The 115,343-nt window shown below is 40.6% G+C and carries 100 protein-coding genes and 2 tRNA genes (1 of these 102 running past the window's edge); 39 read left to right on the forward strand and 63 right to left on the reverse strand.

Annotation, left to right across the window (positions count from 1 at the left end):
* Positions 1 to 136: 136 nt before the first annotated feature.
* From DBR40_RS05735 to DBR40_RS05760, 6 genes are all read right to left on the reverse strand, one after another.
* Complete coding sequence (locus DBR40_RS05735) at positions 137 to 1,960, reverse strand: AAA family ATPase (RefSeq protein ID WP_124558804.1); 1,824 nt, start codon at positions 1,958 to 1,960, stop codon at positions 137 to 139.
* Between the two features lie 519 nt (positions 1,961 to 2,479).
* Positions 2,480 to 3,691 carry a site-specific integrase gene (locus DBR40_RS05740; RefSeq protein ID WP_199748285.1) on the reverse strand — a complete coding sequence of 404 codons (1,212 nt, stop codon included), beginning with the start codon at positions 3,689 to 3,691 and terminating at the stop codon, positions 2,480 to 2,482.
* 245 nt (positions 3,692 to 3,936) lie between these two features.
* Positions 3,937 to 4,010 (reverse strand) — tRNA-Asp (locus DBR40_RS05745).
* A 196-nt stretch (positions 4,011 to 4,206) separates the two neighbouring features.
* Positions 4,207 to 4,280 (reverse strand) — tRNA-Asp (locus tag DBR40_RS05750).
* A gap of 103 nt (positions 4,281 to 4,383) precedes the next feature.
* Positions 4,384 to 5,457, reverse strand: a complete 1,074-nt coding sequence (prfA, locus tag DBR40_RS05755; RefSeq protein ID WP_124558805.1) for a peptide chain release factor 1 — start codon at positions 5,455 to 5,457, stop codon at positions 4,384 to 4,386.
* 303 nt (positions 5,458 to 5,760) lie between these two features.
* Positions 5,761 to 6,510 carry a UDP-2,3-diacylglucosamine diphosphatase gene (locus DBR40_RS05760; RefSeq protein ID WP_124558806.1) on the reverse strand — a complete coding sequence of 250 codons (750 nt, stop codon included), beginning with the start codon at positions 6,508 to 6,510 and terminating at the stop codon, positions 5,761 to 5,763.
* Positions 6,511 to 6,629: 119 nt separating this feature from the next.
* Here DBR40_RS05760 and DBR40_RS05765 point away from each other — a divergent pair, with 119 nt between their 5' ends.
* The 4 genes from DBR40_RS05765 (at position 6,630) to DBR40_RS05780 (ending at position 10,821) form a co-directional block, all read left to right on the forward strand.
* A complete protein-coding gene (locus DBR40_RS05765) occupies positions 6,630 to 8,756 on the forward strand; it encodes a prolyl oligopeptidase family serine peptidase (RefSeq protein ID WP_124558807.1) in 2,127 nt (708 codons plus the stop codon).
* Positions 8,757 to 8,759: 3 nt separating this feature from the next.
* On the forward strand, positions 8,760 to 9,251 hold the full coding sequence (locus DBR40_RS05770) for a hypothetical protein (protein ID WP_124558808.1): 492 nt from the start codon (positions 8,760 to 8,762) through the stop codon (positions 9,249 to 9,251).
* Positions 9,252 to 9,445: 194 nt separating this feature from the next.
* Complete coding sequence (locus DBR40_RS05775; RefSeq protein ID WP_039477703.1) at positions 9,446 to 10,456, forward strand: NAD(P)/FAD-dependent oxidoreductase; 1,011 nt, start codon at positions 9,446 to 9,448, stop codon at positions 10,454 to 10,456.
* Positions 10,457 to 10,494: 38 nt separating this feature from the next.
* Positions 10,495 to 10,821, forward strand: a complete 327-nt coding sequence (locus DBR40_RS05780; RefSeq protein WP_025141835.1) for a 2Fe-2S iron-sulfur cluster-binding protein — start codon at positions 10,495 to 10,497, stop codon at positions 10,819 to 10,821.
* A gap of 97 nt (positions 10,822 to 10,918) precedes the next feature.
* On the opposite strand, the gene DBR40_RS05785 is transcribed toward DBR40_RS05780, so the two are convergent.
* The 6 genes from DBR40_RS05785 to DBR40_RS05810 all read right to left on the reverse strand — a co-directional run bounded on the left by DBR40_RS05785 (position 10,919) and on the right by DBR40_RS05810 (position 20,372).
* Positions 10,919 to 13,522: a glycoside hydrolase family 2 protein gene (locus tag DBR40_RS05785; RefSeq protein WP_124558809.1), complete on the reverse strand. Its 2,604-nt coding sequence runs from the start codon at positions 13,520 to 13,522 to the stop codon at positions 10,919 to 10,921.
* A gap of 107 nt (positions 13,523 to 13,629) precedes the next feature.
* Positions 13,630 to 15,888: a GH92 family glycosyl hydrolase gene (locus DBR40_RS05790; RefSeq protein ID WP_124558810.1), complete on the reverse strand. Its 2,259-nt coding sequence runs from the start codon at positions 15,886 to 15,888 to the stop codon at positions 13,630 to 13,632.
* A gap of 107 nt (positions 15,889 to 15,995) precedes the next feature.
* Entirely contained in the window at positions 15,996 to 17,324 is a 1,329-nt protein-coding gene (locus tag DBR40_RS05795; protein WP_124558811.1) for an alpha-L-fucosidase, read from the reverse strand.
* Positions 17,325 to 17,348: 24 nt separating this feature from the next.
* Positions 17,349 to 19,040 (reverse strand): S41 family peptidase, encoded by a 1,692-nt coding sequence (locus DBR40_RS05800; protein ID WP_124558812.1) that lies wholly within the window; start codon positions 19,038 to 19,040, stop codon positions 17,349 to 17,351.
* 193 nt (positions 19,041 to 19,233) lie between these two features.
* Positions 19,234 to 20,067 carry a phospholipase gene (locus DBR40_RS05805; protein ID WP_124558813.1) on the reverse strand — a complete coding sequence of 278 codons (834 nt, stop codon included), beginning with the start codon at positions 20,065 to 20,067 and terminating at the stop codon, positions 19,234 to 19,236.
* Positions 20,068 to 20,156: 89 nt separating this feature from the next.
* On the reverse strand, positions 20,157 to 20,372 hold the full coding sequence (locus DBR40_RS05810; protein ID WP_124558814.1) for a hypothetical protein: 216 nt from the start codon (positions 20,370 to 20,372) through the stop codon (positions 20,157 to 20,159).
* Positions 20,373 to 20,623: 251 nt separating this feature from the next.
* On the opposite strand from DBR40_RS05810, the gene DBR40_RS05815 reads away from it, so the two are divergent.
* Entirely contained in the window at positions 20,624 to 21,223 is a 600-nt protein-coding gene (locus DBR40_RS05815; RefSeq protein ID WP_124558815.1) for a porin family protein, read from the forward strand.
* Positions 21,224 to 21,315: 92 nt separating this feature from the next.
* On the opposite strand, the gene DBR40_RS05820 is transcribed toward DBR40_RS05815, so the two are convergent.
* The 3 genes from DBR40_RS05820 to DBR40_RS05830 are packed head-to-tail and all read right to left on the reverse strand — an operon-like array spanning position 21,316 to position 26,779.
* Entirely contained in the window at positions 21,316 to 22,110 is a 795-nt protein-coding gene (locus DBR40_RS05820) for a DUF4397 domain-containing protein (RefSeq protein ID WP_124558816.1), read from the reverse strand.
* 23 nt (positions 22,111 to 22,133) lie between these two features.
* Complete coding sequence (locus DBR40_RS05825; protein WP_124558817.1) at positions 22,134 to 23,687, reverse strand: SusD/RagB family nutrient-binding outer membrane lipoprotein; 1,554 nt, start codon at positions 23,685 to 23,687, stop codon at positions 22,134 to 22,136.
* An 11-nt stretch (positions 23,688 to 23,698) separates the two neighbouring features.
* Positions 23,699 to 26,779, reverse strand: coding sequence for a SusC/RagA family TonB-linked outer membrane protein (locus DBR40_RS05830; protein ID WP_158673994.1), 3,081 nt, complete (start codon positions 26,777 to 26,779; stop codon positions 23,699 to 23,701).
* 233 nt (positions 26,780 to 27,012) lie between these two features.
* Between DBR40_RS05830 and DBR40_RS05835 the strand changes: the two genes are divergently transcribed.
* Entirely contained in the window at positions 27,013 to 27,759 is a 747-nt protein-coding gene (locus tag DBR40_RS05835; RefSeq protein ID WP_124558819.1) for a DeoR/GlpR family DNA-binding transcription regulator, read from the forward strand.
* Between the two features lie 39 nt (positions 27,760 to 27,798).
* On the opposite strand, the gene DBR40_RS05840 is transcribed toward DBR40_RS05835, so the two are convergent.
* From DBR40_RS05840 to DBR40_RS05850, 3 genes are all read right to left on the reverse strand, one after another.
* The gene (locus DBR40_RS05840; RefSeq protein WP_124558820.1) at positions 27,799 to 29,091 is read right to left on the reverse strand and encodes a RagB/SusD family nutrient uptake outer membrane protein; all 1,293 of its coding nucleotides are present in this window, start codon (positions 29,089 to 29,091) and stop codon (positions 27,799 to 27,801) included.
* 16 nt (positions 29,092 to 29,107) lie between these two features.
* On the reverse strand, positions 29,108 to 32,236 hold the full coding sequence (locus DBR40_RS05845; RefSeq protein ID WP_199748286.1) for a SusC/RagA family TonB-linked outer membrane protein: 3,129 nt from the start codon (positions 32,234 to 32,236) through the stop codon (positions 29,108 to 29,110).
* A gap of 115 nt (positions 32,237 to 32,351) precedes the next feature.
* Entirely contained in the window at positions 32,352 to 33,548 is a 1,197-nt protein-coding gene (locus DBR40_RS05850; RefSeq protein WP_124558821.1) for an anhydro-N-acetylmuramic acid kinase, read from the reverse strand.
* A gap of 152 nt (positions 33,549 to 33,700) precedes the next feature.
* Here DBR40_RS05850 and nagB point away from each other — a divergent pair, with 152 nt between their 5' ends.
* The 3 genes from nagB to DBR40_RS26850 all read left to right on the forward strand — a co-directional run bounded on the left by nagB (position 33,701) and on the right by DBR40_RS26850 (position 38,022).
* The gene (nagB, locus tag DBR40_RS05855; protein ID WP_124558822.1) at positions 33,701 to 35,626 is read left to right on the forward strand and encodes a glucosamine-6-phosphate deaminase; all 1,926 of its coding nucleotides are present in this window, start codon (positions 33,701 to 33,703) and stop codon (positions 35,624 to 35,626) included.
* A 170-nt stretch (positions 35,627 to 35,796) separates the two neighbouring features.
* Positions 35,797 to 36,957 carry an acyltransferase family protein gene (locus DBR40_RS26845; RefSeq protein ID WP_199748287.1) on the forward strand — a complete coding sequence of 387 codons (1,161 nt, stop codon included), beginning with the start codon at positions 35,797 to 35,799 and terminating at the stop codon, positions 36,955 to 36,957.
* A 42-nt stretch (positions 36,958 to 36,999) separates the two neighbouring features.
* Positions 37,000 to 38,022 (forward strand): LacI family DNA-binding transcriptional regulator, encoded by a 1,023-nt coding sequence (locus DBR40_RS26850; protein WP_166208266.1) that lies wholly within the window; start codon positions 37,000 to 37,002, stop codon positions 38,020 to 38,022.
* A 4-nt stretch (positions 38,023 to 38,026) separates the two neighbouring features.
* On the opposite strand, the gene DBR40_RS05865 is transcribed toward DBR40_RS26850, so the two are convergent.
* Positions 38,027 to 39,571, reverse strand: coding sequence for a glycoside hydrolase family 10 protein (locus tag DBR40_RS05865; protein WP_124558823.1), 1,545 nt, complete (start codon positions 39,569 to 39,571; stop codon positions 38,027 to 38,029).
* 206 nt (positions 39,572 to 39,777) lie between these two features.
* On the opposite strand from DBR40_RS05865, the gene DBR40_RS05870 reads away from it, so the two are divergent.
* Positions 39,778 to 40,680: a hypothetical protein gene (locus DBR40_RS05870; protein WP_124558824.1), complete on the forward strand. Its 903-nt coding sequence runs from the start codon at positions 39,778 to 39,780 to the stop codon at positions 40,678 to 40,680.
* Between the two features lie 31 nt (positions 40,681 to 40,711).
* Here the strand turns inward: DBR40_RS05870 and DBR40_RS05875 are convergent, their stop codons facing one another.
* The 4 genes from DBR40_RS05875 to DBR40_RS05890 form a co-directional block, all read right to left on the reverse strand.
* Positions 40,712 to 44,443 carry a sensor histidine kinase gene (locus tag DBR40_RS05875; protein ID WP_124558825.1) on the reverse strand — a complete coding sequence of 1,244 codons (3,732 nt, stop codon included), beginning with the start codon at positions 44,441 to 44,443 and terminating at the stop codon, positions 40,712 to 40,714.
* Positions 44,444 to 44,531: 88 nt separating this feature from the next.
* Positions 44,532 to 45,413, reverse strand: coding sequence for an ACP S-malonyltransferase (gene fabD / locus DBR40_RS05880; RefSeq protein WP_124558826.1), 882 nt, complete (start codon positions 45,411 to 45,413; stop codon positions 44,532 to 44,534).
* Between the two features lie 80 nt (positions 45,414 to 45,493).
* The gene (gene folE / locus DBR40_RS05885) at positions 45,494 to 46,129 is read right to left on the reverse strand and encodes a GTP cyclohydrolase I FolE (RefSeq protein ID WP_124558827.1); all 636 of its coding nucleotides are present in this window, start codon (positions 46,127 to 46,129) and stop codon (positions 45,494 to 45,496) included.
* Positions 46,130 to 46,141: 12 nt separating this feature from the next.
* A complete protein-coding gene (locus DBR40_RS05890; RefSeq protein ID WP_039477758.1) occupies positions 46,142 to 46,552 on the reverse strand; it encodes a 6-pyruvoyl trahydropterin synthase family protein in 411 nt (136 codons plus the stop codon).
* A 101-nt stretch (positions 46,553 to 46,653) separates the two neighbouring features.
* Here DBR40_RS05890 and mqnB point away from each other — a divergent pair, with 101 nt between their 5' ends.
* The gene (gene mqnB / locus DBR40_RS05895; protein ID WP_124558828.1) at positions 46,654 to 47,277 is read left to right on the forward strand and encodes a futalosine hydrolase; all 624 of its coding nucleotides are present in this window, start codon (positions 46,654 to 46,656) and stop codon (positions 47,275 to 47,277) included.
* A gap of 40 nt (positions 47,278 to 47,317) precedes the next feature.
* Positions 47,318 to 48,166 (forward strand): menaquinone biosynthesis family protein, encoded by an 849-nt coding sequence (locus DBR40_RS05900; RefSeq protein WP_124558829.1) that lies wholly within the window; start codon positions 47,318 to 47,320, stop codon positions 48,164 to 48,166.
* 46 nt (positions 48,167 to 48,212) lie between these two features.
* Here the strand turns inward: DBR40_RS05900 and DBR40_RS05905 are convergent, their stop codons facing one another.
* From DBR40_RS05905 to DBR40_RS05915, 3 genes are all read right to left on the reverse strand, one after another.
* A complete protein-coding gene (locus tag DBR40_RS05905) occupies positions 48,213 to 48,908 on the reverse strand; it encodes a response regulator transcription factor (protein WP_199748288.1) in 696 nt (231 codons plus the stop codon).
* 177 nt (positions 48,909 to 49,085) lie between these two features.
* The gene (locus DBR40_RS05910; protein WP_124558830.1) at positions 49,086 to 50,906 is read right to left on the reverse strand and encodes a sensor histidine kinase; all 1,821 of its coding nucleotides are present in this window, start codon (positions 50,904 to 50,906) and stop codon (positions 49,086 to 49,088) included.
* Between the two features lie 248 nt (positions 50,907 to 51,154).
* Entirely contained in the window at positions 51,155 to 51,523 is a 369-nt protein-coding gene (locus DBR40_RS05915; protein ID WP_124558831.1) for a DUF3127 domain-containing protein, read from the reverse strand.
* 71 nt (positions 51,524 to 51,594) lie between these two features.
* Here DBR40_RS05915 and DBR40_RS05920 point away from each other — a divergent pair, with 71 nt between their 5' ends.
* The 12 genes from DBR40_RS05920 to DBR40_RS05975 all read left to right on the forward strand — a co-directional run bounded on the left by DBR40_RS05920 (position 51,595) and on the right by DBR40_RS05975 (position 67,772).
* Positions 51,595 to 52,773 carry a class I SAM-dependent RNA methyltransferase gene (locus DBR40_RS05920; protein WP_124559015.1) on the forward strand — a complete coding sequence of 393 codons (1,179 nt, stop codon included), beginning with the start codon at positions 51,595 to 51,597 and terminating at the stop codon, positions 52,771 to 52,773.
* Positions 52,774 to 52,840: 67 nt separating this feature from the next.
* The gene (locus DBR40_RS05925; protein ID WP_124558832.1) at positions 52,841 to 53,335 is read left to right on the forward strand and encodes a hypothetical protein; all 495 of its coding nucleotides are present in this window, start codon (positions 52,841 to 52,843) and stop codon (positions 53,333 to 53,335) included.
* A gap of 304 nt (positions 53,336 to 53,639) precedes the next feature.
* A complete protein-coding gene (locus DBR40_RS05930) occupies positions 53,640 to 53,921 on the forward strand; it encodes a helix-turn-helix domain-containing protein (RefSeq protein ID WP_124558833.1) in 282 nt (93 codons plus the stop codon).
* A gap of 72 nt (positions 53,922 to 53,993) precedes the next feature.
* Entirely contained in the window at positions 53,994 to 54,641 is a 648-nt protein-coding gene (locus DBR40_RS05935) for an HD domain-containing protein (protein WP_124558834.1), read from the forward strand.
* Between the two features lie 74 nt (positions 54,642 to 54,715).
* Positions 54,716 to 55,243 (forward strand): hypothetical protein, encoded by a 528-nt coding sequence (locus tag DBR40_RS05940; RefSeq protein WP_124558835.1) that lies wholly within the window; start codon positions 54,716 to 54,718, stop codon positions 55,241 to 55,243.
* Between the two features lie 101 nt (positions 55,244 to 55,344).
* The gene (locus DBR40_RS05945; protein WP_124558836.1) at positions 55,345 to 56,601 is read left to right on the forward strand and encodes a putative DNA modification/repair radical SAM protein; all 1,257 of its coding nucleotides are present in this window, start codon (positions 55,345 to 55,347) and stop codon (positions 56,599 to 56,601) included.
* 160 nt (positions 56,602 to 56,761) lie between these two features.
* Positions 56,762 to 57,520, forward strand: coding sequence for a TIGR03915 family putative DNA repair protein (locus tag DBR40_RS05950; protein ID WP_124558837.1), 759 nt, complete (start codon positions 56,762 to 56,764; stop codon positions 57,518 to 57,520).
* 269 nt (positions 57,521 to 57,789) lie between these two features.
* Entirely contained in the window at positions 57,790 to 58,080 is a 291-nt protein-coding gene (groES, locus tag DBR40_RS05955) for a co-chaperone GroES (RefSeq protein WP_010599229.1), read from the forward strand.
* A 102-nt stretch (positions 58,081 to 58,182) separates the two neighbouring features.
* Entirely contained in the window at positions 58,183 to 59,817 is a 1,635-nt protein-coding gene (gene groL / locus DBR40_RS05960; protein ID WP_124558838.1) for a chaperonin GroEL, read from the forward strand.
* 294 nt (positions 59,818 to 60,111) lie between these two features.
* Complete coding sequence (locus tag DBR40_RS05965; protein WP_124558839.1) at positions 60,112 to 66,066, forward strand: PKD domain-containing protein; 5,955 nt, start codon at positions 60,112 to 60,114, stop codon at positions 66,064 to 66,066.
* 3 nt (positions 66,067 to 66,069) lie between these two features.
* The gene (locus DBR40_RS05970; protein ID WP_233603814.1) at positions 66,070 to 67,089 is read left to right on the forward strand and encodes a PorP/SprF family type IX secretion system membrane protein; all 1,020 of its coding nucleotides are present in this window, start codon (positions 66,070 to 66,072) and stop codon (positions 67,087 to 67,089) included.
* A 23-nt stretch (positions 67,090 to 67,112) separates the two neighbouring features.
* Positions 67,113 to 67,772: an MgtC/SapB family protein gene (locus tag DBR40_RS05975; RefSeq protein ID WP_124558841.1), complete on the forward strand. Its 660-nt coding sequence runs from the start codon at positions 67,113 to 67,115 to the stop codon at positions 67,770 to 67,772.
* On the opposite strand, the gene DBR40_RS05980 is transcribed toward DBR40_RS05975, so the two are convergent.
* A complete protein-coding gene (locus DBR40_RS05980; RefSeq protein ID WP_166208236.1) occupies positions 67,753 to 68,247 on the reverse strand; it encodes an RDD family protein in 495 nt (164 codons plus the stop codon). The two genes, DBR40_RS05975 and DBR40_RS05980, sit on opposite strands and share 20 nt — an antisense overlap.
* 111 nt (positions 68,248 to 68,358) lie before the next feature.
* On the opposite strand from DBR40_RS05980, the gene DBR40_RS05985 reads away from it, so the two are divergent.
* Positions 68,359 to 69,786: an L-serine ammonia-lyase gene (locus DBR40_RS05985; RefSeq protein ID WP_124558843.1), complete on the forward strand. Its 1,428-nt coding sequence runs from the start codon at positions 68,359 to 68,361 to the stop codon at positions 69,784 to 69,786.
* A gap of 113 nt (positions 69,787 to 69,899) precedes the next feature.
* Positions 69,900 to 71,093, forward strand: a complete 1,194-nt coding sequence (locus DBR40_RS05990) for an aminopeptidase C (RefSeq protein ID WP_124558844.1) — start codon at positions 69,900 to 69,902, stop codon at positions 71,091 to 71,093.
* Between the two features lie 264 nt (positions 71,094 to 71,357).
* On the opposite strand, the gene DBR40_RS05995 is transcribed toward DBR40_RS05990, so the two are convergent.
* The 12 genes from DBR40_RS05995 to DBR40_RS06050 all read right to left on the reverse strand — a co-directional run bounded on the left by DBR40_RS05995 (position 71,358) and on the right by DBR40_RS06050 (position 80,296).
* Positions 71,358 to 72,269 (reverse strand): AEC family transporter, encoded by a 912-nt coding sequence (locus DBR40_RS05995; RefSeq protein WP_124558845.1) that lies wholly within the window; start codon positions 72,267 to 72,269, stop codon positions 71,358 to 71,360.
* Positions 72,270 to 72,349: 80 nt separating this feature from the next.
* On the reverse strand, positions 72,350 to 72,823 hold the full coding sequence (locus DBR40_RS06000) for a Dps family protein (RefSeq protein WP_124558846.1): 474 nt from the start codon (positions 72,821 to 72,823) through the stop codon (positions 72,350 to 72,352).
* A 271-nt stretch (positions 72,824 to 73,094) separates the two neighbouring features.
* A complete protein-coding gene (locus DBR40_RS06005) occupies positions 73,095 to 74,324 on the reverse strand; it encodes a DEAD/DEAH box helicase (protein WP_124558847.1) in 1,230 nt (409 codons plus the stop codon).
* A 349-nt stretch (positions 74,325 to 74,673) separates the two neighbouring features.
* On the reverse strand, positions 74,674 to 75,120 hold the full coding sequence (locus tag DBR40_RS06010) for an Hsp20/alpha crystallin family protein (RefSeq protein WP_124558848.1): 447 nt from the start codon (positions 75,118 to 75,120) through the stop codon (positions 74,674 to 74,676).
* A 56-nt stretch (positions 75,121 to 75,176) separates the two neighbouring features.
* Positions 75,177 to 75,557 carry a hypothetical protein gene (locus DBR40_RS06015; RefSeq protein ID WP_124558849.1) on the reverse strand — a complete coding sequence of 127 codons (381 nt, stop codon included), beginning with the start codon at positions 75,555 to 75,557 and terminating at the stop codon, positions 75,177 to 75,179.
* A 6-nt stretch (positions 75,558 to 75,563) separates the two neighbouring features.
* Positions 75,564 to 75,803: a hypothetical protein gene (locus DBR40_RS06020; protein ID WP_124558850.1), complete on the reverse strand. Its 240-nt coding sequence runs from the start codon at positions 75,801 to 75,803 to the stop codon at positions 75,564 to 75,566.
* A 7-nt stretch (positions 75,804 to 75,810) separates the two neighbouring features.
* Complete coding sequence (locus DBR40_RS06025; protein ID WP_124558851.1) at positions 75,811 to 76,077, reverse strand: hypothetical protein; 267 nt, start codon at positions 76,075 to 76,077, stop codon at positions 75,811 to 75,813.
* Positions 76,078 to 76,515: 438 nt separating this feature from the next.
* Positions 76,516 to 76,857, reverse strand: a complete 342-nt coding sequence (locus DBR40_RS06030; protein ID WP_199748289.1) for a hypothetical protein — start codon at positions 76,855 to 76,857, stop codon at positions 76,516 to 76,518.
* An 11-nt stretch (positions 76,858 to 76,868) separates the two neighbouring features.
* Positions 76,869 to 77,420: an RNA polymerase sigma factor gene (locus DBR40_RS06035; RefSeq protein ID WP_124558852.1), complete on the reverse strand. Its 552-nt coding sequence runs from the start codon at positions 77,418 to 77,420 to the stop codon at positions 76,869 to 76,871.
* 164 nt (positions 77,421 to 77,584) lie between these two features.
* Positions 77,585 to 78,511 (reverse strand): ketopantoate reductase family protein, encoded by a 927-nt coding sequence (locus tag DBR40_RS06040; protein WP_124558853.1) that lies wholly within the window; start codon positions 78,509 to 78,511, stop codon positions 77,585 to 77,587.
* Positions 78,512 to 78,515: 4 nt separating this feature from the next.
* The gene (locus DBR40_RS06045) at positions 78,516 to 79,448 is read right to left on the reverse strand and encodes a TolB family protein (RefSeq protein ID WP_124558854.1); all 933 of its coding nucleotides are present in this window, start codon (positions 79,446 to 79,448) and stop codon (positions 78,516 to 78,518) included.
* An 86-nt stretch (positions 79,449 to 79,534) separates the two neighbouring features.
* Positions 79,535 to 80,296, reverse strand: a complete 762-nt coding sequence (locus tag DBR40_RS06050; protein WP_124558855.1) for a DUF4197 domain-containing protein — start codon at positions 80,294 to 80,296, stop codon at positions 79,535 to 79,537.
* Between the two features lie 234 nt (positions 80,297 to 80,530).
* Between DBR40_RS06050 and DBR40_RS06055 the strand changes: the two genes are divergently transcribed.
* On the forward strand, positions 80,531 to 81,109 hold the full coding sequence (locus DBR40_RS06055) for an RNA polymerase sigma factor (protein WP_124558856.1): 579 nt from the start codon (positions 80,531 to 80,533) through the stop codon (positions 81,107 to 81,109).
* Positions 81,102 to 82,400, forward strand: a complete 1,299-nt coding sequence (locus tag DBR40_RS06060) for a carboxypeptidase-like regulatory domain-containing protein (RefSeq protein WP_124558857.1) — start codon at positions 81,102 to 81,104, stop codon at positions 82,398 to 82,400. The genes DBR40_RS06055 and DBR40_RS06060 overlap by 8 nt, the downstream gene beginning before the upstream one ends.
* 392 nt (positions 82,401 to 82,792) lie before the next feature.
* Here DBR40_RS06060 and DBR40_RS06065 read toward each other — a convergent pair whose 3' ends face one another.
* The 8 genes from DBR40_RS06065 to miaB form a co-directional block, all read right to left on the reverse strand.
* Complete coding sequence (locus tag DBR40_RS06065; RefSeq protein WP_124558858.1) at positions 82,793 to 83,803, reverse strand: inorganic phosphate transporter; 1,011 nt, start codon at positions 83,801 to 83,803, stop codon at positions 82,793 to 82,795.
* A gap of 12 nt (positions 83,804 to 83,815) precedes the next feature.
* Positions 83,816 to 84,457 (reverse strand): DUF47 domain-containing protein, encoded by a 642-nt coding sequence (locus DBR40_RS06070; RefSeq protein WP_199748290.1) that lies wholly within the window; start codon positions 84,455 to 84,457, stop codon positions 83,816 to 83,818.
* Positions 84,458 to 84,648: 191 nt separating this feature from the next.
* Complete coding sequence (locus DBR40_RS06075; protein ID WP_124558860.1) at positions 84,649 to 85,674, reverse strand: sensor histidine kinase; 1,026 nt, start codon at positions 85,672 to 85,674, stop codon at positions 84,649 to 84,651.
* A 141-nt stretch (positions 85,675 to 85,815) separates the two neighbouring features.
* Positions 85,816 to 86,181 carry a preprotein translocase subunit SecG gene (gene secG, locus DBR40_RS06080; protein WP_199748291.1) on the reverse strand — a complete coding sequence of 122 codons (366 nt, stop codon included), beginning with the start codon at positions 86,179 to 86,181 and terminating at the stop codon, positions 85,816 to 85,818.
* Between the two features lie 13 nt (positions 86,182 to 86,194).
* Entirely contained in the window at positions 86,195 to 87,217 is a 1,023-nt protein-coding gene (locus DBR40_RS06085; protein WP_124558861.1) for a hypothetical protein, read from the reverse strand.
* 74 nt (positions 87,218 to 87,291) lie between these two features.
* Positions 87,292 to 87,804, reverse strand: a complete 513-nt coding sequence (locus DBR40_RS06090) for an LptE family protein (protein WP_317125518.1) — start codon at positions 87,802 to 87,804, stop codon at positions 87,292 to 87,294.
* A gap of 55 nt (positions 87,805 to 87,859) precedes the next feature.
* Positions 87,860 to 89,107 carry a sigma 54-interacting transcriptional regulator gene (locus DBR40_RS06095; RefSeq protein ID WP_124558862.1) on the reverse strand — a complete coding sequence of 416 codons (1,248 nt, stop codon included), beginning with the start codon at positions 89,105 to 89,107 and terminating at the stop codon, positions 87,860 to 87,862.
* Between the two features lie 90 nt (positions 89,108 to 89,197).
* On the reverse strand, positions 89,198 to 90,616 hold the full coding sequence (gene miaB, locus DBR40_RS06100) for a tRNA (N6-isopentenyl adenosine(37)-C2)-methylthiotransferase MiaB (RefSeq protein WP_124558863.1): 1,419 nt from the start codon (positions 90,614 to 90,616) through the stop codon (positions 89,198 to 89,200).
* Positions 90,617 to 90,862: 246 nt separating this feature from the next.
* Between miaB and DBR40_RS06105 the strand changes: the two genes are divergently transcribed.
* The 4 genes from DBR40_RS06105 to DBR40_RS06120 all read left to right on the forward strand — a co-directional run bounded on the left by DBR40_RS06105 (position 90,863) and on the right by DBR40_RS06120 (position 96,094).
* The gene (locus DBR40_RS06105) at positions 90,863 to 92,650 is read left to right on the forward strand and encodes a DUF748 domain-containing protein (protein WP_124558864.1); all 1,788 of its coding nucleotides are present in this window, start codon (positions 90,863 to 90,865) and stop codon (positions 92,648 to 92,650) included.
* 65 nt (positions 92,651 to 92,715) lie between these two features.
* Positions 92,716 to 94,533: a hypothetical protein gene (locus DBR40_RS06110; RefSeq protein ID WP_124558865.1), complete on the forward strand. Its 1,818-nt coding sequence runs from the start codon at positions 92,716 to 92,718 to the stop codon at positions 94,531 to 94,533.
* A gap of 47 nt (positions 94,534 to 94,580) precedes the next feature.
* A complete protein-coding gene (locus DBR40_RS06115) occupies positions 94,581 to 95,138 on the forward strand; it encodes a LemA family protein (protein WP_124558866.1) in 558 nt (185 codons plus the stop codon).
* The gene (locus tag DBR40_RS06120) at positions 95,138 to 96,094 is read left to right on the forward strand and encodes a DUF3137 domain-containing protein (protein WP_124558867.1); all 957 of its coding nucleotides are present in this window, start codon (positions 95,138 to 95,140) and stop codon (positions 96,092 to 96,094) included. Before DBR40_RS06115 ends, DBR40_RS06120 begins: the two co-directional genes overlap by 1 nt.
* Positions 96,095 to 96,389: 295 nt before the next feature.
* Here the strand turns inward: DBR40_RS06120 and DBR40_RS06125 are convergent, their stop codons facing one another.
* From DBR40_RS06125 to gltX, 8 genes are all read right to left on the reverse strand, one after another.
* Positions 96,390 to 96,755, reverse strand: a complete 366-nt coding sequence (locus DBR40_RS06125) for a response regulator (protein WP_124558868.1) — start codon at positions 96,753 to 96,755, stop codon at positions 96,390 to 96,392.
* A 24-nt stretch (positions 96,756 to 96,779) separates the two neighbouring features.
* Positions 96,780 to 97,364 (reverse strand): chemotaxis protein CheB, encoded by a 585-nt coding sequence (locus DBR40_RS06130; protein WP_124558869.1) that lies wholly within the window; start codon positions 97,362 to 97,364, stop codon positions 96,780 to 96,782.
* Positions 97,349 to 98,167, reverse strand: a complete 819-nt coding sequence (locus tag DBR40_RS06135) for a CheR family methyltransferase (RefSeq protein ID WP_124558870.1) — start codon at positions 98,165 to 98,167, stop codon at positions 97,349 to 97,351. The genes DBR40_RS06130 and DBR40_RS06135 overlap by 16 nt, the downstream gene beginning before the upstream one ends.
* Positions 98,168 to 98,169: 2 nt before the next feature.
* Positions 98,170 to 98,541, reverse strand: a complete 372-nt coding sequence (locus tag DBR40_RS06140; RefSeq protein ID WP_124558871.1) for a two-component system response regulator — start codon at positions 98,539 to 98,541, stop codon at positions 98,170 to 98,172.
* A 16-nt stretch (positions 98,542 to 98,557) separates the two neighbouring features.
* On the reverse strand, positions 98,558 to 102,145 hold the full coding sequence (locus tag DBR40_RS06145) for a response regulator (RefSeq protein WP_124558872.1): 3,588 nt from the start codon (positions 102,143 to 102,145) through the stop codon (positions 98,558 to 98,560).
* An 18-nt stretch (positions 102,146 to 102,163) separates the two neighbouring features.
* On the reverse strand, positions 102,164 to 103,297 hold the full coding sequence (locus DBR40_RS06150; RefSeq protein WP_124558873.1) for a hybrid sensor histidine kinase/response regulator: 1,134 nt from the start codon (positions 103,295 to 103,297) through the stop codon (positions 102,164 to 102,166).
* 105 nt (positions 103,298 to 103,402) lie between these two features.
* Positions 103,403 to 104,245, reverse strand: coding sequence for a neutral zinc metallopeptidase (locus DBR40_RS06155; protein WP_124558874.1), 843 nt, complete (start codon positions 104,243 to 104,245; stop codon positions 103,403 to 103,405).
* 173 nt (positions 104,246 to 104,418) lie between these two features.
* On the reverse strand, positions 104,419 to 105,927 hold the full coding sequence (gltX, locus tag DBR40_RS06160) for a glutamate--tRNA ligase (RefSeq protein WP_124558875.1): 1,509 nt from the start codon (positions 105,925 to 105,927) through the stop codon (positions 104,419 to 104,421).
* A gap of 225 nt (positions 105,928 to 106,152) precedes the next feature.
* Here gltX and DBR40_RS06165 point away from each other — a divergent pair, with 225 nt between their 5' ends.
* The 3 genes from DBR40_RS06165 to DBR40_RS06175 are packed head-to-tail and all read left to right on the forward strand — an operon-like array spanning position 106,153 to position 108,263.
* Positions 106,153 to 107,361: a sensor histidine kinase gene (locus DBR40_RS06165; RefSeq protein WP_124558876.1), complete on the forward strand. Its 1,209-nt coding sequence runs from the start codon at positions 106,153 to 106,155 to the stop codon at positions 107,359 to 107,361.
* Positions 107,342 to 107,851 carry a DinB family protein gene (locus tag DBR40_RS06170; protein ID WP_124558877.1) on the forward strand — a complete coding sequence of 170 codons (510 nt, stop codon included), beginning with the start codon at positions 107,342 to 107,344 and terminating at the stop codon, positions 107,849 to 107,851. The genes DBR40_RS06165 and DBR40_RS06170 overlap by 20 nt, the downstream gene beginning before the upstream one ends.
* A complete protein-coding gene (locus DBR40_RS06175; protein WP_124558878.1) occupies positions 107,841 to 108,263 on the forward strand; it encodes a hotdog fold thioesterase in 423 nt (140 codons plus the stop codon). The genes DBR40_RS06170 and DBR40_RS06175 overlap by 11 nt, the downstream gene beginning before the upstream one ends.
* An 11-nt stretch (positions 108,264 to 108,274) precedes the next feature.
* Here DBR40_RS06175 and DBR40_RS06180 read toward each other — a convergent pair whose 3' ends face one another.
* Positions 108,275 to 109,375: a serine hydrolase domain-containing protein gene (locus tag DBR40_RS06180; protein WP_233603815.1), complete on the reverse strand. Its 1,101-nt coding sequence runs from the start codon at positions 109,373 to 109,375 to the stop codon at positions 108,275 to 108,277.
* A gap of 12 nt (positions 109,376 to 109,387) precedes the next feature.
* On the reverse strand, positions 109,388 to 109,750 hold the full coding sequence (locus DBR40_RS06185) for a DUF6249 domain-containing protein (RefSeq protein WP_124558879.1): 363 nt from the start codon (positions 109,748 to 109,750) through the stop codon (positions 109,388 to 109,390).
* Between the two features lie 171 nt (positions 109,751 to 109,921).
* Between DBR40_RS06185 and DBR40_RS06190 the strand changes: the two genes are divergently transcribed.
* The 4 genes from DBR40_RS06190 (at position 109,922) to DBR40_RS06205 (ending at position 112,067) form a co-directional block, all read left to right on the forward strand.
* Positions 109,922 to 110,488, forward strand: a complete 567-nt coding sequence (locus DBR40_RS06190; RefSeq protein WP_124558880.1) for a Crp/Fnr family transcriptional regulator — start codon at positions 109,922 to 109,924, stop codon at positions 110,486 to 110,488.
* Between the two features lie 69 nt (positions 110,489 to 110,557).
* Complete coding sequence (locus DBR40_RS06195) at positions 110,558 to 110,878, forward strand: DMT family transporter (RefSeq protein WP_124558881.1); 321 nt, start codon at positions 110,558 to 110,560, stop codon at positions 110,876 to 110,878.
* Positions 110,879 to 111,009: 131 nt separating this feature from the next.
* Positions 111,010 to 111,591 (forward strand): RNA polymerase sigma factor, encoded by a 582-nt coding sequence (locus DBR40_RS06200; protein WP_124558882.1) that lies wholly within the window; start codon positions 111,010 to 111,012, stop codon positions 111,589 to 111,591.
* Positions 111,588 to 112,067 carry an anti-sigma factor family protein gene (locus tag DBR40_RS06205; protein ID WP_124558883.1) on the forward strand — a complete coding sequence of 160 codons (480 nt, stop codon included), beginning with the start codon at positions 111,588 to 111,590 and terminating at the stop codon, positions 112,065 to 112,067. The genes DBR40_RS06200 and DBR40_RS06205 overlap by 4 nt, the downstream gene beginning before the upstream one ends.
* 141 nt (positions 112,068 to 112,208) lie before the next feature.
* Here DBR40_RS06205 and DBR40_RS06210 read toward each other — a convergent pair whose 3' ends face one another.
* The 6 genes from DBR40_RS06210 to DBR40_RS06230 form a co-directional block, all read right to left on the reverse strand.
* On the reverse strand, positions 112,209 to 112,733 hold the full coding sequence (locus DBR40_RS06210) for an RBBP9/YdeN family alpha/beta hydrolase (RefSeq protein ID WP_124558884.1): 525 nt from the start codon (positions 112,731 to 112,733) through the stop codon (positions 112,209 to 112,211).
* 87 nt (positions 112,734 to 112,820) lie between these two features.
* Entirely contained in the window at positions 112,821 to 113,012 is a 192-nt protein-coding gene (locus tag DBR40_RS06215; protein ID WP_010599196.1) for a cold-shock protein, read from the reverse strand.
* A 105-nt stretch (positions 113,013 to 113,117) separates the two neighbouring features.
* Positions 113,118 to 114,044 carry a hypothetical protein gene (locus DBR40_RS06220; RefSeq protein WP_124558885.1) on the reverse strand — a complete coding sequence of 309 codons (927 nt, stop codon included), beginning with the start codon at positions 114,042 to 114,044 and terminating at the stop codon, positions 113,118 to 113,120.
* Between the two features lie 48 nt (positions 114,045 to 114,092).
* On the reverse strand, positions 114,093 to 114,542 hold the full coding sequence (locus DBR40_RS26995) for a phosphodiester glycosidase family protein (protein WP_233603817.1): 450 nt from the start codon (positions 114,540 to 114,542) through the stop codon (positions 114,093 to 114,095).
* 6 nt (positions 114,543 to 114,548) lie between these two features.
* Positions 114,549 to 114,965, reverse strand: coding sequence for a phosphodiester glycosidase family protein (locus tag DBR40_RS27000; protein WP_233603818.1), 417 nt, complete (start codon positions 114,963 to 114,965; stop codon positions 114,549 to 114,551).
* Positions 114,966 to 115,152: 187 nt separating this feature from the next.
* On the reverse strand, positions 115,153 to 115,343 hold the 3' end of the coding sequence (locus tag DBR40_RS06230) for a zinc-dependent metalloprotease (protein WP_124558886.1). Its footprint extends 2,326 nt past the window's final position; the window shows 191 of its 2,517 coding nt (coding positions 2,327-2,517); the start codon falls outside the window, past its right edge; its stop codon occupies positions 115,153 to 115,155.

Consider the following 115,343-nt stretch of genomic DNA (forward strand, 5'->3'; position numbering starts at 1 on the left):
TAATTTCAGGACGAGACAGTGCTTACTTATATTTTGTATAGTATAAATATAATGTTTTACTTGTGCATTGCTAAAAAACCTAAATAGCACTATATGTGCATTTCAAGCTTGACCGACCATTTCAATATCTATTTGCCTATTCAATTAGCTCTTTAGGTAGTAAATTTCTAACGATTTTTAACGCATCAGGGTTCGCCCGAACCAACTGCATAACAAAACCGGTATAATCTTTCTTCCCGAAATGCCGCTCAACAATAGCCTTAAGCCCTTTATTATTAAAAATAGAAATCACCTCTTTATAATTCTGGCCTAAAACAATTGAGTCAATGTAAACTATCCGTTCTTCATACCATTTCTTTATTTCAATCTTAGCGTTGAAATTTGAGAGATTTTCTTCAATTTCCTCCGCATTATTTGCTTTAACTACATGCGTGTCATTAAAAATATTGTTGATTTTATTAGTAATAAACCTTGAAGCCTGAATTTCTTTCTCTTTATCAAGTTCCTTGATAATATCAGACTTGATCTGTGCAACACGGTTATTGAAAAGTCTTTCGGCAACCAGATTCAAAAGTTTTTCTTCTAGAAACAGGTTTTCAACCTCAGCCAATTTAATATTATAGACATTTTTATCTCGTAGCTTTTCCAACCTTTCCGAACTATGGTGATCAGAATCTATTATCCCGAATGCCTTTGTATTTAGGTGTGGAATCTTATTATATGCTTTGGTGAAATTGATTACATTCATACATCCTTCAACTGGGATAATAGTGTAATCTGGCAATAGCATTTCGTAAATACTCTGATCTATGCTGCCTTTTGTACCTTCGCAAAAAAGAATATTTTTTCTGCTGCCCAGAAGTTCGAGCATTAATTTTTCAGGTATATCATTTTTGGGTATACTTTTTATATCCCAATCATTGGGGTATGAAAATGATTTTAACCATACCTTAGCAGCCGTATTTCTGCTAACAGCAAAATCCAAGTCGTGCGTTAGATAAATAAATGTACAATCATCTCGCTCCCGTTCCAGCATATCCCATATCTTTGAAATTATGGTCTTATGTAAGTACATTTCTGGTTCGTCAATAATGATAAAACCCTTTATAGGGGCTTGAACTACCTGTGAGACTAAATATAGCGCCGATTTTTCTCCTTCACTCAGCCGAATTGGCTCATACGATTTATCATTGAAAAACACTTTTAGTTTTATTCCTTGTACAAGTTTCAATTTCCTATGTTCAAACACATTATTCCAGATCAGGAGAGTAGTCTCAAGCTCAGATGGAGGTCGGGTTCCACCTTTGGGACTATCAAGCATATCAATAGCATAACTGCAATGCTTAGCAATCAGATTTTCAAGAACGAAACCAAACTCCTCCTTAATTTGTAGAAAATCGCCAATATTTTTAAAGGTCCTGGATTTCTGGTTCATATCCACCCATCGTTCTTGACTAAGCTGAGGATTGGGAATGTTATCCAATTCAGGAATAAAGAGCACCCGTTGAGCAGAAATAACAAGTCCATTATTATTTAAACTACTCCTCAAATTATCAGCCAGAGATGTTTTACCACTTCCATTTGCACCAACAGCAACGACATTATTATTAAAATACCCGAACTTTTCGTAAAAGGAAAGATTAAACCGCAGTTGTTTTAGGCGACTTAACATCACAGCATAGCCATCCTCTATTGCAATTATAAAATTATTTCTTTCAATTTCACTTAGTTCATCATATGATGAATTAATTTTTGGCAAGGATTCGACGAAATGTTCATAGGATAGAATAATGGTTTTTACGAAGTTATATTCCTCTCCTTTCTTCGCAAGCAGGCTGTTTAATTCTAAAAGTGTAGCTCGCCAATGCTGCATATCGAACAAATCAATCTCAGCTGGTTGATGTGCTCTGCATGCGTCAAAAATATTATCTAAATACCTAGATACAACTGTCAATTCCATTTTATGCCGGTTTAATAGCCAACAAATATCTGAGCAATGTGTCTTGTGAACTGAACTGCGATAATATTTGAGAGCCTTTAAAAGTAGCAAAAAGTTCCTTCTATTAAAAGAATAATCGTTTACCAGCTGTTTTGAAACCAGCACAAGTCTTTCAAATTAAAAAGCGATGGGTGAGAGCCTCTCATCATTCATAAACTAAAGCGTTAATTTAGATAAAAGGACGCCACAGCGAATGGAGGGCACTGAAAAACTACTCATTGAAAAAAGGCTTATGAATTTTTATTTCATAAGCCTTTTTTCAATGAGATATTCGCGATCTTCTAAATTTTATTTTGCAATTAGACGATTTTAAAAGACCTTATTCGCCATTTTTTCTCAACGTTTAGTACAACATTTTTTTACAAGGATTTTTTCAGTACTCTCCAGCAAATGTTGCATCCTTTTTTGCCTAAAGATATCTAATTGTAGATTTGAAGAAAACATCACGGAACACATCCCTTATCAGCCAAAAGTTCTAAATCAATCTACTATCCCAATAATTTTCTGCATATCGGAACCAATCTTATGGTCAAGAACTTTTGCGTAAATCTGTGTTGTTTTGATACTAGTATGCCCCATCATCTTAGACACGCTTTCTATAGGCACACCATTGTTGAGCGTTATAGTGGTCGCAAAAGTATGCCTAGCAATATGAAAAGTCAGCGACTTTCTGATATCACACAGGTCTGCTATCTCCTTTAAATACGCATTCAGTTTCTGATTGCTCATCATTGGAAGCAAGGTATCTTTGACAACACACTGGGGATGGTTTTCATAGGCTTTAATTATAGCTAGAGCTGCTGGCAACACCGGTATCCGTGAAAGTATATAGGTTTTCTTTCTGCTTGTGTATATCCATAAATTGCCATCTGTGCCTTTAATCAGCTCAGAACGCTTCAATTTACACACATCTACATAAGCAAGTCCTGTGTAACAACTGAAAACAAACATATCGCGAACCGTAGCAACCCTCTCCATACTGAACTTTTTTTCTTTGATTCGGCTTAGCTCTTCTTTTGTGAGTACAGCTCGGTGTACGGCATTCTGTTTTGGTTTGTAATCAAGATATGGATCAACAATCAGCCACCCGTTACCAAGACATATCCGAACAATTTTCCCAAGGTTTTTGATGTATTTAATTGCGGAGTTATTACCACAATTGCGAACGCTTCTAAGGTAGTATTCAAAATCGACTATGAAAGCAAAGTTGATCTTTGAAACAGGAATATCTGAGACATCATAATTTAACTGCATAAAGTCTTTAACATGCATTAGACAGGTTTCATAGCGTTGAAGGGTACTTCTTTCAAATTCTTTGCCGATGAGGCTTTTCATCTTGGCGTTGTGATCTTCAAATATGGCTACTAGGGTCCTTGATTGAAACGCTTTGCCAATGAAACGGTTTTTAATCGTTTCTGCCGTAACGGTCTCTTCTCCCGATGTCATTAACTGGTGAAGCTCCTGAGCCCTTGATTGTAACTTATCCAGGTAAGCATTTAAAACCCTGGTTTCTTCTTTGCTACCAGCGGCTCGTCCCGCCTGTGTGTTCCAGCGATTGGGATCGCAAGTTTTTCCTGTCGAGGTTTCTGCCCTTCTCCCGTCAATTGTAAAGCGTAAATAGATGGTTACAGGGCCGTTTTTGTAAGTGGAGCGCTTTTTTAAATAAAAAAGCAGATTCATGTTTGTTCTCATGACAAATGATTAAAGTGAAACAAAATTGTTAATTCCGTCACTTACAGTCAAGATGTTCAATGATTGAACTAGCTTATAAACAACTGTTTAAGCTATAATTGGTGAGCATTCATACCGTTTAATGTGCTCACCGAATTGCTCACCTTTTTCTTGCGAAAAAATGAATAATTTGGTGCTTTCAGAAAACGAAAAAGCCTGTAAACATTTAATTTACAGGCTTTTAGTTGGATTTAAAACTATTTTCGCGGAATGGACGGGACTCGAACCCGCGACCTCCTGCGTGACAGGCAGGCATTCTAACCAGCTGAACTACCACTCCTTTTGTTCTTCTTTAAAGTCCGAACCTCTTTCCCCTTTCGGGACTGCAAATATAGAGACTATATTTGGTTTATCACTATATGAAGCAACATTTTATGCTATAATTACGTAACGCGCTGAACCTCATTCCGAATAATTTTACCGGAAAGGCTGTAAAACAAAAAAGCCTCAACTTTTTCAAGTTAAGGCTTTTGTTGCGGAATGGACGGGACTCGAACCCGCGACCTCCTGCGTGACAGGCAGGCATTCTAACCAGCTGAACTACCACTCCTTTTGTTCTCCTTTAAAGTTCGAACCTCTTGTCTCTTTCGAGGTTGCAAATATAGAGACTATATATTAATTCGCAAACTTTTTTTTAAAATAATTGCAACTACTTAATTTGCAGCACCTTCCTGCATCTTTTCAGCGTTTTCAGCAAACTGAAGGGCATCAATAATCTCCTGAATCTCGCCATCCATAATGGTTGGCAGGTTATACATTGTTAAACCAATGCGGTGTTCGGTAACCCTTCCCTGTGGATAATTATAGGTTCTGATCTTTGCCGAACGGTCGCCAGTTGACACCATTGTTTTACGTTTAGCGGCAATATCACCATTCTTTTTCTGCAATTCGATGTCATAAAGTTTACTACGCAGCATCTCCATCGCAATAATCCGGTTACCCAATTGCGAACGTTCACGCTGGCACACCACTACAATGCCCGAAGGTTTATGCGTTAACTGCACCTTGGTTTCTACTTTATTTACGTTCTGACCACCTGCCCCTCCCGAGCGCGAAGTTTGCAGCTCAATATCTGCAGGGTTAATATAAAGATCAATTTCTTCAGCCTCCGGCAATACCGCTACCGATGCTGCAGAGGTATGCACGCGTCCCTGGGTTTCGGTATCGGGCACACGTTGTACACGGTGCACACCACTTTCGTATTTTAACTGGCCGTATACATCTTCGCCACTTACTTTTAAAATTACCTCTTTGTAACCGCCTGCTGTACCTTCTGTCACATCAACGGTTTCAACATTCCAACCTTTGGTTTCGAAAAAGCGGGTGTACATGCGGTATAAATCGCCTGCAAATAATGCGGCCTCATCTCCACCAGTACCACCACGAATCTCAAAAACAGCGTTCTTAGCATCTTCCGGATCTTTAGGAATCAACATCACACGAATTGCGCTTTCCATTTCTTCCTGCTGTTTCAACAGCAAATCCAGTTCCTCTTTCGCCATTTCACGCATTTCAGGATCTTTCTCTGCCGTTAAAATTTCTTTATTGGCATCGATATTACTCATCACATTCTTGTAAATCTTATACTCGTCTACAATTTTGCCTAAGTCTTTATATTCTTTATTTAAAGCCGCAAAACGTTTCATATCCTGTATCACATCAGGATTACTCAATTGCTCTTCTACATCTTCCCAGCGTAGTTTTATAGCTTCTAATTTGTCTAACATATTTATTCTTGTTGAAATTTCCGCGCTGTTGGCATAGGGCCAAAAATTAAGGAAAATGCAAAAATAAGGAAAAAAGCTGAATTTGTTTGTTTAGATCGGAGGGTTAGTTGGCCAACTGTTTGAATTGGTTATGCGCTTAGGTATAAACTGAAACCCAGGAAGCATTATTGGAAAATGAAAGATTCTGTGCCAATGGCAGCCAGTAGTCCTGCTATCTCTCCATATCCTCACTCAGACTTCGCTCCGGGCTTCCCGTTCTATCAGGTTTAGATACAGTGTGCTTTCACCAGACATAAAGTTAATCTAATCGTTAGGCTGGTAATATTCTAACTTTAACTCTTCTCCGTCAAATACAGCATAGGAATTGTAATTGAGCCATTCGCCAATATTTACATACCTACTTCCCTTACCCAAATCGATATCGAGCGGCAGGTGCCTGTGCCCAAAAATAAAATAATCGAAATGTGTTTGCTGCAATTGTTCTTTAGCGTAAATGGCCAGCCATTCTTCATCCTCACCTAAAAAAACTTCCTTTTCTGTTTGCGCGGCCCGACTTCCTCTGCTCCAGCCATTGGCAATACCAATGCCCAAATTGGGGTGTAAACGGGCAAATAACCATTGGCAGAGCCCGCTTCTAAAAATTTTCCGTAAAAATTTATATTTATTATCGCCCGGACCAAGGCCATCACCATGGTGCAGGTAAAATTTCTTTCCGCCACGCTCCATAATCATTTCATCACTGATAATTTCCAGTCCTATTTCTTGGGTAAAATAATCGCGCACCCACATGTCATGGTTCCCTTTAAAGAAATAGATTTTTATCCCCGAATCGGCCATTTGCGCCAGTTTTCCCTGTAGGCGGATAAAACCTTTCGGTATTACCTTCGCATACTCGAACCAGAAATCGAAAATATCGCCCATTAAAAAAAGCTCGGCACAGCTTGGCGCTATAAAATTCAGCCAACTTACAATGCGTGCCTCACGTGCGCGGCTTTCAGCATAATCCGGGGTACCCAAATGAAAATCGGAAGCGAAATAAATATTCTTGGCCATGTACAGGCAAAGGTAAGGTAAAAAGACTAAAGAGCAAGGTGAAAGACTAAAGCGCAAAGCCTTGTAATCTGTGTAATCCCTCTATAAAAACATATATTAGTAAATAAATCTTGTTGAATATGAAAAAACAAATTGTATTGAGCTTATTTGCAGTAAGTCTTTTCGCTTGTAAACCAGAAAAGCAAGCCGCAGAAAAAATAACATTAATGAAATATCCCAACACGAAAAAAGATAGTACCACCGATAATTACTTTGGCAACAAAATAGCCGATCCTTACCGCTGGCTCGAAAACGATACATCGGCCGAAACCAAAGCATGGGTTGACGCAGAAAATAAGGTAACCCAAAATTACCTCGAGCAGATTCCTTACCGCGCCGATATTAAAAAACGGCTAACCGACCTCTGGAATTATCCCAAAGAAAGCGCCCCGTTTAAAGTGGGCGAATATTATTTCTTTACCAAAAACGATGGCTTGCAGAACCAAAGCATCTGGTTTATTAAAAAAGGACTGGATGGAGCGGAAGAAGTTTTCCTCGATCCCAACAAATTGACTGCCGATGGAACTGCGGCTGTTTCGCTGCTTGGCTTTTCGCACAATAAAAAATACCTGGCCTACTCTGTAGCCCAGGCCGGATCAGACTGGAGTAATATATATGTAATGGAAGTGGCCACCAAAATGAAACAGGGCGACGAACTGAAATGGACCAAATTCTCTGGTGCGGCCTGGCGAGGCGATGGTTTTTACTACAGTAAGTTCGATGAGCCGGTAAAGGGCACCGATCTTTCTGCGGCCAATAAATACCAGAAAGTATACTACCATAAACTGGGCGATCCGCAGAAAAACGATCAGCTGATTTTTGAAGATAAAACCAATCCGAACCTGTACTTTGGGGCCAGTGTTACAGAAGATGAACGCTTTTTGGTTATTTACGCCAATGCAGGTACTTCTGGCAATGCTTTGTATTATCAGGATTTAAAATTACCCGGCAGTAAAATTGCCCAACTGGTAAAGGGTTTTGAAAACAACCATGGTGTAGTAGATAATGTGGACGATAAACTTTTGTTAAGCACCGATCTGGATGCCGAAAACAAGCAGATCGTACTGGTCGACCCGAAAAATAACGATCGAAAAAACTGGCAGAAAATTATTCCGGAATCAAAGCTGGCCATGGAGAACATTGCTACAGGTGGTGGCTTTTTATGGGCAACTTATTTAAAAGATGCCAGCACCAATATTGTTCAGTTCGATTTAACCGGCAAAAAAATTAGTGAAGTAAAGTTGCCCGCTATTGGCACCGTTGATGGTTTTGGCGGCTATAAGGAAGATCAGGAATTCTTTTATTCCTTTTCTAACTTCACCACACCAAGCTCTATTTACCGCTACGATCTGAAAAAAGGCGAATCTACTTTATACAGAAAATCGGCTATTCAGCTCAATACCGAAAATTACGAAACTAAACACGTATTTTATCCATCAAAAGATGGCACTAAAGTGCCCATGTTTATTGTACACAAAAAAGGCATCAAGCTCGATGGCAATAATCCCGTTTATTTGTACGGTTATGGTGGTTTTCAGATCAGCTTAACACCAGGTTTTAGCTTATCGCGCATGTTGTTTTTAGAGCATGGCGGTATTTACGTACAACCGAGCCTGCGTGGTGGCAGCGAATACGGTGAAGCATGGCACAAAGGTGGTATGATGGAGAAGAAACAAAATGTTTTTGATGATTTTATTGCTGCTGCCGAATACCTGATAAAAGAAAAATATACCAATCCAGCTAAAATTGCCATTTCAGGTGGTTCAAACGGAGGGCTTTTGGTTGGCGCCTGCATGACCCAAAGACCCGAGCTTTTTAAAGTGGCCCTGCCGGCAGTTGGTGTTTTAGATATGCTGCGCTACCACAAGTTTACCGTTGGCTGGGGCTGGGCAGTAGAATATGGAACCAGCGATAAAAAAGCTGATTTCGATTATCTAATCAAGTATTCGCCGCTGCACAATGTAAAAAGTGGCGTAAATTATCCGGCTACTTTAATCACTACGGCCGATCATGACGACCGGGTAGTGCCTGCGCATTCCTTTAAGTTTGCGGCGACCTTACAGGAAAAATACAAAGGTGATAACCCGATGCTAATCCGGATCGAAACCAAAGCCGGTCATGGCGCCGGAAAACCAACTACAAAATTGATTGAGGAATCGGCAGATGTATGGAGTTTTGTATTTCAGAACTTAGGGATGGGCTGGTAAATGATGAAAACCTATAAAAAGATTGAGAACAACGAATTATATGTTTATCAAAATGGAGTCCTTATTTACAAAAAATGGCTTAAAACTGGCTATTCAAAGGTCTTTGACCTAATGGCCTACGATAAATACACATTAGAGAGCTACAACGACACAACTTATAAAACCTCAAATTCTTTAATAATAGTAAAAGCAGAATTAGAATTAAAACCAACAGAACATGGTGGCCGTAAAACGGGTTTTGTATCCGGGTTTAGGCCAAATCACGTATTTGAGCGTAAACAGGAAGAAGTGCTGCAAACCTTTATTGGAGATATCACTTTTAATGATTGGCACACTATAGAACCCGGAGAGAAAAAAAATGTAACAGTCAGATTTATCGATTCCCCAAAACTACACCGACATTTGCAACTCGGAAAAGCTTGGGATATCTATGAAGGACAAAAGTTAATTGGACAAGCTAAAATTCTGTCATTGTACGATACCAACGAAGTTTAAAAACCATTATCCTACTAAACCTATAGACCAATTATAATTTGCTTTAAAACATTAAAAACCCTTAACTTTTGCTTTTAACAGAGGCAGGGCATATAAAATATTGAATACAACAGATTTACAAAATTATCTGGAATATTTCTAAATAACAGAATTGATAATACTTTATTTCGTAACTTTGCGTCAAATTTTTTTTAATGATCACTACTGATATAGCCGTAATAGGCGCTGGTCCGGTGGGCTTATTTGCCATTTTTGAAGCCGGTTTATTAAAAATGCGTTGCCATTTAATTGACTACCTGCCTCAGGTTGGCGGTCAGCTGTCTGAAATTTACCCTAAAAAACCGATATATGATATCCCGGGCTACCCTTCTGTTTTGGCTCAGGAGCTTATTGATAACCTAATGGAGCAGGCCAAGCCTTTCCACCCAACGTTTACTTTAGGCGAGCGTATTGAAGGTTTAGAAAAGCGTGGCGAAGCCGATTTCGTTTTAACTACGAATATGGGCACCGTAATCGAAGCTAAAGTTGTGGTAATTGCAGGTGGATTGGGTTGTTTTGAGCCACGTAAACCGGCTGTAGAGAACTTAGAAAATTTTGAAAACGGAAAGGGTGTTAACTACATGATCCTTGATCCGGAAAAATACCGCGATCAGAAAATGGTAATTGCCGGTGGTGGCGACTCTGCCTTAGACTGGACGATTTACTTAGCTGAAGTTTGTTCGGAGCTTACTTTGGTACACAGAAGCGAGAGTTTCCGTGGTGCACCAGATTCGGTTGCTAAAGTAATGGCATTGGCCGAAAGCGGAAAAATTAACCTGATTTTAAACAGTAACCTGCAAGCCGTACACGGAACCGATAAATTAGAAAAGGTTGAAATTGTACAGAACCGTACAATGGAAAAAACTGTTGTAGATGCAGATCATTTAATTCCTTTATTTGGTTTGAGTCCTAAATTAGGCCCGATTGAAGACTGGAATCTAAACATCAGCAAAAGTGCAATCGAGGTAAATGTTGATGATTACTCGACCAATATCCCGGGTATTTATGCTATTGGCGATATCAACACTTACACCAATAAACTAAAATTAATTCTGTGTGGTTTCCACGAGGCAGCATTAATGAGCCACAGTGCTTATTCTTACATGAATCCTGGTGTGAAATATACCATGAAATATACAACTGTAAACGGAGTTTCAGAATTTTAAGCTTTCTGCTATATTTGCGGTTATAAAGAGAGCTAAAAATGGAGAACAACATTAACATATATATGCAAGAGCCGGATGGCTCGGTTACCGAACACGTTGCACCAACCGACATGGGTTTAAGCCTGATGGAGTTTTTAAAGGCATCAGAATACGATATTTTGGCAACCTGTGGCGGAATGGCCCTTTGTGCTACCTGCTGTGTCGATGTTTTGGAAGGTGAAGAGAAACTTAACGAAATGACAGACGATGAGTATGCCATGTTAGATACTTTACCTGATTTATTACCCAATTCGCGTTTAGCCTGCCAACTGCAGTTAAACAACAATATGGACGGACTAAAAGTGAAATTGCACGGCGTAAGCTAATTGCAAACTACATAAAATAGAAAAGGCGATACCAAAAGTATCGCCTTTTCTATTTCAGACCTCAAAGGTTTTAAAAACCTGTGAGGTCTTCTCTTTTCTACTGAACATTCACTTTTTGCGCAGCAACATTCCAGCCATATACCTCAACAGCTAAATTATTTTGTGTATCTGTATATTCTACCGTAACGGTTTTACTTTCACCCGGTAAAATACTCACATAGTTATCGTCGTAAAATGCGGGTAATATCCTTTCGTTGCTGTTACCGTTAATTAAGGCTACCCGATTAAAAAATGCAACCGGATTTCCTGAAGCATTGCTTAAGGTAACTTCTACCTTACCATTCTTTTTAACCGCAGCAACTTTTAATGGTGCCTGTTTTATATTTTTCAGGCCAGAATATTCGCCATCTTTTCCAGGCAGCCAGTAAATATTTTCGCTCAATATGTTTTGCTGCTGATCCAAAATTCTTAACGAAACAAATACGCCTTCTTTTTTATCAAGCTTGGTTAAAAACTCATTTAAAGGGAACAACCTTCTAACCGATGATGGACCAACTGAATTAAATACCTGTGAGTAGAAATAATCTTTCCCATCCATATCGTAGGCTTTAGCCTGCACCATTAAGTTGTTGCGGGTGGTAAAGCGATTGTTTACGATGGTTACCATACTATCCAAAGGGTTCATCATTACGTGCAGGGGCTCGCTACCTTTTCTTAAACCATATAAACAGGCATTCGGGTCAAGGTAATAATCGTACATCTGTCCGCGCATGGCTGTCCACGGGTTTTGGGTTTTCCAGATGATGGAACCGGTATACCAATCCCACATTTTGTTCGAGAAACCTTCCATTAAAGCGCGGTACTGATCGTAATTGGCCAGTTGTGCTTTCATGGCAAAATCTTTAGCATCTTTTGGTTTACCATAAGGATTAAGATATTGCTCGTAAGAAATGTATTTGTGATAATCCCATACCGAATCTGGCTTGGCTTTATATTGTGGTGCAACCAGGTTTTTCTCCGGAATAAAGCGAAGTAAAGAAGCGTAGTCGCCTACCCCTACCGAACCCACCTCAGAGTTGTAAGGGAATGTCTGTGTTCCCCAAAAGGTTTTAATATCCTGAATGCCATAAGGACCGTCGCCGTTACCACCAATGGAATTGTACGACATTTCATCGCTGTTAGAGAAATCGAAAAACTGACGTGTTCCGTCTAACCTCGGAAGAATATCATTTTTCAAAGGATTTAAAATATCATCAGGTGGGGTAATTTCGTTTCCGCCGCACCAAAACGCAAGTGAAGCATGGTTTCTGATGAGTTTAATCTGATCTTCAATAGCCGTTAAAACCAAAGGATGATCGTCTGGATAGTTTCTTCTAGTCCATTGATCTTCTTTTTTCATCGGATCTACCCAGCGGCCATTACAATCGCCGCTAAACCAAAAATCCTGAAAAACCAATAAACCATATTTATCGCAGGCATTGTAAAACTCTGGTCTTTCCAAAATTGCCCCGCCCCAAATCCTGATCAGGTTCAGGTTCATATCTTTGTGGTAACGTACTTCAGCATCGTAGCGCGCATCGGTAAAACGCAACATCGCATCAGAAATAATCCAGTTACCGCCTTTAATAAAAATCTTTTGGCCATTTACAAATGTGCCCATGCTTTTGGTATGGTCGTTCCAGATATTATCAATCTGGCGGATACCCACTTTAAGCGCTTCCTGATCCAGTACCTGTGCTGAGGCAATAAACCTGATCTTTAAATCGTAAAGGTTTTGATCGCCATAGCCACTTGGCCACCACAATTTGGGGTTCTCGATTTGTAAATCTGAAAGCTTAACAGTAGTAGTTTGGTTGGCGGCAATTGTTGCAGGCTGTTTAATTATCTTTCCTGCTATTTCGTATTGCAGTGTACCAGAAACAGCGTTGCTGGTTGGGTTTTCTACCTCAACAGTAACCTTCACCGTTGCCGGGTTTTGCTTACCTGTTGCTAATCTTTTACCCGGAACCAAAGTAACCACATGTGGATTTTGGAGATTGATACTTTTGGTTTTTTCGATGGTAACCTTGTCCCAAATACCGGTATTACGATCGCGGGTGGGTTGAATCCAGTCCCAGCCAGCAGTATATTGTGTAGTTAAACCTTTGGCAATGGTTCCGTCGCCACCCTGGCCACCATTAGGATTGCCTGGAAAATCAGGCGGATAAACAATTACAGCCAATCTGTTTTTACCATTAGCTGCAAGTAGTTTGGTAATATTGTACTGCGCCCGTATATGCATCCCTACCTGGGTTTTAGGATTTACCTTTTTGCCATTCAAATAAATTTCGGCTTTGTAATTAATCCCTCTAAACTGTAGCCAAACCTGCTCATTACCTGTTGCACGCTCGTCAAAATCTTTTACAAACCAATACGTATAATGCTCGTTACCCGTGTGGTAAACATCGGCAATCATTTCGTTGTTCATGCCATAAAATGGATCGGGCACTTTTTTGTTGTTCAGCAAAGTGGTAAGCACCGTTCCGGGCACTGTAGCTGGCATCCAGTTATTGAGCGCGAAACCTGTTTTAGAAATTGCTGCACCATCTGATTTTATATCTTTGACATTGGTACAAATCCATCCCGAATTTAATTCGTAACGCTGCTGCGCACCTGCGATTAAACCCGAGCAGCATAAAAGAAGTAGAAATATTTTCTTCATTATTATTAATTATTGAATGAGTGATTTATTGGAATGAATGAGCGGATGTTTGAATGAGTAGGATATTTCTAGTCATTCAAGCATCCGCTAATTTAATCATACTTATATTATTTGGTTGATACAGGCCTGTCTTCAGTTTTTACACCCCAGGTTGCCGATGGCTTGTTGCCCATATAAATCTGCATATTTCCACCAGCCATAATCGCTTTGTGTAAAATAAATGATTTGGTATAAGGCTTGCCGTTTAGCACAATTTTCTGAATGTATTTATTGTCGGTACTATTTCCGATTACTTTAATATCGAACTTTTTGCTTCCTCTAAGCGCAATGCTGGCTTCGTTAATTAATGGTGTGCCAAAAACATAAGCACCATTTGCAGGATTTACCGGATAAAAACCCATAGCGTTGAAAACATACCAGGCACTCATTTGCCCTACATCTTCATTACCGCACAAACCATCGGGCTTAGCCGAATAAAAGTCTTTATCTATTTTGCGGATCAGATCGGCCGTTTTCCAGGGCTGACCTGCGTAAGTATATAAATAAGTAATGTGGTGGTTGGGTTCATTTCCTTGTGCATAATTACCAATCAAACCACTGATATCAGGCGAACCATTGGTTCCCAAATCTAAAGGTAAGGTAAACAGCGAATCGAGCTTATTGATAAAAGGTTTATCACCTCCAAAAAGATTAATCAGTCCTTCAACATCCTGAGGCACCAGCCAGGTGTACTGCCAGGCATTGCCTTCTACATAATCATCTTCACGGTGTTTAGATGAAAAAGGATCGAATGGGCTTCTCCAGTTTCCATTGGCCAGTTTACCACGCATAAACTGAACATTAGGATCGAAATACTGGCAGTATAACTTTGCTCTTTTGTTGAAATAGTTGTAATCGGCGGTTTTGTTCAGTGCTTTAGCCATCAGCGCAATACAGTAATCATCAATCGCATATTCCAAAGCTTTACCAACCGATTCGTTTACCTTATCGGCAGGAATATATTTTAGCTCCTGGATGTACTCAATGCCATCTGTTTTCTGCATGGCCGATTGTTTCACCGCTGCATAAGCCAGGTTTACATCAAAACCGCGGTATCCTTTCAAATAGGCATCAACAATAACCGGTACAGCGTGGTAGCCAACCATGGTATTGGTTTCGCTTCCCATTAAATGCCAAACAGGTAGTTTACCCTGCTGTTTGTAAATGGCCAGCATAGTATTCACCACATCGTTCACCTTATCCTGGTGCAGGATAGTAAACAACGGATTGGCTGCACGGTAAGTATCCCACAACGAAAAAGTAGTTAAATTATTAAAGCCGGCTTTTTTGTAAACCTTTTTATCTGTGCCGAGGTAATCTTTATTGACATCGTTAAACAGTGAAGGCGCAACCATGGTATGGTACAAAGCTGTATAAAATACTTTTTTGGTGTTATTAGAAGCATCAATTTTCACCTTGACCAGTTCTTTTTCCCATTTAGCATCGCTTTTTTTAACTGTTGCGGCAAAATCCCAATTGGGTAGCTCTGTTTTTAAGTTTAAAATAGCATTATCGATACTTACCGGCGAAAGTGCCACTTTAATCTGCAGTTTGCCATTATTTATTGCAGCAAAATCGACAACAGCTTTCAGCTTTTTACCGGTTAATGCTTTTCCGCTTTTAACAACAGTACTATCATATAAAGTAATGGCTTTAACCGGTTGAGAAAGCTTGATTACAAAATACAAGCGTTGATCGCTGGACCAACCTTTCGAATTTCTGTGCCCAACAATAGTCATGGCATCGAGCTGTTTAAAAGAGGCCGATACCGGAGCATCCCAGCCAATCCCTTCAATTAAATCGATGATAATATGCGGCGTTTCGGACGCATTTTTAAAGGTATATTGGTGAAACCCTACTCTTTCGGTAGCCGTTAATTCGGCCTTGATTCCATATTTATCTAACAATACACTATAATAACCGGCCTTAGCTACTTCATTTTGGTGCGAAAAGGTAGATAGATAACCTGCCGGATCGTTGGCCGTTTTACCCTTTTCTAACAAGGTTTTCCCTGTTGCTGGCATAATCGAAATATCGCCTAAATCGCCGATGCCCGTGCCGCTCAAATGGGTATGTGCAAAACCGGTAATCGTGTTACCCACATAATTGTAACCGCTGCACCAGTCCCAGCCTTCGAAAATGTTATTGGGTCCGAGCTGTACTGCGCCAAAAGGCACATTGGCACCCACAAAAACGTGCCCGTGTTTTGCCGAGCCAATTAGCGGATCGATATACTGGGTTAATTTAGTTTTTTGCTGCGCAAAGGCCTGATTAACACATAAAGAGGCAGTTAAAAATAGAATGGATGAGATTTTGTTGAAATGCATGGTTCTGTCCTACGATAGATTTTAAAGCCCTAAAAGTAAAACGTTTTACGTTAATTTTCATTTAAAATGAAAAAGAATTACATCTAAGCTATAATAGCACAAACCATTTATTTCCCGATATCCAATACAATTACATGGTCTGGCTCGGTACTACTCACTGTAGTATTTATGCTCAGTTTTCCCTTTTTAAGGGTATAATTTACCGCAGTTTTATCTTTTAGCAAATAGGCTTTTTTAATTTTTTTAGCCGGAATGTTTTCTAAATCGAGCGTAGTGGTTTTACCATCCAAAATGTGGATATAGATATTTTTATCGGTTTGGGTAATACTTCCCCAAGCCTGCGGCTTAATAAACCCTGCTTTGGTGTTGTAAATACTCTCTCCATAAACTTTTAGCCAGGCACCCATGCCGGCCAAACGCTCCTGAAACTCGGGCTGGATTTTACCATTTGGCATTGGTCCGATGTTAAGCAATAGGTTTGACCCTAAACTGGCGGCTTTAACCAGCATATTCACCAACTCTTTGTTCGATTTGTAATGGGTATCGCTCAAATTATATCCCCACGAATTTGAAATCGTTTCGCAGGTTTCTAACGGAAGTTTATCTGATGCTTTCTGAAAACTTAATCCCGACTTATTTTCTCCGGGAAGATCGCGTTCAAACATCTGGAAATCTTCGCCAGCAAAAGGACTCAGGTGGTGGTTATTCCCAATCATACATTGTGGCTGTAATTTATGGATGAGGCTGTAAATTTCATCATATTTCCAGTCTATGCGCGAGGTTCGGTCTTTTTCACCTTCGGGAGCCGTCTGGTCCCAATGACCGTCGAACCAGATGCCACCTATTTCGCCATATTTGGTTAATAATTCGGTAAGCTGATTTTTCATAAACTGCAGGTAACTGGCATAGTCACCTTTACCCGTTCTACCCGAATTTTGGCCCGTACGCCCGGTTTCATGCGGATAATCTTCACGGCGCCAATCTAACAAAGAATAATATAAGTAAAGTTGTATACCCTGTTTATGGCATTCATCAGCCATCATTTTCACAATATCTTTTTTATATGGCGTGTTCACAATGTTGAAATCCGAATATTTGGTATCCCACATGCTAAAACCATCATGGTGCCTTGTAATTAGCGTAATGTATTTCATGCCCGCATTTTTGGCCATGGATACCCATTGTGCAGCATCAAACGCTGTGGGGTTGAAAAAATCTTTCAGGTTGGTATAGTTATGTACAGTCAGCTTCCTTTCGTTCATTACCCATTCGCCACTTCCCGGAATACTAAATGGCCCCCAGTGAATAAATAAGCCAAACCGCGCATCGTTAAACCATGTTCTTTGCTTTAAATTAGATGCTGCCGGTGTGTATTCCTGTGCGTTTAACTCTAAAGCCAGTAACAGAATAAGGCCTACAAATGCTAGTTTTTTCATTGGGTAAGATAAAATTTGGTTAGGTTAATTAATTGAAGCTGTTGCTTTTGTAGGCTTTCCAATCACTTTATAGTTTCCGTCGCCCTTTAAAATAGCTAAAATCTGGGTTTGGTTGGTAAACAGATTTTTCGCCGCAGCCAGTTCTTTATCGTATTGAAAACTTTGCTCAATCCTTCCTTTTTCGTAAAAGTAACGGCTTACAATCTGGGTTTCGAGCACACGTTTAATTTCTGCTTTATGGTTTACCAAATCAGTTTTTTTAGAAGAAGTGAGTTTATATTTCAGGTTTTCGAGATCACTTTTTACTTCTGCCGATTTATTTTCCTTTTCAGCTTCTGCGCGCAGGTCAGAGAGTAATCTTTCGGTGCGGCTCAGGTAGGTTAAATCCTTATCGGCCAAACTGCCCGAAAATGCGGCATAATCGGCATCAGAAAGTTGAAAGGTTTTTGCTGCAGCTACAGTTGGTTTTTCCTTTTTGTACTGGTTAGCATAACTGAAGAAAAGATTTTTATTCAGCATAGAGATTGTAATCGGACTCAACTTTGAAGCTTCCACTACAATATCAGGATAAACGCCGTTGCCACTATATACATTTCTACCGGCTTTGGTTTGGTACATCACCATGGTAGAATCGGCAAAGCGTTCGGCTACACCGTCGGCATTTTTATGGGCGTAATCTAATTTCTGGATACAGCGCCCCGATGGGGTATAATATTTAGCTACGGTTACCTTTACCAAACTATTGTAAGGCAAGTTAAATGTTTGCTGCACCAAACCTTTGCCATAACTGCGCTGGCCAATTACTATGGCACGGTCTAAATCCTGCAAAGAGCCAGCTACAATTTCGGAAGCAGACGCAGAATTTCCATTTACCAGTACCACTAAAGGCACGGATGTAGAAATTGGCGCAAAAAGTGTTTTATAGGTAAGGGTTTTTTCTACATTTTTACCTTTTTGGGTAACCACCAATTGGTCTTTATTTACAAAAAGGTTCACAATTTTAACTGCTTCCTGCAAAATCCCTCCGCCATTATTTCTCAAGTCGAGTACTACGCCTTTCGGATTTTCTTTCTGGATGGCTAGCAAAGCATCTTTAACTTCCTGACCTGAGTTTTCTAAAAATTTATCAAGTTTAATGTAGCCGATACCATCACCCACCATGCCCGAGTAAGAAACGTTTGGTTGTTTAATTTCTTCGCGGGTTAGTTTTTTAGTTAATTCTTTACCATCCCTGATCACCAGCAAATCAACGGGGGTGCCTTTTGGCCCGCGCAGCAACTGACTGACTTCGGCACGATCTTTACCTTTAACAACAATTCCGTTTATGCTTACCAGCTGATCGCCCGGTTTAACTTCGCTTTTATATGCCGGATAGCCCTCGCTAATATCATTTATAAATAGTTTACCATCAATAAAAACGGTACTGGCCCCAATACCACCGTACTGCGTGCTTACATATTTCAGTTTATAATCTTCAATTTCCGATTCGGGAACGTATTCGGTATAGGGATCCAGGCTATCGAGCATGGCATCAATTCCCGTACGCATCAACTTTGGCGCATTGGTATCATCAACGTAGTTAATATTGATTTCTTTATACAGGGAGGCAAAAATATCCAGGTTTTTAGAAACCAGAAATAAATCTTCTTTGAAAGAAAAAGATAAAGCAGCCACCCCCAGGCTAACTGCTAAAAGACTATATTTTAGTTTCTTCATAACCTTATTATTTTAGTCCCAAAAGGCGCATTTAAATAAAAGGCTGCTTATGGGGGAAATTATTTATCGTTTTAGTAGAAACGTAAATGTACAAAAAGCAATAAATATTAAAAACAGCTTATTTGGGGCAGGCGTAAATTAAGCGTTACGCAAAAAATCGCCCAAATAATAGTAATGTATAGCCTAAGCTTTTTTATTTATGCCGGGCAAACAGCCATGCGGGTATTTGAGGCGTGAGCAATAGCGGAATGGTAATGAGGTTATGATCTAACTTGTTATAAGTGGTAAAGCACAAATTGGGATTACCTCTCACCTCCTGATATAAATGTTCGCTTCCACTGTATGGATTTTCATTGTCCTGCCGGCCATGAATTAACCAAATAGGTTTTCGCTGAATGCCATTTATATTTAAGAAATCGGGAACAGCCGCAATAGAAACCATTGCCGCAAAGATTTTTGGTGCAATGTTCATGAGGTTTTGCGCGGTAGATGCCCCCATGGAATAACCCACCAAATAAATGCGATTAGTGTCTATCCGCGGATATTTATTTTTTACCTCGCGGATCAACTCCAACAGTAAATATACCTCTTCTGATGGTTTAGAGATCAGGCAATTCCGTACAGAATCCAGATAATAATTGGATGAACGTGTTTGAAACTGTGGAGCAATTACGAATGCCGGGTATTGTTGGCGAATGTCCTGTCGCAACCAAATTCTGGCCAATGGTTCTAATTGCCTTTCATTATCTGTGCCTATCCTGGTTGAGTTATGAAAGGTAATAACCAGAGGATATTTTAAATGCCTGGTATAACTTTCCGGCAATAACAATCTATAATTAAGCGATGTACCCCCTTTAATGAAAGTTTGTTTGAGATATTGATCCGCAGATAAGTCGTTTAATTGTTTTCTGGTTTGAGCTGATGTTAGGCTATCAGGAAAAGCATCATTAAATGCCTGTTGTTGTGCCGATAATTTAAGGGCACTTAACCAGAGTAAGAATGCGAGTATAAAAGATGCAAATTGCATGAGAAAGCGAGGTAGAGCGAGCGCCTGTACGTTAAATTGACAACAAAAAGCTTAAATATGTTGTACTTAGAAAAGTGAAAACTGGAATCTTAAAGCCTGTTTCCCTTGGTATCGGCCAGTGCTTTCTGAATGGTAAACTCAACGTAGGTACGGTCGCGTTTAACCAGGCGCATTAAGTCTTCAACCAGTTGATCTTCTTTACCGGGCTCAAATGCCAAAGGTTCGTTCGCCAGATCGCGGTATTTCCTTAAGAATTTGGTTTTTACTTTAAATGCGGTTTCAGAAGTGAGTTGAAAATTAGCCATGGCATATTTTATTTGATGCAAAAGTAAAAAATATTTGTTCAGGTTAATACCTTTTTATGTGATCTGACAAAAAAAACAGACATTCGCGAAAAATTCTTGCACGATAATTGTGTTAAAACGGCGTTATAAAAGCTAACCCGGAACAAAAACTACGGTATGCAATTTTAAAAAAGAAGCCATAAGTGCAAAAAACACCTTTAATATGCATACAAGCAAGTTTTTGATTTTATAACCTTAAAAATTAAACTAAAATGAAAAAGATCATCTTCTCTATTGTTTTCCTGACCTTGGGTTGGGCAGCAGCAAAGGCACAAACCTTTAACCTGGGGGTTAAAGCAGGTGTAAATTTAGCTAAGTTAAATTCGGATTTCGCAAGCCAGGAAAACCGTTTGGGCTACCAAATCGGTGCATGGGCACGCATTGGTGGCGCCAGTTTTTATGTACAGCCAGAGGCTTACATTGGCAGCAAAGGCAACAAATTTATCAGCTTTAAAGACAATGGAACCGAAGTTGCAGCTGAAGGAAAAGTAAAATTTACGACACTGGATGTTCCGGTATTATTAGGAACAAAATTCGGGGCTAAAAACTTAAACTTCCGTTTAATGGCCGGTCCGGTAATTTCATTCATACTGGATGAAAATTCGACTTTTAGCTCGGCTTACCAACAAGCAACAGATTTTGGCAATTACAAAAACCAGGCATTGGGCTTACAGGCTGGTGCAGGTGTTGATGTAGGCAGTATTTCTGTTGATTTACGTTACGAAGCTGGTTTATCGAACATCAGTAAAAGTGAAAAGTATAGCCAGAAACCTAATCTTTTCCAATTGAGTTTAGGGTTTAAGATTTTGTAATGATTTAACAGAACTCTTAAACGATAAAAGGGCGATATTTGACATATCGCCCTTTTATTTTATGTTTCTCCAGCTATTGCGGTAACCCGACTTTAATAGAAGGTAGTATAAAATGTTGCTGCAAATGGATAGGTCGCATTTCCTATTATCCCCCTAGCATATATGGTATATGCTCTGCCCTTTGTTAACACGAAAGTTGAACCTGCTGCAAGCAATGGTGTAGTAGTGCCAGCTGGATTAATAAAAAGCTTTATTGACGGACTTATTCCAGGTCCTAAACTTGGTATTTCTGTCCAGGTTGTAACCGTTCCGTAAGCTACATTTGATATAATTTTAGTTCCGGTAGCTACATCTTTAACAAGATCCAAATTTGGGCTACCTGCAGCTAAATTAAGCATTCGAACAAAAATCTTCGATGTATCTAAACCAGGCCTACTATCCTCTACCATTAATGATGCAGGAATTTTTTTAGTTGTAGTGTTATATTGTCCGGCAGTATATATCGTGTAGTATTTACCTGCTTCTGGTGTAATTGTTGTATTAAAAACCTCTAAATTTGCATCTGCAGCAGCTGTCGAAAGTATTTTACCGGTTAAAACTCGTGAGCCCGGGGCAGTAACTGCATATCCCAAATCCGGAAATAATCCATTATATGCATAACCAGCATTTTCAGTTCCTAGTGTAGAAAGCGCGGACGAAAATTTAGCGCCATCCATATAAAAGGTTAATGCCGGGCTCGCCGGGCTTAAATTTAGAATTTTAAGATAAGAGTACTTAGGATCGGCTGGGGCTATCTTTTCATATGCTGTATTTTCTACAAGCTCGCCCTTTTTACATGCGGCAAATAATCCGATACTAACCGCAATAAAATATAATATTTTTTTCATTTTTCTTTTGATAAATAGTGAAATTACGGTTGAGAAAACCACATTTTGTAGGTGTGATAATCGCTCTTATCGGCTCCGATTTTCTTTAATGCCTCTATGTTCCATAGGTATTCGGAGTTGTAACGTGGGCGATAGCGTTGCGCAGGCTTGCCTCCATTATCTACGTAAAAGCTTGATGGGAACCGGTAAACATTCACATAAGGATTATTTCCGGCTGCATCGCCAACGTTGTAGTTAAACTTCCTTAAATCGCACCAGGTTTCTACAAAACCGTAGCCATAAAGGGCCAGGTATTTTTGCAGCATAATATCTTTTAAAGTTAAAGTAGCTGCGCTTTGTTTTACAGATGTACTTGCCAGATATGCTGCTTTTTCAGTGGCAGTTATGGCCGTGCCCAAAGCGCTAACAAAATCGATACTTGAAGTAACCCCATTAATATAGGCGGTATAAGCCAAAGGAAAATCTCCTTTTCTAAAGGCTGCTTCAGCTTTAATAAACTGCATTTCGGTGTAAGTCATAATCGGGAAACCTGCATTATCTTTAAACAGATATTTACCCTGGTTTGGTCCGGGGTTGGCAGATCCCAACGATCCCCATGGATTAGGAATCTGGTTCTTGGCAACTGCAGTTCCGGCGTCAGCAGTATAAGGTGCCGTACCTCTAAATATACCATCCTGCGATGCTGTAATCATGTTGTTGCGGCGCGGATCGATAACCAGAGGTGTGTTGGCAACAGCAAAGGTGGTACCATCAAGCAAAGCCACAATTATAGCCGTTTGGCGGTATGCACCTAAATTTGCCCTTAAAGGACCAAAAAAGTTACCATTAATAGCCGTTGTACCGGTATTAGGTACAATAAAATTATCGGCATTACCGGCTAACGATTTATCAACATACTCAATTACTTTAGCCGGATCGTAAGTAGCCTTATTCACCAGGTTGTTGGCATTTCGAGCCAGGATACCGTAATTGAACTTAATCCATTTGGCATTATCGCCTGCGTAAATCAAATCGGCCGGACCAAACTTCACTACTGTTCCTGCACCATCTGTTCTGCTAAAATTGGCAATCGAAGCATTGGCTAATCTAACCACCTCTGCATAAACCTCGGGTTGGGTATCGTAATCGTAAACATAACGATCTACATCAAATGCCTGCTTTAAAATAATTTCGCCATGGTAATCGGTAGTGGTTTGCCAGCTCCATGCCTTTAATGCTTGTGCCATACCTACATAATTCCATTCCTGCTTAGCTTCAGAATCTTTGATAATCAGGTTTAAGTTAGCTCCTAAGCCAAAATAATTAGTCCTCCAAATTTCGCCCATGGCATCGCTGCCAGCAATCCAGCCATGTTGTTCTCCCACATTTACAGCCCCACCAAAATATTGGATTAATCCACCTAAATACCTCGAATCGAATTGTATACCTCTTTCCATTTGTGCAAACAAAGGAGGGGTTAATGTTTTGCTCGATACTTCTTGCGGCGTTGCAGGATCTGTATTCACATCCAGGTACTTTTTACATCCCGACGCAATTACCAGCGAAGCAAAAACTGATAATAAATATATCTTTTTCATCTCTTTAATCTTTAAAAACCAATTTTCACACCTAAATTATAACCTCTTGGCAAGCCAACTGAACCGAAATCGATCCCTGTACCGCCTAAACCGCCCGATGCAGCACTTAAACCATTAACCGACGGATCTACACCTTTGTAATTGGTAATCAACAACAAATCTGTTCCGGTAACGAAAACATTGGCGCTCTTAATCACTTTACTGTTTTGGAATAAGCTTTTTGGCAAGTTGTAGCTCAAGGTCACATCCTTCAGCCTGATCCAGCTGATATCTTTTTCTAAGAAATCGGCTGTATTATAAAATGTTGAGTAATAACTTGTAGTGATGTAAGGAATTACCACCACATTATTTTTGGTTGGGTTGGCCGAATTTTCCAAACCATCGCGCATTACACCTTCAATAATCCTTGGCACCTCGCGATCTGTACTTAACTTAGATAAACCCCTTGCATACAGGTATAACTCGGTTGCGTTGTAAATATCGCCCCCTTTACGCAAATCGAGCAAAAACGAAAGGTTGAAATTTTTATAGGTAAAGCTGTTGGTTAAACCCACCATAATATCTGGTGCGCGATCGCCCATTTGAGTGAAATTAACATCTTTAATCGGCATTCCGTTTGCCGGATTGATTAAAAGCTGACCATCTTTGTTTCTCAAATAATCTATACCCGCAAAAGCTGAAATCGATGTTCCCACAGCATATTGAGCCCTAACATTATCAAACAACCAGCTATCAGATACATAAAACACATCCTGATTTGCAGGCAACGACAAGATTTTTCCTCTTGCCCTCGATGCATTTGCCGAAATATCCCAGCTAAAGTTCTGTGTTTTAACCGGTGTACCTTTAACCAAAAGTTCGAAACCGTGTACCCTAATTTTTCCGCTATTGATATATTGTAAAACAGCACCCGATGCATAACTTAAGCGTGGTGCAGTAATTTGCTTATCAGACAGGTTATGGTAATAAGAAAAATCGAATGATAAACGGTTTTTAAAGAAACCCAATTCCAATCCAATCTCTTTTGCTGTAGTAAATTCGGCCTCTAAATCCGGATTACCCATATTTACATCCAATGCATAACCACCACCTGTAGTTTGTTGGGCAACCAATTTATTGTTGGTAATGTAAGCCACTCTGGCATCTTTACCTGATTGGCCCCACGAGCCTCTTAATTTACCGTACGACAACCATTCTAAGCTTTTTACGGCCTGCAAATTCGAAAACACAAAACTTAATGATGTGGCAGGGTAAAAGAAAGTATTATTCTTTTGTGGCAGGGTTGAAGATAAATCCTGACGACCAGACAGGGTTAAATACAAGAAATTATCGTAACCTAACTCTGCATTGGCAAAAACACCAACTTTACGCTTTAGCTCATCGGTATAAGCTACCCTTTGTGTAGTTGGATCGATATTGTTCATGCTAAAAAAGTTCGGCTGGTAAAAACGTGTACCGAACTGTGCATTTACCTGATAAGAATCATCTTTAATCTCAGTACCTACACGGATTACAGGCTTAAATTTTCCAAAATCTTTTTTAGCTGTTGCTACAAAATTGGCTGTTACCAATCGCTCGTTGGCATTATAGGTATTTAAACCACCGCCCGAATTGGTGGTTCCGGATCTATTTGCTTCGTACGACTGGATATCGTAGGCAGAAAGACCGGTCTGAGAAAATATATCTGCTCCAGCAGTTCCCTGCATGCTTAACCAGTTGGTTGGTGCATAGGTAAAGCCTATATTTCCAAGCACACGGTTCATTTTATCGTAGTTAGGGTTTCTTTCTACGCCCCAATATGGATTATCCAATTCGCCACTTAAGCTTCCGGTAATGGTTCTTCTTTCGCCAAGTGGGGTCAGGTAGTTCCGCATATCATCTGTTAACGGCCATGATAAAGCACTTAACATTGGGCTGCTTACGCCCTTATAGGTTTTATCAGTTCTTGAAGAGATCAGGTTTAGCGATGCATTCATGCTAATTTTATCGCTGATTTTAGAAGTGGCGTTTATTTTACCATTGATAGTATTATAAGCCGTTCCCGGAATGATACCTTTCTGATCGGTATAGCTTACCGTTGTCCGCACCGAAAGCTTCTCACTTCCACCCTCTATAGTTGCATTATGTTTTTGGGTGAAACCGGTTTTATAAAAATTACCGATATTATCGTACATCGTTTTATTGGCTGGGTATTTCGCGCCAAAGAAAGTACGTGTTCTTTGTTCTTCATCAAAAATACCTCCGGCACCACCACCATAAGTAGTTTGTACTTCTGGATAGCGATAGGTATTTTCTAGCCTGAACGAGTTACTATAGGTTACGCGGGCGGTACCGGCTTTTGCTCTTTTTGTAGTAATTACAACAGCGCCCGAAGCACCATCTGTTCCGTATAAAGCTGAAGCCTCTGGTCCTTTTAAAACCGTAAGCGATTCTATTTCTTCAGGATTTATATCCATTGCCCTGTTTCCGTAATCGTTCTGGCGGTTAAAGGTTCCCTGTCCCACTAAATTGTACTCGCTAAAAGTACGGTTAGAAATCGGCAAACCATCTACTACGAAAAGTGGCTGATTATCTCCATCCAACGAAATACCACCACGGATAATCATCGTTGCAGATGCCCCTGGTGTACCCGTTGTTGGCGTAATGGTTGCACCAGCCACACGGCCTTGTAAGGCATTTAAAAAGTTATCGCGTTGTGTATCGGCAATATCCGAACCTTTTAAGGTTTGCGCGGAGTAACCGAGCGCATCTTTAGATCTTTTTATACCGAATGCTGTTACTACCACCTCACTGAGGTTACCCGCATCGGCAGAAAGACTAATGTTAATAACCGTATTTGGGCCAACCGCACGCTCCTGGGTTACATAACCCACATAGGAATAAGTAAGTACGTCGGTTTTTAATGCTTTAATAACATAGTTTCCTTGTGCATTGGTTTGTGCAACAACATTGCTGCCCTTTACCCGAACAGAAACACCAGGTATAGGCCCATCGGGCGAGGTAACCTTACCTGCAATAGTTATTTGTTGCGCGATGGCATGAGCCAGCAACAAAAACGTACCAATAAAAATTAATAGTAGCTTTTTTTTCATAAACTGCCAGTTTAGGGAATGAAATGATTTGTTTAGTTGTTTATAGTTAGTTAGCAAAACACGCACAATAACGCATTTTACTGCTAATATCATAAATGTTTTGGAATAAAAAAACTAATTAACAAACTATTTACCAGCAACTAACAACATTAAATCGCACAAACACGCACAAACACGCAATATTTAGAAAATTTAAAAATCTTTTATACTTTCGTTCAACCAGACCATATTTTATGCTGAAAAAAGAACGCCATGATTTCATTATGCGCCAGATTAACCTGCACAACCGCGTGCTCACGTCCGATCTGGTTCAACTGCTCAATGTTTCGGAGGATACTATTAGAAGGGATTTGCAGGAACTGGTGGATGAAAATCTGCTGTACAAAGTGCATGGCGGTGCGCTATCCAAATCGTACCATAGCTCTTTTGATGATAGTACCGTTTACGCCCGCGACAGCAAGATTATCATAGCAAAAAAGGCAGCCAAGCTGATTAAAGATGGCATGGTGGTTTTAACGGGTGGCGGTACCACAATACTTGAATTGGTAAAACTCTTACCCCAGGGCATATCAGCTACTTTTTTTACGATTAGCCCGCTGGTTGCTGTAGAGCTGGCTAAATACAACAATGTTGAAGTAATTTTAATTGGGGGCCTATTTTCTAAAAACTCGCAGGTTACCTATGGCGGCCAGGTGATTACCCAGCTTTCAGAAATTAAAGCCGATTTATGCCTGATGGGAACCAGTGCAATCCACCCTGAAGAAGGCTTAACCGATACTTACTGGGAAATTAACCAGCTAAAGAAGGCCATGCTGGCCTGTGCAAAAAGAACTGCAGTATTGTGTATTTCAGAAAAATTGGATATCGCCCTGCGCTTAAGGGTTTGCCCCTTAGAAAGTATCAGTTATTTGGTAACTGAGCTGGATATTAATGACGAATCGCTTTCGCGTTATCGTGAAAAGGAATTGAATATTTTATAAAAAGCTTCCCTGGTTTAGTCAGGGAAGCTTTTTTCGTTATTAGAATGAGGGATCCGCTGGCGTATTGGTATTGTTATCCCGCTCCGGAAAAGGGTAAGGGAAGAAATTACGTTTACGATCTGCTAATGGCTGATTAAACCGCCTCATATCTTCGAGTTTTAAACCCGACATAAACAGCTCAATGCAACGGTGTTTGTAAATGAGATCTAATAGCTGCTGCTGGGTATATGGCCCAGTTAAAGGAAGCAATCCGGCACCTACTCCCAAAGGATCTTGAGCAGGTGTTTTCGTAACCACTTTATTTAGCTCTGTTAATGCACTAATCAGATTAGGTGTGGCCTGACGGGCATAAGCTTCGGCTTTAATCAAAGTCATCTCGCCAGGAAGATAAAGCGGAAACGGCGCCAGGGTGCTTGCTGCAAATCCTTTAATACGCACTGTTGTGTTAATTGTAGTATAAAATGGAATGCGCAAATCACCTGCATCGGGCACAAATGCACCTGTTTGCCCAAGGTTGATATTTTTTGGCTGAACCACATTATTAGTGGAAGTAGCAACTTCAAAAATGGAATTCAAATTCTGGGCATCATAGTTGAATAAAGAAGTTTTAATGAGGTCAACCGCATTAGCCGCACTTAAAGCAAGCGTGTAATTACCCGCAAATAGCGCATACCTGGCTTTTAGAGCATTCAGCGTATTCGGAATATCTACTTCTGCTGGAACATTACCTAAAAAAGTTGAGCTGATTGGGTTTGCTGCAATGACGGCTTGTGCATTCTCAATGGTTGCAATCGCTTTGTTAAAACCTTCTACCCGGGTAATAAAACCAATATTCTGGCCTATGCCTGCTGGCACTTTTTCCCAATATTCAGATAAATTACCTAAAGCCATAGCCTTAAAAATGCTGGCATGAGCAATTAAACCGGCAGCATAATTTTTATCAGCTAAATTGGCTGCGTTGTTGATCACGTTATCAGCATCAAAGATAACCTTGTTTGCCGCTGTCCAGACATTCAGCACTACGCTATTGGTACCATCAACCTGAACTCCTCCAGCCATTAATCTTTCCTCAGAAGTATTTCCGGTATTGATAGAAATTAGCTCATTTGTAGTAATTCCGTTTAGAGTTATTGAGGCATATAGAAGGCCTGCGCGGGTTGTCGAAATACTTTTTTGGAGTCCCGTGGTTACTCCGGTTAGCGCCCTTGATGAAGTCATTACATCTTCAGCAACAGGTGCATTAGGATTGAGATAGTCCTTTTTGCAAGCAGATAAGGCAACCAATCCTAAAAAAAATGTGTAAAGCGTATATTTTTGTCTTAAATTTTTCATAACCATTATTTTAAAATTAGAACCTTGCCTGTAAACCAATAGAAAAGGTACGTGGAATTGGCACTGAGCCAAAATCGATATTCCTTAAAATTGTCGATTGTCCTCCTGCGTTCACCTCGGGATCATAACCTTTGTAATTATCCCAGGAAGCTAAATTCCGTCCGCTTAAATTAACTGTCAAGTCTTTTACAAATTTCACTTTGCCTATGTTATAACTCAGCGAAATTTCTCTCAGTTTTACAAAAGAACCATCATCTATACGCCATTCTTCTACATTATACACTCCTGCCACGTAACCTCTTGGCAATTGCCCTAAATCTTCAGCTTCGGTTACTTTACCATTACCTACCCCCTGGCGGGTCCTCCAATCGGCGTTCCATATATCCCCACCCTGAACGGCATCTAACTGAATATGGAGGCTTAGTTTTTTATAAGTAAAATCATTCACTAAAGATCCCGTGTAATCAGGATTTGGGTCGCCTAATACTTTACGCAGAACAGCACCCGAAGGTTGACCATTGGTTCGTTGCGGATCGTAAGTGGTAGAAGTTAGTTGCTTACCCAACTCTGTTTGCGGAATCCCCAGGGCATTTGTTAATAAGCTACCATCGCTATTTCGTGCGAAGAAAGTTCCATAAAAAACCCCTACAGGATATCCATCGGTGATTGATACCGGTGCCCCGGCATTAGTTGCAATCAACCTTTGCGCACCTGAACCTACAATTTTGTTCCTGTTGCGGTTATAAATCAAAGTGGCCGTCCAGGTAAAATCGGTTGTTTTAACCGGTACACCAGTTAACATCAGCTCAATTCCTTTATTTTTTAATGTGCCTCCAATGTTATCCAGTACGCTCGAATAACCTATGGTTGGTGCTACAATCACATTAAGCAATACATCCTTAACCCGTTTATCGTACCAGCTAAATGTTAAGCCTAAGCGATTATTGAAAAACGACATATCGGTACCGATTTCCAATTCTTTTTGGCGCTCCGGCTTTACACCTGTATTGGCAAGAATACTGCTTGACGTTAAAGATGTTTTACTGGTAATTGCGCCTGGAGTATATACATTAAACCTATCGTAGGCGCCGATACCGGTTAAGTTTCCTGATTCGCCATATGCCGCACGAAATTTAAGTGCATTCCACCATGAAGAAACTCCCAGATTTTTCCAATAATCAGCTGAAGATAAAACGTAACTCACGTTTGCTTTTGGATAGAATTGCGTCCGGTTATTTTCTCCGAAAACTGTTGATTGATCGACCCTAACTGCACCTGTTACAAATAAATGGTCCTTATATTTAAAATTCTGCTGCAAATAGGCCCCGCTAATCGAGAATTCAGACCTGTTATCGTTATTCGTTAAGATGGTGCTTGCCCCGTTAACCGTTTGTACAAAAGGTGCAAGTCCGCGGCCATTTAGCAAGCTGAACAAATCCTTTTGATACTGGAAAGAACCTCCTAGTTGTGTGGTAGAACTTAATGCGTCTGATATTTTTGCATCATAAGTAAAATTCAGTTCGTTGTTAAATAAAGTTGTAGTTGCATTTGCGGCACTGGCATATCCATTTAAAGACGGATCAAGAGTTGGTCCGCCACCATAAAAACCTGTACTTACATTATAAGCGAAGGGCGGAATGTAAGTGGTTCCGTTTTGAATACTATTATCAACCCCCATGGTGTAATCGATGGTAAGATTTTTAACTGGCGTTAACTTTATTCCCGCGTTAGCAATAATGCGATTAGTAAACTGCCGTTGTTTGATGTCTTCAATTACGGAAACTGGATTCACTCTTCCACGTTCACCAACAGATTTCAGGTTACCTGAAGCGTCTCTGGTGAAAAGGTCATGAAAATTACCGATAATGGTTACGGAGTTCATTGGTGAGAAAAAAGAATTTCCGTCTGGCTTTTCATTTGCATCGCTATGGATATAATTAAATCCGGCAGTAATTTTTGCCCAGTTATTGATTTTCTGATCGAGATTAGCCCTAAAGTTCATCCTTCTGAAATTGGTATTCTTAATAATTCCCTGATTAGCAAAATACCCGGCCGAAGTATAAAATTTCGTATTGTCATTTCCACCCGAAACTGATACGGAATTATCTGTGCCTACCCCTGTGCGAAAAATATAATCCTGATAATTATAGCGGGTAACGGCGGTGGTATTAGTTAAAGTTGGGGTTAAAATATCCTGTGTTTGCGCATCAACAGATCCACCAAACTTAATTGGTGCCTGATTTACCTCAATCTGCTTCCGGAGTTCGCTAATGGTCAGGCTGGTATTGAAACTTACCTGCGGCTCACCGCTTTTCCCGCGTTTGGTAAAAATCTGAATTACACCTGCATTTGCCCTTGAACCATAAATTGCCGCTGCCGCAGCACCATTTAAAACCTCAATGTGGTCAATATCTGCCGGACTAATATCCACCATCCTATTCTGTCCGAGGCTTCCTACCTGGATGCCATTGTTAATATTGTCGTAATTGCCAGACGTATTGGTTACCCTTGTAGTGGAGTTATTTATTATTACACCATCAATGATATAGAGTGGTTCAGATGATGAATTAACAGAACTTATACCTCTTAAACGAACAGAAATTCCTCCAGCGGGATCGCCTGAGTTCTGGCTAATCTGTGCTCCAGGTGTTTTTCCCTGCAATGAGGCAAGGGCATTTCCGCTGGGCGCTTTGTTTAAATCATCACCTTTTACAGTACTTACATAACTACCTAACTGTTTACGGGTAGTTCCCTGCGAGGTGCCTGTAACAATAACTTCATCAAGACCTACAGCATCGCCACTAAGCTTTACGCTTACCTGTACTTTATCATTTGCGCCCAAATCAACTGATTGAAGGCTACTTTTATAGCCCACATAAGAAAACTGAAGCTGGTATTTTCCGGGATTTAAATCAACCGAAAAGTTATAAGCTCCGTTAGCATCGGTACTGGTAGCCAAAGTGGTATTTAATATTTTAACAACTGCTCCAGGTATAGGATCGCTGTTAGCTGCATCGGTAACCTTGCCGCTAATGGTGTACCGTTTGCTTTGTGCCTGTGCCATTCCTGCAAATAAGAGTAACAGAAATGGGATCATCAAAATTACGAAGAGCTTTGACAACCATTTTAGGTAACTTTTTTCCATAAAATTTGGTTTTGGGTTGAAGATTAGTTTAAAACAAATTAAACAAAATACTGCACAAACCAAACTTTTAAGCTACACAAACTACTTTACAATCAGACACTAACGCCAATCCGAGCTATTCGGGCAAACTGATCTTACCCATACAAACCGCCGGTACACCTTGCCTGTTTCCAAAACTTATCGGCTTACCACAAAGGGTTTCGTTGGCTAAAACAGCAAATAAAACAGCTTCTTTAGCATCAGGATTGATCTTCAAATCTTCAGTGGTTAAGAAATTACAAAAAGGCAATTCGTTATGCAGCAGTTTTACCAGTAAAGGATTGTGCATACCACCGCCACTCATATAAACTGAGGCTTTCGCCTGCTGACCAAAACATCGCCTAATGGCATCAGCGATGGTGCGTGCCGAAAAGTGACATAAAGTAGCCATCACATCCACTTTTGGAATATCAGTGGTACCCGATTGCTGCTGCGCATTGCTCAGGTATTCGAGATTAAATAATTCGGGGCCTGTTGTTTTAGGAAAACCAAGCTCAAAGAAACTACAATCCAATAATGTATGCAAAAGCTTTTCGTTTAATTGACCAGCACTCCCCACTTCGGCATTTTTATCATAAAACCGATCAAAATATTTTTGCATGTACTGATCCATTAAAGTATTGCCCGGGCCAACATCTGTAGAAAAAACTGCGCTGGCCTCGGTACTTCCAGGTAGGTAGGTAAAGTTTGCAATTCCACCAATATTTAGCATTACCCGGTCTTCTCCTGCTTTAGAAAAGATCAGATAATCGCCATAAACCGCCAATGGTGCGCCCTCTCCTCCTGCCGCTAAATGTTTCTGCCTGAAATCGGAAAGTGTAATGATCCCCGTTTTAAGTGCAATATGATCTCCATCTCCTATCTGCAAGGTTCCGTTCGGGTAATCTTCGAGCTGATGCAAGGATTTAGGTGCATGAAAAATGGTTTGTCCGTGGCTAGCAATAAAGTCGATGGCTCCATTATCGTATCCCCACTCCTGTAGAGCTTCGTTAATTAATTGGGCATGCGTATTGGCAATGTGCTCGTTCATGAGGCAAACCAACTGCAAATCGACCTCTTTCTTAGAAAAAATGGCTTTAATCTTGGCTCTGAAATTATCGGTATAATCGCCGGTTTTAAATGCCAGAATTTTTATGTCGGTATCGGAGCCGCTATTTTTAACCGAACAGAGCGCAATATCCAGCCCATCCATAGAGGTACCACTCATTAACCCTATAATTAAACGCTCGCTTTTAGTTGCTTTTTCGTACAACTTTTGGATCTGTGTGTTCATATTAATTTTTACTTAAAAACGAACAAACGTTTGTCTGCACCGTTAACTCAATTTTATAAAAATACTTGCAATAAAAGTAAATATCCTGTGTTAAAAATTGGGCATAACTCTCTATATTTACTGCTCCGTACATTAAAATCCATATAAAAAAAATGGCTAGATTAAATTTACTGGAGGAGACACGTTTCGAGAAACTACCCGTAAGCGTGTTCGAAAATCCAAAAATTGCTTCCATTAATGTAGCAAACCGCATCGCGGAGCTCATTAAATCAAAACAAGCAAACAACGCACCTGCAGTACTGGGCTTAGCAACAGGTGTTACTCCAATTGCAGTATATGCCGAACTGGTTAGACTGCACAAAGAAGAAGGTTTAAGTTTCAAAAACGTAATTACGTTCAACCTGGATGAGTATTATCCGATGGCGCCAACTGCGGCACAGAGTTACGTTACTTTTATGAACGAGAACCTTTTCGATCACATCGACATCGATAAAAATAATGTTCACATTCCGGACGGAACGCTTGCACTTGAAGACATTCCGGCGTTTTGTTTAGATTACGAAAAGAAAATTGGTGATTTAGGCGGTCTTGATATCCAGATCCTGGGTATTGGTCGTACTGGTCACATCGGTTTCAACGAGCCGGGCTCTGCACCAAACTCGGGAACACGTTTAGTTACTCTTGATGACCTTACCCGCCGTGATGCTGCGCGCGATTTCGGTGGTAAAACCTTTGTACCGACTAAGGCCATTACCATGGGTATTGGTACCATTTTCAAAGCAAGGGAAATTATATTAATGGCCTGGAGCCGTAAAAAAGCTTCGATCATTAAAAAAGCGGTAGAAGGAGAAATTTCTGGCGATGTACCAGCTACATTCCTTCAGTTATCTGATCATGTTGAATTCATTCTTGATGCTCCGGCAGCTTCGGATTTAACCCGTTTTGATACTCCATGGTTGGTAAAAGATTGTATCTGGACCGATGCTTTAATCCGTAAAGCAGTAATTTGGTTGGCCAATACTTTAAATAAGCCAATCTTAAAATTAACTGAAGACGATTACAACAACAATGGTATGGCACAACTGGCTACCGAAAAAGGGCCGGTGTACAATATCAACATCCATATCTTTAACAAATTACAACACACTATTACAGGCTGGCCAGGTGGTAAACCAAATGCCGACGATTCTCAGCGTCCGGAAAGAGCCGAACCAGCTAAGAAAAGAGTAATTATCTTTTCGCCACACCCTGATGATGATGTAATTTCAATGGGTGGTACATTTATCCGTCTGGTTGATCAGAAACATGATGTACACGTAGCTTATCAAACTTCCGGAAACACGGCAGTTTGGGATGACGACGCACTTCGTTTTGTAGAATTCAACGTAGATTTTACTGAGAAAATGGGCATGGATAACTCGCATTTAAAGGAACTTTACAACAACATGAGAACCTTTATTGAGCAGAAAAAACCAAACCAGATAGATACTCCGGAGATTCAAACCGTTAAAGGCTTAATCAGAAAAGGAGAAGCCATTGCCGGAGCGAGATATTGTGGTTTAGAAGATGATCACATTCACTTCCAGGCACTTCCTTTCTACGAAAGTGGCAAAGTGCAAAAAAATCCGGTAACCGATGCCGACATCGAGTTAACCATGGAGCTTTTGCAAAAAGTTAAGCCTCACCAGGTTTATGCTGCCGGCGATTTCGAAGATCCACATGGCACGCACATTGTTTGCTTCAATATTATACTTGCAGCTTTAAAACGCCTGCGTAAAACTGAAGCATGGGCTCAGGATTGCTGGTTATGGATGTACCGTGGCGCATGGCACGAATTCGAAACACACGAAATCGAAATGGCTGTGCCAATTTCTCCGCAAGAACTTGAGCGTAAAAAATATGCGATTTTCAAACACCAGAGCCAAAAAGACAGAGCTGTTTTCCCTGGCGATGATTCAAGAGAATTCTGGCAACGTGCCGAAGACCGTAACCGCGAAACAGCTAAGGCTTACGATGATTTGGGACTTGCAGAATACGAAGCCATGGAAGCTTTTGTACGCTGGAAATTTGAAGATTAGTTTTAGTTGATCGATATCAATCCTGCTTTGTTTGCTCAAAGCAGGATTTTTTTTATCCGCCCTCCGAAGTCTTAAAGGCCAGAAGAACCATACCTGACTAAACTTCGTAAGCAAGTTATTTCTCATTGTAAAAACAATACTATAAATTAGTTTTCTCAAACCAACTAACCATGACCGAAACTAAACAACGATTGCTTTCACTCGATTTTTTTAGGGGATTAACGGTAGCCGCAATGATTTTAGTGAACAATCCGGGTAGTTGGGGACATATTTATGCTCCTTTAGAACATGCTGAATGGAACGGATGCACACCAACAGATTTAATCTTTCCTTTTTTCCTTTGGATTGTTGGCGTATCCATTGCTTTTGCCATGAGTAGTAGCAAAATCGATCCGGCCATACATAAAAAAACCATCATTAAGGCCATTAAACGGGGGCTTATACTTTACTTACTAGGATTCTTTTTAGCCATTTTTGGAAAAATCATCAGCGCAATTACAACAGAAAGTACCATTCTCGAAGCTTTCCAAACGGTTAGGTTATTGGGTGTTTTGCAAAGAATAGGCATAGTTTTTATCATCTGCAGTATCATCTTTCTCAAAGCTTCGGAAAAAACGATATTTAAAACATTAATTATTATCCTGGCAGTGTATTGGGCTTTAATGACTTTTATCCCAGTACCTGGTGTAGGTTATCCTAACTTAGAAAAAGAAACCAATTTAGCGGCCTGGATTGATAGAGGCATTTTAACTGAAGCGCATACCTGGGCCTCATCAAAAACATGGGATCCCGAAGGGATCTTAAGCACGCTACCAGCTGTTGGCACTTGCTTATTTGGCATTTTGGTTGGCGTTTGGATGCGCCGAAAAGATGTAGATAACGCCACAAAAGTAGCCTGGCTTTTTACCGCAGGCATAGCTGCTATTATACTGGGACTGCTTTGGGATTTACAGTTTCCTATCAATAAAGCACTTTGGACAAGCCCTTACGTACTTTACGCAGGCGGATTGGCAAGCATTGGCCTCGCGCTATGTTACTGGATTATTGATGTACAGGGCTACAGGAAATTTACAACCCCGTTCGTCGTATACGGTGTTAACGCCATCACCGTTTTCTTTTTGGCAGGTTTAATGCCCCGGGTGTTAAATCTCATTCAGGTTACCAAACCCGACGGAACAAAGACCGGATTGTTGGTCAGGTTTTATGAAACTTGTTATACTCCCTTTTTTAGCCCAATAAATGCCTCGCTGGTTTGGGCCGTTACCTACGTACTGGGCTTCTATGTATTATTATATTTCATGTACAAAAAGAACATTATTATTAAGGTTTAGTACATTTATAACCTATTATTAAATCGACCGCTAATTCAAAAATTGAAAAAGAAAACCACTATATACGACATTGCAAAAGAGCTGAATGTTACGGTATCTACCGTTTCACGGGCATTGAGTGGCTTTCCGGCCATAAGCGATACCACACGAAAAGCGGTGGTAGATATGGCTAAAAAATTGAATTATAGCCCAAACAAGTTGGCCTCGGCACTAAAATCGGGCAAAACGCACATTATTGGGGTTATTGTACCTAGCGTACAGGCTCATTTTTTTGCTTCCATTATACACTGCATAGAAGATGGCTTAAAAGACAGCGGATATCGTGTAATTATCTATCAATCTAACGAATCGGTAGAGAATGAGATAAACGGCGTAAAAACATTATTAGAGGCACAGGTTGATGGAATTATGGCTTCACTATCGTTAGAAACGCAAGATGTAAGCCACTTTGCCGAAATTGTTAAACAGAATAAACCCCTAATTTTATTTGATCGAGTAAATGCAGATTTAAAGGTGCCTACCATTACCCTCGATGACTTTAGGGCTGGCTATATAGCTACGCAACATTTAATTGATAACGGCTATAAAAAAATTGCTTTTGTAACTACTATTCACCAGATTAAGATATTTAACGATCGCCTGGAGGGCTATAAAGCGGCACTTGCCGATAATGACCTGCCGTTAATAGAGGAGCACATTATTTTTGGTGGCCTTTCCATTAAAGATGGCCGTTTTGGTGCAGGTAAACTGATGCGCAGCCGGAACAAACCCGACGCCATTATTGCGGGAGATGATTTTACGGCTGTAGGCGTAATTAAAAAGCTTAAAGAAATTGATGAAACCCCGCCCGAAATTGGCGTTATTGGTTTTGCCAATGAGGCCTTTTCTGCCTACATTACACCTAATTTATCTACAATAGATCAGCATGCACCTCAAATCGGCAAAGCATGTGCTAAAATGTTTCTGAAAATGATTAACCAGCAAAACCCATACTCTGGTATGGAACATATTGTGCTCGATCCTACTGTTGTAGAAAGAGAATCGACCAATAAGAAGGCTGTTTAACCTTTTATTCTTTCGCTAGCGGCACTTCTACACCAACAGGGCCGCTAGGTTCACTTTCATTTTTTAAGCGATCTAAAGCCGTTACCAGGTAACTATAGCGCTTTCCGCTTTCTACTCCGGTATCAATAAACGAAAGGTAATCTTCAAAACTTATTTTGATGATGTTTTTAGGATCAAGTACCGAAATCTTCTCTCCCTCGCTAAAGCGATAAACCACAAAGCCCGTAGCGGTTTCGCCATCTTTGGCTTTTAGTGGAAGTTGCCATTTCAGGTGTACCCCATCCTTCATGGCATCGGCGGTTAGGGCCAGCGGTGCGTTTGGTGGCACTTCATCCAGCCAGGGCATTTGCGGCGGCAAAGCTGGATATTTATAAAAATCGTTCTTTAACGAATCTCCTACTGCCTTTGCTACTGTACTCAAAGACTTTGAACTAAAAAACACGCTTCCCTGAATCCGGTTATTCTCTCTTAAATACCTGATCTGATTAGGAATTTCGCTCATATTTTTCCATGCGGCCTCAGCTCTCGAATTTACGAGGTAAGCCCCCTGGCCAATATAAACATGCCTGCCAAAGGTATTGTTGCTCCACCAATCAACCAAAACACCATAAGGAGCAACCCTCCTGGTAAATGTAAAATAAATCTGAGGGTTAATGTAATCTACCCAACCTTCTTTAACCCATTTGCGGCTATCGGCAAAAAGCTCGGCATAATTAGATAAACCACTGGTAGCTGAACCTTCAGGGTCTTCATTTTTATTTTTCCAGATACCAAACGGGCTGATCCCGAATTTTACCCATTTTTTGTAATGATGAATACTATCATCCAACTGTTTAATCAACAAATCAACGTTGTTGCGCCTCCAGTCTTTAATGTCCGAAAAATTGTTAGGGTATTTATAAAAAGTATTGCCATCATTAATGGCTTGCCCTTCTACTTTATAGGGATAAAAATAATCGTCGAAATGAATGCCGTCCACATCGTATTCCTTTACCACATCCAGAATTACTTGCACAATGTATTCCCTAACTTCAGGAATCCCCGGATCGAATTGTTTTTTGCCACCATAAGTAAAAAACCAATCGGGGTGCTTACGGTAAGCATGGTTTTCGCTCAAAACAGCATTGCTACTCATACTTGCACGATAAGGATTAAACCATGCATGTAATTCCATTCCCCTAAAATGTGCTTCTTTAATAGCAAAAGCCAGTGGATCGTAACCCGCTGCCGGCGCCAGGCCTTGTTTACCCATTAACCATTGGCTCCATGGTTCTCTCGATTTGGCATAAAAAGCATCGGCCGCAGGCCTTACCTGCAAAATAATGGCATTCATACCCTGACTTTTATGGCGTTCAAGAATACCAATAAGCTCTTGTTTTTGCTGATCGACAGTTAGTCCTGGCTTGGAAGGCCAGTCGATATTAGCAACAGTTGCTACCCATACCCCCCTAAACTCCCTTTTTGGTGCAATTTTTGATAAAGGTTGTGCATTTAATATATAAGGCAATACAGTTAAGGATAAAAGTGCGTATAGGAAGTTTTTAAGCATTATTTCTGTCTTATTTTTTATTCAGGTTGTGTGTTTGTGTTGATTTGAGTACAAATGAACATTAGCAAGTAAACGATTTTTTTTAAAAACTCTTATAAGTTTATTAAAAATTTTAATTTGCGCCTCCTAAAAATTAATTGTGTACCCCCATTTACCTATGGAGAACAAAAGTATATTAATTTAAAGAAGATACAGCGTTATTAAAAATGGAATCACAAAAAGTTAATAAAGGTGATAGGAACAAAATTTACTTTCTGGTAATTGTTATAGCGGCTTTAATTGGGACAAATGCTTATTTGTTTCTTAAAGACCGAAAGCAAAGCGAAAGGTTTGTTACCGTAAGTACGGAGAAGGATAAACTGCGGCTCGAGGTCGAAAAAATTGAAGTTGAGCTAGACAAGGTTAATGCGCTTAATTTAGATTTAAACGAAAAGCTGGTTGAGGAACAGAAAGAGGCACGAAAAAAGATCGATGCGCTTAAGCTTGCCTTAGAAAAAAACCAGATTACACAGGTTGAACTGGATAAAGCAAATGCCCAGATTAATGAGCTGAAAACTTTTGTTAAGAATTATAGCGACCAGATTATCCAGCTACAGAAAGATAATATCTTTTTAAAAAACAGTCGCGATAGCTTGGAGAATACTTTACGCAGCATGAGCAGCAAGGCCTCGAACCTTGAAAGTGAGAACAGTAACCTCAATGCAAAAGTTAAAACTGCAGCGGTGCTAAAACTTCAATCGGCCGAAATTGTAGCTTTCAGAACTAAATCAAGCGGAAAAAAAGTAGAAGTAACCAAATCGTCTACAGCCGAAAAACTAAGCGTGCGTTTTACTATTATTCCAAATCAACTGGCAGAAAAAGGCCATCATAACATTTACCTAAGGGTTTTTGATCCGGCAGGAAACCTGCTCGCTGATGAAGGTAACCACTTTGAAGCCGACGGACAGGATATGCAGTACAGCCACTCTATCTTTATCAATTACAATAACGACGACAGTACTTATGTTATCGATTGGGCAAACCCAAAGCCCTTTATTAAAGGTATTTATACCGTAATCTTATATGCCGATGGTAACACCATGGGTAAAGCCCAGATAGAACTGAGGTAAAATCACATAAACGCTTCTTCTCGACACTCAATTAAGCCAATGGAAAATTCAAATAAAACGTTGTCCCAAGGCCACTTATTGATGTAAATTTAACTGAACCACCGGCATTTTCTACAGCCTGTTTTACAAACGCCAGCCCTAATCCTGTACCTGAAGATTTTGTAGTAAAGTTGGGTACAAATATCTTATCGTGCAGGGATGGAGGTATGCCTTTACCATTATCTTTAATTTCGATATAGGCGTTTTTCGTATCCATATAAACAATAATGGTTATGCAGCACAAAGTCTCCTCGTCAATGGCTTCAATGGCATTTTTAAGCAAGTTGTTAAAAGTGCGCAACAACTGATCGTGATCAGCCATGATTTCGATGTCTTTCTCACTTTTGTTTAACACATCAATGGTTACGTTATCTGTACTTTTAAATACTTCTCTCGCCTGCTCAATAATAGGTAGCAATAAAAGGCGCTCTAAGTTGGTATCGGGCATTTTAGCAAAATTAGAGAACTCAGAAGCAATTTTAGATAGACTATCAATCTGTTCGATAAACGATTTGCTGAATTTATTAAACTTCAGCTCAAAGTTCGGGTCTTTTTCTTTCCAGGATTTCTCCAGTAACTGAACCCCTAATTTAAGTGGAGTTAACGGATTTTTAATTTCGTGCGCCACTTGTTTAGCCATTTCGCGCCAGGCACTTTCACGCTCAGAGCGGGCCAGTCTAAGGGCACTATCTTCTAAGGCGGCAATCATGTTGTTGTACTCTTTAATTAACGAACCAATTTCATCATGCCTCCGCCATACAATCGGTTCGTTACGCTGTCCTATTTTTGTTCGGCTTATACTCTCCTGAATAAAAGTTAACGGGCTGGTTATCTGGTTGGCCAAAAAGATTGCCAGCACCCCAATGGCAACAAAAACCAGGGCATAAATATTAATCAGGTTACTCACAAAAAGGGCTATTTTATCCGTATATTCTTCTTCATTCGAATAATTGGGAAGGCTTAAATAAGCTATTGTTTTATTTTGCGCGTTCCTTATGGGAGCGTAGGCCGCAGCATAGGTTAAATTTCCTATTTTCTCATCCAGGTTAATAAATTCAGATCGGTGCAGGCCATTTAAAGAAATATAGGCCAGTGGACCCATTTTCCGGCCAATAATTTTATAGTTGTAAAGCTTCGGATAAGTGGTCATGGTCAGGTTACCATTTAAATCATACAGGTTCAGATCAGCATTGTTAATATCGGCGAAGTTGTTGAAATCGGCCACTGCACTTTCATCGTTAGAGATCATCCCATTATTAAAAACCTGCTTCTCAAAGTTCTGCTGAACCTTTCTGATTTTATCTTTCAATATCGCATCTTGCTGGCCACGGTATTCTTTATTCATGTAGTAATAGGTTACCCAGCCAACAATAACCAAAGTAGCCACTACCGATAATACAATTACCACCTGGATGCGTGTTTTATATAAAATCTTATTGGCGTTGATCATCAACGACCGGTTAATACTAAACCAGCCTACTTTATCATCGTCGAGGTTTTTAATCAACCATATTAACCCATAAAGAAGTAACGAGAAGATAATGAAAACCAGAAAAAAGAAAGACAAGGCCGCCAACCGTTCTACATAATCTACTTTTGCTTTACTGATTACCACCATTTTACTTGCAGAAGGCTTATAAATTAAGTGGCTATAATGCAAGCTATCATCGCTGAGGATAACAAAATCATCTTTTTTGCCTTTAAATATGCTACCATCTAAAGGAAAAGTAAAATTTCCCGATTGGTTAAGCAGTTTATTATTGCTGTAAAAGGCAATGGAATAGCCTCTAAAATCCTCGTCCTTTGCCTCTTTTTGGTCACCCAAAAGATCAGGGAGCCTGTTATTGTAATTGTAGGGTTTAGAACGGAGTTCGATAATCAGTGTACCCAGTAAATTGCCATTATCTACAACCGAAATAATCCCAAAGTAGTCCTGATAGCCAAAAGTATTGTTTACCTGATAGAAAAAATTAGAACCATCAATTTTCACTGAGCCTGCCTCAACCAGGTTTTTATACTTGTCAATGGGTGGGCTATCGGCATTGCCCATTGCAGTTCCCAACCTGTCGTAAGGATAAATCTGCGAGTCGTACCGGCTTAAATAGCCATCCAGGTAATCCTTAAGGTGGTTTTTAAGTACCGCATAATTGGCCATTTTATTTTGGTTAAAATACCGGGCCAGGAAATCGTCTTTAGCGATTTCATTCCCTAAGGACCCCAAGGCAAGAATGGCATTTAAATCTTCCGACGATTGTATTTTACGCGCCAAAGGTTCGCGCAGGTTTCTTTCCTTAATGTCTTTAAACCGGGTGTATTTAATTGAAGTATTAAAGGCCAGGCAAAAAAACACAATGGCAAACATGCCAATGGAAAAATTGCTTTCCTTTAAATAAACTGCCCTGGCTACAATGAATAAAATGAGGGCAAAAACAATAAAAAAGGCATTAAAATCAACAAACAACTTGTAAACAAATACTCCTGCAAAGCCGATTACAAAAATAATAATCCGCTCTTTGTTGGTAACATTTAACTGACTGCTTATCGTTGCCGAAATTACAGTAATAAGGTAAATCTGGAACCAGGCCAGACATAAAATTACGATTCCAACCCAACTGGTTCCGCTAAGCTTTAAGATGTTTACAATATCAAAATTAATGCGCGAGTTAAAAATCAGTCCGAAGAAAATATCGTCGGTATCCCATACTATCTTACCAATAAGTACCAGTAGCACGGCCTGAATAAACAACCCTACGACTTTATTCCGTTTAATCCACCCGGGAAACTGGTATTGTTCTTTGTGATTGTACATAAACAAAAGCAACCAGGTAATGGCAATTACATTGAGCAGAAAATCGCCAAGCGAAGGCATTAAGAAACTATCGGCATATATTTTAGGGTCAAACAGATCTAAAGTAAAACGATGGTTAAACCAGCCGAAATACAAATCTGTTAAACGAAAAGCCATAAAGAAAAACAGCAATAAAAAGGTACCCCATGCGATATGCCCGCGCCGTGCAATAAACGAGCATAGCGAATTAAAAAACATGCAAATGCACAACATACCAGCCACAAAAAGCCAAAGCTGCGTACCCGAGTAATAGGTATCGGCATAGCCCGGCTTAACCTTCAACCCAAATAAAAACTTATTATCAAGGCTTTTTATCGTGTAAACATCCTTATCGGTAAAAGAAGCAAAGGTTAAAATCTTAGTGCTAGATAGCAGCGGGTCTATATCGTTTTTAAAATACTGTGTTTCTTTAAAAGGATATTGAGACTGAATGGAGATGAGAAAGATAAAACTAAAATTACCCTGTACACTTTTAATTACTTCATACCATCCGTTTGAAAAAAAAAGCACTGAGCTTCCTTCTTTTATGTCGGCTGGATCTATTTCAGAAACTTTATAGGTACTCCAGAATTTAAGCCGGTTATTTTGATACGTAAATAAGTTAATGCCATTCTGCCTTCGATATAATTCGATAAAATTAGTGGCATCCTGAGGGTTTAAATGAAATTGCTTTGCCTTGGCTACCTCCTGCTTGTTGGCTAAAAAATTTTCAACCGCTCTTTCTTTGGCTAAAAGGTTTTGCTGTATCTCATTGGCATCATGATCAAGCAATTCGCTTTTGGTAGTGAAAAAGCTTAAAGAAATGGATGTTGCAATGAGACAACAGCCCAAAACAAGCAATAGAAATCTTATTTTTACACCAAAGCTTATTTTCATCTACGGATAAAGATATTAAATATTGGTAAAAAACAACGCCATAAACTTTGGTTTATGGCGCTGGTATTATATTTTAAGGAAATAAAAGTTATGCGATCGAAGCACTGCTGGTTTGCACTTCACGGCTTACTTTTTTAACCAAACCCTGTAACACATTGCCTGGACCAACCTCCACAAATTCGGTTGCTCCATCGGCAAGCATATTACCTACCGTTTGTGTCCAACGTACGGCGCCGGTTAATTGTTTAATTAAATTTGCTTTAATTTCTTCCGGATCAGTATAAGGCTTAGCATCAACATTTTGATATACCGGGCACACAGGTGCAGCAATATTAGTAGCTTCAATAGCAGCCTGTAGTTCAATTTTTGCCGGCTCCATTAATGGCGAGTGGAAAGCACCACCTACATTTAATTTTAAAGCTCTTTTTGCTCCGGCCTCAGTTAATTTGGCACAAGCCAAATCAATACCTTCAATACTGCCCGAAATTACCAATTGCCCAGGGCAATTGTAATTTGCCGGTACAACAACGGCATCAATATCAGCACAAATTTGCTCTACAACCTCGTCAGCTAAGCCCAAAATAGCGGCCATAGTTGATGGTTGCGCTTCGCAAGCTTTTTGCATAGCATTTGCACGTGCAATAACCAGTTTTAAGCCATCTTCGAAACTTAGTGCATTTGCAGCCACTAAAGCAGAAAACTCGCCTAAAGAGTGACCAGCAACCATATCAGGTTTAAAATCGGCACCTAAAACTTTGGCTAAAATAACTGAATGCAAAAAAATTGCAGGCTGCGTTACCTTGGTTTGTTTAAGTTCCTCGTCGGTTCCGCCAAACATAATATCGCTAATGCGGAAACCAATAATTTCGTTAGCTTTCTCAAATAATGTTGCAGCTTCAGGGTTCTCGTAAAGGTCTTTACCCATACCTACAAACTGTGCTCCCTGTCCGGGAAAAATATATGCTTTCATATTGTTAGTTTAGCGTATCACGTTTGGCGCTTAGCGTTTCTACGCTAAATGCTTCTTGATACTTTCTACTTGTTACTAAATTAATCTAAACTTGCTGTAATTAACCTTAAAAACTCAGCTCTTGTTTTATCGTTACTTAAAAAGGTACCCGTAAAGGCTGAGGTTGTGGTTACCGAATTTTGTTTCTGTACACCGCGCATAGCCATACACAAGTGCCTGCACTCCATCACTACCGCAACCCCCATTGGACTTAAAGTATTTTGGATACAATCTCTGATTTCGTTTGTTAAACGTTCCTGTACCTGTAAGCGGCGCGCGAAAGCATCAACCACACGCGGAATCTTGCTTAGACCAACAATATGTCCGTTAGGGATATAGGCAATATGCGCTTTTCCAAAAAACGGCAGCATATGGTGTTCGCACATCGAATATACTTCAATATCTTTAACCACAACCATTTGGCTATAATCTTCTTCGAACATCGCCGATTTTAAAATTTCATCTGGTTTTAAATCGTAGCCGTGTGTTAAATATTGTAAGGCTTTTGCCACACGCTCAGGGGTTTTCAATAAACCTTCGCGCTCAGGGTCTTCGCCCAAATGCCCCAGAATATCTTTATAGTGTGTTGCTACAGCATCTATTTTATCATCATTATAACGGTCTATTTTTACATAACCATCTATCGATTCGCCTTTTAATACGTCTTTATCGCTCATTAATGTAGGTTTTTAGCCAAAGTATTCAACATAATTGTTTTCAGTTTCGTAGATTTTTACGCAATGTAAAATTGCACCGCTTTCGGCAATCGGTGCCCACAACTGTTTCCAGATTTCGATAGCCAGATTTTCGGTTGAGGCCAGTTTGCCCTTCATAAAATCGACATCAAGGTTTAAGTTTTTATGGTCAACCTTATCTACAACATAATTATTCATTACATCTTTTAACCACTTCAGATCGACAAGGAAACCCGTTTCCGGATTAACTTCGCCTTTAACGGTAACGTATAACCAATAGTTATGGCCGTGCCAGTTTGGGTTAGCACACTTGCCATAAACCTCACTATTTTTATCATCATCCCAATCGGTTCGGGCTAGCTTATGTGCTGCGTTAAATGATGCTTTTCTCGTTATGTAAATCATTACTATAAAATAAACCGCAAATATACTGATAAAGCATTAAGCCTAAACACCAAAGCTTAAAGAAACCAAAGTTTATCGAAACAAACCATTAAATTTACACTATGAAAACTTTAGTTGTTGCAGCCACAAAGGCCGAACTTTCTTTCTTTTACCAGCATTTTAATTTGCCGGAGGGCGATTTTGTTGAAAGCAAAAATTTTGATCTGCTGATTACCGGAGTTGGAATGGTGGCAACAGCTTTTGCATTGGGCAAGTACTTATCGCACAAATATGAACTGGTTGTAAATTTTGGCATTGCAGGTTGTTTTGACCGGAATATTGCGCTCGGAACAGTATTAAACATTAGCGAAGATACCTTTGCCGAACTGGGCGCAGAAAGCGGCGACGACTTTTTAACCATTACCGACCTGGGCTTTGGCGAAAGCCATTACACTTCCAGAACCCAACGCAAAGTAGGTTTACCGCTCGTTAAAGGCATTACCATGAACCGTGTAACGGGCAGTGAAAAAAGCATTAAACATTTGGTTAAACGGTTAAACCCCACAACCGAAAGCATGGAAGGTGCAGCTGTTTTTTATGCCTGTAAACAATTAAATATAGATTGCCTGCAAATCAGGAGCATCTCCAATTATGTGGAGCCCCGAAATAAAGATAACTGGAAAATAGGTCTTTCCATAAAAAACCTGAACGATTGGGCCATTGCTTTTATTGGAGAAATGAACTGAGTATGACCAATTAGTTTACCACAGTAATTAATTTTGATTTATGAAACTTACCCTTGGCTTTTCGCCCTGCCCTAACGATACCTTTATTTTCGACGCTTTAATTCACCATAAAATTGATACCGAAGGTTTAGAATTTGAGGTTTATTACGATGATGTGGAAACCCTGAACCAGAAAGCACTAAGGGGCGAATTAAATATCACCAAATTAAGTTTTCATGCTTTTGCCTATGTGGCCAATCAATATGCCTTGCTCGATGCAGGCAGTGCCTTAGGCTTCGGTGTTGGTCCGTTGTTAATTAGTAAAAACCATTTTAAAGGCGAAAATGATCCGGCATTACTAACCCCTGATGCCAGGCTTAAAGTAGGCATACCTGGCAAATATACTACCGCAAATTTCTTGCTGGGCATTGCCTACCCTGAGTTACAAAACAAACAGGAACTGGTATTTTCTGAAATCGAATCGGCTTTATTGGAAGAAAAAATTGATTTAGGCTTGATTATCCACGAAAACAGGTTTACCTACCAGGATAAGGGCTTGAACAAAATTATTGATCTTGGCGATTACTGGGAAAAACTCACCGGCTGTGCAATTCCCTTAGGTGGCATTGTAGTTAACCGCAACCTCGATCGCGATGTGCAGTTAAAAGTAAACCGCTTAATCAGACAGTCGGTAGAATATGCCTTTACCCATCCAAAATCGAGTATCGATTTTATTCGCGGGCATGCACAGGCCATGGAAGAAAGCGTAATGTACAAACACATTGAGCTTTATGTAAACAAGTACAGCATTAACCTGGGCGAAGAAGGCCGTAAAGCGGTTGATACTTTGTTTAAACTGGCTCAGGAAAGAGGGATTATTCCGACGATTGAGAAAAATTTATACTTATAGGTTTGGGTGCTGAAATGTTGTAACGTTACAACATTTCAGCTGTTTCCTAATTCACCAATAACTTATACCCTTTTCCGTGTACATTGATAATTTCAACCGCCGGATCGGCGCGCAGGTATTTGCGCAATTTGCTTAAAAATACATCCATACTGCGACCATTAAAGTAGTTATCATCGTGCCAGATACTCAATAAAGCCTCTTCACGGGTTAACACGGTATTCTTTTTCAGGCACAACAAACGCAACAACTCTGCCTCTTTGGTAGACAGTTTTTGCTGAAGATCGTTACTGGTAATAATCTGTGTAGTATAATCGAAATGATACTGACCAATGGAAAACTGTGTTTCTGCTGATTCATCGGCACTATCTGTTTTATTGGCCACACGTTTAAACATGGCGTTTATGCGCAACAAAAGCTCTTCAATACGGAAAGGTTTGGTAATGTAATCATCACCGCCCAAATCGTATGCCGCAGCCTTATCTTCTAACATAGTTTTAGCAGTTGCAAAAATAATTGGCACGTGTGCATTAGCCTTTCTAATATCTTTACCTAAGGTAAAGCCATCCTTTTTGGGCATCATTACATCCAAAATGCATAAATCGAAGTTCTGCTTGCTAAAAGCCCGCAGTCCTTCTTCCCCGTCAGTACACAGCACCACATCAAATTTACCCTTTAGTTGTAAATAGTCCTGTAATAATAAACCTAAGTTTGGATCGTCTTCTACCAGAAGTATTTTCTTCATTTTCTTAATTTTATTCGCATATGTAGCATTACCTACACTGAAAGTTTGATTCGAAATCTGCATAACGGTTTAATTTATACGTAACTTTAAATTAATACGCTACTATATTAAGTAAATTAAACCTGTTCTTTTTTAATGTATCGATAAAGCAAGCTTTTGTCCCGATGGTTAACAGCTTTATAAAGGTAACGATATTTCGAACGTAGTTCCTTTATCTTTTTCGCTACTTACTTTAACGGTTCCGTTTAATTTTTTAATGATATCCTGAACGTAATTTAACCCCAGACCAAAACCTTTAACATCGTGCAGGTTCCCAGTGGGCACCCTGTAAAACTGATCGAAAATTCGCTTGGCCTGCTCTTTGGTCATGCCTATACCTTTATCGGCAATTTCGATAATTAAATGCTTGCTGGTATTTCGTGTGGTAATGGTTATATCTGGCGTATCGGCACTGTATTTATTGGCATTATCAATCAGGTTGTAAATTACATTTGATAAATGCAGTTCATCGCCAAAAACAATGGCATTTTCGGCATTGGTATTTACTGTAATTACTGCATTTCTTTTTTGCAGCTGCAACTCCATACTATCCAGAACAATCATAATTAGATCGTTCATATCTACCTCGGTATTTTCCATTTTAAGTTCGCCTTTTTCTAACCTGGCTATACTTAAAACCCGCTCTATATGGCTGCCAAGGCGAACGTTTTCATCGTAGATTATTCCTGCCAGGCGTTTTAACCGCGTTTTATCTTCAGTTACCTCAGGGTCTTTTAAAGCCTCACTCGCAATCATGATGGTGGCTACGGGGGTTTTAAACTCGTGGGTCATGTTGTTGATGAAATCAGTTTTCATCTCTGATATTTTCTTTTGCTTTAAAATAGCATAAAGTGTATAAGAAAAGATAAAAACCAGCACCAGCAGCAAGCCAACCGACGATGCTAAGGTTGCGCTCAAATTAGAAACAATTGCCGAGGTTTTATCTGGGAAACTCACAAAAAGCATTCCCGGATCGCGAAAAATATCGTTTCCAAAAAGTGGTATTTTGTACGTGTTTTCTGGTAAAAACTCTCCCTTTACATTCGAAGCGGTCATAAAGATGGTTGAATCTTTTTTGGCCAAAGAAACCCGGTAAGATGGATCAAGCGTAATGTTATTGGCTAAAAGCTCTGCTCGCAGTATGCTACCCAGCGAATCGAAATTAATACGCTTATAAATGGGAACATTGGTTTCCTGCAATTCTTTCGACACATCTTCAACCATGCTTAAGCGATTGTAAGAAAAAGTATCCTTTCCTAAGGCAGCAATTTTCAGTTCGAGTTTTTTCTTTGCGATTTCATCATCACGCTTAAATTTCTTGTCTAAATCAGTCGGGATTTTTGGCACATTTGCAAAACCAGGGCTACCATCTCTCGGATCGAAAACCAGATACCGTAAAGTATCGGGCAAGTTTTGCAAGCTTTTAAATTCAAATGCCTTTGGTGGAGTAGAAAAAGGCTTGCTGCGCATGCTATAGCCTTTTAATATCAAACTTTTGATATCAATAAATGCATCCATCTGCAAATCGAGCTTATCGCCGTTCTTCGATGTTAGTGAGGTATATTCTCTTTCCGAAATTACATTGGGCGCACGGTACGATACCCTGATAATACTATCCTGTTGGTTCAGGTAAGCTTCAATCTGGTTTTCCCTTTCAACCTGGCGCAATTCTGCTTCCTGCACATATTGCTGCCGCAGGTCTTTAATATCCAGCGTACGCTGTCTCGAATCCTGAATTTGCTTAAGCTTATTTTCGGCATCTTTCCGGTTTAAGTGATCGGCAACATTTCTACGCTGAATTTTATTCACCACAGTAGAAAGTGTTTGGTTTACCTGTTCGTCAAAAAGCTGGGATTTTAGTTTATAGGACTCCCGGATGTAATACAATTGCATTACAAACACACCGAGCAGCGCCACTGTCATTAAAACAGTAATTAACCAAAAACTTCTTTTCTTCATGAATAAGTTTCGTAACCGGGACTAAAAAAACCAGAAACAGGTTGTTAAAAACCCATTAGTTTATCAAAAATACTGATTAACAGCGCTAAGTACTTGTTTTTAACATATTTTAACAGCGGGGTAAAGGAATACATTCGAAGTTTTCTAATCCCTTAGCTCTAAAAACTTCGGAAGTATTACCAAAAAAAATGCCGCGGCAAAAGCCCCGGCATTGGTTCAAAATTGTTTGCTTAAAAAAGATTCTTTATTTAGAAAGGCAAATCATCATCCTCGCCTGATGTATTGCTTACATCAACCGGAGCTGCATAAGCTGGTGTGCTTGCAGCAGGAGCACCTGCTGCAACAGCATTGATGCGCCAAATCACAAGGCTGTTAAAATATGATGTTTTACCTGTTTTATCTGTCCATGGACGGCCGCGTAAATTAAAGAAAACCTCAACCTCATCGCCAGTTTTAAATGTATCTAATAATGCAGTTTTATCTTGTAAAGCCTCAAAACGGATATATTCTGGATATGTTGGATTTTCTGCGTATTCTACTATTAAATCACGTTTTTTAAACGTTTCACTTACTTGTTGTGTGGCACCTATTTCGTGTACTTTTCCTTTAATTTCCATACCTAATACTAATAATGTACTTATAAACATCAAATCTCTATAATTTTATTGATAACTTCGCATATATTATGATGCAAGTTTTCCACAATAAAAGCAAGGTAATTATTACCTGCAACAAGCGCCTTTCGCCCTATTTACAAGAAGAAGTTAAGGCTTTAGGCTACACTATCGAAAGAGCTTTCCCAACTGGTGTTGAGCTCAATATTACCGTTACGGAGTGTATAAAGCTGAATTTGAACTTGCGTTGCGCCAGTCAGATCTTATACTCGATCAAAAATTTTAAGGCTGTTACGCCCGATGATTTATACAACGAAATTAAAGCCATTGAGTGGGAAGAATTAATCGATTTTTCGGGTTATTTCTCCGTTACTTCAAATGTTGATAACCCCAATATTACCACACCGCTTTTTGCCAACCTGAAAGTAAAGGATGCTATTGTAGACCGCCTGAAAGAGAAAAAAGGTATTCGCCCCAATTCCGGATCGGACGTAAACAAAGCAGTAGTACATTTATACTGGAAAGATGCCGAAGCCAATGTTTTTATAGATACTTCGGGCGAGACCCTGGCCAAACACGGCTACCGCAAAATACCAGGCAAAGCACCTATGCTCGAAGCGCTTGCTTCGGGTGTAATTTATGCCACCAACTGGGATAAAAAATCGCCGTTTATTAACCCTATGTGCGGTTCGGGTACCTTAGCTATCGAAGCGGCACTGATTGCTACTAACCGTGCCCCCGGACTTTACCGCATGAATTATGCCTTTATGCACATTCTGGGTTATAACGAAGAAGTATTTTTTGCAGAGCGCAGGTTATTAAAAGATCAGGTGATTAAAAATATTGATCTTAAAATCGTAGCTTCCGATCTTTCTGAGGATGCTGTTGAAGTAACACGCAGAAATGCAAAAACAGCTGGCGTAGATACTTTAATCGAGTTCGAGGTTTGCGATTTCGAGCTTACGCCTGTACCCGAAGATGGCAAAGGTGCAGTGGTTTTTAACCCCGAATATGGCGAGCGTTTAGGCGTGCACAGTAAATTAGAACTTACTTATAAGCGCATGGGCGATTTTATGAAAACAAAATGCAAGGGCTATTCTGGATATATTTTCACAGGAAATCCCGATCTTGCTAAAAAAATAGGCTTAAAAGCTGCTAAAAAAGTTGAATTTTATAACGGTAAATTAGACTGTAGGTTGTTGGAATACGAATTGTACGATGGCTCGAAAAGGGCTCCAAAAACAGAAGAGTAGTCTTTTTCCTTGAAAATTAATATATTACACGCTCTTACGTTCCATAACGTAACCAATTTTTAAGAATATGGAATTCGATGACATGGATCATATGCCCGAATGGGAGCATTTTAGCCGCTTTGGCCGGGATGATGAGGATGAAGAAAATCTATCGTCTGATGATGCCGAAAAAGTGAGATTAAAAGTATCCAGGGCTAAGAACTTATATAACCAAGCCAGGGCAGTATACAAATATGCAGCCCTGTTTTGCGAAACACTTGAAGGCGAAATGGCCGAAATGACCGCCAATTTAATTATGCAGAATGCGCTTATGCTCTGCCCTAAAATTGTGGGTGCAGAGGGTGCGGACATGTACATTTTACGGATGGAAAATGCTTCCATTATCAGAACCAACTGCCGCGAGCTCGAAACCCAGGTAAGAGCTGCAGATATGTTCGGGATCTGTACGCCCGAGTATAAAGACATTGTTTTGGCTGAAATCGAAAAATTTCGCTTATTGTTCATCGAGTGGGTAAAATATTTCGAAAAAGACGAATTTGAAGACGATTGGGGTTTGTATTAAAACCTAAAACCGATTGCCCCAATCTAAGTTTACGCTATACTACCAGCCTCTCATAAATTTCAGAACACCTATCAGTATCTAACGCTTATAACGCCTCAAACACTTCAGCAAAAAACACAACCCGCTAATTATCAATAACAAATACAGCAACTCAAACTTTTTCAAGATCTAATTGTTGCTAGTAATAAGTTGGCTCTCCACTTCACGTAATTCCTAATAGTGCTAAAAAATCACTTTTTAAAAAACTATTGGCTTATAACTTTCGTAAATGAGAAGAGAAACGTTAAAATTTTAACACCTTTTTATGGAAAATACATTGGCATTAAAGACAAAGAATGTGGCCGGGAATATTAGAAAAATTAGAGAGTACAGGGACTATACTCAAGATTACCTGGCTGCAAAATTAAAAATATCTCAAAACGCTTACAGTAAAATTGAGCTTGGATACAGCAAACTCACTATAGATCGCCTATTTCAAATTGCTGCAATTTTAGAAGTAGAGGTATCGCACCTGTTAACGCTTAATCACAATGACCTGATCAAAATTATTGCTGACGATGAGCGCAGGGCTGCAGCAGCGAGCTAACTTAGTGGCCGTGTTGATATCATTTATTTCCCGCGCCAAATAATTCCAATACCTTTGGAAAAATTTAGCACAATGCAGGAACCTATTCAGAAAACCATCGATTTTGTAAAAAGAACTTTAGCAAATGCTGAAGCAGGGCATGACTGGTTCCACATTGAAAGGGTTTTTGAAACCGCAAAAACCATTAACCAACAAGAAAATGGCAACGAGCTTGTTGTGGCTTTTGCAGCTTTGCTTCATGATATTGCCGACCCAAAGTTTAACCATGGCGATGAAGAATTAGGCCCCAATATGGCAGCATCATTTCTGGAATCAATTGCTATTGATGCAGAAACGATTAAGCACGTTAAACTGATTATCCAGAACATGTCGTTCAAAAACAGCTTTGATGCTGCCGGTTTCACCTCAAAGGAAATGCAGATTGTACAAGACGCCGACCGCTTGGATGCTATTGGCGCCATTGGTATTGCCAGGGCTTTTACTTATGGCGGTTTTAAAAACAGGGTGCTTTACGATCCGGCTATTGCGCCAGAAGAGCACCTAACCAAAGAAAGTTATAAAAATACAACTGCACCAACCATCAATCACTTTTACGAAAAACTATTGCTGTTAAAAGACCTTATGAACACCGAAACTGGTAAGACTATGGCAACTGAAAGGCATAATTTTATGTTGCTTTATTTAGATCATTTTTACAAAGAGTGGTCGGGCAAGCAATAATCTAAAGGAAAAATACCTAAAACTAAGTATTTCAAAGACATACAAGGGGGCTTAACTTTACAAAAATTAAAGCCATGCACATCTATAAACTAAAATATCACAAAAACAATGTGATGCTAATTGCGATGATTGGCTTTCCAGTGCTGTTCATTTCATTGGTAATGTATTGCATTTTTGGTTTATTTACCTCGCTTTCAGAGGGAATGATGTTAATGTTGGTTTCCTTATCTATTATTTCGATGGCCCTTATGTTGTTCTGGGTGGCTAAAACACAGGTTTTTGTGAACAGCAAGGTATTAATCGGAGACGATGGCATTGGCTTTAAATTAAAAAGTACTTCTTTGTTATACCGCAGAACCGATTTTTTTTCGGGCTGGGAAAATGTTAGCCGGGTAACTGAAATGTTCGATAACAACAATGGTGGCTATTATTATCAGATTGAATTTAAGAACCCGCACTTTGTAGCTAATTTTAACCCGGTAAGGGATCTTGAAGCCGAAGCCGATCGTTTTTTTTCGGGATTGGAGCACTACCAGGAAAACTACCACATCAGTAACCATTTACCGCTAAACACCAAATTACAACCTTCAAACAGCTTTTAATTCAAATCCAATTATTCCAGAACAGAATGGGATTAGGCACGTTTTAAATACTAATATTTTTAGTTTTTAACTATATTTGTTAGCATTAAAACATTTTCTCTATGTCTGACCGGATTCGTGAAAAATTGAATATTCTTGCTGACGCCGCTAAATATGATGTTTCTTGTTCATCAAGCGGCGGCACAAGAAAAAACGACAATAAAGGCCTTGGCGATAGCCATGCATCGGGCATTTGCCATACTTATACCGAAGATGGCAGATGCGTATCCCTTTTAAAAATCCTGCTTACCAACCACTGTATCTACGATTGTTTGTTCTGCGTTTCGCGAAAAAGCAACGATATCAAACGCGCTGCTTTTACAGTCGATGAAGTGGTAGACCTCACCATGAACTTTTACCGTCGTAACTATATTGAAGGCCTGTTTTTAAGCTCAGGGATCTTTAAAAATGCCGATTTCACGATGGAACGCTTGCTGCTTGTAGTGAAGAAACTGCGTTTAGAACAAAATTACAATGGTTATATCCACCTTAAAACCATTCCCGGAGCCAGCGATGAGTTGATAAAAGAAGCCGGATTGTATGCCGACAGAATGAGCATCAATTTAGAAATGCCAACCGAAGCCGGCCTAAAACTACTTGCACCCGAAAAAAATCATGCCGATGTGATTAAGCCACTGGAATTTGTACAACAGCAGATTACCCAGTTTTCGGCTGATAAAAAACTGATTAAGCACATTCCGAAATTTGTACCTGCCGGGCAAAGCACCCAAATGGTTATTGGTGCAACACCCGAAAGCGATAAAGACATTATGTACACTGCCAATGCCTTTTATAAAAACTTCTCGTTAAAAAGGGTTTACTATTCGGGTTATGTGCCCATTAGCAACGATAGCCGTATGCCGGTTTTAGGTACACAACCGCCGCTGTTAAGAGAAAACCGTCTGTACCAAACCGATTGGTTGATGCGTTTCTACGGCTTTAAGGTTCAGGAAATTTTAAACGATGCCAATCCAAACCTGGATGTAGATATCGACCCCAAATTGAGCTGGGCCATCCGCAACATGCAGCATTTTCCGGTCGACATTAATCAGGCCGATTATAAAATGATTTTGCGCATTCCGGGGATTGGAGTAATGTCGGCCCAAAAAATTGTTCAGGCCCGCAAGTTTGGAAAACTGAGAATTGACCAACTGAAGAAAATAGGCATTTCTTACAATAAAGCGCGGCATTTTATAGTTTGTGCCGATAGCCCCTATCAGTTAAGAGATTATCAGGGCACACAAATTAAAGCTTTTATTCTGGCCGAAAGTAAGAGCAAATATTTAAAAACAGATAACAACCAGATGCTTTTGTTCTAATCTGCTATCATTTTGAACGCAGTGAAGAATCTGCAATGTCTGGACGGTTTTAGTTCCTGTTACCACTGACTTTAACGCTTATAAATCCCTGGTGTTTTGACTCTTGGAAAAGAGATTCTTCACTACGTTCAGAATGACAATTAACGAAAAAAGTTACCATATGATCTACATCTTCGACGGTTCCCTACCGGGACTTTTAACAGCAATTTTCGAATGGTTTGAACGCAAACCCGGCAAAGTTGTGCTCAAATCAATCGACATGTTTCAGCCCGAAGCCTTTGCAGAAAGTTTTACGGTGACCACCGATGCTCCAAAAGCCGACCGCGTTTGGCTGGGACTTCAAAAGAAACTAACGAAAGCAGGACTACGCAAATTTTACTGCAGTTATTTATCCGAAATCCCGGAAGCTTATAACCACCTCTTTCATTTTTCGGTTTACATTTTTCAACATGCTGCTGCAGAGGGCAATTACGGTAACGAACATGTAATGGCCCTTTCTAAATACGCCAAAAGTGTAGAGCGGGAGAAACACAGGATGGAGGCCTTTATCCGGTTTCAAAAAACAGGCGACGGTTTGTTTTATGCCAGTATTGATCCTGATTTTAATGTGCTGCCCTTAATTTCCAACCATTTTAAAAACCGTTATGCCGATCAGCAATGGGTGATTTATGATTTAAAGCGTAAATATGGTTTGCATTACAATTTAGATGAAGTAGCTGAAATCACAATCGGCTTTGCCGACGGCATTAATAAGCAAAAACCTGCCCCTGCACTAATGGACGAAAATGAAACGCTATATGCGGCACTTTGGAAAGATTATTTTAAAAGTGCTAATATTGTGGCCAGAAAAAACACAAAATTACACTTACAACACGTACCTAAAAGATATTGGAAGTACTTAACAGAGAAAGCAATATAAAATGGCTATAAACATTGATTCATTTCACAAGCAAACCGTCATCTCGATCCTATGGCTATCGGGTTCGCTCGAAATGACGATTATCGATTAAACCATAAACCAGGCTTAAAAAATCAAAACTTACTGCCATGCTGACACGCCTACAAGCAATTAGCGTGAAAAGTTTGACAGTTTGGTGAAAATTTGTCCCTGAAAACCTATTGGCATAAAAAGTGTTAATTGTATGCCTAGTTAAAAAACAAAATCAAAATAAAAAAATAATAAAAGTTATGGCGTTAAACCTTAAACCAATTGCTGGCAGTTCGAACAGAGTAATAGTTGAACCAGCTGCAGCAGAAGAAAAAACTGCATCAGGTTTGTATATCCCTGATACTGCTAAAGAAAAACCATCTAAAGGAACTGTAGTTTCTGTTTCTGAAGAAGATGCTGAAGGTAAAAAAGCTAGCGTAAAAGTTGGCGATGTTGTAATTTATGGTAAATACGGCGGTACTGAGTTCCCTTACGAAGGTAAAGATTACCTGATTATGCGCGAAACTGACATCTACGCTGTTGTAGGATAAGGAATTGAAATGTTGTAACGTTTAAATGTTGCAATGTGATATAAATCGAGGGACTGAAACATTTCAACCTTCAAGCATTAAAACTTTAAAATAAATCTTAAAATGTCTAAACAAGTAAAATATAACGTAGAAGCACGCGACGCCCTGAAAAGAGGTGTTGATATTCTTGCAAATGCAGTAAAAGTAACCTTAGGTCCAAAAGGACGTAACGTAATTATCGATAAAAAATTCGGTTCACCGGCAATCACCAAAGATGGTGTTACTGTTGCTAAAGAAATCGAATTGAAAGATGCAGTTGAGAACATGGGTGCTCAAATGGTTAAAGAAGTAGCTTCTAAAACAGCTGATATTGCTGGTGATGGTACTACTACTGCTACCGTTTTAGCGCAGGCTATTATTACTACTGGTATTAAAAACGTTGCTGCTGGTGCAAATCCAATGGATTTAAAACGCGGTATCGACAAAGCTGTTGCTGCTGTTGTAGAAAACTTAAAAACTCAATCGCAAACCGTTGGCGAAGACAACAACAAAATTAAACAGGTTGCTTCTATTTCGGCTAATAACGACGAGGTAATCGGTTCGTTAATTGCTGAGGCAATGAGCAAAGTAGGTAAAGATGGTGTAATTACTGTTGAAGAAGCAAAAGGTACTGAAACTGAAGTAAAAACAGTAGAAGGTATGCAGTTTGATAGAGGTTATCTATCTCCTTACTTCGTTACCAATGCAGATAAAATGGAAGCTGAACTAGACAGCCCTTACATTTTAATCTACGATAAAAAAATCAGCAACATGAAAGAATTGTTGCCGGTTTTAGAAAAAACTGTTCAAACTGGTAAACCATTAGTAATCATTTCTGAAGATTTAGATGGTGAAGCTTTAGCTACTTTGGTAGTAAACAAAATCCGTGGTTCACTGAAAGTTGTGGCTGTTAAAGCTCCAGGTTTCGGCGACAGAAGAAAAGCAATGTTAGAAGACATCGCTATTTTAACTGGTGGTACTGTTATTTCGGAAGAAAGAGGTTACAAATTAGAAAATGCTGATTTAACTTACTTAGGTTCTGCCGAGAAAGTTGTTGTTGATAAAGACAATACAACTGTAATTAACGGTGCAGGTAACACTGAAGATATTAAAGCCCGTGTTAACCAGATTAAAGCGCAAATCGAAACTACTACTTCTGATTACGATAAAGAAAAATTACAAGAGCGTTTGGCTAAATTAGCTGGCGGTGTTGCAGTTCTTTACGTTGGTGCAGCAAGTGAGGTTGAAATGAAAGAGAAAAAAGACCGTGTTGATGATGCTTTACATGCAACCCGTGCGGCTGTAGAAGAAGGTATTGTTGCTGGTGGTGGTGTTGCTTTCATCCGCGCTGTAGCTTCTATCGCTGATTTAAAAGGTGCTAACGAAGACGAAAACACTGGTATCCAGATCATCCGCCGTGCTATTGAAGAGCCATTACGTCAGATTTGCGAAAACGCAGGTATCGAAGGTTCTATCGTGGTACAAAAAGTTAAAGAAGGCACTGCTGATTACGGTTACAATGCCCGTACTGGTGTTTACGAAAACTTAATTGGTGCTGGTGTTATCGATCCAACTAAAGTAAGCCGTGTAGCATTAGAAAACGCAGCATCTATTGCAGCAATGTTATTAACTACTGAAGTTGTTTTAGCAGACGAGCCTGAAGAAGGTGGTGCTCCAATGCCTCCAATGGGCGGCGGCGGTATGGGCGGTATGATGTAATACCAATCCATAACGAAACAATTTCGTGTAAAAATATGCCCTCAAGGAGATAAAGCCTTGGGGGTTTTTTATGCCCTTTTGCCCCGTAAAACCAGATTTAACAAGCGATATAACCTGCTCATTTAGTTAATGTTGGTGTAAAATTTTGCAGATGTAATGCAAAAATTACGTTCTTTGCACCGAATATTTATTGACGCGTCTTATGTCTGAACCCAGCCTTGGAAACAGATTAAGCAAGTTACACAGCTATAACTTCCAGAACGCAATAAAATCATTCCCTAGTGTTAGAGATTTATGAAGATTCGTTGTAAAAGGAAATGGCATTTTTTTGTCCTGTTTTTTGGGGCATTGTTTTATACGTCAGTATGTTTTTCGCAGGTTAATATTGGTACAGTCGATGCCGGCCCTTTTACTCCGGGCAGTACAATCGGTGTTCCGTTTAACATTACCTCAGGCTGTGCCACACAGGGAAACCAGTTTCAGCTTTATCTTTCTGATCAGAACGGAAGTTTTGCAGCAGAAACCCTGATCGGTACCTATAATGGTTTTTACAGCACTTACATTAATGGGGTGTTGCCAGCAGGGCTTACATCAGGAACAGGCTATATGGTCAGGGTAAAATCAACCAGCCCAGCCTCTGCAAGTGCCCCATCTACTGCATTTGAAGTTAAAGCTGGTCCTGCTGTTGAGGCGAAGTTAACTTCAACCTATTTGAATGCCGCTAACACTGAAACTTTTGGTACCTGTATTAGTAAACCTGACAATTCTTTCTTCATTACAAACGAATCTACCGCAAACAGTACGGTTTTTGCAACTGTAACGGATGAAGTAAACGGAGGTAGTCCAACAGTAATCCCTTTTCCAACAGCCATTCAAAACTTCACAGCCCAACAGGTACATTATTCCATTATGGCCAAAGCAGTAATGCCCAATGGTACTGTGGGCACCAAGGCTTATTTATTGGTTAACAATAAAACAATCACAGCTTTCGGTACATCAGGAAACAATGTTGTTTGTTTGCCGATGGGCTATCTTGAATTTAACGTAGATATTACTTCGACCGCCGGGATACAAAATAATTTCCCGGGCGATATTTATACTATCAACTGGGGAGACCAAACCACCACAACATATACTTTATGTGATATCAAAAGCCTTAGCGGAAAAGTACAGCATGCTTATACCAAATCTTCGTGCGGGAGTGTTTCTACCTCAAGTGCAGGAACGATTTTTAACGCATTCGATGTGTCTATTAACGTATCGAATGCCTTCTGTGGTACCGTGGGCACACCCGTTTCCTCATCAGCCAAAGTAGTAGTAAAACCCATCAACTCATTTGCTTTTAACACACCCGGCTGCACCAACACAGATATTACATTTGTTAACACCTCTGTTTTGGGTGAAAACCCCAATACTACTACCTTAGGCTGTACGCCTAATACAGTAACTTACAATTGGTTTGTTAATGGTGTACCCGTTAAAGTAAACCAGCCAAGGTCATACAATTTGGTGTACAAATTTCCTACACATGGAGAGTACACAATCAGGCTTGAATCCAACAGTTCGGGCGCTTGTAATGCTGATCCGGTTGAAATGAAAATCTGTATTCAAGATCCTCCAAAACCAGATTTTACCCTACCCGCAACAACCATTTGTGCTCCCGGCATATTAAAACCTACTGATAATTCGGTTATAGATAACATTTGTAATGCCGCCAATACTTATTCCTGGTCGGTAACACCTGCAGTAACTTATGCCAATGGCACTAACGCAACGAGTAAAGAGCCTGAATTTAATTTTACTAATCCGGGTATCTATACCATTATCCTAAGCATTTCAACCCCATCGTGCGGAGTAGTTACCACTCCGGCGCAAACAGTGGTGGTAAATGCTACGCCAGTTGCCATTCTTTCGCCCGATATTACCCTTTGTAACTTATCTACCTACGATTTTAACAATACCACCACCGGCCCAACCAAAACCACGCTTTCGGGTACCGCAAAAGATCTGGCCGATACCTATACCTGGACGGTTAGTGCAGCAGGCGCTGGCACTTACAGCTTTACAGGTGGCACAACTGCCAATTCTAAATATCCATCTATTAAGTTCGATAGCTACGATACCTATACCGTAAAGGTTGTACACAAAAATAACTGCGGTACAGCAACAGATGAGCAAGTGCTTACTTTCAGCACGGCACCTGTGGTAAATGCAGGTGCTGATCAAAGCATTTGTTTTAACGACCCCAGCTTTACGCTGGCTGGTGCGGTAACAGGCACCACTTCAAGCCAGGCCTGGGTAGGCGGAACAGGGACTTTTAGCACCAATAGAAATGATTTAAACGCCGTTTACACGCCATCTGCAGCCGAAAAAGCAGCCGGAACGGTAACTTTAAAATTGAGGGCTACAACCACTTTACCTGCTCCCTGCAACCAGATAGATGATGATATTATTTTAACGATTAAGCAAAACATCAACGTTACCAGTGCAGCAACCAAAACCATCTGTACCGGAAAAAGCGTTGCCTATACACCTGCCTCAGCAGTAACCGGCGTTACCTACACCTGGACAGCCACCGGAACCCCAAATGCAACCGGCTATACGGCAACCGGAACCGGCGATATTAATGATATCATAACCAATACAGATGCCAGCACCGATGCTGTGGTAACTTACGTAATAGTATCGCACAAAGATGGTTGTGACGGTACGCCTTTCAATCTCACTGTAACCGTAACGCCCAACCCGATAGCTACCGCAACGCCTCTAAGCACAAGCATTTGCAATGCAACTGCTGCTGGCATAACTCTTTCGGCAAACTTGGCAGGGGTAAATTATACTTATACCAGTACCATAACTGGTGCCATAACCGGCAATACCAACAGGCCCGTTGCCGCAGCGGGGAATCAGATTAACGATATTTTAACCAATTCAGGCACTAGCGCTGGAACTGTAACTTATACGGTTACGCCTGTATCGGCTAATGGCTGTCCCGGTACTACTGCTACAGTAACCATAACCGTATTGCCTGGTGTAACACCTGCCAATGCAGGCCCGGATGAGGCCATCTGTAACCAAACCAGCTACACCTTAAAAGGAAACAGTCCGGTTGTGGGAACCGGTAAATGGACAATCGTATCAGCCCCTACCACTATAACCTTTGCCGATGACACCCAAAACAACACTCAAATTTCGGGCTTATCGGCAGGCAATACCTATGTCTTGCGATGGACCATCAGCGATGCCGGCTGTTCAAGTTCCTTTGATGAAGTCCAAATAATTGTTAACCCGCTGAGTGTAGGCGGCACTACGGCAGGCGATGCAAGTGTTTGCTCAGGTACCAATGGAGGAAACATTACGCTAAGCGGACAGGTAGGTAACATTATCCGCTGGGAACGCTCGGTTGATAACGGAACCAACTGGTCGACGGTTACTTCTACTGCCAACCCTTATGTATTTACCAACCTCACCGTTACCACCCAATACCGTGCTGTAGTACAAAGCGGAAGCTGTACCGAGGCCCTTTCTACCGTAACCACCATTACCGTAAACCCGGGTACAGTGGCGGCCAATGCAGGCTCCGATCAAAGCTTATGCAGTGGTAACAGTATTACCTTAAATGGAAATAATCCGGCACCCAACACGGGTATCTGGACACTAACCTCCGGACAAACCGGTGTGGTATTTACCGACGCATCCTTATTTAATACCGCTGTTACCGGTGTTGTACCTGGCCAAACTTATACTTTCAGATGGACCATTACCGGCTTTGGTGGTTGCCCTCCTTCTACTGATCATGTGACCATTACCTATTACTCGCCAGTTACCAATACCATTAACGCATCGGCTGTACCTGTCTGCTCAGGCCAAAACATTACCATAACCGGCGATACACCTACCGGAGGTACAGGCATCTATACTTACCAATGGCAAAGCAGCCCCGACGGCAGTACCTGGGTCAACATCCCTTCGGCCATTAATAAAGATTTAACCACAACAGCTACCGTTTCTACCTATTTCAGGCGACTGGTAAACAGTACCATCTGTACCTCGTTCAGCAGCTCAATACAGATTACCGTTTTACCGGGCTTAACCAACAATACCATTAGCGCCAATCAGAATATTTGTGTGGGTTCGCCGGCAGCACCGCTTACTGGTTCTGCGCCTGCAGGTGGCAGCGGCACCTACACTTACCAATGGCAATCGAGTATAAACGGAACCGCCTGGAGCGATGTGCTGGGCGCTACAAGCATCAGCTTTAACCCGCCAACGCCAGTTGCAACCATCTATTACCGTCGTGCAGTAGCCAGCGGAGCCTGCTCGGGTAATTTGAGTAACGAGATTAAAATAACGGTAAACCCGCATGCAAAAGCTGAAATAACCTACACAACCAACACTGGCTGTGCTCCTTTTAGGCTCGATGCAACCAATGTTGCCGCTACATTATATCCCGACCGCAATGCATCCTACACCTGGTTTGCCAACAATGTACAAATTGGAACCGGTTCTGCCTTTCCTGGTTATACCATTACCAATGGCAATGAAAGTGTAACCATCAAGCTCGTGGTAACCAGCAGCCTGGGCTGTAACCCTGACGAAAAAAGTGAAGTATTTACCACCTTACCCATCGTTACGCCATCCTTTACACAAAGCGTAACCGAGGATTGTGGCCCTGTTAGTGTTACCTTTACCAATACCACTACTCCGCTTAACGGCGCAACATACTCATGGAATTTCGGCAACGGGCAGTCTTCTACCCTTGCCCAGCCTGCAGCAATAACTTTCCTGGCCGATCCAACAGGGAAAGACAAAACCTATAACATTACACTAACAACAACCTCACCCTGTGGTCCGCCGGTGATAACAACCGCAACAGTTATTGTACATGCCAAACCTGTTGCCCTGTTTTCTCCTGATAAAACAACAGGTTGTGCTGATTTACTAGTAAACTTTACCAATACCGGACCAGAAAGCACCGGAACCACCTACACCTACAATTTTGGTGATGGTAGTACCCCCGAAACTTACACCGACAGGCAAACTGTAAGTCACACTTTTACAACATTGGTGGTAAAAGATTTTACGGTAACCATGACTGCGAAAAATGGCTGTGGTGAAGTAAATGCCACTCCGGTTATCATCAGGGTTTCGCCAAACAACATCATCCCCGAGCTGGTGGTAAACGGAAACGAGAAAAGCGGTTGTGCACCCTTTACCGTAAACTTCATCAATAATACGAGTGGAGCAAGCAGCTTCATCTACACCTTTACCAACGAAGATACCGGTGAAATCAGCACGGCCTTTTCTACTACTACTGGTGTTTTCCCACACCTTTTCACCAAACCAGGTAAATACACGATTAAGCTTGATGCCAAAAACGACTGCTCAGCAAATTCGACAAGCGAAACTGTAACCATATTACCCCAATCAACCGTTGGTTTTATGGCTGACAAAACGATTGGTTGTACCAATCTTATCGTTAAATTTAAAAATACCAGCGTTGGCGCAGTTGGCTATTTATGGGATTTTGGCGATGGCTCTCCAACATCAACTGATTTTGAACCGCAGCACACCTACACCGGTTCGGGCGTAAATTATACCGTTAGCCTAACCACCACCAATAGCCTGGGCTGCACCAATACTCTAGCCCTGCCCGATTTTATTCAAATTGCTGCTCCTCCTTTGGCTAATTTCACGGTAAATCCGGGTAACGAACTTTCCATTCCGAATTACAGCTTTGGCTTTAAAGATACCAGCACCGATGCCGTAAGCTGGGAATGGTCTTTCGGCGATGGTGCTAAATCGGCCCTCCAAAACCCTAACCATACTTACGCCAACGAAGGTACTTACACCGTAACCTTAAAAGTATTGAATAAGGAAGGTTGTTCTGCTACCACATTCCAATCGGTTAGGATTATCGGAGTACCGGGTTATTTAAATATTCCTAACTCCTTCATGCCAGCAAGTGCCAAAAACGAAATCAAGGTTTTTAAGGCAAAAGGCCGCGGTATAAAAGAATGGACCATGTCTGTCTTCAATAAATGGGGACAGCTGTTATGGGAAACGACCAAACTAGATGATGGCGCACCTTTAGAGGGTTGGGATGGCACCTACAAAGGCCAGGATCAGCCACAGGGCGTTTATTACTGGAAAGTAGATATCAGGTTTATCAATGGCAGCGATTGGAAAGGGATGACCTACGATTCATCTCCTCCGAAAAAGACAGGCGTAATATATTTAATCAGATAGATGATGGGGAGAAGGATAATCATATTTTTGCTTGCATTGGCGTTACCACTAATTTCACTGGCGCAAGACCATATTTACTCGCAGTTTTACAACGCGCCCATTTACTTAAATCCGGCGCTCACCGGCCAGTTTGAGGGCGATATCAGGTTTAATGCATTATACCGCAACCAGTGGACAGGTTTGGCCAGCGATTTTTCGTACATGACCGCTTCGGGCGATATTAACCTCCGCAAGCTGAACAGTGGCATAGGCCTGGTTTTTAACCGCAGCAGCGAAGGCACAGCTTATCTGGTTAAAAATAATATTGCTGTAAGTTATGCCTACATTATCGGCGGCGACGATTTTACCCTTTCGTTTGGCTTGCAGGCAGGCGTTACCAACCAGAAATTAAATTGGGATAAACTGGTGTTTGGCGATCAGATCGACATTAATACAGGCTACATTCCCGGCAGTATTTCAGGTGCCGAGCGCCCCAGCGTAGATAGCCGCTTTTATTTAGATGCCAACGCAGGAGCAAACCTGGTGGTAGGCAAATTTATGATGGGGCTAGCTACCCACCACCTTAACCGGCCCGACGAATCACTTTCGGGTTTTCAAAGCAAATTACCCCTTCGTGTTTCAGGCAATTTGAGCTACAAATTAACCCTGATCCCCGATCAGTACGACCGCGACGGCAGCTACCTCATCCCTTCTATCGTTGCTTACAAACAAACCAACGTTACTTCTTTCAGTGCGGGTATGCAATACAAATACGCAGGTATTAACGCCGGCATCTGGTACCGTAACGATGGCAATAGAAACGGAAACGACGCGATTGTTTTTTCGGTCATCTTCGATATTTTTAATAGAAGAACCAACGGCGAAAAATTCAGACTGGGCATTAGCCATGATGCAACCACCTCTAAAATTAACTACACGAATACCGGCGGTACATCCGAAATTGGGGTGGGCTACGAAAAATACTTTCCAAATAGTTCGAACGGAGGCCGTGCAAATGGCTTAAGATGTTACGATTTTTATTAATTTGCCTTAGTTAATTTAAGGCAATGAACGAGATTCTGGAAAATAACCATTTCATTACGCAAAGCGAGGTGAATAAATTTTTACTCGCCACCCTGTTATGTGGTATCATAGGTGCCGAACGCGAGTACAGAAGTAAATCAGCAGGTTTAAAAACCATGATGATGATTGGTTTGGGAGCTACGCTATTCACTATCCTATCTATTAATATCGGGGCAACGAGCCAAGACCGAATTGCATCGAACATTGTAACAGGTATAGGTTTCTTAGGCGCAGGCGTAATTTTCAAAGAAGAAAACCGCGTTAAAGGCTTAACCACCGCCTGTATCATCTGGATTGTTGCAGCCATTGGTATGGCTGTTGGTTCTGGTTATTATCATCAGGCTATAGGTGTTACCATTGTAGTGATGCTGGCCTTGATTATTTTTCCTTTTTTAGAAGAAATTGGCGACCGTCGCTTTACCAAACGGGTGTACCGCATTGTTAAAAAACAGCATACCCATGGCGATTTAGAAAGCTATGAGGAAGTTTTCAGGGAAAGCAAACTGAAGCCTCAGCGCGGCAAACACCAACTGGTAAATAATATCATTACCGGAAACTGGACGGCTACCGGCACGCCACAAAACCACCAGAAGTTTGTAGAGCGGATGCTAAAAGATGATGATATTATAGAGTTTGATTTTTAACAGATTCAAACAAATCCGTGCGTTGCTTCTGCAATGCCAGTTTTTTCTCTTCTATCACAATTGTATTCGACCACCTGTCGTGCCAGGGTTCGCAGGGATTTCCCAATGCACTAAGTTCATTAAAAGGAACCGCGCGTATGATGTTACGCAGAAAGGCTTTCGGAAAATCGATTTCTGTCCCGTCTGAATTTACTGCTTTTGTTCCTGTAATTAATTTACCGATTGATTTTCCACGTGAAACAGCTTCAATAAAACACATAAACAAGCTGTAACAAACCATTCCGATTAAGCGGATCAGCAACAAACCGTTGATACCATCCAACAAACCTGGATAGATTATTTCTATCACAATTCCGCCAACAAATAACGCAACATAGAACACGAGTACATCAATAACGTGGTTAGCAAACCTTTTCTGCGTAGAAGCTCGGCAGTAAGCTAAATTTAAATCTCTATTAAACGGGTCGAATTGCATTTGAGGCATTATTTTAGTGCCTAACAATGTAAAACTTTTTCAGGCAGCAGCAAAAAATTATTTAGCTAAAAATCACAAAACAATCATAGCTTTGCATAACTAACTTTCGTGATGATTAAGGAACAGATTTCAGTTTTCGATATTTTTAAAATAGGCATCGGCCCATCCAGCTCGCATACTTTAGGTCCGTGGAGGGCAGCACAGCAGTTTACCGCTTCTCTAGCGCAAAACCACCCGATTGATACCGTAGAAGGCATAAAAATATTGTTGTATGGCTCGCTTGCTAAAACAGGTAAGGGCCATGGAACTGACGTTGCCATTTTATTAGGCTTAACAGGTGCCGATCCGGTAACTTTTGATGTAGATGCAGTAACGCCAACTTTCGAAGCCATACAAAAGAACAAAAAACTGAACCTGGCCAATCAACTCGTTATTGATTTCGATTATACAGAAGATTTGCTTTTCCTGTTTTCCGAAAGCCTGCCCTTCCACCCCAACGCCGTTACTTTTCAGGCTTTTTTAAGCAATGGAAAAGCTTTCTCAGAAACCTACTATTCTATTGGTGGTGGTTTCGTGGTAAAAGAGGGTGAAGACAACAGCAATAAACCGCAGGTAGACCTACCCTTTCCGGTCGAGAAAGCCAAAGATCTTTTACATTGGTGTTTATCAACCGGCTTAAAAGTAAGCGAGATTGTACTGGAAAACGAACTGGCCTGGCGCCCTGAAGCAGAAACGAAAAAAGGCATTTTACAACATTTCGCTGTTATGCGCGATTGCATTTACCGCGGTTGCCATACTACCGGTTTTCTACCCGGTGGTTTAGATGTTGCCCGACGTGCTTTTCCGCTCAACAAAAGACTGATCGGTCAAAACGAATATACCAATTACGATACCTGGGTGGAAGCGATTAGAAACGGTGGAAATGGTTTCAACTATATTTTAGACTGGGTAAGCTGCTTTGCACTGGCTGTTAATGAAGAAAATGCTTCGTTTGGCCGTGTGGTTACCGCACCAACTAATGGTGCTGCAGGAGTAATACCGGCAGTACTCCAATATTTCATTACCTTCTGCAATGCCTATACTGAAGACAAAATTATTCAGTTTATTGCCTGCGCTTCAGAAATAGGCAGTATTTTCAAAAAAGGCGCCACCATTTCAGCCGCTATGGGCGGTTGCCAGGCCGAAATTGGCGTTTCATCAGCCATGGCTGCAGCTGCACTAACCGAATGCCTTGGAGGCTCGCAAAGACAGGTACTAATGGCAGCCGAAATTGCTATGGAACATCACCTGGGCTTAACCTGCGATCCTATTGGTGGTCTGGTGCAAATCCCTTGTATTGAAAGAAATACCATGGGGGCCATAAAAGCCATTACCGCAAGTCAGCTGGCTTTACAAAGCAACCCTGATAAGGCTAAGGTAAGTTTAGATGCCGTAGTAAACACAATGTGGGAAACTGCACTGGATATGAATGCAAAGTACAAAGAAACCTCAGACGGAGGCCTTGCAACCAATATCCCGATCAGTTTGCCGGAGTGCTAACTCAACATTGTTGCATTTAAATGACAGATATTATGGATTTATTACAAACATTCTGACCCTAAATCAACAAGTATTTCTACATTCGCTCAATTTTATTAATTATTCATAAAAAAATGATCAACTACACCAAAATCAGTGTGATTGGTCTGGCTTTGTCGTTATCTATTTTAGTAACCTATGGTCAGGACAATCTTGTTAATTCTTTAAAAAACAACCAAAGCGAAAACAGTAAAGCCTCTTTTAAATTTACTGATGTTATTAATCTGGCCAACACGCCTGTTCAAAACCAGGGTTCATCGGGTACTTGCTGGAGCTATTCTACCAACTCTTTCCTTGAATCGGAAATGATTAAAGCGGGTAAACAACCTGTTCAGTTATCGCAGATTTTCACGGCCCGTAATGCTTATGTAGAAAAAGGAATCAACTATGTACGTATGCATGGCGCGGTTTCTTTAGGCGATGGTGGTGCTTTGCACGATGTAATTAATATGTACAGAAAATATGGTGCAGTGCCACAGGAAGCCTATACCGGCTTAAACTACGGTACAAAAACCAATAAAACGGCCGAGCTTGGCGACATCGAAAAAGGTGTTTTAGAAGCTGTGGTTAAAAATTCGAACGGTGAATTAACACCAAACTGGTTAAAAGCTTATACTGGTGTTATCGATGCTTATTTAGGCGCTGTTCCAGAGAACTTTACTTACAATGGCAAAAAATATACTCCTAAAACTTTCGCAAACGAAGTAGTAGGCATCAACCCTGATAATTATGTAGAGTTATCTTCTTTCAACGATCACCCTTTCTATAGCAAGTTTACGTTATTGGTTCCTGATAACTGGTCGTTTGATCAGGTTTACAATGTTAAAGTAAACGATATTACCGACATTATCGACAACGCTTTGAAAAACGGTTATACTGTGGCCTGGGCTACTGATGTAAGCGAGAAATCTTTCAGCTACAAAAACGGTGTGGCTTTCGTTCCGCAAACGCCTTATAACGACATGACGGTAAAAGAGAAAACCGATATGTTTAATGGTCCGCAGGCAGAGATGGAAATTACACAGGAAAACCGTCAGGCTGCTTTTGATAACTACCAAACTACCGATGACCACGGTATGCACATTGTTGGTGTATCGAAAGATCAGAATGGAAAAGAATACTATATCGTTAAAAACTCTTGGGGTGTAACCAATGATTACAAAGGTTATTTATACGTAACCAAAAACTACGTAAAATATAAAACTACTGCCTTTTTATTAAACAAAGCAGGTATTCCATCTGCTATTGCTAAAAAATTAGGTTTGTAAAAAAGCTTAAATGATGGGGAGCCGCAGAAGAAATTTTGCGGCTTTTTTATTGGATTTAATCGCTAAGCGCGTTGAGTTTTTCGCGAAGTGCGCTAAGCGTAGGGCTTTTGACGAATGACGCCGATCTTACCATAGTAATCGTCATTTCGACTGGAGCGCAGCGCAATGGAGAAGTCTTTAAACAGCTTTAGCTTCGCTGAGCTCCCAATAGTTTTCGAATACATTGCACTGCTCGAAATGCCTCCGTGGCTAAATCATTTGCGATTAAACCAACCCCGAATAAGTCAGCACCAACCACCACAAGCCTGTAGTAACAAAACACAGTACAATCCCCACACCTACTACCAGGTTAGCCAGTTTAGGGTTCAGGTTATACTGATCGGCCACTACCCCAGCCGTTACCAGGGTTGGCATTGCCATTTCAAAAATGGTTATCCTGGTAATTGTACCGCTTAAACCCAATAGCACAGCTATGGCCAGAACAACCACAGGGGCCAGTATTAGTTTGTATAATAAAGTAAAGCTGATGTGTTTCAATTCGCTAAACCATCCACCAAACTTAAGTTGCAAACCAATCGAAAATAAAGCCAACGGACCAACCGTTCCGGCTAGTTTTTCGAAAAGCGGTTCGAGTGGGCTAATAGTGATAAAATGTGGAACCGTTAAAGCTAAAATGCAACCAATAAGCGGCGGGAATGTGAGCACCTTTTTAAGCACCAGCTGCGCGCTCAGTTTTTGATTCTGCGACGAGCGGATTGCCACAACAATACCAATGGTTGATAAGAGCATAAAGGTAGCCTGATCGCAGATAATGGCAATAGCCTGATCTTTTTCGCTAAAGTAGGCTGCAATTAGAGGGAAACCCAAAAATGAAGTGTTACTTAAAGAACTGGTTAACTTTAACCCGCCTGTTGTTGCCCTGCTTAGTTTTTGGCTCCTGCTATATACGGTAACGAACAACCAGCCAAACAACCACACACAAATTGGCGCCAGCACCGGAAAGAGCAGGTCTTTTGTCCAAACAATATGCGGCAAATATTTAAATGAAGCCGCAGGCAAGGCAATGTAAATAATCCAAGCATTAATGCCTTTGTGTGCATCCTTGGGCAGGGTTTTGCTTTTTCTAAAAAGGATGCCTGCCAGTATGCACAGACCGATAATAATAAAATTTGCCATGGGGTGCTGTAAATATAGCCATAAAACAAAAACGCCAATAAGATTTTATCCTATTGGCGTTTAAAAAATGATTTGATAAACTATTTTAAATGCGCTCTTAAAAACCAAGCCATTTCTTCGTGGGTTTCCATAAGTCCGGTAATAAAATCGCTGGTTCCGGCATCACCATAATCATTGGCAATCGGGTTAATGTTACCCCTGATAAATTCAATTACGGTTTCATGGTCGGCCAATAAATCTTTAATGTAACCCAAACTATCGTTGTGGCGCTCACTGTATTCAGTTAGGTGCGTTAAAGCCAAAAAGTTTTTCAGGGTTGCAGGTGCATAATGACCAATTTTACGGATACGTTCTGCAACGCTATCAATAAATTCATCCAGTTGGTTATACTGTTCTTCGAAAAATTTATGCTTAGCCAAGAAGTCGATACCTTCCACATTCCAGTGTGCATTACGGGTTTTTGTGTACAGAACATATTCATCGGCCAATAATTTAGCCAATTGTTCTGAAACTGCTTGTCTATTTTCTGGGGTTATTCCAATTTTTGCGTCCATTTTGATTCTGTTTTTATAAAGCTAATTTACTCTTTATCGTTGTCAAAACCGCAAATGAATATCACCATATTGTTAAATAAACAACAAAAATCATATGATTTTCGGAGGAATCAATCCATAAAAATTGGTGCCGTAGCGCATGTGTAACTAAAAAGCCACAGATTTCCAGATTAAATAAAAATCTGTGAATCTGTGGCTAAATTTTATTGAAATGTCTGCTGTGAATTCAGAAAGTCCTTCGACAGGCTCAGGATGACAACGTAGACCAGAACTAACTTGTTGGTTTAGGTTTTGGTTTCTTTTTATGCCAAACCCGTTTCTTACCATTGCCCTTATGCTGTGGTCTTTTTTCTTCCACATGGGTAATTTCCATCGTGGCAATATCCTCAGGTAAAGGCATTCGAGGCACCTGTTTTTCAATCAGTTTCTCTATGTTGTCGAATTTGCGTTTATCCCTACCGTTAACCAGGGTAATGGCTGTTCCTTTTGTAGCTGCCCTCGCCGTACGACCTATCCGGTGTACATAATCTGCCGGGTCGCCCGGAACATCGTAATTTATTACCAGATCGATTCCTTCTACATCAATACCGCGCGACAATACGTCTGTACCGATCAATATGGGCAATCTTCTGTTTTTAAAGGCCAACAAGATGTCCTCACGCTCTTTCTGGCCTAAATCTGAGTGAAAGGCCTCTGCTTTAATACCAAGTCCTTTAAAAGCTTTATACAAGGCTTTTACTTTCTCTTTAGTTGAGGCAAAAATGATACTGCTTTTATATTTTTCGTCCTTAAAAATCTCGGTTAGTAAGGCTTGTTTTTGCTGATCGTGGATATTATAGGCTTGCTGATCGATCCCTTCGGCAGGTTTAGCAATGGAGATGGTAATCTGTTTAGGCTCGTGCAAAATTTTGCCGGCCATATTCCTGATTTTCGGTGCCATGGTAGCCGAAAACAAAAGTGTTTGTCTTTTTTTAGGCAGGTAACTGATAATCCGGATGATATCATCGTAAAATCCCATATCCAGCATCCTGTCGGCTTCATCCAGAATTAAATGCTGCAAATGCTCCAGCTTCAATACCCCTGATGATAAGTGTGCCATTAAGCGGCCTGGTGTAGCAATAATAATATCCACACCTTCGCGCATCGAACGTTTTTGCTGTTCGTAAGCAATACCATCACCTCCGCCATAAACGGCTAATGAACTGATATTGGTAAAATAAGCCAATGCTTCTACCTGCAAATCAATTTGCTGGGCAAGCTCGCGGGTTGGCGCCAAAATCAAAGTATTGTTATGCCTGTCGGCAGCCCGGCTAATTTTGTCCATTACCGGCAAAAGGTAGCTGGCCGTTTTTCCTGTACCCGTTTGGGCGCAGGCAATCAGATCGTGATTATCTAAAATTACCGGAATGGCTTGTTCTTGTATGGGAGTAGCGCTTTTATACCCCATGGCCATTAGGCCTTCATATAAATCGGGGTTAAAATTAAAGTCGTTAAAATTCAATCTGTTTGTTTTTGTCTTTTAGCAAAAGTACCTCAAATTAAGGCGAATAGCAAACGCATTTCAATATCAATACAGGATTGGCCATTTTAACTATAATCCCTCAGCCCTGAAATCCTTTTCCGGCTTCCAAATCTTTGAAAACTTGCTGCTCACAGCAACAGGAGATCAAAACCACTTTGAAAGCTTCCTACCATGCGCAGCGACAAATCATAGTTACTTTGAAAGCTTCCCACCCACAGCAGGAAGCTTTCAAAATAATACCCCTAAAAGTTGTACAGCCTCAAAAGCCTTTAAACAAAAAATGCCCCGATCATAACCGGAGCATTGGTGAAATTATAATAGACAAAACTTAGTCCACCAGGATATCTTTCTCTGGTGTATTGGTTTCGGGGTTTTTAGGCAATGTTACCTTTAAAATTCCATCGGCATAAGCCGCAGAAATTTGCTCGTTAAGTACTTTTCCGTTTAAAGCAAAAGCTCTTTCAAAAGCACCGTTGCTGTACTCGCGTCGACTAAATTTTTCAGTTGGCCCGTCTTCAGCCGGTTGGTATGAAATGGTTAAAACATCATCCTTGGTTACTACTTTCAGGTTTTCTTTAACCAAAGCGGGTGCAAAGAGGTGAATAATGAAACTATTTTCTGTTTCCTCGATGTTTACAGGCACGCGCCTGAAACCACGGTTAAACATTTCGTATCCCGGTTTAAAACGGCCACCAAAGTGATGACCAAATCTGCCGCCCCTATGGCCGCAACCGTGATGCATTTTGCCTGTATGGCAGCTATGTTCGTTGTACATGTTTTTAAAATTTAATGGTTTGTAATTATTAATTCTCAAGCGCTGTTGCCTGCGTTTTAACTGGAAACACCAAACTGCGTTTTAGGTATTCCCAGTAGTTGGGTAATGATATTAGCGTATGGGTAAGCTGGAGAAAATACGGCATAATCGAATTTTAGCCCCCTGATCTGTACTACAATATCATCGATAAATTTCATCGGTTCGAGCAATGCGCTAATCAGGCCCGACTTCGATTCGTCGCTTTTCTTTTGCTGAAAAATATCCAGATCTCCCTTATAAGGCTTAAAGTCAGCACCTATGCCCTCAACAGGCTCCTGAAACTCATCCGAGCTGAAAAATGTAACTTCCTGCCCCTTGCTAATCAGTTCGTTGGCCAGACCTAAAATCGGCCTCGCAGAACTGTCATATGGATTGGATAAAAAAAGTACGCGCGACATATCAGTTTATTTTACGGGGACGATGTGTTGAGTGGCTTCTGGCTTAAACTCAAAAGCGCTTGTTGTATTGTTACTGTGGTGGTTAAAAGCATGGCTTTTCTGTTCAGGCCTGCAATCATGCTCATGGTAGTACCTGTTTCTAAAGTCTAACCGGTCGCGGTATCCGTTCTGAACAGCCAATACGTTTAAGCTGTAAAAAGTTGCTCCGGCTGCTACTAAGACTAAAAATATTCTAAATGCTCTCATGGCTAAATTAATTTATGTTAATACTGTTTGCTACGCCGTTACCCTGAACGTTTGGACGGTACCATTGACCATCAATTGGGGTAATCTGTTCAAAGTGATTGGGGTAGTATTCATTAAAACGCTGGGCAAAGCGCCTGCGGCGGTTAAAGGCAAAAATTCTGAACACCATTCCGATGAGCATGGCAATTAAAATAAATTTGAATATAAATGGAACGAAGAATACGGCTGCACCCAGTACAATTCCGAATCCTATGGCTTTTAATATTTTTTTCATGGTTAATTTCCTTGTTTGATTAGGTAGACGGCAGAGAAAAGATTTTACTTTAATTTTTTTTGAAATATTTTTTGAGGGGGTCTTAGCCAGGGAGTATGGGTGGTTCAGTTTTTAGCAGCTGACTTTTAGCTACTCAGCTATGGAGCGCCGAAAGTCCTTCGACAGACTTAGGATGACAGACCCCGTAGAAGAATCGTCATTGTGACTAGAGCCGCCCGGTTTTTCACCGGTGGCGAAATGCATGCCCGTACAGGCGGTGAGAGATCTTTAAATAGACTTCTCGGCTACGTTGTACTTCGCTCGAAATGACGTCCCTGAATGGGCTGTTACTAAATATTAATTTTTATGAAATAAATTAACCCTCAGGATGACAGACTTTTTAGGAAATAAAATAGACAAGCAACAAAAAAGCCAGCTTAGCTGGCTTCAAATCACTCTTTATCGCTGATCGTGGCGGCCCCAGCCACCACAACGCCGTTTATATTCTTCTTTAAACTTCGCTCTTTCTTCTTCGTTCATACTGTGCCATTTCGCACGCATATTATGTGCTTTTTCGCGGAAACCACCGCCGCCGCCTTTATTAAAATTACCGAACAATATGCGGCACAGCACGAGCAGCCCAATTGCCTGCCAGAAATTAAGTCGCCCGGCATGGGCTACTTCAGGTAAAATCCAGTTCCACAAGTACATTACTACAAAACCCAAAGCGGTGGCAATTAGTACTACCACAGGTAAAAAGAAAATGAATTTCTTGCCTTTACTAAACTTTCTATTTCTCATCTCCTGCAAATTTAATAATTGATAAATTCCTGATATAAATTTTGTAAGCGGCTGCGTAAATGCTTTACCGCATAACCTTTTCTCGATATTAAAGTTTTGATATTTTCGCCGGTTTCATCGGCCAGCTCCTGAAAGGTACGTTCCTCGAGCTCATTCTGAACAAATACGTATCGCTGGTTTTCTGGCAGCTCATCGAGTGCTAAAAAAAGCTGATCCCAAAAGAGCTTTTTTAAACTTTCTTCTTCGGGCGAATAAGATTCGGCCAGCAATATATCCCTAAAACTGATTTCGCCATCTTCCCCTTCAAAAGTAAAATCTTCCAGCCGTTCTTCTTTCTGTTTACGGTACTTATCGGTTATTTTATTCCGTGCTACACGATACAACCAGCCGCTAATCTGCTCAATGGCACCCGCCTCGGGCTGGTTACTTAATTGAAACCAAACATCCTGCAAAATATCTTCTGCATCCTCGTCCGTATTCACCCGCCCACGGATGAAACTAAAGAGGCGCTTACCGTAACTGGCAACTGTAGAAATGATATTTTGAGGTTCGTTTTTTGGCACTATTTATCTTTTGTAAACCAGTAAACGGATGAAACTCAATATTACTTTAAATTTTCTTTAATTTTTTCAAAAAAAAGTTAATACTCTGAAAATGAATCGCTATGTTGGTCAGGATATGTTTTCCTGTCCTTATGAACTGAGGATTTTTAATTCTCCTAATAATTTTACCTCACAACCAGGCCTGCGTAAAAATGCGTGTAGATTGGTGTTTCCAAACCATATTTAGCGGCTTCGTGCACAATGTAACCTGTTAACGATTCTACTTCCGTTTCAGGTTTTTGCCCCAGATAGTCCCTGTGCATTGAAGAAGTGGCTTCGTACTTCATCGATTTCATGGTATTAAAGGTCCTTTCCATAATATCGTCACCGAGGGAAATCCCTTTGACTAAAGCCAGGCTTTTTATTTCGGCAATCAGTAGCTTAACTTCATGACTATGGTGCAAGAGTACCTCACCAATGGTTTTATTGTAAAAAGAGGTAGCTGTGGCGGTTGGCGATATAAAAATAAATTTCTCCCATACTGCGGTCGAAATTTTATCGGTACAGTTTACCTCAATTCCAGCATCACGGCATATATCGTTAAGCAATAATACCTCTGATGTTAAAGGTCCATCTAATCCGAAAGATATTTTCTGTATCGCACCCGAGTTTTCAATTACACCAGCACTTTTTAACCGCGAAATGATAAAGGCACAACCTTTTAACACCGTATTTTCTGGGAAACGCCGGTTAATGATATCATAGGCATCAACACCGTTTAACAATGGCAGAAGCACAGTTTGTGGGCCAATACAAGGCTTTAAACTGTCGAGTGTTTGGTTTAAACCGTAACTTTTGGTACAAATGATAATGTAATCAGCTATGCCTGTTTCATCAAAATGATCGGTTGCCAGATCTGGACTTGCAATAAAAGCTTCATTGCCCCTTATCACCTTTAAACCATTTGCTTTAATTGCACTTAAATGTTCGCCACGAGCTACAAAAACGATTTCAACAGCTCCCTTTCCAGCATATTTTTTAGCCAGCAAACCGCCGAAATAGCCGCCGACACCGCCAATCCCAACGATTACTATTTTTACCTTTTTAGCCATATTGTTATTTTAAAGCCCCGGTTGGATTAGTGCCCTTATCCACCACAATTTTACTGTTACCCTTCAAATCGGCTACATAAATTTTCGATTGAATAAAGGGTTTTTCGGCACCGCTATAAAAAATCCGGTCGTCGGCAGTTACAAAAACGTAAGATACATTTATACCCTTGGGCGAAAGCCTGTCGATTTTCTTATTGGCCAAATCCAAAATATAAACCGCCTCAGCAGGCCCGGTTAATCCATCCAATACATCAGTATTGCCGGCATTGAAAATCAGTTTGTTGCCGTCTTTGGTATAAAAGAAACGATTACTACTGGCAATGGTTAAATCTTTACCAATTAAACCTGCAATTAACTTGGTATCAATCACCTTACCCGAAAGATCAAAAGTGTACAAATTGGTTAAATCCTGACCAACGATTTCCTTCTCATTTTTCCACGTTGGGGCATACACATTAATTTTAGATGCACTATCAAGCATTACATAGCCTGAATTATCTGCTTTAATAATGCCTATTTTCCATAGGTTTTGTTTGTTAAAAATGTTAAAAGCAATGGTACTGCCATCAGCCGACCATACCGCCTGGTAATAATTGTTGTTATTTACCACCAATTCGCCCTGACTTTTATTCTCCATATCGGCAATCCATATGGAGCGGTGCCCAGCAGAATCGCTTAAAGTGTAGGCAAGTCTATTCCCGTCGGGCGAAATGGCCGGATCGGTAGCACCACCGAACGAAATCTGCTTCATGGTATCGATGCTGGTAGCCACAATCTTTTCGCCATCCTGATAGGCCAGGGCATAGTTTTTACTGCTTAACGAAACCGTATCTAATATCGCTTTCGAACCGCCCTCTGCTGATTGTTGATTGCTACAACTTGTAAGTACCGTGCCGGCTATAAAAATACAGGCCAGCTGAATGTTAAATTTCGTCATATACAATTTTACAAATTGTTTTTAAACAAAAAGATTCGGGCCCCTTGCAGAACCTGAATCTCCTCTTTTTATGATTTTAATTAGACTTAACTTTTTTTCTTATCGGCATAGCCAAACACTTTTTGCAATAAGGTAGAGCTTCTTGAGCCTAGATTATCCCTTATTTTCAGTTCTTCTTTCGCTACTTCGATAAACAATCCATCAATCGCCTTTTGCGTAACGTATTCGGTTAAGTTGGTGTTAACGGGTTTTACCAATGGCAACCTGTTGTACTGCGTGGTTAAATCGCTGTAATATTTGGTGGCATTTACCTTACTTAAGCTGGTGGTTACAATCGGGCTAAACTTTTGCATTAGCTGAGCTGTAGTTACCCGCTTAAAGTATTCGGTAGCGGCATCTTTATTGCCCAAAAGAATATTGGTAGCATCGGTAAGCGTCATTTGTTTAATGGCCGAAATAAAAATGGGCTTGGCTTCTGTAGCGGCATCTTCTGCTGCGCGGTTCAGGCTCACAATTACATTATCGCAAAGCTTGTTCAAGCCAATGCCCCGCAATGTTTTTTCTACTTTTTGTGCTTCGGGTGGCATTAAAATTTTAACCGCCAGGTTGCCCAAAAAACCATCTTTAACCGAAAGCCTGTCGGCACCAGCCGAAATACCGATTTGCAATGCTTCTTTAATGCCCTGTCCTATTTCGAAAGTTGAGGGTGTTCCTGTAGCACCGGCGGTGGTTCCTTGTTTTTCGGTTACTTTTTTAAAAATATCGCTCAGTTTAATCTGGGCAGTAACGGTAAAGCTGGCAAACAGCAGTAAAGCCAGTGCAGTAGAAAAAGTTTTAATTCTTTTCATTTGGTGTGTGTTTAATCCTGACAAGCAAAACAACGGCCAGTTTTTTATTGGTGATCAAAGATAAGTGTTTCGGCAAAGTTGAAATGTTAAATTTTCATCCCTTCCCGTCTCTCAAATAAAATAGCTTTCATGAGGCATAATTCAAACAGATTAGCCTAAAAAATTAGTTTATGTCTTATCACTCAGAAATATTTTTTATACTTGAAAGATAATTCGATATAGCTACCTGTTTTTTTGAGATTTATAAAAAATACAGCTGGAAATAGCCAGCAAGATGATGCTAAACTAATTGCCGAGTATAAAAACGCGGGCAATTTAGATGCATTGGGTACGCTTTACAACAAATATATGCACCTGGTTTTCGGGGTTTGCCTAAACTACTTTAAGGATGAAGAGCAAAGCAAGGATGCTGTAATGCAGATTTTTGAAGAGTTGGTAACCAAGCTCAAAGTGCACGAGGTACAGAATTTCAAAAGCTGGCTTCATGTACTTACGCGTAACCATTGCTTAATGGCGCTGCGTAAATCGGCCAGGCAAAATAATGTTTCTATAGACGATACTTTTGTGGAAAACAGCGAGTTTGTGCATCTGGATATAGACAACACAAAAGAAACACAGCTTACCATTATGGAAAAGTGTATGCAAACTTTGCCTGAAGAACAGCGAAAAAGCGTAGATTTATTTTATTTACAGGAAAAATGCTATAAAGAAGTGGCCGATATTACGGGCTACGACATGCTTAAGGTAAAAAGTTACATCCAAAACGGTAAGCGGAATTTAAAGATTTGTATAGAGAAAAACAGTGGTGAATAACGATTGGTTAGATATTGATGTACTGGAAGATTACCTGGATGGTAAGCTTGATGCCAAAGCTATGCACTTTGTAGAAAGGCAGGCCTTGGAAGATCCTTTCGTTGCCGAAGCTTTGGAAGGCTTAAAACAATCGCCTAAACGCAAACAAACACTTTCTATTTTACAAAAGCAACTGCACGACAGGGTTTCGGAAAGGCCGATAAAGCGTAAACTCTGGGGTATTACCACACAAAGGCTCAGCATTGCTGCTACAGCTACAGTAGCTTTTATTGCGGTGAGTATTTTGTTCTTTATGCGCGAAACGAACCGCAGAAATGCCGAAATGGCCGCCCGAAAATCGGGTGGTGTAATGGTAAATCTCGATACTACTACCGCTATAGCCGCTGTTAGCCCTAAAACAGATACTTTGGCCAAAGTTGCCAAATCAACCTTAATTGATAAAGCGATTGCTGATGCTAAAACCAACGATCTGGCCATCAACAAGAAAACAACACCAACCAATTATAGCGTGCAAAGGGAAATTGCAGAAAGCAAAGCAATTGAAGAACGTGCAAGCCTAAGTAAAGCTAAGGTGAGCGCTTTCGCCGCCCGTAAAGCCGATTCTATTCAAGCTAGGTTTGACGAACCGCTTGCAGTAGCTGCTGCACCACAATCGTTTGGATCAAGTAAAATTGTTTTTAGTGGCAATGTAGTGGATCAGCGTGACGGAAAACCCATTAGTGGCGCTGTAGTTAAACTGGCTGGATCGAAAAACATAACCGCAACCGATACCAAGGGATATTTTACCTTGCCAGCTGATAGCAGCGCTAAAGACAAGGATTTATTAATTAATGCCATTGGTTTTAAAGAGATTCCGGTGGTGGGTATGCAAGATCCAAATGCGATCAGGTCGGCCATGAGTGGAGGAAAAACACTCAACGAAATTGCGCTGATTACCGGATCGAATGGACGCAAGAAAGAAAATATACCTGCACCTAAAATTACGCTTCGTGCAGAGCAGAACCTGAATGGAAAATCGGCTGAGGAAATTACCAAGCCTATTCCGGTTGCTACAATTAACTATCAGCAATACCTCGAAAACAACAATAAACTGTATAACCCGAAAGGCCCTGAACAGTTTGTGATTTTAAGCTTTAAAGTAAAAACCAACGGAAGGCCTTCAAACATTACAGTTATTAAATCGCTTAACAAAAAAGCCGATGCAGAAGCGAAACGACTGATTCAGGATGGTCCGGATTGGGTACTTCCCAAAAAAGGTACCGATGTAGTTGAACTGAGCGTTAAGTTTTAGTGCAGATTTAACCGCAAAGCACGCAAAGCAAATTATTACATCCGAGCTTTTCATTGGAAGCCCCACTTAGGGTAAACCCGTATCATTAAAGGTAGCTTCGCTGAACATCCTGTTGTTTATCCCAGCGACTATAGTGAACACAATACCGTTCCACTTTACGTCATTTCCGTGAAAACGGGAATCTTAAAGCATAAAACATGAATCATTAGCCTTTCTATTGCATTAAGATTACTATCAGATCAAGCTGGAAATGACGGGGTTAGGGCTTAGGAAATTGCAAATCACTTTGTGTCCTTTGCGAGAAAACTTAGCGTTCTTTGCGGTAAATTACAACAAAAAAGACCAGCGCTTTTGGCCCTGGTCTTCTGAGTATTATTAAAGGATTTTGTTTTTTATTTTAAGTAGTATATCACCGCGTAAATAATGGCTGCCAGTGTAGCTGAAACCGGGATGGTTAAAATCCATGCCCAAATCAGGTTAATGGTTACACCCCAACGTACTGCCGATACACTTTTAACAACCCCTACCCCTACAATAGAACCGGTTATGGTATGCGTAGTAGAAACCGGAATACCGAAGTGTTCGGTAATACCCAATGTTACCGCACCAGCACCTTCGGCAGCAACACCTTCAAGTGCAGTTACCTTGGTAATTTTCGATCCCATGGTTTTTACAATTTTCCAGCCACCACTCATAGTACCTAATGCTATGGCAGAGTAACAGGCAATTGGAACCCATGCAGGCATGGCTTCGAAGTTAGGAATCACCTTTGAAGCGATTAAAGCTGTTGCAATAATACCCATTACTTTTTGAGCATCGTTACCTCCGTGGAAGAAACTTAAGGCAGCAGATGATAAAAGCTGCAGACGTTTAAACCATTTTTCGGCTGTTGCCGGCTTGGCATAACGGCACACATTGATAATGATAAGCGTTAAAACCACCGAAATTACCATACCGATTATCGGAGCCAACACAATAAAGGAAACAATTTTAATTACATAACCCATGTTTACGGCATCGAGCGGACTAGCGCCTGTAAGCAAAGCATGTGTCATACCAGCACCTGCAAAACCACCAATTAAGGTGTGCGATGAGCTGGAAGGAATACCATACCACCAGGTTAGAAGGTTCCAGATAATTGCAGCAACTAAGCCTGCCAGAATAACCTCTAATGTAATGTAGTTTTCAATTACAGTTTTAGCAACTGTATTGGCCACTTTGTGGTCGGTAAAATAAAAATAAGCAGCGAAATTAAATAACGCAGCCCATAAAACCGCCTGAAAAGGCGTAAGTACTTTTGTAGAAACAACTGTTGCAATCGAGTTAGCGGCATCGTGGAAACCGTTAATATAATCGAAAGCAATAGCCAGAATTACAACAACAACCAGTAAGGTAGTTACCATGTTTGTTTTTTATTAAGCGTTTTTAACCAAGATAGTTTCAAGCACATTCGCTACATCCTCGCACTTATCTGTTGCTTTCTCTATCGTTTGTAAAACCTCTTTTTGTTTAATTAATTCAATTGCATTGGTTTCGTATTCGAACAAACGGGCTACCGCTAGGGTAAATACATAATCAGCCTGGTTTTCGCCGCTGTTAATGCGGATACAAGCATCAGCAATAACACGGATATTTTTGAAATTGCGCAATTCTTTAATCGCTTTATCAATATCGGTACACATTTCTACCAAAAGCTCGGCAATTTTAACAATCGGCTCATTAATGGTATTCATGTTATACATCTGCATGCGGTTAGCTGTGCCATAAATGTAATCGGCAACATCATCAACAGCAGTAGCCAGTTGGTGAATATCTTCACGGTCAAAAGGCGTAATAAAGTTCCGGCTTAACTCAAGAAAAATTGAATGGGTAATATCATCACCTACATGCTCCAGTCGCTCAATTTCTTTAAAAATGGCTTTTCTGTTTTCCGCATCGGCTGTGCTCACCATTGCTAAAAGGGCTTCAGCAATTTTTAATGCATTGCTTCCTGCCTGCTCGAACAGTGGATGAAACTTTCTGTCTTGAGGCGTAAAGAACTTAAAAATATTGTTCATGTTAATTTTTAATATGTTGCAAAGCTACAAGCTCAATGTTAAGTTAATGTTAATTTCTTAATTATATTAACAAAAACAACATCAAAAATCGCATTACCAATAAGAATGTCAGGATTTTACGCGCAGAGAGGCCCGTAAGCCTTAAACTAATTTTTTAGATTTGGTTTTGAACAGCTAAAAATATAGTGTTCTTACCCTCCCTTTTGCAAAGTAAATGCAAAGGTTGTTCCGATACCAGGTGTACTTCTTACCGATATGGTTTGTTGGTGTGCCTCTAAAATGTGTTTTACAATGGCTAAACCTAAACCGGTTCCGCCTACCTCGCGCGCACGATGGGTATCGATGCGGTAAAAACGTTCAAATAACCTCGCCAGATGCTTTTCTTCAATGCCAATTCCGTTATCGGTAACTTCAATCAAAACCTGATCGTGCAATTCGAAAATCTTAATGGCTGTTTCGCCTCCATCAATCCCATATTTAATACTGTTTACCATCAGGTTAATCAACACCTGACGTATCTTTTCCCGATCGGCAGAAACGGGAGTTATGGCAGTATATTTATCTTTAAAGAAAAGTTTAATGTTTTTGCTCTCCGCCCTGTCTTCCAGGTTTTCCATCACCTCTTTGGCCAGTTGCACAAAATCAAATTTCTGGTAATTGATGGGCGATTCGCCTGTTTCCAGCTTCGAAATGGCATCCAGATCGTTAATCAGGTAACTCAAACGCTCTACGTTGTTTTCGGCCTTTTTTAAAAATAACACAGCCTGATCCGGATCGTCTACCAAACAATCCTGCAAGGTTTCGATATAACCCTGAATAGCAAAAAGCGGTGTTTTAAACTCGTGCGAAACATTGGAAAGGAACTCTCTCCTAAATTGCTCCTGCTTTTTAAGCAAGTCGATTTCCTTTTTCTTCGCACCGGCCCATTCTTTCACTTCCTGCTCTACATCATTAATTGGATCGGAGCTTACATACTCACCAAGGGCATCTTTTAAATCTTTACCTAATTTAAGGTTATGAATAAGCTTATAAATGAGTTTAATTTTGGTATAGATGTATTTTTCGAGCAGATAATAAAAAACGAGGAAACTGCTTAGAAACGATACACCGAAAGAGATAGCCAGGTAATACCAGCTATGCTGAAAGTAAAAATTAACCATACCAATAGATAGACCTACGGCAAGGGCAGTAAACAAAACCAGCACACTTAATTTCATGTGGCAATTTAAAGCTTTTATGTTAAATATGTGTTAACAGCAGGGCATAAGTTGCCTGCTCCGGGACAAGCTGTTTGGTAGAGCGTATAAACGCAAAAAGCTTTCCCTGTTGAGGAAAGCTTTTCACTTTAAATATTGTTGTTAGTATTTTTTAGTAGAATCTGCTTTAGCTGGAGTTGTTGCAGCAGGTTTAGTGCTGTTTAAGTTTCCACCAAGTGGTGATGGTGAAGGTGTTTTATCTAAACGCTCTTGAATAGCCGAACTTCCAACAGCAGCTTTACCACCGCTGGTTTTAGCGATTGTAGTAATTGACAAGGTTAAAACAACGATTGCCGTTAATAAAACCCAAGATCCTTTTTCTAAAACATCGCCGGTACGTTGAACACCAAACATGTTACTGGTGCCACCGCCTGTAGCTAAACCACCACCTTTAGGGTTTTGTATAAGTACAAATAAGCCTAAAGCGATACATACAATAATTAATAAAATGATTAAAAAGGTTACCATGGTAATATAATTTTTAAAATTTCTTTTCTATAGATTGGATAAGGTCGGCAAAGTAACCACTTTTTTCTGGATATTTCAAACTTAATTTTTTATAAGTATCTATGGCTTTGTGGTAAAGCATTTGCTCAATATAAATTTTGGCTAAAGTTTCCGAAACCAGGTCGTAATGATCTTCTGCACTTTTCTTGGCCTTATTTTCATTATCAATCAGTTCGGGCTTTGGTGGCTTAATGGTAGGGTCTTCTTTTAAAAACCGTTCAATAATTTCGGCACCTTTCACATCCTTAACTTCGGCAGCAGGATATTCGGCCAAATGGTCTGCTACTTCGAAAGGGGTTTGAATGTGAAAAATATGCTCAACGTACTGCTGCTGAAATTCTGCCTTTTCTTGTGGCTGAGTGGTTTGTGGCTTTGGTTTTTGCTTAGCCGGTTTTGCCTGCGCATAAGGTTGAAAAATCTGTTCGTGCTCTGCCCTGGTTTTAGCCAGCCACCATAAAAAGGTATAGGGAAGCTCATCGTCATCGTACTTAGAAACGAAATTCTTTTCCAGACTATCAGGTACTACCGTTTCAATTTCAGGTGCCGGAGCAACTACTTCAGTACTTGTCTTTTCTTCAAAAGCGAAGAAATCGATTGCCGATGCGGCCTCGATAAAAGAGTGATCTACAGCAGGCAGATCTACCAAATGGTTGTCTGAACCTGGTAAATGATCGGGGGTTTCTACTTCAACAGCCTTGTTCTGATTTAAGAGAACGGTTGCCGCAGGCTCTCCGATTTCTTCAAAAACTTCCTGCTCATCTAACTCAACAGTATCGGTTGCTTTAACCGGTACCATATTTAAAATATGGAACAGTACGTGCCCCTGGCCATATAATGCGGCCTTAGGAACAAATGCCGCATTAGCCCTTGCCAAAAGCAATTGAATAGGCTGCGCATAAGGAAACTGTTCAGCCATTTCCTGCAACATGGATGCATGCTCTGGACCAACCTTTCCGGGTTGCGCAATTAAATCTGCCAGTAGCTGTTTGTTATCCATTATTGAGGTTTGCTGCTAAGTTAAAAAAATGTAGACGGGTTTTTAAAAATTTTGTGTTTAACGGGCCGTTTTGCCTACCACTGTGCAAAAGCACGGTTAAAAATATCTTCTACCAATTGCTTGTTAATATTTTCGATAGCGCCTGGCAATAAAGATTGAATGGGTGCACCACCTACCGGAAAATCGAAATAACGGGTAAAGCTTTCTTCAAAGCTCTCTTTCTCGTGCTCTTTGATGTTATTTTTATACTTTACCGAAACGGTAATGGTAAGCCTGTTGGCGCCCGAGGTTGGTGTAGCACTGTTTTGAAGTGCCACCGGTTTAATATCATAGCCTGTAATCCTGCCCTCGAAAGAGGCGTCAGATTCACCGGTTACCAGAATGAGTTTGGTTTGGGTACGGATCCGGTTTTTTAAAGCCTCCGTAAGCTGGTTACTTAAGGTAGGTACTACCAATGGCGCATTGTTTTCGAATAAACGAATAGCCACATTTTTTAAGCCTGTTGTAGATGCTCCGCTAAATTTGTACGAGCACGAACTCAATACAGTAGCAACCAATATCAGCGCAAGTATTTTAATTTTCATCATGATATATTGTTATGCTTTTTTACAGCATGCTTATAACGGCAACAGTGGCTTAAACTTATAAATTTAATTCTTTAATCTTACGGTACAGGGTACGTTCTGATATACCCAGTTCCTGGGCAGCAAACTTGCGCTTGCCTTTGTGCTTTTTCAACGCTTTTTTAATCAGGTCCGATTCCTTATCAATCAGCGATAACGATTCTTCTACCTCTTCGGCATCGTGCGTAAAATAATCAGCATTATTGCTGCCATTGATGTTATTATTGCTTGGCGCGGGTTGTTGTATCGTAAACGCATGTTCTTGTCCGGCAGGCAACTCTACATCACGGTACAGCTGGTTAATGTATTGCGGGTTATCGGCCAAAACAGTTGCAGTATTGCCTCCATGCTGAATAATCTCAGCAACCAGTTTCTTCAGCTCAACCATGTCCTTTTTCATATCGAAAAGAACTTTGTACAAAATATCCCTTTCTGTAAAATCTTCTTTTGACTGAGAATTGATGGCCATTGGCAAATTACTACCTGCCTCGTTAGGGATATAATTTAATATAGCCTGACCGGTAACATTGCGATCTTTCTCCAGCACGCAAATCTGCTCGGCAATATTTTTTAACTGACGCACGTTTCCGGGCCAACTGTAATTGGTTAAAATTTGTATGGCATCTGGTTCGAGGTGCAAAGCCGGACTACGGTATTTATCGCTAAAATCGGCTGCAAATTTTCTGAACAACAAATAAATATCTTCTTTACGCTCCTGCAAAGCCGGGATACGCAATGGAACAGTATTTAACCTGTAATATAAATCCTCGCGGAATTTGCCGTTCTTAACGCGGTTGTACACATCCACATTGGTTGCGGCAATAATGCGTACATCGGTTTTTTGCACTTTAGATGAACCTACGCGCAAATATTCGCCGCTTTCTAAAATCCGCAGCAAACGTGCCTGGGTACCTAAAGGCAATTCGGCAACTTCATCTAAAAAAATGGTTCCGCCGTTGGCTACTTCAAAATAACCTTTACGTGCCTCGTGTGCGCCGGTAAAAGATCCCTTTTCGTGACCAAAAAGTTCCGAATCTATCGTTCCTTCGGGAATGGCACCGCAGTTTACTGCAATAAAGGCACCGTGTTTACGGGCGCTCATTTGGTGGATAATTTGCGAGAACACCTCTTTACCGCTACCGCTTTCGCCGGTTATCAATACCGACATATCAGTAGGCGCTACCTGGCTGGCAATATCTATAGCACGGTTAAGCAAAGGCGAATTGCCAATAATACCGAAACGTTGTTTAATATTTTGTGTATCCATTCTTCTTTAATGTTTCGTCACACTGAACTTGTTTCAGTGTCTCTTTGGTTTAAGATGCTGATCCAGATAAATCAGAACAGCATAACGGATTTACGACACGATTTTACCGATCAGTGTAGCAGATGTACATTTCTCGATAAATACATTTGCGTACTGGCCGGGTTTAACGCCTTCAATAGCCGGAAAAATGGCCATCGCACCGCTATCACCTCTTCCGCAATAGTCTTTATCTGATTTTTTTGAAGTGCCTTCAATTAAAACACGAACGGTTTTTCCTACCCACTCCTGCAAACGCATTAACGAGTGCGCCTGTTGCTTCGCCAGAATTTCGGCCAAACGGCGTTTCTTAACATCTTCAGGGATATCATCTTCGAATTTCCGTGCAGCTAAAGTACCCGGACGCTCAGAATAGGTAAAATTATAGGCAAAATCGTACTCCACATAATCCATCATACTCAACGTTTCCTGGTGCTCTTCTTCTGTTTCGGTACAGAAACCGGCAATAATATCGGTCGAAATTGCACAACCGGGAATAATATTACGGATGGCATCGATACGGTTGATATACCATTCGCGGGTATATGTCCGGTTCATCAATTCAAGCACGCGTGTATTACCCGATTGAACTGGTAAATGGATATAGTTACAAATGTTATCGTATTTGGCAATGGTGTGTAAAACTTCGTCGGTAATATCTTTAGGGTGCGAAGTAGAAAAACGCACTCTCAAATCGGGGCTAACCAAAGCTGTTTGCTCCAAAAGCTGCGCAAAATTTACGGTTTCGGTGCCATCTTCCGATGTCCACGTATACGAATCTACGTTTTGGCCTAAAAGGGTAACCTCACGGTAACCACCATCAAACAAAGTTTTTGCTTCTTCAATAATCGAATGCGCATCGCGGCTACGCTCACGGCCACGGGTAAATGGTACCACGCAGAACGAGCACATGTTGTTGCAACCGCGCGTAATTGAAATAAACGCGGTAATGCCGTTGCTGTTTAAACGTACCGGGCTAATATCGGCATAGGTTTCCTCGCGCGATAACAGTACGTTAACAGCCTTGTGACCACTTTCTACCTGCTCAATTAAGTTTGGTAAATCGCGGTAAGCATCAGGACCTACTACTACGTCAACTAAACGCTCTTCTTCTAAAAATTTAGATTTTAAGCGCTCAGCCATACAACCCAAAACGCCAACAATTAACTTCGGATTACGGCGTTTTTCTACCCCAAACTGCGACAGGCGGTTTCTAACCCTGGTTTCTGCATTTTCGCGGATTGAACAGGTATTGATAAAAATCACATCGGCCTGATGGTAATCCCCTGTGGTTTCAAATCCAGTTTCCGACAAAATAGAGGCAACAATTTCGCTATCGGCAAAATTCATGGCGCAACCATAACTTTCGATATATAATTTGCGGGCATCGGCTTTTACTGGCGTATCTAAAATTAACGCTTCGCCTTGCCTTGCCTCATCATGCGTCTTATCTGGTACTTGTAAATCAATCATTATTTAAAAACATTTTGGGGATTGCAAAAATACACAAATAAAATTAAAAGTGACAAATTGACATATTTTGTTTAAATGTTTACAGTATGATTATGATCCCGCACTTTTCGTGTTAATAAAGCGTACCCTTATCTGGTTTTTACCAAAGCATATCCAACTTTGGTCCTTCCGCTTTAGACTTTAAGCTTTCGGCCTATCAAAAACCTTTCTCCCTTACATCTGTTACGTATCAATTAAGCCATAAAAATGACAGCTCAACATAAAAACAAAGTTTGGATCTGGATTGGCAGTATCCTTGGGATCTTAATCCTGATTTTATTATTCGGCGCCATGTTTTTGAGTGCCAGATGGAAGCCCCTGCTTACCGAAGAAATAAAGGCCGGGGTGTATAATGGTTCGCACCACCTCTATCAAATCGATTTTAAAAGCATCAACCTGAATGTAATTACAGGTAGTCTGGCCCTACGCGATGTAACGCTAACCCCCAACCCTTTGGTTTTCGATAGTTTAAAAGTAGCCAGGCTGGCACCTACGCATACCTTTGAGCTGAAGTTAAAAAAACTACAGATTAGCCGCGTTGGTATATTAACGGCCTATTTTAAAAAAAAGGTAGCAGTAAGCGAAATTATTTTACAGCAGCCTTCCATCAATATGATTTACAACAAGGTGCCTAAAAAAGCCGATACCATTAAAAACGAAAAAACACTTTACGACCAGGTATCGAAGATTTTTAAATCCATCCATGTTAAGGCGATAAAGATTGTAGATGCCGATTTCGATTATATTAATAAAACGGGAACTAAAAAAGTAAAAAACTCAATTAAACACCTCGATATTACGGTTAACGATTTTTTACTGGATTCGCTTTCAGGTAATGATACAACCAGGTTCTATTATACCAAAGATATATCCTTTCAGCTTGCGGGCTATAAGTCCGTTACCAAAAATAAAATGTATTCGATGAAGGTAGATACCATTACGGGCTCTGCCAAATCAAAACGCATAACCGCTAAAGGCTTTACCCTTTTGCCTTTGTACTCCGAATTAACTTTTACCCGGAAATACAAGGTACAGAAAGACCGCTACAATTTAGCTTTTGATAAAATAGAACTTAACGGAGTTGATTTTGTTGCCTTAAACGCCGATCAAACGCTGCACGCTCGCTCGTTAAAAATAGGCCCGGCTAATGTAGAAGTATTTATGAGCCGTGAATCGCCACCTCCACCAGGTTTTGATAAAGGCCAAAATTATCCCAACATGACCTTGAAACGGTTAAACTTACCTACCATTATTGATACCGTAAAGCTTAGAAATGTAGATGTAAAATACGCTGAATATAACCCTGCCAGCAAAAAAACAGGCTCCGTAGAGTTTAAAGGGCTAACCGGAACCATTTTAAATGTTACCAATGATAGTACACGTTTAAAGCAACATAATCATGCCCTCGCCGATCTCGATTCGCGCTTAATGGGTGCAGGGAAATTGAATGTAAAAATCGATTTTAACCTCACCGATCCCAATGGGGCCTTTAGTTACAGCGGAAACCTGGGCAATTTTGACCTGAAAAACTTAAACCCTTTATCGAAAGCGCTTGGATTAGTAGAAATAGAAAGTGGCAATGTACAGCATATCGATTTTAGAGCAGATGGAAATTTAAGGTCGGCGAGCGGCTCGATGAACATGTTGTATAGCAATTTAAAAATAAAACTCTTATCTGATAATATTGATGGAGAAGGAACCAAAGAAAAAGGCTTCTTATCTTTCCTCGCCAATACCGTATTGGTGAAAAATGAAAACCCACAAAAGGGAGAAGCAGTGCGTCGGGCTACCATGACCAATAACCGGATCAATTCGGCATCGTTCTTTAACCTGATGTGGAAAACGGTTTTTGTGGGCATTAAAGATATTGTAGGTGTGAGCGTAGTGCCTGAAAAAAATCCGGTAAAACAGCAGAAGGTAATTGCCAAAAAGATCAGGGAGCAAAAACGGGCAGATAGAAAAGCTGCCAGGAAGGCAAAAAGAGAAAATAACTAAGTCTAAATGCCTTACAATTATCTTTATAACTGTATATTGCTGTTAAAAAATTGTCCCCGTTTTTAATGCCAGCTACTAAAAGATATCGTTATAAAGTTTTAAAATGGATTACGGGCAGCTTGCTCGGTATTTTTCTGGTATTGGCTGGCATTGCCTGGTTTTTAAACGTAAAATCGCGCCCTATGCTTACCAGCAGGATCAAAACCCTGCTTTATACTTCTACCGATAGCTTGTACACCATCAGCTTTACCAAGGTAAGCACCAATATTTTTACGGGTAATGCTACGCTCCAAAATGTAAAAATCACTCCCGATCAGAACCGGTATAAGCAGTTGATAGCCCTGAAACGTGCACCCAATAACCTGTATACCGTTTCATTAAAAAAGCTGGTGGTTAAACGTTTCCACCCCTTAACACTTTACCGCGAAAGAAAACTGCAGCTGGAAGAGGTTTTATTTGATAAGCCCGAGGTTAGCATGGTAAACCGGCAGTTTGCCTTTAACGAGGGCCGGGCACCACGCCCAATTAAATCGCCTTATGCTTTTATTTCCAAAAACCTTAAGGAGTTTAGCATCAAATCGATTCGGTTTAGGGATGTAAGCTTTAAATACGTAAACAACAACCTTAAAAAAGAGGTACCTTTTGCTATTGATGATCTGAATATTACCCTCACCGATTTACTGGTTGATTCTACCTCGGCAGAAGACCCAACCCGTTTTTATCTGCTTAAAGATATTGTCATCAACCTGAACGATTATGCTTACCGCACGCCCGATAAGATGTACGATATTAAGCTGGAAAAGCTCGATTTCAGGGCCAGCACCGGTAAGTTGCGGGTTAACCATTTTGCCCTTGTACCCCTGCATGATGAAATGGCCTTTGGAAAAGTTGCCGGATATGCCCGCGAGCGTTTTAATATCAGCATGAACGACATCATGTTTAACGGGATCGACATGCCCCTTTACATTAGCAAACAAGAGCTTTGGGCAAAAGAGATGGCTATAGCAAATGGCTTTGTTTCGGTATTTAGCCAAAAAGGGCTTAAACAAAAACCGGTAGAGAATAAAATTGGCAGGTTTCCACACCAGCTGCTGCAACGTGTTAACATGCCTATTTTGGTGCAAAAAATACAAGTGAAAGATGTAGGCATTAACTATGCAGTTTACAATAACGAAAGTAACCAGAAAGGACAAATTACTTTTCAGCATACTTCGGGCTTTATTAAAAACGCCACCAACCTTCAAAAAATTAAGGCCATAAATCCAGTTATGGAAGCCAATCTTACTACCTACCTCTGCGGCCAGGGCAAACTGGATGTAAATTTTGTATTCGACCTTACCGCTAATGATGGTGCCTTTTCATATAACGGAACTCTCCATAGCTTTAATGCACGTGTATTGAACCAGATTACCAAGCCGTTGGGGCTTGTACGCATTAACCGAGGCAATGTAGATCAGCTTAAATTCAATTTCAAGGCTAACGATTCGGGCGCTAAAGGCACGGTTGCCTTCTCGTACTACGACCTTTCGGTTGCATTGATGAGGAACGACCCCGAAAAGGATCACCTGGTTACAAGAGGCCTGCTATCATTCTTAGCCAATGCACTAATCATCAAATCAGAAAACCCGGGTCCCGACGGAAAACTTATTCCTTTAAGCGTAAACTATAGTCGCCCGGCCAATACTTCATTTTTTAGCATGATATGGCGCAGCCTTTTTACAGGCATAAAATACAGCATTGGCATTACCGAAGAAAAACAGAACGAAGTGAAGGCGCATATTGCCAAATTTAAGGCCATGAGAGAAAGTCACCTGCAGCGAAAACAGAAAAGACTGGAGCGCCGCCAAAACCGCGAACGATTAGAAAAACGCGAAAAGCGTTAATTTGTAACGTTTGTATATATTTATACTCTAAACCTTAAACTACAATTATGATTATTGCCCTCATTATTATCGGTGTTATATTCCTTTTCGGAATTTTCTTTTACAACTCCCTTATCGGAAAGAAAAACCAGGTTACCAATGCCTTTTCGGCCATTGATGTAATGCTTAAAAAACGTTTCGATTTAATTCCAAACCTTGTTGAAGTGGTAAAACAATATACTACTTACGAACAGGGAACCTTAACCAAAATTGTTGAACTCAGGGCCAAAGCAACCTCGGGAAACATTACACCTTCCGAAAAAGCGCAACTAGACAGTGAGCTGAGCAGCAGCATGAAGGGTTTAATGGTAAACATTGAAAACTACCCTGATTTAAAGGCCAACACCAATTTTATAAACCTGCAAACCACCTGGACCGAAAGTGAAGAGCAGATTGCCGCAGCCAGAAGAACCTATAATGCCAGTGTTACCGATTACAACAACGCCATTATGATGTTTCCGGGAAGTTTATTTGCCGGCATGCTTAACTTTCAGCCTACACCGGTTCTAGAAACTGCAGCCGAAGAACGCAAAAACATTAGCGCAAAAGATCTTTTCAATAACTAATGCAATTCGGTATTGAAGGAAATGTAGCCTTGCAGCAGGTGTTGGCTACGATGGATCTTGAGCGCAAAAAAATTGCCTCAACCCAAATCAAAGGCTATATTTTTATTTTGCTGGGTATAGCCATAGCTGTTATCTGCTTTATATTGGGCTTTCCCATCCCCGCAGTTATTGGCGGGTTAATCCCTTTTATTTATGGTGCGGTGCTGCATTATAAAATCGGCGACGATTTAAGGGCTTATAAAAATGCTTATAAACGCGATGTAATTGGTGCTGCACTTAAATTTTTAGACGAAAGCTTAGCGCTACAGCCGGGCGCTGGTATTGATGCTTCTGAATTTGTTTATACACAGCTTTTCACCCAAAAACCTGATCGTTACAATACGGAAGACTTAGTAACCGGAAGTGCCGGGAAAACCAGGTTTTACTTTGCCGAGGTACATGCCGAATACAAAACAGTAACGCAAACTAAAAATGGTACACGCACCGAATGGCACGACATTTTTAGAGGGATTATTTTTGCAGCTGATTTTAACAAAAACTTTAACGGAATAACCATTGTGCGTCCGAAGGGCTTTGCAAATGCACTGGGCGCCTGGTTTTCGAAAAACATCTTCTCCTTTGGTGATAGTGATGTAGTAAAGCTCGAAAACCCTGATTTTGACAAAACCTTTGTAACTTATGGCTCTGATCAGGTGGAAGCGCGTTATATTTTAACTCCGGCTATGATGGATCGGATTTTAACGCTTAACCGCGAATCCAAGTACGAGATTACCTTATCATTTATCGAATCAAGGATGTATATCGCTTTCCCGCTAAACCGGAATTATTTCGAACCACCGGTGTTTAAATCTTTAATTAATGCCGAAACCCTGAACGATGATATTACAGCTGTTAAATTTATGTATGATATTGTACAGGAACTGGATTTGAATACGCGCATCTGGGGGAAGGCATAACTAATAAGTTTAACCGCAAAAGTCGCGAATTGTTACGTAGATAAATAACATTAGTATTTTTTACCACAAAGGGTACGAAGTATTGCACAGAGGAAATGAGACATTCAAATTGCACCAAATATCCATGCTTTCCGTGAATCCGTGGCTGAAATTATCTTTCGTTTAACCGCAAAAGTCGCGAAGTGTTTCACAGAGTACGCAAAGGGGCTTACAATTTTGATACTATACTCCATTGCTTAGCGTTCTTTGCGTTTGGTCTTTGCGCGCTTTGCGGTTAAATAATATCGTTACAGTCCTAACTTAAATGCTTTCTCACAATATCCTCCAAGGCGGCAATATCAAAAGGTTTTGATAAATAGCTATCGGCACCAGCCTCATCGGCAAGCGAAGAAATATCGTTATTAGCCGAAAAATAAATTACGGGTATGTGTTTTAAATCGGGGTGACTTTTTAAAGCTTTTGTAGCCTGTATGCCTCCCAAATCGGGTAGCCAGTTATCCATAAAAATTAAATCGGGCATGTACTCGGCCACCTGTTTTTCTATATCGTTTGCATTTTCAGATGTTTTGATTTCGTAACCTGCATCCTCTAAAATAAATGTACATAGATCAAGGATATCCCTGTTATCATCAAAAACAAATACTTTCTTTACACCTGCCATATATTTAACCTCCGAAAAAGTAAATTAATTATTCAATTTATTTATATACGCGGCCATATCATGACCATCCAAAACCACATGCGGCTGTACCTGCAGTACCGCTTGCTGGGGCATATACGGCATTATGGCCGTATTTGGATTTTGTATAACCACTTTACCCCCAAAATTGTTTACACTTTTTAACCCCTCTACCCCATCGGCATTAGATCCTGAGAGCAAAATGCACACCAGGCCTACCTTAAAAACCTCTGCAGCAGACTGAAAGGTAACATCGATTGAAGGGCGCGAATAATTTATTTTTTCTGAATAATCGAGCGAAATACTGTGGTCTTCTTCTATCAGCAAATGATAATCGGCTGGTGCAATAAATACCTTTCCTGCTGTTAACAATTCCTTTTCTTCAGCCTCGCTAACCAACAGCGAAGTGCGGTTTCTAATCAAATCGGTAAGCAGCGATTCGTTGCTGGCTTTGCGGTGTACCACCAGTATAATGGGGAACTTGAGGTCCTGGCTTAGCTGAGGAAAAATTTCGAGCAATACATCTAAACTACCGGCAGAGCCCCCTATAATTAATGCGCTACAGGAGGCTGTATTTACAGTTTTCTCCATATTTTCTCCAGTTTAATCCTTCTATATGCTTTGGCTTTAGGCCAAAACTCCAAACTTTCTTTGCTACCTAAGGCCAAATAACCCAAATTTTCGATACTATTATCGAACAGGTTAAAAACCTTATGCTGCAGGTCTTTATCAAAGTAAATTAATACATTCCGGCACAGAATAAGCTGAAACTCGTTAAAAGAATGGTCAGAAACCAGGTTGTGGGTAGAAAAAATCATTTTACTACTCAAACACTCATCAAATTTAGCCAGCGAATAGTTTGCCGTGTAATAGGTAGAAAAATCTTTGGTACCACCCGCTTGCTGGTAATTTTCAGAATACTGTTTGAGGTAATTTAAAGGAAACATGCCTTTTTTTGCCTTTTCTAAAACAGATGGATTAATATCTGTGGCATAAATAAGCGATTTGTTTAACAGGTTTAATTCTTTTAACAAAATAGCCAGCGAATAGGCCTCCTCTCCGGTAGAGCAGCCTGCAACCCAAATGCGTATGAAAGGATAGGTACCCAAAACCGGAAGTACATCATTACGCAGGGCCTTATAAAAAGACGGATCGCGGAACATTTCGGTAACATTAACCGTAATTTCTTCCAGAAAACGTTTAAAATATTGCTTATCGGTTCTTACAGTATAACGAAACTCAGCAAAGCTTACAAAACTATCGAGCGCATAGAGCCGCGTAATCCTCCTTTTTATCGAAGCATGCGAATATTCGAGAAAATCATAGCCATGAGTTTCTAAAACATCGTTCAGCAACAGTTCAACCTGCTCATTATCTATCACTTCACTTATCACTGCTAGTTGGTAAATTTTTCTATCTGCATTAACAATTCATCAACGTTTATCGGCTTTGAAACATAGCCCGATGCACCTGCACTGAGGCAACGTTCTTTATCGCCAACCATGGCCTGGGCAGTTACTGCCAAAACAGGTATATTTCGCATTTTGGCCGATTTTTTCATCGCGGCAATGGCCTGATAACCATCCATATCCGGCATCATCATATCCATTAACACAATGGCAACATTATCGTGTTCTTCTATAATAGAAAAACCATCATGAGCGCTTATAGCTGACAAACAATTGAATCCTTTGGCCTTTAAAACAGCCTTCAGGGCAAAAATGTTTCGATTGTCATCATCAATAATGAGAATTAACTTTTGAGGCATAACAGATTAAAATGTTTTATGATTTATGATGATTTTCGTACAGCCAAACCCGCAATAAAGAGATTAACTGATCCATATCTACCGGTTTGCTGATATAGTCTGAAGCACCTGCTGCGATGCACTTTTCGCGGTCGCCCATCATGGCCTTTGCCGTTACAGCCAATATTGGCAGGTTACGGTATTTAAGATCCTGCCTGATGGCCGTTGTTGTTTCGTAACCATCCAGCTCGGGCATCATCATATCCATCAGCACCACATCTACATCGGCGTTTTCGTTCAAAAGTTTTAGTGCTTCTTTTCCATCTGTAGCGGCCAAAACTTTCATCTGGTGTTGCTCCAGCATCTTCGTTAATGAAAAAATGTTACGCACATCATCATCAGCCACCAAAACGGTTTTCCCTTTTAACACATCCTGCAACTCCGAGAACTTTTTGGTGGTTTTGGTTTTCTCTTTGCTTTTTTCCTCTACCAGGTGCAAAAACAGCCCCGCTTCATCTAAAATGCGCTGATACGAATGTGCGGTTTTTACCACTATAGAATCGGCATATTGTTTTATCCGGTTCTCTTCGCCTTTTGAGAGGTTTTTGCCTGTAAAAATGATAATGGGCAGGTTTTCCAAGCCGGGAGTTTTTTTCACCACCTCCAGCGTTTCGTAAGCATGTTTATCGGGAATGCCCATATCCAGGATTACACAATTCACCTCTGGTTTGTGCAAAGCCGAAACACTTTCGTTTACCTGATTTACAATTTCTGTCTGGATGTTAAAATTGCTTAAAAAGTAGCTTAAAGCCTTGGCATGCTGTTCATTTTCTTCGACAATAAGTACCTTTTTAGGGTGGCGACTTAAAGCATGTTCCAGTTTGGCAAAGATTTCCTGCATGTGCTCAAAAGCAAACGGCTTATTGATAAAATCAACCGCTCCTTTTAACAAACTTTCTTTCTTTACCTGTAACGACGACATGATGTGCACCGGAATCGGCCGGGTTGAAGGATCTGATTTCAATTCTTCCATTACCTGCCAGCCATCTTTAACCGGCAGCTGAATATCGAGCAGTATAGCCAGCGGTTTATAGGTTTTGGCCATTTCAATACCCATATCGCCACGCACAGCCACTAATCCTTTGTAATTTCTTTTCCGGGTAAAATCCAGCAATGTTTTGGCAAAAGGGGTATCATCCTCCACAATCAAAATCACTTTATCATCCGGCTGGATATTCTCCCTGTCGTCTTCTATTTCCTGAGGAATATTAGCTACGGTTAAGGGATTTATTTTTTTAGCTGTATGCTCCGTAATTGTGGTTGTTGGTTGGTCTAAATTTGCAATTACACCATCAAAGCCCTTATTTTTATCGATAGGCAAGGTCAAGGTGAAAACACTGCCTTCGTTTTCCTTACTTTTTAATTCGATGTAACCACCCAACAGTTTAGCCAGCTCACGACTGATGGACAAGCCTAAGCCGGTACCACCAAATTTACGGCGGGTAGAACCATCGGCCTGCTGAAAGGCCTCGAAAACCATGCCCTGCTTTTCGGGTGCAATACCCACACCGGTATCAGTAACTTTAAATACCAAGGCAGCCAGTTTATCATTTTTTTCGATGGCTAAGGTTACAGTACCTACAGTGGTAAACTTAATGGCATTCGACAGTAGATTTTTAATAATCTGCTCTAAGCGCATTTTATCAGTATGAAAAAACTCGGGCACCGTTGCCGATTTTTCAATTTCGAATGTTAAGTTTTTATCCCTGGCCATCGGGTTAAAGAGTGCACGCATATTAAGCACAATATCGTCCACTTTAATGTTGGTACGATCGAGTTCCATTTTACCCGCTTCTATTTTGGATAAATCCAAAATCTCATCAATTAAGCTCAACAAGCCTTGTCCCGAGCTTTGAATCACTTCGGCATACTCCTGGTGTTCGCGGTCCATTGCTTCATTTTCGGCCATCAACCTCGATAAAAGCAGAATCGAATTGAGTGGCGTTCTTAGCTCGTGCGACATGTTGGCTAGAAACTCAGATTTGTATCTGGTACTTAATTCTAAAGCCTCGGCTTTTTGCTGAATTTCGACATTGCGCTCTTCAATCAGTTCGTTTTTCTCTTCCAGTAAGCTGCTTCTTTCTTCCAGCTCCTGGTTGCTTTGCAACAATTCTTCCTGTTGTACCCGGAGCTCTTCTTCGCTTGCCTGAAGTTTCTGCGCCTGCGCCTCAAGCTCGGCATTTAAACCCTCCAGTTCATTGTGTTGCACCTGCAGCTCTTCAGATTGTGCCTGGGTTTCTTCCAGCAGCTGCTGCAATTTCTGACGGTTCTGCGCCCCCAGCAGCGCGGTACCTACATCGGTTGATACCAGGTTTAAAAAGTGCAGCTGTAAATCGGTGTATTTGCCAATGGTACCCAGTTCCAAACCACCAATAGAAATTTCATTTCTAATAATAGGCAGTACAATTAACTGTGCAGGCCTTATGTTGCCTGTGGCATGGCTAATGGTAAGCTCATTTTGAGGCACATCATCCAGCAAGATTGATTTGCCCGATTTTACGGCCTGGCCAATTAATCCCTGTCCGATTTCTAAAGTTTGTGTTAAATTTTGTCCCTGCAAGGCATATTGCCCTTTCAAATGCAAGTATCCGTCGTCTTTAAAAAGATATAAAGCACCAATCTGGCTTTTGGTGTAAGTGGCAAGAAAGGCAATAATATCTTCGGCCAGATGAAAAACATCTTTTTCGCCAACCATTTTAACGTTCAGATTGGCCACGCCTGTTTGCAGCCATTCATTTTCTTCAAGTGTATCGAACGATTTTTTTAATGAGGCTGACATGGTATTTAACGAATCGGAAAGTTCTCCAATATCATCGCGGGTCTGGCTATCGAGCTTTACGCCATAGTTACCAATAGAAATCTGATGTGCAATTTCTTTAATGGCCAGAATACGCTTTTCCATTTCGTACTTTTTATCCTCAATTTCATTCTGAAGCTTAACGCGTTCATCAAAATCGATAGAAACTTTTCTATAAAAAAACAGGGTAATGAGCACCGCCAGTAAAGCAGCCACCAATATTAAAACTGGCGTATAAGCAGTCAGTTTATTGAGTTCGATGGTACGGCTCTCTAATAATCTTCTTTCCTCGCTAACCATCCCGGCTACAACTGCCCTTGCCTGGTCCATATAGGTTTTGCCCTGTAAAAGCACGGTAGGGTCAATTTGTCCGCCCAGCGATTTAATTTCGATGGTAGAGGTAATAATATTTAGCCTGCGGCCCATAATATCCCTTAGTGCTTTAATATTTTTCTGTTGCAGAGGGTTATCTTTGGTTAGTACCTGCATTTTGTTCAGGGCGTTCATGGCCGTATCGGTAGAACCGTAATAGGGCTGCAAAAAGATCTTGTTCCCTGTTAAAAGATAACCCCGCTGACCGGTTTCGGCATCTTTTAAGGTCGAGATTACACCTTCGGCGCTTAAAATCACCTCATCGCTGTGTTTTACCAGATCGGTACTTTTAATCAGGTTACTAATACTGGTGTACGATGCCAGCGAACTGATAAACAGAATAATCAACGAAAGGCCAAGGCCCAAACGCAGGTTATTTTTAAGGGTTGTTTTCATTATAGGAATTAAAGCTAATTAGATCTGGTTCTTTATGATTTCTTCTTCGGTAATTGGGATAATAAAATAAAATTCAGAGCCCTCATCAGGAACACTATTTACCCCTATTTTACCGCCATGCCGGTTTATAATTTCTGAACAGATATACAAACCAATGCCCAGGCCATTAAAACGATTGCTGTTTTCTTCAACACGGTAAAACTTATCGAATATTTTCTCCTGCTGTTCTTTTGAAATGCCAATGCCAAAATCTTTAACGGCCAGATACAGTTTGCCGTCTTTTATATTGATGGTAACATTAACCTGATTGGTGCCAGGTGCATATTTGATGGCATTGGTAATGAAATTGATTACCACCTGCTCCAACCTGATTTCGTCGCCAAAAATCATTTCGTGGGTTTGGCCCAACTTGGTAATTTTAAAATCGGGGTTAGATTGCTGCAGCATCTCGATGGCATTGTTTACCATGTTATCGGCGCAAAAGCTTTTCAGGTTAAACTTCATCTTACCGCTTTCGATTTTAGATATATCAAGCAGATCTACAATGAGGTCATTCAGTTTTTCGAGCTGTATGCTTGCTTTTTCGAGATGATTTTGCGCCATGGTTTTATCATCGCGGTTTAAGCTTCTCTGCAACAACTGAATATAGCCTTTTACACTGGTTAAAGGTGTTTTTAACTCGTGACTGGCAATACTGATAAACTCATCTTTTTTATGTTCGGCCTGCTTGCGGAATTCTATTTCTTCCAAAAGCTTTTCCTGCACCTCGTTTAGCTTTCTGTTTTGCTCGTAAATGCGGTAAAAGGTTTTGATTTTTAACAGGAGTACATTAATATCAACAGGTTTGGTAATGTAATCCAATCCTCCGCTAAGGTATCCTTTTGTAATAAACTTGAGTTCGGTATTAACGGCCGAGAGAAAAATAATGGCGGTATCTTTTGCCTTACTAAAGCCCGAAATGGCCTCTGCCACTTCAAAGCCGTCCATGTCGGGCATTTGTACATCGAGAATAATCAGGACGTAATTATGCTTTAAAACTTTTTTTAGTGCTTCTTCACCTGATGATGCGGTATCAACCTCAAAATTGTGTGCCTGCAGTACTTTCTGTAACGAGATCAGGTTTTCAGGCCTGTCATCAACTATAAGGATCATTCTTTATTAAAACAAATAAGAAGCCGGGATAATTATGTTTGGTTAGGAGAAACGAGTCTCCTTAACTGTAAACAAACAACAGCGTTTTTAAAAAGTTTTAATTATTTAAAAATTATTGGAATTAAAGGTATCGCCCTGTTTGATATCGCCGGTTTCGAAACCTTTTTTAAACCAGTACATGCGTTGGGCAGATGTACCATGAGTAAAAGAATCGGGCTGTACCTCGCCGGTTGCCTGTTTCTGCAACTTATCGTCGCCTATGGCGTTGGCTGCAGTCAGGGCTTCCTCAATGTCGCCTGCATCTAGTTTAAAATCTTTCAGGTTTTGGGCATTGTGCGCCCACAGGCCGGCAAAGAAATCGGCCTGCAATTCTAATTTAACCGATAGGCGGTTATATTCTGTTTTACTCACCTGTCCGCGGGCCTCGTCTAATTTAGCCGAAATGCCCAGCAAATTCTGCACATGGTGACCAACTTCGTGGGCAATTACATAAGCCTGTGCAAAATCGCCAGCTGCGCCGAAACGGTTTTTCAGTTCATCGTAAAAAGATAAATCGATATATACTTTATGATCACCGGGGCAATAAAATGGCCCCACGTTCGATTGAGCATAACCACAGGCCGTTTGTACGCCATCTCTAAAAAGCCTCAGTTTCGGGTATTCGTACTGTTTACCCATGGCTTTAAATTCTGCATCCCAAACCTGCTCGGTAGATTCCAGTACGCCGGAAACAAATTGTGCCTGTGCATCGTTTGCCGGTACGCCCTGCTTCACTTCTTCTGTACCCGTAGTGGCCGGTAACTGGCTAACTACACCAGTCAAATCTTTCCCGAATATTAAGCCGAGCACCACAATGATAATCCCTATTCCGCCACCCAGTGCGGTTTTGCCACCGCCGCCGCTTCTGCCATCTTCAACATTATTACTGCCTTTACCAAACCACTGCATAGTTTATATTTTTATTTTAATGAATAACCTTATCTATCGAAAATTGTTATACTAATGTAGAAATATTTTTTGGTGAAGTAAGCAGCAAAAGATGAATGGGTTATTGAATTTTGGATGATTAGATGCGATTTGCATCGAAACATGCTTTCATCCAAAATTCAATGATTTAGCTACTAGCTATTAAATACAGCTATGGCTTTTGCTATTCTTGCTTTGGTTTCGGCTACGCCCAACAATAGTGCAATATCGAAAACCCCAGGGCCAAATTTACCGCCTACCAGCATAATGCGGAAAGGCAACATCAGTTCGCCGGGTTTAAATCCTTTTTCCTCTGCTAAAGCCTTAAAAGCTGTTTCTGCAGTTGCAGCATCAGTCAAAGTTAATCCTTCGGCAAAGGCATTAAAAAATTCAGCCTTTTCAGCTGTCCATTTTGGTTTTACCGAATTTACATCGTACTCAGCCGGCGAAGCAAAGAAGTAACTGCTTTGCGCCACGAAATCAGGCAATAAAGTACAACGGTCTTTAATCAAATCGATAACGGTGTTTAAGAAAGCATCGTCGTTAACGGCAATACCTGCTTTTTCAAGTTCTTCTTTAACGCCAGCCGCTAAACGCTCAGCACTTTGCGCTTTAATCCACTCGTGGTTATACCATTTTGCTTTCTCGAAATCGAATTTAGCACCTGCTTTACTAATTCTTTCTACCGAGAATTTTTCTTCCAGTTCTTTCAACGTAAATATTTCCTGGTCGGTACCATCGTTCCAGCCTAAAAGAGCCAGCATATTGATAAAAGCTTCGGGCATAAAACCCATTTCTTTAAAGCCTTTGGTTACATCGCCTGTTTTAGGATCGCTCCAGTTCATGGCATACACCGGAAAACCCAACCGATCGCCATCGCGTTTGCTCAGCTTTCCATGTCCGTCGGGCTTTAAAATTAAAGGCAAATGCGCCCAGGCAGGCATTTCAGCCTCCCAGCCTAAATATTTCCAAAGCAAAATATGAACCGGCGCCGATGGCAACCACTCTTCGCCTCTAAAAGCGTGACTAATTTCCATCGCTTTATCATCAACCACAACAGCCAAATGATAAGTAGGCATACCATCTGCTTTTAATAAAACTTTATCATCAACCAACGAGGTTTCGAAGCTTACATCGCCACGGATTAAATCATTAAAATACACTACCTCATCGGCAGGCACCTTAATACGGATTACGTGGGGTACTTTGGCCGCTAGTAAATCTTCTACTTCGCTAACGGTAAGTGTTAAGGAGTTACGCATTTGCATCCGCGTAGCCTGGCCGTACTGAAAGTTAGGAATATCTTTACGTTTAGCATCCAGTTCCTCAGGAGTATCGAAAGCATAATAGGCATAGCCATCGCTAATTAACTGTTCAGCAAATTTCCTGTAGCTCGGTTTACGCTCACTTTGGCGGTATGGGCCATAGCTACCCGGCTGTTCCGGACTTTCATCAGGTGTAATGCCACACCAGTTTAAACAATTTACGATATATTCTTCGGCACCTTCTACAAAGCGGTTCTGATCGGTATCTTCTACGCGAAGTACAAAAGTTCCGTTATTCTTTTTAGCGAACAAATAATTGAACAAGGCAGTACGCACACCGCCTAAATGCAAACCTCCGGTTGGGCTTGGGGCAAATCTTACTCTAACTTTTTTATCCATGATTAAGCAAAGAGCAGGGAGTTAGAAGCTTAGAGCCATGGTGCAATCCATGCTCTTTGCGCCACGCACTATGCTCGTTACAAAGATATGTTTTTCATCCGTTTTATACTGTTTTCATGTGTGATGAAGCGATTATGCTTTCAAAACCATTAATTAAGCTTTTTGAAAAAGCATAATCGTTTTATGTTTTTTTCGTTTTGTTATTGTAATTTGGCTAGCTCAAGCATGAACCCTTATCAAAAGAAACGCCGCTGGAAGTTTTTCCTCCTAATTTTTGCCATCTTAATCGGCATTGCTTCAGTATTTTACACCGATTCTTTTGTAAAGAAGATGGAACGCGAAGAGGCAGACCAATTTCACCTTTGGGTTAGGATTCAGGAGCGCGCCATGTTTCTGTACGACAATGATGATTACCGCGATGTGGTGGAAACCGTAAGAAAAAACACCAAAACGCCTGTAATCATGACCGATTCGGCTGGAGTAATTACTTCTTTTAATGGCTTAGATAGCACTAAAACAAATTATCCGATCAGCGATCCGAAGCTTACTTACGATAGTTTATATTTTGTCCGCCAGCTGAAACAAATGAAAGCACAGCACCGCCCCGATGAGATGAACATTTTTGGTAAGAAGTTTAGGGCTTACTACCGCGATTCGTTTATTTTAACACAGCTGAGGTATTTCCCCTACATCCAGATGGGTGTAATTTTCCTTTTTCTTTTAACGGCTTATACCGCATTTAGTTCGGCAAGGCGCGATGAGCAGGATCATGTATGGGTAGGTTTGGCCAAGGAAACCGCACACCAGCTGGGCACGCCCATTTCCTCTTTAATGGCTTGGACAGAGCTGATGAAATCTAAATTTGATGCGGAAGACGATCCCTTGATTGCTGAAATGGAAAACGACATTAAGCGCCTGGAGATTATTACCGACCGTTTTTCTAAAATCGGGTCTAAACCCATGCTCGAAGACCATACGGTATACATTGTCATCAGCGATTTTATCCGATATTTTAAAGTACGTACCTCCGATAAGGTTAAATTTAGCATTACCGGCGATGAACAGGTTAGGGCCATGCTTAACGTGCCCTTGTTTGACTGGGTAATTGAAAACCTGCTAAAGAATGCCGCCAACGCGATTGAAAACGAAGGCTCTATATCGATTAATATTATTGAGAACCTGGCCAAAGAACAGGTTTTTATTGATGTTAGCGATACCGGTAAAGGTATTCCAAGATCGAAGTTCGATGCTGTTTTTCAGCCGGGCTATACCACCCGTAAGCGCGGCTGGGGGCTCGGTTTATCGCTTACCAAACGGATTGTTGAAAATTACCATAGTGGCGAAATCTTTGTAAAAGACTCAGAACTGGGCAAAGGCACCACTTTCAGAATTATATTAAAGAGCAGTTTAAGATATGAACCGACCACAGCCTAACGAATATCCGATTTGGGGCGAAACCTACATCAGCAAGGTTGACCGCGATATTTTCGAAATTTTAAACGATCAGGTAGAAAGTATTCCTGTTTTGTTCAGGGCCAATGCCGATAAGGCCGATTATGCCTATGCTGAAGGAAAATGGACACTTAAAGAAATGCTGGGCCACATGATCGACACTGAGCGTGTTTTTGCTTTCCGCATTACCTGCTTTGCCCGCAAAGAGCAACAACCCTTGCCGGGCTTTGAAGAAGACGATTATGTATTGAATGCCCGCTTTGCCGAACGTGAGCTGGAAGATTTGATTGAAGAGTTTGCAGCCCTGCGTAAAGCCAATTTGTATCTTTTTAAATCGCTAAACGAAGAAGAACTGAATAGAAAGGGGATTGCCTCTGGACGGGAAATTAATGTAAAATCTATTTTGTTTATTGTTGGTGGCCATGTAATCCACCATGTTGGGGTTTTAAAAGAACGTTACCATGTGGTTTAAAGATTTTACTGTTGATGAACTAAACAACCGCCCCAAAAACCATATTGGGGCGCTGCTTGATATTCAATTTACCGAAATCGGAGCCGACTTTATTAGCGGTACCATGCCTGTTGATGAGCGTACACACCAGCCGGCAGGTATATTGCACGGTGGAGCATCGGTTGTATTGGCCGAAACGCTGGGCAGTATTGCTTCTTACATGTGTATCGATCCCGAGAAATATCTGGCTGTAGGTTTAGAAGTAAATGCCAACCACCTCAGGCCGGTAAAAAGCGGTTTGGTGAAAGGAATTTGCAAACCACTGCATATTGGTGCCAAAACGCAGGTTTGGGAAATTAAAATTTACAATGAGCGCGGCAAAATGAACTGCATTAGCAGGCTAACGGTAGCCATCATTGTTAAACCGCAGTAATAAAGGCTGGTTTATTTGCTCTTTATCGTTTGGGCTATAACCAGCTTCGCAATATTTTCGGTAAGTACTGTTGGCGAGTTACAATCACAGTTGGTGAGCCCCACTACATAAATATCTTCGCCGGGTACGTAAACACCCATGCTTTTAAACCCGAATATGCTACCGCCATGTGCCCTGGCAGGCAAACCGCCAATCTCTTTAATGTGCCAGCCATAACCGTAATTAAACACTTCGCCATTATTTAATTTATAGCTGGAAAATGCCTGTTGGGTTACTACAGCATTTAGCAGTTTATTTTGGTTTAAAGCATTTTGCCATTTCAGCAAATCGGCCAGGGTAGACATTAACGCACCCGAAGCAAAAGGAACACTAAAATTAACAGCCGTTTTATTTACGTAGCCACTTTCTTTTTTCTGGTAGCCATAAGCCCGGTTATAGATCACCTGCCTGTCGCTTGCATAATAAGAATGGGCCATGCCAAGCTGATTAAAAATGTGTTGCTGTATAAAAGTGGCATAAGGCTCGCCCGAAACCAATTCGATCAGGTAACCCAGCAGCACATAACCTGAGTTATTGTACTCAAAACGCTCGCCCGGAGCAAAATCAACTGGTTCATCCTTAAAAAAATCGACCACCATTTTAGGCGTCATCTCTTTTAGGGCTATACCTGCCAATGCCTTCATTTTGGTAAAATCTTTAATGCCCGAAGTATGGGTAAGCAAATGGTGTATGGTTATTTTATCACCACCGGGATAATCTGGTATATATCTGCGAACAGGATCGGTTACCTTTAATTTACCCTGCTGCACTAAAAGCATTACTGCTACAGCCGTAAACTGCTTGGTCATAGAACCCAGTTGGAAAACACTTTCGGTTGTAAGGTTAACATCCAGTTCGAGGTTGGCTTTGCCAAAAGCCTTCTGATAAAGCACCTGCCCTTTTCGGGCAACCATAAATACACCTCCAGGACCTTGCTGATCGGATATTGCAGCTGAAATCAAACTATCAATCTGATTATTTAACTTTTGAGCCTGTACCGTTTCAACCATAAACAGGTTGCAGATCAGTATTACAAGAAAGCCCCGGATGATGTTGGTTTGTTTGGTTTGCACTGTTAAAATAGACTAGATTTTATCTTTCTCAATCGCTTTCTTTTCGATGAGGAAAGAAACGATTAAACCTAAACCGCCAAAAATACCCAGGCAACCAAAATATACTGCAACGGCCTGCGATGTTTCTTCATGCGTCATTTCGCCGCCAAACATGTTTCTTACCGTTGCAAGCGCCACAAGCAGGCCAATACCCAGACCCACCAACAGTAAACCAAATTTTAAACTTAAATAGGGTTTTGGAGCCGATCTGCCCACACCTGGATTGATGCCACGCTCAATCATTGCCATTTTTTCTTTGTTTGATAAATAACGGATACCAAATACCATGGCAAATGCGCCTAAAAAAAGTGAAATGGGAACTAATATACCTTCCATGATTATAATTTTTAATGTAAATATTTTGTTTATTGAACCGTGTTCTGTGCATTATGACAACATGCTTTTTAAACAGGTTACACCCGTATTTAAAAAATATTCAATAAGCAATAATCAATCACCGGGTTATAGCCGGAAAACATTCCTATTTTTGTTGTATAGCCTTAAATTTTGATTGAACAACTCAGAAATATAGCCGTTTTTAGCGCATTAAGTGATGATTCATTGCTTGAGCTTGCCAACTATATCCAATATGTTAAACATCCAAAAGGTGCCACAATTATTCATGCGGACAAGGTAGAGCCCTATTTTTATGTACTTCAAAGCGGTATAGCCCGCGCCTATTGCGATGGCGAGAACCAGCAAATCACCTTTTGGTTTGGCCAAAGTGGCGATGTGCTTTTTTCTTTTAACAGTTACATTAACAACCGCCCCGGTTACGAAAACATTGAGCTTTTAGCAAACAGCGCTTTAATCAGAATTAAACTGACCGATTTGTTTTTGCTGTACCAACAAAACCTCGAAATTGCCAACTGGGGTAGAAAGATAGCCGAACAGGAATTAATTGCTACTGAAAGAAGATTGATAGATCGTGCCTTTAAAGGAGCAGCAGAACGTTATCGCGAATTTGCTGAGCAATCGGCCGAGCTGATTAAAAAGGTAGCCTTAAAACATATTGCCTCCTATCTTGGCGTAACCCAGGTCACCTTAAGCCGAATCAGGGCAGCTCATAAATAGGTTCATTTTTTAACATTTGTAAAATGTTGCCCCAATTAGGTGTGTTACCTTTGCCGAAACACATTTATTATGAACTGGATTATCCTAATAGTAGCAGGCCTTTTTGAAGTTGGCTTTACTACTTGCTTAAAATTATCGAACAATTTCTCGAACCTGAAATGGAGTGCAGCATTCTTCATCTGCATTACACTCAGCTTCACCTTATTAAATAAAGCCACACAAACATTGCCTATGGGTACTGCTTACGCAGTGTGGACGGGTATTGGCGCTGTTGGCACCGTAATTATCGGCATTGTATATTTTCAGGAACCAGCTACTTTCTGGCGGATATTCTTTATCTGTACACTGATTGGTTCTATTGCGGGATTAAAGTTTTTTGCTTCTCACTAGTGCTCTGGCAAACCTGTGAGGTTTTTAAAACCTCACAGGTTTATTGAATAGTTGTTAGCCATCGGTGAAAACAAAAAGATTAATGTTTCACGTGTAACCTGCGTATCTTTAATGTAGTCTTACAGCTAAAGATGGAGCAAAAACTTACAGATTTAGAGCTGATCCAAAATATATTGGCTGGAGAAACCGCGCAGTATGCTTTGTTGGTGAAACGCTATCAGCGCTTTGTATTTACGCTTGCTTTAAGATTTTCGAAAAACCGGGAAGATGCCGAAGAAATAGCTCAGGATTGCTTTGTTAAAGCTTATAAAGCACTGGGAGCTTTTAAACAGACTTCGAAATTTAGTACCTGGCTGTACACCATTACCTATACCACAGCCATGACTTTTTTAAGAAAAAAGCGGTTAGATACCGACTCCATTCACAACGAAGAAACATTTTTACAGCTCGAAAACCATATATCGAACTTTAACGCCAACGACTATGAAAAACAAGATAGTCACACTTTTTTAAACCAGGCCATTAGCCAGTTAATGCCCGACGATGCTACCATTATCACCCTGTTTTATAAAGGCGAGCAAAGCTTGGAAGAAATTGGCGAAACGCTGCACATGGAGTCCAACACCATAAAGGTAAAACTGCACCGTGCAAGGCAAAGGCTTAAAGAAAAATTACAATATTTGTTAAAAGATGAAGTAAAGGAGTTACTATGAATACAATAGAACAGCAGCTTTGGGAGTATATTGATGGCACTTTAGACGAATCGGCCAATAAGGCTATTGAAGAAAAAATTGCATCTGATCCGGAAATTAACGCACAATACGAAGATCTCTTAAAACTTAACTCAGTTTTAGGCTCGCTTGATCTGGATGAACCCTCTATGTCTTTCACGCGGAATGTAATGGAAATCATTGCGGCTGAACCTGCACCCGTTGCCTTAAAAACAAAGGTAAACTCTGGAATTATTTATGCGGTAAGCGGTTTCTTTGTGCTTTCGCTTTTGGGCATTTTAGGCTATGTATTTTATGAGGCCAAAGCTAGTTTTGCTAGCTTTACCCTACCCGATAAGTTCAACATTAATCTGAACCGATACATTACACCAACCACACTATATACTTTCTTATTTGTTGATTTGGTTATTGGCTTAATCCTTCTTGATCAGTTTTTGAGGAAGAAGGTGCATAAATAACCAGGCTGCAATCGCCTTTTCGAGCGGCCCCAATAGCGAACCACGTTGGTGCTTAGCGGAGCTAAATCTAGCATAGATCTCTCCGTTTCGCTTTGCTTCAGTCGAGATGACGCTCCCCTGCGCGTAAATAACGGTTGTACTTTACAAAGCTTTCAAAATCTCCAGCCCCTCCGGCCATACGCCAAAGCCAGAGTCGGCATTAATGTGGCCTGCATTGCCGATATTAATCAGTTCGCTGCCCCAATGCTGTGCAAAAAACGTGGCTCTTTCTAAAGTTACCCACTCATCGTTGGCACTGGTTACTACTATCGTTTTAAAGTTAATTTTATCGAGTGGAACATGGTCAAAACCAACTGTTGGGAAAGTATATTTCGGTGCATCAAGATCGCTGGGGGCAACCAGTAAAGCACCTTTAACGTGTTTTTGGTAACGCTTTGCCCAGTTAGCGATGGCCGTACAGCCCAAACTATGCCCGATTAAAACTACGGTCGATAAATCATAATCTTCAAGGGCCTTGTCAATAGTTTCGATCCAATCCAGGCTGCTGGGAGCATCCCACTCCTGCTGGTTAATGCGCGTAAAATGATCGCCAAGTTTTTCGAAATGCGTTTGCCAATGGTTGGGGCCTGAATTACCCAAACCGGGAATAATAAAGTAGTGGACCATAAAAATAAAACGGAAGCTAAATACGAGCAAAAATAAAAAAGGCTGCCATCACAAGAGAGCAGCCCATCTGAAAATATGATAAATAAATTAAATTACTTTCACATTAACGGCATTTAAGCCTTTTTTACCGTTAGCAACTTCGTACTGTACTTTGTCGTTTTCACGGATTTCGTCGATAAGACCTGTTGAATGAACAAAAATTTCGCTATCGCCATTCGCAGGGATGATAAAGCCAAAACCTTTAGTTACATTGAAGAATTTTACTGTGCCTTCTTGCATTGTATTAAGTATTAAAATTAAGAATGCAAGGTAAGTTTTAATTTTTAAAATCAAAATAAAATTTTAACATTTTTTTAACGTTAAAATTTTGTAAATACCAGATTATTAAGGCTTTTTAATTGCCTTACCAATTATTGTTAAAGTAATTTCGCTGTTATGCGGCACGCCTAAAGTTGTTCCGGGAGCCACATCAAAAAGGTTTCGAACATAGATATCCGCAATCCCCTGAGCCACCTTCTTCTTGGCCACGGCATTTTCAGGAAGTACGTTATAAATTGTCTTAACATGTATACCGCCTTGAAAATCTACAACGGCAGCAACTTGATAGGCGAAATCTTTATATGCACGGTCTATTCTGATAATATATTGCGGAAACATGTAATCGTAAGCCTCGGTTCTGTTGTTCGCCCGATCTACGGTGCTGATTTTCTCAACCCGTGCAATTTTGCTTTTGGATATAAACTGAACCGGATCGGTAGCCGCAAATGCAGTGTCGCTATTCGCATTTACCTGGGCTGCGCGTTTTTCGATAAAAGTAGTATCGGCTTTAGTAGGCTTTTGTAATTCTTTAGCCGTTGTTTTCAGTTTGTTTTTGATGTAATCCTGGGCATAAAAGGTCATGTTTACATCCGAACGTACATCAGCAGCAATCACTTTTCCATCAACCTGAACGCGTTGAAAAACCAAACTATCCTTACTGATGTGTTTCACCTTGAAGAACTCGGCAGCGAAATTGTACACATTCCCGTGATCGTATTGCAGGTAAAAATTTTGCATTCTCTGCTTCTGCGGGCTCCATGCCGACATGGTGTCTTCTTTAACCACCTCGATTATCCACGAAGGTTTCTGCATAAACCCTTCAGTATTAAAAGAAAGTCCATCTTTAAACCTCCGCTTTACTTCTTCATAACGGATTCCTTTAACGGGCTCGAAAGTAAAATCGCGTAAGGTTGGGTCGCTGGTTTTAGAGCCAAACTTACACGAGGAAAGCCACAGCACAAAAAAGAAAAAGTATAAAGTGTTTTTAAACATTGCAATAAAAAATATGCCCCTAAAATAAGTAATTATCCAAGAAGCCCTTTAAGTTTTATTTTTCTTCACTAATATTACATTGGCTACCTTACGCTGTCCCTCGTGATCCCACTTTTTATTGTCGGTAGGGTAATTAATTACACCATTAGTGCCCATGCCATTTACCCATAACGTAGTGGAGCCTCCTCCGTCAAAATTAATAGCACTGGTACAACCCAGCCAGCGCATGAGCCGGGTAAGCTCGAACAGGCTAACGCCTGCCGATTCGGCATTGCGACCATCAATGGTTAGCAGAATAACATGGCCATTAGGTTTTATGCCCAAACAGGTACGCGGATGGCGCAAACGGTTAAAAGCAGCGGTATCCAATCCTTCATCAATGTCATTGAACGTTAAGAGCGGACCGTTCAATAAAACATCAGCAGCTGTAAGCTGGCTTTCCCAGTCTGTGCTCCCATCCCATTTTACCATGCTTAATTTACCTTTCTCGATTACCACTCCGGCCTACTGGTGCCTTGCCCTATTGCCATTTACGGCTAAATGGTTGGTATTAATGGTTTTTCCCTTCACGCGAACGAAATCAACCGATCCACCATTTTTAACATCAAAGAAATTTCCGTTTATGGCTGCCAGCGCGGTATCGCGTAATCCGAAGTCGCTGGTGGTAATCAGTTGCTTTTCTTCTGCTCCAATTGCAAAAATAGCTTTCCGTCCGGTATTTTTAATTTCTAAAAAAGAAATGTGCTGATTGGCTCCAAAGAGGTTTTGCCCGTTAAAATGATGCTGAAATAATTTAACTTGCCTGGCCACTCTGGTTCTTTGCCATTTGGTTTTTACAACAGTTAACGAATCCGCGTTTTGGCCGAAAGCTGATAAGCTGGTTGTAAATAAAGTAAATGCAAACAATAGTTTTTTAAGCATAACTCCGTTTTGCGCTAAAAATAAAAAACAGATGTGTGTTTAACTTAAAGCATCAAGAATTATACAAAACCAAAAAAGGAGCGATCAACTTAATGATCGCTCCTTTTTTTATTTCTGATTGAGAGATTTTTGAATGATTGAATGGCAAATTGCAATTCAATCATTTTTTAATTCACTCCTACTATTATTATTTTTTCGGATCTAAAATATCTTTAATCCTGATGCTTAAATCTTCGTAGTGTGCTTTGGTAATGGCATCACCCGCTGCAGCTCTTGCTTTTGTAGTAGCCAATAATGTTTTAAGCTCTACCCTAACCAATGGTCTGATATCTGATAAGCCAACGTTGATTGGTGTTAAACCATAACTTGCTGCGTAAT

Source organism: Pedobacter sp. KBW01, assembly GCF_003852395.1.
GTDB lineage: Bacteria > Bacteroidota > Bacteroidia > Sphingobacteriales > Sphingobacteriaceae > Pedobacter.

Bases quoted from the DNA above. Each gene is read 5' to 3' on its own strand.
- DBR40_RS05735 (WP_124558804.1), bottom strand. From the start codon at position 1,960: ATGGAATTGACAGTTGTATCTAGGTATTTAGATAATATTTTTGACGCA.
- DBR40_RS05740 (WP_199748285.1), bottom strand. From the start codon at position 3,691: ATGAGAACAAACATGAATCTGCTTTTTTATTTAAAAAAGCGCTCCACT.
- prfA (WP_124558805.1), bottom strand. From the start codon at position 5,457: ATGTTAGACAAATTAGAAGCTATAAAACTACGCTGGGAAGATGTAGAA.
- DBR40_RS05760 (WP_124558806.1), bottom strand. From the start codon at position 6,510: ATGGCCAAGAATATTTATTTCGCTTCCGATTTTCATTTGGGTACCCCG.
- DBR40_RS05765 (WP_124558807.1), top strand. From the start codon at position 6,630: ATGAAAAAACAAATTGTATTGAGCTTATTTGCAGTAAGTCTTTTCGCT.
- DBR40_RS05770 (WP_124558808.1), top strand. From the start codon at position 8,760: ATGAAAACCTATAAAAAGATTGAGAACAACGAATTATATGTTTATCAA.
- DBR40_RS05775 (WP_039477703.1), top strand. From the start codon at position 9,446: ATGATCACTACTGATATAGCCGTAATAGGCGCTGGTCCGGTGGGCTTA.
- DBR40_RS05780 (WP_025141835.1), top strand. From the start codon at position 10,495: ATGGAGAACAACATTAACATATATATGCAAGAGCCGGATGGCTCGGTT.
- DBR40_RS05785 (WP_124558809.1), bottom strand. From the start codon at position 13,522: ATGAAGAAAATATTTCTACTTCTTTTATGCTGCTCGGGTTTAATCGCA.
- DBR40_RS05790 (WP_124558810.1), bottom strand. From the start codon at position 15,888: ATGCATTTCAACAAAATCTCATCCATTCTATTTTTAACTGCCTCTTTA.
- DBR40_RS05795 (WP_124558811.1), bottom strand. From the start codon at position 17,324: ATGAAAAAACTAGCATTTGTAGGCCTTATTCTGTTACTGGCTTTAGAG.
- DBR40_RS05800 (WP_124558812.1), bottom strand. From the start codon at position 19,040: ATGAAGAAACTAAAATATAGTCTTTTAGCAGTTAGCCTGGGGGTGGCT.
- DBR40_RS05805 (WP_124558813.1), bottom strand. From the start codon at position 20,067: ATGCAATTTGCATCTTTTATACTCGCATTCTTACTCTGGTTAAGTGCC.
- DBR40_RS05810 (WP_124558814.1), bottom strand. From the start codon at position 20,372: ATGGCTAATTTTCAACTCACTTCTGAAACCGCATTTAAAGTAAAAACC.
- DBR40_RS05815 (WP_124558815.1), top strand. From the start codon at position 20,624: ATGAAAAAGATCATCTTCTCTATTGTTTTCCTGACCTTGGGTTGGGCA.
- DBR40_RS05820 (WP_124558816.1), bottom strand. From the start codon at position 22,110: ATGAAAAAAATATTATATTTTATTGCGGTTAGTATCGGATTATTTGCC.
- DBR40_RS05825 (WP_124558817.1), bottom strand. From the start codon at position 23,687: ATGAAAAAGATATATTTATTATCAGTTTTTGCTTCGCTGGTAATTGCG.
- DBR40_RS05830 (WP_158673994.1), bottom strand. From the start codon at position 26,779: ATGAAAAAAAAGCTACTATTAATTTTTATTGGTACGTTTTTGTTGCTG.
- DBR40_RS05835 (WP_124558819.1), top strand. From the start codon at position 27,013: ATGCTGAAAAAAGAACGCCATGATTTCATTATGCGCCAGATTAACCTG.
- DBR40_RS05840 (WP_124558820.1), bottom strand. From the start codon at position 29,091: ATGAAAAATTTAAGACAAAAATATACGCTTTACACATTTTTTTTAGGA.
- DBR40_RS05845 (WP_199748286.1), bottom strand. From the start codon at position 32,236: ATGGAAAAAAGTTACCTAAAATGGTTGTCAAAGCTCTTCGTAATTTTG.
- DBR40_RS05850 (WP_124558821.1), bottom strand. From the start codon at position 33,548: ATGAACACACAGATCCAAAAGTTGTACGAAAAAGCAACTAAAAGCGAG.
- nagB (WP_124558822.1), top strand. From the start codon at position 33,701: ATGGCTAGATTAAATTTACTGGAGGAGACACGTTTCGAGAAACTACCC.
- DBR40_RS26845 (WP_199748287.1), top strand. From the start codon at position 35,797: ATGACCGAAACTAAACAACGATTGCTTTCACTCGATTTTTTTAGGGGA.
- DBR40_RS05865 (WP_124558823.1), bottom strand. From the start codon at position 39,571: ATGCTTAAAAACTTCCTATACGCACTTTTATCCTTAACTGTATTGCCT.
- DBR40_RS05870 (WP_124558824.1), top strand. From the start codon at position 39,778: ATGGAATCACAAAAAGTTAATAAAGGTGATAGGAACAAAATTTACTTT.
- DBR40_RS05875 (WP_124558825.1), bottom strand. From the start codon at position 44,443: ATGAAAATAAGCTTTGGTGTAAAAATAAGATTTCTATTGCTTGTTTTG.
- fabD (WP_124558826.1), bottom strand. From the start codon at position 45,413: ATGAAAGCATATATTTTTCCCGGACAGGGAGCACAGTTTGTAGGTATG.
- folE (WP_124558827.1), bottom strand. From the start codon at position 46,129: ATGAGCGATAAAGACGTATTAAAAGGCGAATCGATAGATGGTTATGTA.
- DBR40_RS05890 (WP_039477758.1), bottom strand. From the start codon at position 46,552: ATGATTTACATAACGAGAAAAGCATCATTTAACGCAGCACATAAGCTA.
- mqnB (WP_124558828.1), top strand. From the start codon at position 46,654: ATGAAAACTTTAGTTGTTGCAGCCACAAAGGCCGAACTTTCTTTCTTT.
- DBR40_RS05900 (WP_124558829.1), top strand. From the start codon at position 47,318: ATGAAACTTACCCTTGGCTTTTCGCCCTGCCCTAACGATACCTTTATT.
- DBR40_RS05905 (WP_199748288.1), bottom strand. From the start codon at position 48,908: ATGAAGAAAATACTTCTGGTAGAAGACGATCCAAACTTAGGTTTATTA.
- DBR40_RS05910 (WP_124558830.1), bottom strand. From the start codon at position 50,906: ATGAAGAAAAGAAGTTTTTGGTTAATTACTGTTTTAATGACAGTGGCG.
- DBR40_RS05915 (WP_124558831.1), bottom strand. From the start codon at position 51,523: ATGGAAATTAAAGGAAAAGTACACGAAATAGGTGCCACACAACAAGTA.
- DBR40_RS05920 (WP_124559015.1), top strand. From the start codon at position 51,595: ATGCAAGTTTTCCACAATAAAAGCAAGGTAATTATTACCTGCAACAAG.
- DBR40_RS05925 (WP_124558832.1), top strand. From the start codon at position 52,841: ATGGAATTCGATGACATGGATCATATGCCCGAATGGGAGCATTTTAGC.
- DBR40_RS05930 (WP_124558833.1), top strand. From the start codon at position 53,640: ATGGAAAATACATTGGCATTAAAGACAAAGAATGTGGCCGGGAATATT.
- DBR40_RS05935 (WP_124558834.1), top strand. From the start codon at position 53,994: ATGCAGGAACCTATTCAGAAAACCATCGATTTTGTAAAAAGAACTTTA.
- DBR40_RS05940 (WP_124558835.1), top strand. From the start codon at position 54,716: ATGCACATCTATAAACTAAAATATCACAAAAACAATGTGATGCTAATT.
- DBR40_RS05945 (WP_124558836.1), top strand. From the start codon at position 55,345: ATGTCTGACCGGATTCGTGAAAAATTGAATATTCTTGCTGACGCCGCT.
- DBR40_RS05950 (WP_124558837.1), top strand. From the start codon at position 56,762: ATGATCTACATCTTCGACGGTTCCCTACCGGGACTTTTAACAGCAATT.
- groES (WP_010599229.1), top strand. From the start codon at position 57,790: ATGGCGTTAAACCTTAAACCAATTGCTGGCAGTTCGAACAGAGTAATA.
- groL (WP_124558838.1), top strand. From the start codon at position 58,183: ATGTCTAAACAAGTAAAATATAACGTAGAAGCACGCGACGCCCTGAAA.
- DBR40_RS05965 (WP_124558839.1), top strand. From the start codon at position 60,112: ATGAAGATTCGTTGTAAAAGGAAATGGCATTTTTTTGTCCTGTTTTTT.
- DBR40_RS05970 (WP_233603814.1), top strand. From the start codon at position 66,070: ATGGGGAGAAGGATAATCATATTTTTGCTTGCATTGGCGTTACCACTA.
- DBR40_RS05975 (WP_124558841.1), top strand. From the start codon at position 67,113: ATGAACGAGATTCTGGAAAATAACCATTTCATTACGCAAAGCGAGGTG.
- DBR40_RS05980 (WP_166208236.1), bottom strand. From the start codon at position 68,247: ATGCAATTCGACCCGTTTAATAGAGATTTAAATTTAGCTTACTGCCGA.
- DBR40_RS05985 (WP_124558843.1), top strand. From the start codon at position 68,359: ATGATTAAGGAACAGATTTCAGTTTTCGATATTTTTAAAATAGGCATC.
- DBR40_RS05990 (WP_124558844.1), top strand. From the start codon at position 69,900: ATGATCAACTACACCAAAATCAGTGTGATTGGTCTGGCTTTGTCGTTA.
- DBR40_RS05995 (WP_124558845.1), bottom strand. From the start codon at position 72,269: ATGGCAAATTTTATTATTATCGGTCTGTGCATACTGGCAGGCATCCTT.
- DBR40_RS06000 (WP_124558846.1), bottom strand. From the start codon at position 72,823: ATGGACGCAAAAATTGGAATAACCCCAGAAAATAGACAAGCAGTTTCA.
- DBR40_RS06010 (WP_124558848.1), bottom strand. From the start codon at position 75,120: ATGTACAACGAACATAGCTGCCATACAGGCAAAATGCATCACGGTTGC.
- DBR40_RS06015 (WP_124558849.1), bottom strand. From the start codon at position 75,557: ATGTCGCGCGTACTTTTTTTATCCAATCCATATGACAGTTCTGCGAGG.
- DBR40_RS06020 (WP_124558850.1), bottom strand. From the start codon at position 75,803: ATGAGAGCATTTAGAATATTTTTAGTCTTAGTAGCAGCCGGAGCAACT.
- DBR40_RS06025 (WP_124558851.1), bottom strand. From the start codon at position 76,077: ATGAAAAAAATATTAAAAGCCATAGGATTCGGAATTGTACTGGGTGCA.
- DBR40_RS06030 (WP_199748289.1), bottom strand. From the start codon at position 76,857: ATGAGAAATAGAAAGTTTAGTAAAGGCAAGAAATTCATTTTCTTTTTA.
- DBR40_RS06040 (WP_124558853.1), bottom strand. From the start codon at position 78,511: ATGGCTAAAAAGGTAAAAATAGTAATCGTTGGGATTGGCGGTGTCGGC.
- DBR40_RS06045 (WP_124558854.1), bottom strand. From the start codon at position 79,448: ATGACGAAATTTAACATTCAGCTGGCCTGTATTTTTATAGCCGGCACG.
- DBR40_RS06050 (WP_124558855.1), bottom strand. From the start codon at position 80,296: ATGAAAAGAATTAAAACTTTTTCTACTGCACTGGCTTTACTGCTGTTT.
- DBR40_RS06065 (WP_124558858.1), bottom strand. From the start codon at position 83,803: ATGGTAACTACCTTACTGGTTGTTGTTGTAATTCTGGCTATTGCTTTC.
- DBR40_RS06070 (WP_199748290.1), bottom strand. From the start codon at position 84,457: ATGAACAATATTTTTAAGTTCTTTACGCCTCAAGACAGAAAGTTTCAT.
- DBR40_RS06075 (WP_124558860.1), bottom strand. From the start codon at position 85,674: ATGAAATTAAGTGTGCTGGTTTTGTTTACTGCCCTTGCCGTAGGTCTA.
- secG (WP_199748291.1), bottom strand. From the start codon at position 86,181: ATGGTAACCTTTTTAATCATTTTATTAATTATTGTATGTATCGCTTTA.
- DBR40_RS06085 (WP_124558861.1), bottom strand. From the start codon at position 87,217: ATGGATAACAAACAGCTACTGGCAGATTTAATTGCGCAACCCGGAAAG.
- DBR40_RS06090 (WP_317125518.1), bottom strand. From the start codon at position 87,804: ATGATGAAAATTAAAATACTTGCGCTGATATTGGTTGCTACTGTATTG.
- DBR40_RS06095 (WP_124558862.1), bottom strand. From the start codon at position 89,107: ATGGATACACAAAATATTAAACAACGTTTCGGTATTATTGGCAATTCG.
- miaB (WP_124558863.1), bottom strand. From the start codon at position 90,616: ATGATTGATTTACAAGTACCAGATAAGACGCATGATGAGGCAAGGCAA.
- DBR40_RS06105 (WP_124558864.1), top strand. From the start codon at position 90,863: ATGACAGCTCAACATAAAAACAAAGTTTGGATCTGGATTGGCAGTATC.
- DBR40_RS06110 (WP_124558865.1), top strand. From the start codon at position 92,716: ATGCCAGCTACTAAAAGATATCGTTATAAAGTTTTAAAATGGATTACG.
- DBR40_RS06115 (WP_124558866.1), top strand. From the start codon at position 94,581: ATGATTATTGCCCTCATTATTATCGGTGTTATATTCCTTTTCGGAATT.
- DBR40_RS06120 (WP_124558867.1), top strand. From the start codon at position 95,138: ATGCAATTCGGTATTGAAGGAAATGTAGCCTTGCAGCAGGTGTTGGCT.
- DBR40_RS06125 (WP_124558868.1), bottom strand. From the start codon at position 96,755: ATGGCAGGTGTAAAGAAAGTATTTGTTTTTGATGATAACAGGGATATC.
- DBR40_RS06130 (WP_124558869.1), bottom strand. From the start codon at position 97,364: ATGGAGAAAACTGTAAATACAGCCTCCTGTAGCGCATTAATTATAGGG.
- DBR40_RS06140 (WP_124558871.1), bottom strand. From the start codon at position 98,541: ATGCCTCAAAAGTTAATTCTCATTATTGATGATGACAATCGAAACATT.
- DBR40_RS06145 (WP_124558872.1), bottom strand. From the start codon at position 102,145: ATGAAAACAACCCTTAAAAATAACCTGCGTTTGGGCCTTGGCCTTTCG.
- DBR40_RS06150 (WP_124558873.1), bottom strand. From the start codon at position 103,297: ATGATCCTTATAGTTGATGACAGGCCTGAAAACCTGATCTCGTTACAG.
- DBR40_RS06155 (WP_124558874.1), bottom strand. From the start codon at position 104,245: ATGCAGTGGTTTGGTAAAGGCAGTAATAATGTTGAAGATGGCAGAAGC.
- gltX (WP_124558875.1), bottom strand. From the start codon at position 105,927: ATGGATAAAAAAGTTAGAGTAAGATTTGCCCCAAGCCCAACCGGAGGT.
- DBR40_RS06165 (WP_124558876.1), top strand. From the start codon at position 106,153: ATGAACCCTTATCAAAAGAAACGCCGCTGGAAGTTTTTCCTCCTAATT.
- DBR40_RS06170 (WP_124558877.1), top strand. From the start codon at position 107,342: ATGAACCGACCACAGCCTAACGAATATCCGATTTGGGGCGAAACCTAC.
- DBR40_RS06175 (WP_124558878.1), top strand. From the start codon at position 107,841: ATGTGGTTTAAAGATTTTACTGTTGATGAACTAAACAACCGCCCCAAA.
- DBR40_RS06185 (WP_124558879.1), bottom strand. From the start codon at position 109,750: ATGGAAGGTATATTAGTTCCCATTTCACTTTTTTTAGGCGCATTTGCC.
- DBR40_RS06195 (WP_124558881.1), top strand. From the start codon at position 110,558: ATGAACTGGATTATCCTAATAGTAGCAGGCCTTTTTGAAGTTGGCTTT.
- DBR40_RS06200 (WP_124558882.1), top strand. From the start codon at position 111,010: ATGGAGCAAAAACTTACAGATTTAGAGCTGATCCAAAATATATTGGCT.
- DBR40_RS06205 (WP_124558883.1), top strand. From the start codon at position 111,588: ATGAATACAATAGAACAGCAGCTTTGGGAGTATATTGATGGCACTTTA.
- DBR40_RS06210 (WP_124558884.1), bottom strand. From the start codon at position 112,733: ATGGTCCACTACTTTATTATTCCCGGTTTGGGTAATTCAGGCCCCAAC.
- DBR40_RS06215 (WP_010599196.1), bottom strand. From the start codon at position 113,012: ATGCAAGAAGGCACAGTAAAATTCTTCAATGTAACTAAAGGTTTTGGC.
- DBR40_RS06220 (WP_124558885.1), bottom strand. From the start codon at position 114,044: ATGTTTAAAAACACTTTATACTTTTTCTTTTTTGTGCTGTGGCTTTCC.
- DBR40_RS27000 (WP_233603818.1), bottom strand. From the start codon at position 114,965: ATGCTTAAAAAACTATTGTTTGCATTTACTTTATTTACAACCAGCTTA.